Genomic DNA, 91,447 nt, shown 5'->3' with positions numbered 1-91,447 from the left:
GCGAGGGAGGGGACTCGAACCCCTACACCATTGCTGGCGTCAGGACCTAAACCTGGTGCGTCTACCAATTTCGCCACCCTCGCGGTCCTTGGACGGTGGTCAACAAAGCAAAAAAGGCGGCTGGAACTGCCCGCCTTTTCTTGCTTGCGGCGACTAGGCGCCGGGACACCGTCCGTGCCGCCGGCGTAACTTCTGCCTGCGGCGCAATAAGGAAGCGGATTGTAACGCAAGGCGGCAGGGGAATCCAGTCCCCTGCCCGCCCTGCGGGCATCCCGCGCCGTGATCAGTGGCGGGCGCGGATGAAAGCGATCACCAGTACCGTCGCGCAGGCTTCCAGTGCGGCCACGAAGTACAGGCCGCCGGCCAGTTGGCCGGTGCTGGTCTTGAACCAGCCGATCATGTACGGCGCCACGAAGCCGGCCAGGTTGCCGATCGAGTTGATCAGCGCGATGCCGCCTGCGGCTGCGGTGCCGGCAAGGAATGCCGACGGCAGCGACCAGAACACCGGGAAGGCGGCCAGGATGCCGATGGAGGCGATCGTCAGCGCGATCAGGGCCAGCACGGCGCTGTGAAGCAGGAAGCCGGTCAGCGTCAGGCCCACTGCTGCCACCAGCGTTGCCATCGCGCAGTGCATGCGGCGTTCGCCGGTGCGGTCCGAGTGAATGCCGTTGAGGACCATGGCGATGGTGCCGGCCACAAACGGGATCGCGGAGACCAGACCGATCTGCAGGTTGCCCTGTACGCCGAGCTCCTTGATGATCGACGGCGACCAGAATGCGATGGTGGCGTTGCCGCTGACGACGCAGAAGTAAATCGCCGCGCAGATCCACACACGTGCATTGGCGAAGGCGTCCTTGAGGGACGAGTGCTTGTTGGGGTCACGCGCCTCGGCTTCCACGTCGCGCGTGACGATGGTCTGCTCCTGCTGCGTCAGCCACTTCGCGTTGACCGGTTTTTCAGGCAGGTACATCAGCACTGCGATACCGGCCAGCACCGAAGGAATCCCTTCGATCACGAACAGCCATTGCCAGTTGGCCAGGCCATCCACACCGTCCATTGCGCTCATGATGAAGCCGGCCAGCGGGCCGCCCACCACTCCGGCTATTGCGAACGACGTCATGAACAGGCCATTGATACGTGCGCGACGCGCGGCCGGGAACCAGTACGTCAGGTACAGCACCACGCCCGGGAAGAAGCCCGCCTCGAAGACGCCGAGCACGAAGCGCAGCGTATAGAACTGCATCGGCGTCTTCACGAAGATCATCGCCATCGACGCCAGGCCCCAGAGGATCGTGATGCGCGCCAGCGTCTTGCGGGCGCCGATCTTCTCGAGCAGCAGGTTGCTCGGCACCTCGAACAGAAAGTAGCCGATGAAGAAAATCCCCGCGCCCAGCCCGTACACGGCCTCGCTGAACTGCAAGTCCTGCAGCATCTGCAGCTTGGCAAAGCCGACGTTGACGCGGTCGATCCAGGCCAGGATGAACAGGAAGACCAGGAAAGGGATCAGGCGCACGGTAATCTTGCGATACGCCTCGTTGCGTTGCTGAGCCAGTTCCGCGGCAGGCAGGCTCTCCGGGGCGCCAGGGGCGCCGCTCATCACGATGGACATCTGTGACTACTCCTTGGGTGTGGTGGGCGGGGCCGCGCTGCGTTGGCGCGGCCCTCTCGGTCTTGCGTTGTGCTAGCCGTGGGATCCGGCGGAAAGAACGATCAGCGCATCAATCGAAGGCGCGTTCGATGGCCGCGGCCACCTGCAACACGCGCGCGTCACTGCCATGCAGGCCGCACACGCCGAGGCCAATGCCTTCGCCGGCTGGCAGCGTCGCCGCGCAGCCGTCGAGGAAATTGATCACGCTTGCATTGCGAAGTACCAGGCCGTTGACCGCGAAGAAGTCTTCATCGCGTTCGAGGGCATCGAGACGCGGCGGGCGTACGGCCACGGTCGGCATCAGCCACGCATCGGCGTCGCGCAGCAAAACGGCGGCACGCTGCTGCATTGCGCATCGCGCGGCCAGCAGGTCGATGTAATCCGCCGCCGACTGCTTCTCGCCCCGGCGAATGCGCTGTGCCACTCGCTGGTCGTACTGGTCACCCTTGGCCGCCAGCAACGTGCGATGCCAGGCCCACGACTCAGCCGCGGTCAGGCCTCCACCGCCATTGATCTCCGGCAGGCGGCGCAGTTCGGGGAAGTCGAACGGGACGATCGTCGCGCCCTGGGCTGACAGCCTAGCCAGTGCGGCTTCAAACGCCTGCGCCACTTCCGGGTCGAGACCATCGCAGACGAAATCACGCGTCACGTAGAAGCGCAGTCCACGCAGGTCCGCCGCGCCGGTATCCAGCGTCTCGCCGCTCAGCACCGCATCCATCGCCGCACAACAGGCAACCGAGCGCGCCAGCGGGCCGGCGGAGTCGAGCGACGTCGACAGCGGTACTGCGCCGTCCAGCGGAACGCGACGCGCCGTCGGCTTGAAACCAGTCAAGCCGCAGAATGCCGACGGAATGCGGATCGAGCCGCCGGTATCGGTGCCGAGCGCAGCCACAGCCATATCTTCGGCCACGCTCACCGCGCCACCCGATGTCGATCCACCGGCAACACGCTCGGGGTCGAACGGCGTGCGCGGCGTGCCGTAGTGCGGATTCAGCCCCAGGCCCGAGAACGCGAACTCGCTCATATTGGTACGGCCGATCAGCACCGCCCCAGCGGCACGCAGTCGCGCCACGGCGGGCGAGTCAGCCTGCGCCGGCGCACCGCCGTCGAGGGCCTTCGATCCGGCACGCGTGACCTGACCGCGAACGTCGAACAGGTCCTTGATCGAGATCGGCAGCCCGGCCAGCGGCGAGGCCACAAGGCCCGCGCTGCGCGCCTGATCGGCTGCACGTGCCTGGGCCAGCGCGCCTTCTGCATCGACCGTCATGAAGGCCGATCCGCCCGCCTGCCGATGCCGGGCGATATTAGCCAGCGCAGCCTCGGTCAGCGCCACGCTCGTGGTGCGGCCTGCAGCCAGCGCTGCGGCCAGTTGAGCTATGGTCGGCGCGCTCATTCGGCCACCGCCAGTGATTCCACGCGATATGCATGGCGCAGCGTGCGGTTGCGCACGGGGTCGTGCAGTTCCACTTCAAACGCTTCGCCATGGCCCAGATCGCCGATCACTGCCTGCGTGCCGCAGAACATTGCGGTGCCCACGGGCAGTTGCGCCTCGCCGGTCAGGCGCTGGATCAGGTCACGCGGGTCCAGCAGGCGTGTCACCTTGCCCTCCTGATACAGCGAGCGCTGACCATCGCGCACGCGCCAGCAACGCATTTCCAGCACGTCCCAGTGGTCGGCCACCTCGTCAAAACGCCAGACTTCGCGGCCCATCGGCTTGGCGCACATCTGCTTCGACACCGTCACGTCATAGGCCTCGACCTTGCGATCGGTGTGATCGGAACCGATGCCGATATAGAGCCCGTCTGCGCCCTGCAGCAGCACGAACTCGGTTTCGCCCGAGGAATCATCGCGCGGCACTTCGAGCACGTCGTCGGTGGTCAGCAGCGAGGCGGCCAGCGGATAGAACGTCGGCACGGTTGCGGGCGGCTTGACGCCGAGCGCCTTGAGTTCGTCGATATGGTGCTGGACGGCGTCCATGTCGCGGCCAGTCCAGCCAGCGATGATCAATCGTTCGATGTCGAGGGCGAGCGCGCCCCCGCCGGCTACCTGAAGTTGCAGTGTCGGCATTGCGTACTACCTTGTTACGAGGGGAAAAGGGTCGGTCAGAGTGTCCGGATGATGTTCTTCCGGAATTCGTCGATATGTTCGCGGATGGCCTCGCGCACCGCCGGTATGTCGCGCCGCTCCAAGGCGTCGACGATCTCCAGATGCTCCTGGTAGACGTTCTCCAGGTGCTGCGGATCCGAAAGCGAGAGGAACCAGAAACGCGCCTGCTTCTCGTGCAGGCCGCGCAGCAGATCGGCCAGCACGCGGTTGCGCGAGGCGGCTGACATCGCCGTGTGGAACTTCAGGTCCAGCGCGGCCAGCGCGGGGATATCGCGCCTGGCGACCAGTTCGGGCGAGCGGTCGACGATGTCGCGCATCGCCTTGAAATCGCTGTCGTGACCGCGCTCGCATGCCAAGGTGGCGCACAGCACCTCATTGGTCGCGCGCACTTCGATCATGTCGAGCACTTCATTGAGCGACAGCGGCGTCACCAGCACGCCCTTGCGCGGCAGGATCGATACCAGCCCTTCCACTTCCAGGCGATGCAGCGCCTGATGCACGGGAGTACGACCGAGACCGAGCAACGCGGCCACCTGGGCCTCGTTCAGCGGCTCGCCGGGCCGGAACTCGCACGAGATGATGCGACGCTTGATCTCGGTGTATGCGTGTTCGCGCATGGCCGCCCCGCTCTGGGCGAGGGTCGGGATTGTGGGTTCGGCGTCGGCTGCGCCGACCAGTCGGATGGGATTCGCCACGGCAGATCGGAATCTGTTTGATGTTGCAGTGATACTAGTGTGATATTTCACTGAGCACAACCCGAGAAATTGTAGGGGTAAACACCAAGCAGCTTCGCAGATAGAACGGCTCGCGTATCATGAGCAATCGGCCTGAAATCGATAATCGATTCGACCGCATCTTGGTGCAATACATCTACATCGTGGTGCAGCGGGTCACGCCGATGGTGCCAACTCCAGGTCGAAGACCATGACCACCGACGACAAAGAACGCCCCGATCCGCTGTTCAACCAGTCCCTTGAAAAGGGCCTCGACGTGCTGCGTGCATTCAGCGCCGTGCATCGCACGCTGACGTTGGCCGAGCTGGCGGCACTGACAGGCATGACCAAAAGCTCCGCCCAGCGCACGATCCACACGCTGGAGCGGCTCGGGTACGTCGACAAGCATCCCCAGACGAGGCGTTTCCGGCTGACGCCCAGGGTGATGGAGATCGGCTACAACTACGTTGCCGCGGACGCGCTGATTCCGATCGCCAGCCCCTACCTCTCGCAACTGGCCAATGCCAGCGGCGAGACCGCCAACCTGACCGAGCCTGTCGGCCTGGAGATGGTCTACATGGCGCAGCTCGTGACCGCCAAGCACATGCCAGTGCTGACGCCGGTGGGCATGCGGATTCCGATGTACTGCACAAGCTCGGGACGCGCCTACCTGAGCACGCTGCCGGACGAACGCGTACGAGCGATGCTTGAAGCGTCCGCGCGCGCGCCACGCACGCCGGCCACGCTGACCGAGGTGGAGACCATCTTCGAGCGCGTCGTGGCGTGCCGCACGGTCGGTTACGCGTGCAACGAGGAGGAACTGTTCCTGGGCGACATGGGAATTGCCGCACCGGTAGTGAACAGCCGTGGCGAGGCAGTGGGGGCGGTCCATGTTTCGCCACCAGCCAGCCGCTGGACCATGGCCGACGCGCAGAAGAAGCTTGGCCCGCTGGTGGTCGAATGCGCGTGGGCGATCTCGCGATCGATCGCCCACTGAGCCAGCAGGTGCTTATCGCGCGTGCTCCAGCATGGCCCGCAGCAGGACGTTGGCGCCAGCCTCGATATGCTCGGGCAGCGCATCCTCCAGCTCGTTATGGCTGATGCCGTCCTTGCACGGTACGAAGATCATGCCGGTGGGTGCGCGCTGTGTCACGTACACCGCATCGTGTCCGGCGCCGCTGACCACATCCATGTGCGGCAGATCCAACCCAGCCGCCGCGCGGCGAACGCTATCGACGCACGCCGGCGCGAACAGGCAGGGTTCGAACTTGACCACCTGCCGGATTTCCACGTCCACGGCCGTCGCATCGGCAATACCGGCGAACGCCGCGCGCATCGCTGCGTCCATCCGGTCAAGGCCATCTTGCGAGAGATGGCGAACATCCACAGAGAAATCCACGCGCCCTGGTATCACGTTGCGCGAGTTCGGCATGACTTCCAGGAAGCCCACCGTGCCGCGGCCATGCGGGGCTTCGTCGCGCGCGATGCGATTCACCGCCTCGATCATGCGCGCCGAAGCCAGCAGCGCGTCGTGACGCAAGGCCAGCGGCGTCGGGCCTGCATGCGCATCCTGGCCGGTGACGGTCACGTCGTACCATTGCTGCCCAAGTGCCCCGGATACCACGCCAATCGGTAGGCCAGCGGCCTCCAGGACTGGCCCCTGCTCGATATGCGCCTCGAAGTAGGCCGCATACATGCCACCGGGCACTTCACCCGCACGCTGCGTGCCGCGATAGCCGATGGCTGCGAGCGCATCGCCAACGCTCACGCCGTCTCGGTCTTGCTGCCGTCTGGCGAACTCCGCATCGAAAACGCCTGCGAATACGCCCGAGCCCATCATCACGGGCGTAAAGCGCGTGCCTTCCTCGTTGGTCCAGATCGCCACCTCCAGCGGTGCACGTGTGCCAATGCCCAGATCGTTGAGCGTGCGCATCACTTCCAGACCCGCCAGCACGCCGAAATTGCCGTCGAACTTGCCGCCGGACGGTTGGGTATCGATATGGCTTCCCGTGGCCACCGCTGGTGCGGTGGGCTCTGTGCCGGCACGTCGTGCGAACACATTGCCGATCTCGTCCACGCGCACGTCGAGCCCAGCCTCGCGGCACCAGCTCGCCACGAGGTCGCGGCCCTTTCGGTCGTCTTCGGTCAGTGCAATACGGCATACGCCACCCTTAGGCGTGGCGCCGACCGCGCCCAGATCCATCAGCGATTGCCACAGGCGTGCGCCATTGATGCGAGGAGTGAATTGCGAATCCATGTCTGTGTTGTCTGCAGTGAGTGAACATCGACCCGGGTACGAGCAAGAAGCAGACCACTGACAGGTGCGGACAGTCTCGGCCATGACCACCCATCGATGGTGCATGGTCACTGGCACATCAATTGCTTGACGGAGCAATGTCCATCCACAGCCCATTCCGTTTCAGGAGCCCCGCCCGTGACCCACTCCACGTCCTCCCATTCAAAAGGCCTTTCCGCCGCGATTCGCACCGTCTCCGCCGCCGTCACGTTGTCGCTGCTGGCCCTGCCCGGCGCCGCGATGGCCGAGAAGGTGCTCCGCATCGGCATGACGGCCGCCGACATCCCGCGTACGCTCGGCCAGCCTGACCAGGGTTTCGAAGGCAACCGGTTCACTGGCATCCCGATGTATGACGCACTCACCCAGTGGGACCTGTCCAAGAGCAACGGCCCGAGCCTGCTGATTCCCGATCTGGCAACCGAATGGAAGGTCGACGACAAGAACAAGACCGAATGGACGTTCAAGCTGCGCCCAGGCGTGAAGTTTCACGACGGCTCGCCGTTCAATGCCGATGCCGTGGTCTGGAACGTCAACAAGGTGCTCGACAAGACCGCGAAGCAGTTCGACCCCAGCCAGGTCGGCGTCACCGCTTCGCGCATGCCCACGTTGCGTAGCGCGAAGAAGATCGATGACATGACCGTGCAACTCGTCACGTCAGAGCCGGATTCGTTCCTGCCGTACAACGTGTCGAACCTGTTCATGGCATCGCCGTCCCAGTGGGAGAAGAAGTACGCGGCGGTCCCTGCCTCCGTGACCGACCCAGCGGAGCGCAGCAAGCAGGCATGGGTGGCCTTTGCAGCGGACGCATCGGGTACGGGGCCATTCAAGATGACCCGCTTCGTCCCGCGCGAACGCCTGGAGCTTGCCAAGAACCCCGCCTACTGGGACAGCAAGCGGGTGCCGAAGATCGACAAGGTCGTGATGCTGCCGATGCCCGAGGCCAATGCACGCACCGCGGCACTGCTGTCAGGCCAGGTGGACTGGATCGAGGCCCCGGCACCTGATGCCATCGCGCAAATCAAGAGCCGTGGCTTCGATGTGTACGCCAACGCGCAGCCGCACATGTGGCCATGGCAATTGTCATTCGCACCGAATTCCCCGTGGCTCGACAAGCGCGTGCGCCAGGCCGCGAACCTTTGCGTGAATCGCGCCGGCCTGAAGACACTGCTCGGCGGCTACATGGCCGAGGCCAAGGGCATCGTCGAAGCCGGAAACCCGTGGTGGGGCAATCCGGCATTCACCATCAAGTACGACCCCGCCGCCGCGCGCAAGCTGATGACAGAGGCCGGGTACTCCGCCGCCAAGCCGGTGAAGGTAAAGGTCCAGGTATCCGCATCGGGTTCCGGCCAGATGCAGCCGCTGCCCATGAACGAGTACGTACAGCAAAACCTCAAGGAGTGCTTCTTCGACGTGGACTTCGACGTCGTCGAATGGAACACGCTGTTCACGAACTGGCGCATTGGCGCGAAGGACGCGAGCGCGCATGGTGCCAACGCGATCAACGTGAGCTTTGCGGCGATGGACCCTTTCTTTGCCATGGTCCGCTTCGTCAGCACGAAGACGCAGCCGCCGGTCTCGAACAACTGGGGCTACTTCGGCAACGCGGAGTTTGACAAGCTGATCGAGACCGCGCGCACCTCGTTTGGCGAAAAAGAACGAGACGCCGCGCTGGCAAAACTCCACGCACGCATCGTCGAAGAAGCGCCATTCGTGCTGATCGCCCACGATGTGGGCCCGCGCGCGATTTCCCGGAAGGTCAAGGGGGTGGTGCAGCCGCAGAGCTGGTTCATCGATATCGCGACGATGTCGATCGATTGACGGACTCGCCGCAGTGCCCTCCTCCGCGGAAGGGGGCACTTTCCCGCGCCAACGTATTTGCCTGTTCCCAAGCCGGCCATAGACCATGACTTACCTGCTTCGCCGCATCGCATATGCCCTGCCGATCCTGCTTGGGGTCGCCCTGCTCTGCTTCTCGCTGGTCCACATTGCCCCCGGCGATCCCCTTGTATCGGTGCTGCCGCCCGATGCATCCGAGGATCTGCGGCGACAACTGACCGCGCTGTACGGGTTCGACAAGCCGTTTCTCGAGCAATTTCTCCATTGGCTGCTGCGCGCGCTGCATGGGGACCTCGGTACGTCGATCGCCACGAACCGGCCAGTGATGAGCGAGGTGTCGGTTGCCGTTGTCAACTCCGTGCGCCTGGCCGCCGTCGCCACGCTGATCGGCTTCACGTTCGGCTGCCTGTTCGGCTTCGTGGCCGGCTACCTGCGCGATTCGGTTCCCGATCGTGTGGCGTCGTTCCTGTCGGTGCTGGGCGTCAGCATTCCGCATTACTGGCTCGGCATGGTGCTGGTGATTGCGTTCTCCGTGCTGCTGGGATGGCTGCCGGCCACCGGCGCCGGCCCCAATGGATCGGGCGACTGGAGTTGGGATTGGGAACACATCCAGTACATGCTGCTGCCCGCGGTCACAATGTCGGTGATTCCGATGGGCATCGTGGCCCGCACCATCCGCGCACTGGTGGCCGAGATCCTGTCCAACGAGTTCATTGTCGGCCTGCGCGCGCGCGGATTGTCGGACGTTGCCGTATTCCGTCACGTGGTCAAGAACGTGACGCCGACGGCGCTCTCGATCATGGGCCTGCAACTGGGCTATCTGCTCGGTGGCTCGATCCTGATCGAAACGGTGTTCTCCTGGCCGGGCACCGGTTTCCTGCTGAATTCCGCCATTTTCCAGCGCGATTTCCCGTTGTTGCAGGGCACGATTCTCGTCCTGGCAGTGTTCTTCGTAATGCTGAACCTGCTGGTCGATGCATTGCAGACGTTGTTCGACCCCCGTATCCAACGCAACTGAGGACGCCACGATGGAAATGACACTGAACAAGGCCGTGGCACCGCTACCCGTGGAGCGTTCGCCCGGATACTGGACCACGGTCTGCCGCCGGCTGCTGCGCAACAAGCTCGCGATGCTGGCCGCGCTGATCCTGATCGTACTTGTCCTGACGGCGATCTTCGCGCCGGCGCTGATGCCTGCCGACCCCTATGCGTCGTCGATTCTCAAGCGATTGAAGCCGATCGGCTTCGACGGTCACCTGCTTGGTACCGATGAACTGGGCCGCGACATGCTGTCGCGCCTGATGCTTGGCGGGCGGTTGTCGCTGTTCATGGGTATCACGCCGGTACTGCTCGCCTTCCTGATCGGCAGCACGATCGGCATCGTCGCCGGTTATGCGGGTGGCTGGACGAACACCGTCATCATGCGGCTCACCGACATCCTCTATGCGTTTCCGTCGGTACTGCTGGCCATTGCGCTATCCGGCACACTGGGCGCCGGGGTTGGCAACGCATTGTTATCGTTGACCATCGTGTTCGTGCCGCAGATCGTGCGCGTCGCCGAAAGCGTGACCACGCAGGTACGCAACCGGGAATTCGTCGATGCCGCCCGCGCCTCGGGCGCATCGTCGCTGACGATCGTGCGCGTGCACGTCCTCAACAACGTGCTCGGTCCAATCTTCGTTTATGCCACGAGCCTGATCTCGGTCTCGATGATCCTGGCCTCCGGGCTCTCGTTCCTGGGGCTTGGCGTCAAGCCACCAGAGCCCGAATGGGGCCTGATGCTGAACACCCTGCGCACCGCCATCTACACCCAGCCATGGGTGGCCGCGTTGCCCGGCGCGATGATCTTCCTGACCTCGATCTCGTTCAACCTGCTGGCCGATGGCATTCGCTCGGCCATGGAAATCAAGGAGTGAGCATGGTTGAAACGCATGTACCCCTGCCTACCGCCCCCAATGATGTCGGCGGCCGGGCGCAGCCGCTGCTCATCGCACGCCAGCTGGTCAAGCACTTTCCGCTGAAGTCCCCCGTCCCGCTGCGCAAGGGCGGTGTCGTGCGTGCCGTGGACGGCGTGAGCTTCGATGTCCTCAAGGGCGAAACACTTGGCGTGGTCGGGGAATCGGGCTGCGGCAAGTCCACCACGGCACGCCTGCTGATGCAACTCACGCCGCAGGACAGCGGCGAACTGATCTTCGATGCACAGGGCGTTGATTCCCGGCAATTGCCGATGAAGGCGTTCCGCAGTCAGGTGCAGATGGTATTCCAGGACAGCTACTCGTCGCTCAATCCACGACTGACTATCGAGGAATCGATTGCGTTCACGCCACGTGTCCACGGCGTTTCCGCACGGGAAGCCACGGAACGCGCCCGCTACCTGCTGGAGCGCGTGGGACTGGAGCCGAAGCGATTCGCCGGCCGCTATCCGCACGAACTGTCGGGCGGACAGCGCCAGCGCGTGAACATTGCGCGTGCGCTGGCGCCACGGCCCCGCCTTGTCATTCTTGACGAAGCCGTGTCCGCCCTCGACAAGTCCGTGGAAGCCCAGGTACTGAACCTGCTGATGGACCTCAAGGCCGAGTTCAACCTGACCTACGTGTTCATCAGCCACGACCTCAATGTGATTCGCTACCTTTGCGACCGCGTCATGGTCATGTATCTGGGCAAGGTCGTGGAGATCGGCGCAACCGAATCCGTCTATGCCAACCCGGCCCATCCCTATACGCGGGCACTGCTGACATCGATGCCTTCGATGGATCCCGACCAGCGCACGCTGGCCGCGCCGTTGGCTGGCGATCCGCCCAACCCGATCAATCCGCCATCGGGCTGCAGCTTCCATCCGCGCTGCGTGCGTGCCGAGCCCATTTGCGAACGGCGCGAGCCTGTCCTCACCGACGCGCTCAGCGGCCATCCGGTGTCATGCCTGATGGCCATGCCAGACGGCGGCCACTCGCTGCCGCTGCGCCGGCTGACGACGAACCTGCATGCCGCCACGCCCTGAACTCGCGGAGACACCGATGTCCACCGACCCCCTCCATTCCCATCCACCCGCAGTCTCCGTGCGAGATCTGCGTGTGTCCTTTGCAAGCGGCGGCAAGACGATCCAGGCCGTCAACGGTGTATCGCTGGAAGTAGCGCCGGGCGAAGCCGTGGCGCTGATCGGCGAGTCGGGCTCTGGCAAGAGCGTCACGCTACGCGCCTTGATGCGTTTGCACCCGCCACGCCGCACGACGATATCCGGCGAGATTCAGGTCGACGGCCAGTCCGTGCTGGATCTCGACAAACGCGCGCTGGCCCGCCTGCGCGGCGGCACCGTCGCCATGGTGTTTCAGGAGCCACTCCTGGCGCTGGACCCCGTCTACACGGTTGGGCAACAGATTGTCGAATGCATCCGCACACACCGTAGGGTATCGACATCGGAAGCGCGTGCGCTGGCACTCAAGGCGCTGGAATCCGTGCGCATTCCCAGCCCGGAACGACGCCTGGCAGCCTATCCGCATGAGATGTCGGGCGGCATGCGTCAGCGCGCGATGATCGCGCTGGCGCTGTCCGCACAGCCCAGGATCCTGCTGGCCGACGAGCCCACGACGGCACTCGATGCCACGGTGCAGATCCAGGTACTGATACTGCTGCGCGAACTGCAGCGCGAGCTCGGCCTGTCGATCATCTTTGTCACCCACGATATCGGCGCCGCCGTGGAAATCGCCGATCGCGTCGCCGTGATGTATGGCGGACGCATTGTCGAGGAAGGCCCCATCCGCACCCTGATGCGTGATGCGCGCCATCCGTACACGATCGCCTTGCTGCAAAGCCGACAGCATGGCATGGGCCGTGGCGAACGCCTCGCGACGATCGGTGGCGCGCCGCCTGACCTGGCCGCGCTGCCGCCCGGCTGCACGTTCGCACCACGCTGCGCGCAGGCCAGTGCGGCCTGCCTGTCGGCGATACCGAAAGCCGTATCGCTCGGCAACGGACATCGCGTCAGCTGTGTGCGGGTTACCACGCCCGCTGCCAGCGAATGCGTCGCCTGAAACCGTTTGATCAATTCCAAGGAAATCGCACCCATGAGCCTGGCCACCCATCCCTCGCGCGCCTTTCTGCCATACCCCGATGCCCCCGTGCCCAACGCGGCCAGCGGCCCGCTTCACGGCCTGACGTTCGCCGTCAAGGACCTCTTCGACGTCTCCGGCTACCCCACGGGCGGCGGCAATCCGCATGTGCTAGCACGCTCTGGCATCAAGACCACGACAGCGCCCACCGTCCAGAAACTACTCGACGCAGGCGCGGCGTTCGTCGGCAAGGTCCATACGGACGAGCTCGCGTTCTCGATGAACGGACAGAACCATCACTACGGCGGCCCGTACAACGGCACGGCGCCCGATCGCATTACGGGCGGTTCGTCGTCAGGCTCGGCATCCGCTGTGTCGAACAAGCTGTGCGACTTCGCGCTCGGCACCGACACCGGTGGCTCGGTCCGCGCACCGGCCAGTCATTGCGGTCTGTTCGGCATCCGTCCGTCACATGGCCGGATATCGCTGACTCACTGCATGCCACTGTGCGAAACACTGGATACGTGCGGCTTCTTCGCCCGGGATATCGCCACCTTCGCGCGCGTGGCCGACGTCCTGCTAGGTGCGGATGCCAATCCGCTGCCCAGCCAGGCCAGGCTGTTGCTGGCAGCCGACCTGTTCGAACTGCCAACGCCCGAGGCGCGCAAGGCGCTTGCACCCGTCGCCGCTCGCATCGAGGCCGTGCTCGGTAAAGCCTCGCCTGTTGACGTGGCCGATCGTCCGCTGTCGGACCTGTACTGGGCCTTTCGCTACGTGCAAGGCTGGGAGGCGTGGCGGGCGGACGGCGCACTGATCGAGAACTATGGCCTGCAGCTGGGGCCCGATGTCGCCGGCCGATTCGCGTTCAGCAAGGAGGTAACGGCAGCGCAGTTCGAGAAATCGAGCGCCGTGCGCCGGGAGTTCACGGCTCACCTGGGCCGTCTGCTGGGTCAAGACGGCATCCTGTTGCTACCGACGATGCCGGACATCGCGCCACTGCGTACGACACCGATGGAAGCACTCGAAGACTACCGGACCACCGCGGCGCATACGCTATGCCTGACCCCGCTGACCGGATTCCCTCAACTCAGCCTGCCGCTATCCGGGCGCGACGGCGCGCCACTGGGACTATCCCTGATTGGCCCCATGGGGAGCGACCGCAGCCTGATTGCCGTGGCCGAAACATTGATGACGGCGATCGCCTGAACTAAGCTGGTGCCAGACCGCTCCCCGATCCTCGTCGGTGAAGCGGATGGCGCCAACCGCTCCCATCACGGCAATCACATCATGACCCGACTCCGCATCTCCGCCGCCGGCTACACCTTTATCGCCGATACCAACCCCGATGCGCCGCAGACCGTTGCCGCGTTCCTGAAACTGCTGCCCTATCGGCAGAAGCTGATCCACGTACGCTGGAGTGGCGAGGGCTGCTGGATTCCGCTGGGCGAGTTCAGGCTCGGTGTCGACTTCGAGAACCACACGAGCCATCCGTCCGTGGGGGACATCCTGTTCTACCCAGGCGGCTACAGCGAGACGGAGATCATCCTGGCCTACGGGAGCTGCTGCTTCGCCAGCAAGCTGGGGCAATTGGCGGGCAACCACTTCCTGACCATCGTCGAGGGCAAGGAAAACCTGCGCGCCCTGGGCACCAAGGTGCTGTGGGAAGGCGCCCAGGACGTCGTATTCGAACTGGCCTGACGGGCTCAGGCATCGCCGGCGGACAGCGCCAGCGTACGGAGCGCCGCCACCGGCTCGGGCGCATCCCGGCGGGAGAGCAGTACCACACGTGTCGTCGCGCCCGCATCGGACAATGGCACAAACCGGACGCCATCGGGCCCGAACCACTGCATCGATTCCGGCACCACGGCTACGCCAAAGCCTGCCGCTACGAGCGATAGCTGCGAAAGCTTGCGGGAAATCGCACCGGCCGCCGTGGGATAGAAGCCGCTCGCCTGGCAAAGCTGCGCCACGCGGTAGCTGAGCCCGCCCCGCTCTGGGTGCGGCAGCGAGACAAACGGCATCTCTCGCAAGGCACTCAGCGTCAGCGATTCCCGTCGCGACATTGGATGGTCGGCGCAGACAGCCACGACCAGCCGCTCTCCGGCCATCGGATCGATCTGGATGTTCGGGTAACGACGTAGCACCGGATCACGCGCCAGCCCGAGGTCGGCACGGCCCTCCTCGATGTCGACCGATTGCTGCTCCGACGATGCCTGGGCAACTTCAAAGCGGACGGCGGGATGGTCGGACTGCCAGCGATGCAACCAGCCGCAACGCTGCGGCGTCAGCACGACCGAACTCGAATGGAGCAGGCGTATCGCATCGGCCCCACCACGCTGCACTTGGCGGGCCTGCACGGCTGCGCCGGCGAGGTCGGACAGAATGCGGCGCGCCGATTCGTAGAACGCCTGCCCCGCCGCCGTCGGCTCCACATGCCGAGGCTTGCGCACCAGCAATTCCACCTGCAGCGCCGCTTCCATGTCACGGATCTGCCGGCTCAGCGCCGACTGGGCGATAAACAGCCGTTCGGCCGCCAGGCTGAAATTGCCGGCGTCCACAATCTCGACGAAATAGCGCAACTGCTTCAGGGAGGGCGTCATGAGCGAGAGTTTGCCACGCCCTTCATGGACTCTGGCTGCCATGCCGATTTGCGATGGCAGCGTGCGGCATTTGCGATCGATCGGCACGTCGCCCGGCGCTACGCTGAATCCTCTCCCAATCCCCGCCTCGCCGATGGACCTGTCCGCCCTGCTTCCCGACGTTTCCCTGCCCCCCTATGCCACCATGAGCGCCGCGTTGGCCGTGGCGTACGTCATCTTCGGCATTGCCGGATTCGGCACGGCGCTGGTGGCAGCACCTGTGCTGGCCTATGTGATGCCCGTCGCGCAGATCGTGCCACTGCTGGCGTTAATGGACTGCTCGGCGGCACTTCTAAACCTGGCACGCGACGGACACGCCGCCGATCGTACCGAGTTGCGGCGGCTGGTGCCGTGCCTGCTCATCGGCAGCCTGATCGGCGCGGCACTGCTGCTGCGGATACGCGCCGACCTGCTGCCCGCCGTGCTGGGTGTCTTCGTCACGGCGTATGCGATCTGGTCGTTGCTCGGCAAGCGGCCGGCCACGCGACTTCCCTCATCCGCCGCCGTGCCGTTCGGGTTGGTCGGTGGCATCTGCTCCGCAATGTTCGGTAGCGGTGGCTTTCTATACGCGATCTATCTGTCGAGCCGGCTCGACAAGGACGCCATGCGCGTCACCCAATCGACCTTGATTGGATTGTCCACACTGACACGGTTGGTGCTGTTCCTGCTGGCGGGCGTTTATGCGGACGCGGAACTGCTGAAGCTCGCGGTGGCATTGGCGCCAGCGATGATCGTTGGGCTGTGGGCCGGGCGCCAGATTACGCTGCGCATGTCGCGCGAGCAGTTCCTTCGCGTGGTGAACGTGATCGTGCTGCTTTCGGGCAGCGCGCTGGTCATTCGCGCCTGGCTGGCCTGATCAGGCTCCTCGCGCATTGAAGCCTCGCGCCTTATCTCCTCGCGCGCTAACATGCCGGCATCGCGGACCCACTGTCGGGCCCACCGAAGCTGGAGATGCTCCCGGTATGTACATGATCTACTGGACCGAGGCCACCGCCGACGGTCTGGCCCCGCACGCGCAATCGTTCCCCGGTGACGCCCTTAAGGATGCGCTGCAGTTCGCGGAGGCGCTGCGTCGTCGCCAGTTTGCCGGCGAGCCGGTCAGCTTCGTCACGCTCTGCTCGGAAAATCCGAACTCGGTCGGCAAGCCGGGCGCGGCTGACCCGCCGCCCGACTACGAATGGAAGAAGCGCAGGCCGTAGCAGCCTGCTGCCAGCCCCAAACCCTCAGTTCGTCATCACCCCTTGCCCGCCTTCCGGCGGCCGGACGCGGAACCACGCCGCGTACAGCGCGGGCAGGAACAACAGTGTCAGCACCGTGGCGACGATCAGGCCACCCATGATCGCGGCAGCCATCGGCCCCCAGAACGTCGAGCGCGACAGGGGAATCATCGCCAGCACCGCCGCTGCGGCTGTCAGCATGATCGGGCGGGCCCGGCGCACCGCTGACTCGACGATGGCCTGCCATGGCGGAATGCCCGCCTTGATGTCCTGCTCGATCTGATCAACCAGAATCACCGAATTGCGGATGATCATGCCCAGCAGCGCGGTAATGCCCAACTGGGCGACAAACCCCATCGGCGCGTGCAGGAGCAACAGCGTCGCCGCCGCGCCAATCAGACCCAGCGGGCCGGTCAGGAACACCATCACCGACCGCGAGAAGCTGTGCAACTGCAGCATCAGCAGCGTGAAGATCAGGAAGATGCACAGCGGCAGTTGCGCGGCGATCGATGCGCCAGCCTTGCCGCTTTCCTCCTGCGCACCCGCGATCGCGATGCGGTAGCCGGGCGGCAGGGTAGCGCGGATCGCGTCGAGCTTCGGATCGATCTGCGCGGTCACGGTCGGGCCCTGGATGCCATCGACGATGTCGGACTGCACGGTAACGCCGAAGTCGCGATTCTCGCGCCAGAGCACGCCGGGCTCCGACTTCAGCGTCACGCGCGCCACCTGCGTCAGCGGAACGGCGCGGCCCGTGCTGGTCGGCACCAGGATGTTGTTCAGGTCCGACATCGTGTCGCGCTCGCTTTTCGGCGTGCGCATGACGATATCGATCAGCTTGTCCGCGTCGCGATACTGGCCGACCGGCACGCCGGTCAGCACCGCCTGCGTGGCGCGGGCAATCGCATTGGTGGTCACACCGAGCGCGCGTGCCTTGTCCTGGTCAAGCTCGAGACGCAGCATCTTCACGTTCTCGTTCCAGTTGTCATTGACGCCGACCGTGTTCGGATTGGCTGCCATGATGGCCCGCACCTGATCCGCCGCCTTGCGCACCCCGGCGGCATCCGGACCAATCACCCGGAACTGCACCGGGTAAGCAACGGGCGGTCCGTTCGGCAGCAGCTTCACGCGGCCCCGGAGTTGCGGGAACTCCGTGGCCAGCACCTGCTCGATGCGCTTGCGCAGCACGTCGCGCTGCTCCGCGTCCGCCGGCATCACGATCAGCTGCGCCACGTTCGATTGCGGCAGGATCTGGTCCAGCGGCAGGTAGAAGCGCGGCGCGCCGGTACCTATGAACGTGGTCAGGCTGCCCACGGCCTTGTCGCGCCGCATCGCCACTTCGAAGCGCTTGGCTTCGGCTTCGGTCTGCACAAAGCTCGTGCCTTCCGGCATCCAGAGTTCAACCATCAACTCGGGGCGGCTCGAATCGGGAAAGAACTGCTTCTCGACGAACTTGAACGCGAACAGCCCCAGCGCGAACGCCGCCAGCGTGACCACGATCACGGTCTTGCGCCACGTGACGCACCAGTTCACCAGCGCGCGGAAGCGGGCGTAGAACGGCGTATCGAACACCTCGTGATGGCCGCCGTCGCTCGGGCGCGTCTTGAGCAGCAAATAGCCCAGGTACGGTGTGAAGTAGACCGCCGCCAGCCAGGACAGCACCAACGCCAGCGCCGTCACAGCAAAGATCGCGAACGTGTATTCGCCAACGGTCGAGCGCGCCAGCCCCACGGGCAGGAAGCCTGCCGCCGTAATCAGCGTGCCGGTCAGCATCGGCATTGCCGTGGAGGTGTAGGCAAACGTGGCGGCCTCCATCTTGGAGAAGCCTTCCTCCAGCTTGCGCACCATCATTTCGACCGCGATGATCGCGTCGTCCACCAGCAGGCCCAGCGCGATGATCAGGGCGCCAAGCGATATCTTGTGGAGCCCGATGCCGAATATGTTCATGAACAGGAACGTCACGGCCAGCACCAGCGGAATCGTCAGCGCCACCACGAGTCCGGGACGTACGTCGAGCCGTAACGGCCGCGTATGGAGCCCGAGCGAGACGAAGCTCACACCCAGCACGATCACAACGGCCTCGATCAGCACCCGCACGAACTCGCCCACCGAGTGCTTCACGGCCTGCGGCTGATCCTGGACCTGATCCATCTCGATGCCGACCGGCAACTGGTTGCGCAGGCCATCGACCACGCGGCGCAGTTCCTTGCCCAGCGCGATGATGTCCCCGCCCTTCTCCATCGAAATACCCAGGCCGATCACATCCTTGCCGTTGAAACGCATCCGGCTCACCGGGGGATCGACATACCCGCGATAGACGTGCGCGATGTCGCCCAGCCGAATATTGGCGATGCCGTTCGGCCCCCGCAGGACCAGGTTCTTCAGGTCTGCCACCCCGCCAAGCTGCCCGGTGATGCGGACCTGCAGGTTGTCGGTCGGCGTCACGAGGACACCACTACCCGTGGGATTGTTCTGCTCGGCAATCTGGTTGGCGATCGCGTTGATGTCCAGCCCAAGCTGCGCGAAGCGGGCCTGATTGAACTCGACATAGAGCTTCTCGTCCTGCAGCCCCAGCAGGGACACCTTGGCCACGGCGGGGATGCGCAGCATCTCCTGCCGCACGAGATCCGCGTACTCGCGCAGTTCCTTGTAAGTGAAGCCGTCGGCCGAGAGCGCATAGATCGAGCCGTACACATCGCCGAACTCATCATTGAAGAACGGCCCACGCACGCCCTGCGGCAGCGTCGGCTGGATGTCGCCAATCTTCTTGCGCACCGTGTACCAGATCTGCGCGGTGTCCTTAGCCGGCGCGTTGTCAGCCAGCTGGAAGATCACCGTGGTCTCGCCCGGCTTCGAGAAACTGCGGATCTTGTCCGCGTATGGCACTTCCTGAAGCTGGCGTTCGATCTTGTCGGTCACCTGCACGGCGATCTGCTCGGCGGTAGCGCCAGGCCAGAGCGCCTGCACGACCATCACGCGGAACGTGAACGGCGGATCTTCATCCTGCCCTAGCTGGAAGAAGGCCAACAGGCCGCCCAGCAGCAGCACAACGAGCAGGTAGCGGGTCAGCGGCTGGTGCTCAAGCGCCCAGCGCGACAGGTTGAAGCGGGAATGTTCCATGCGCCGCCCTCAGCCCAGGCGGCTATCCAGCGCGGCCAGCGGCGCGCCAGGATTCGAGGCCGGCTGTGCCGGAGCAATGCTCTGCATCGGTCTGACCTTCTGCCCCGGCCTGAGCAGGTGCACACCCGCCGTGACGATGACCTGACCCGGCTTCAAGCCGCTTCGCACTTCGATCAGGTTGCCGTCGGCGTTGCCAAGCATCACGGGCACCGGGTTGACCGTGCCACCGGTGCCCTTGCCGCCGGAATCCGGTTGATAGACCCAGACCTGATTGCTGCCCTGGTTCTGCAGCAGGGCCGTCAGCGGAATGCGAATCGCGGCGCTGTCGCCGGACCGGACAAAGGTCACCACGGCGGTCATGCCGATGCGTAGGTCAGCCGGCGGATTCGGCACGCTGACGCGCGTCGGGTACGTCCGCGTCACCGTATCGGCAGCTGCGGAAATCTCGCGAACCCGTCCCGGCAGCACGCGATCCGGTTCCGACCAGGTGCGAATCGTGACTTCCGTAATGCCACGCAGCATGTCGACCTGATCTTCCGGCAGGCCGATCGCCACTTCCTTTTCGGCCGTCTGCGCCACACGGATCACCGGCTGGCCCGGTGTAACGACCTGCCCCACCTCGGTGTCGATCGCGGTCACCACGCCATCGGCGTCGGCGGTCAGCACCGCATAGCCGGTCTGGTTCGACTGGTTGCGCAGATTGGCCTGGGCCTGCTCCAGCTTCGAAGCGGCCGAATCGTAGGTGGCCTGACGGCGGTGCTGCTCGGCGGCACTGATAAATCCCTTGGCCGCGAGTTCGTTGTAGCGTTTGAGATCGGACGCCGCGAGATCTCGGTCGGTCTTGGCCGCGTCGTACTGCGCACGCGCGCCGGCTTCCGCCAGCCCCAGATCGGTCGGATCAAGCCTGGCCAGCGGCTGCCCCTTGCGCACGGTGGCACCCACGTCCACCAGACGGGCGGCGATCTTTCCGCCCACGCGGAATCCCAGGCGCGACTCCACGCGCGGGCGCACCTCGCCCGAGAATTCAAAGGCCGTCTTGCCGGCTGCCGGGTTCAGTTGCAGCAACCGAACCGGCCGCACGTACTCAATCGACTCCGCCTGCTTGCCGCAGCCAGCCAGCATCAAGGCAGTCGAAAACGCAAGCACGGCCAGCCCCGCGGCGATGGGCCGGGCGGCACGGCGTCCGCGCCGGTGTTCCGGCAGCGGCGCAAGAGAACGAACTTCAGCGTCTACGGCCGCAACTTCCGGCCCGGCGTAATGCACTGGCATGGACAAGCGATATCTGGTCGGTGGAACGGGTGCAGCCGGTGGCCCTCGCCTGACGGCGAGCGACTCTCTGGAATGCGTCTTTGGGATAACTTTCAGGCATCTGCGCGGATGCCTGGGGCCAAGGGAAGAAATTAATAACTGGCCGGTCAGTAATATACTGATCACCCTCGAGTGCGTCAAACGGCGGATGACGAACAGGCGTATCGTGCGACGAAAGGTCCGCAGCAAGCGTCAGCGGGCGCCTGAAGGCGCCGGCGGCTTCTCCCGGTGCTACAATCCGCGCCTTTGGCGCCGCCCCCGCCGCCCCACATTCAAAGAGATTGGCGTGACGCCCGATCAGTATTGCCAGGACAAGGCCGCCCAGAGCGGCTCCAGCTTCTACTACAGTAGCCTCCTCCTCCCCTCCGACCGCCGCAACGCCCTGACCGCGCTGCAAGCCTGGCGCCAGGAACTCGATGCCATCGTCAACGAGAACCATGACGCCGGCGTAGCCCACCAGCGCCTGGACTGGTGGCGCGCGGAATTGCGCCGCCTGTACGACGGGGGAGCAGCCCACCCGGTCAGCCAGGCGCTTCAGCCGCATCTGGATGCGCTGCCGCAGGCCGAAATGGCCGAGATGCTCGCCGCCACCGAGATGGATCTGGCGCAATCGCGCTATCTGGACGAGATCGGACTGGTTCGATACTGCCAGGCCTCGGGCGGCACGTTCGGCAAGCTGACGGCCCGCGTGCTTGGCCACACCGACCCGCGCACGCTCGATGCCGCGGAACAGCTCGGGCTGTCCTTGCAGCGGGTGCGCATCGTGAAGGATGTCGGTGGCGACGCGCGCCATGGCCGTATCTATATTCCTGTCGATACGCTGCAACGCTTCGAAGTGCCCGCCGCGGACATCCTGCAGTCGCGCCATTCGGACCGCTTTGTCGCGCTGATGCGGGAACAGGCCACAAAAGCCCGCACGCTGTATGGCGAGGCACTGGCCGCATTGCCGCGCGCCGATCGTCGATCCCAGCGTGCCCAACTGGCCTTCGCGGCCATTCAGCACGCCCTTCTGGACGAAATCGAAGCCAGCGACTTCCAGGTCCTGAACCAGCGCATTGATCTGACGCCGATGCGCAAGCTCTGGATTGCCTGGAAAACCTGGCTGAAGAATGGCTAACCCCCGGCTTCGTTCCGCTTTTCTGCTTTTCTGCCTTTCTGCCCTACTGTCGTTGACGCCATGACCACCGCCACACCTTCCCTCGGCCAGTCGATCCTCGAACGCGCTGAAGCCCTTGCCCGCTTCTCGGATATGAAGGATGGCCTGACCTGCGCCTATCTGACGCCCGCCCACCGCCAGGCACAAGCGCAGTTGGCACGGTGGATGGAGGATGCCGGCATGACGGTACGGATCGACGCGATCGGCAACGTGATTGGCCGTTACGCCGCCGATCCGGCCGCGGCCAATCCGAAGGTGCTGATGACGGGCTCGCACTTCGACACGGTGCGCAATGGCGGCCGCTATGACGGCAGGCTCGGCATCCTGCTGCCAATTGCCGTCGTTGGCGCGCTGCGCGATGCCGGCATTCGCCTGCCCTATCACTTCGAAGTGGTTGGATTTGCCGAGGAAGAAGGCCTGCGTTTCAAGACCAGCTTTCTGGCCAGTAGCGTGCTGGCGGGACGCTTCGACCCTGCGCTGCTCGACCGCGCTGACGTGGATGGCGCGACGATGCGCGAGGCCCTGGCCGACTCCGGCCTGCCCGGCGCCGGCGACATCGACGCCTTGCGCGCTGCGGCGGTCGATCCGTCGACACTGGCTGGCTTTGTCGAAGTCCATATCGAACAGGGCCCGGTGCTGCTCAATCGCGGATTGCCGCTCGGCATCGTGACCCAGATTGCCGGAAGCAGCCGCTTCCAGGTACGTGTGGAGGGCCTGGCCAGCCACGCTGGCACCACGCCGATGGATATGCGCCGCGATGCCGCGACGGGTGCCGCAGAGATGATCCTGCTTGTGGAGTCGCGCTGCGCCCAGGTGCCGACGCTGGTGGGCACGGTGGGCCAGCTTCAGGTGCCGAACGGGTCAAGCAACGTGATTCCGGCCGCGTGCGTGTTCTCGATGGACATCCGCGCCGGTGAAGACGGCATTCGCGAGGCCGCCATCGCCGATATCGTCGCCGGGATCGAGCGGATTGCCGCAAAGCGCGGCCTGCAGGCCAGCGTGGAGCGCGTGACGCCGGTCAACAATGCGCCCTGCGCGCGCTGGCTGATGGATCAATTCGGTGCAGTGCTGAAAAAGCGTGGCCATGAAGTGTTCGAACTGCCTTCAGGCGCGGGCCACGATGCGATGATGATGCACCGCATCATCGATGTGGCGATGCTGTTCGTCCGATGCGGCAATGGCGGTATCAGCCACAACCCGCTCGAGACGATCACAGAGGAAGATGCGCAACAGGCTGCTGAAGTCTTCGTGGACTTCCTGCGGCATTTCCGGGTGAAAGACTGAGTGGACTGAGCGGACTGGGCTTCGGGGGCGTGGTGCGGCAAGGCCGCGCAACGACGCCAGGATCGCCCAGAAGCGGTTTCTCAGCCGCCTTGGTACATCTCGCGGCTGAGATCGTAGAGATTCTTGCGTAACGTCTTGCGCTCGTCAGGCGACAGGCGGGGATTGCCACCGCGCTGACCCTGCCGCGTGGCGCGGTCGGCCATATCCCGTTCGGACTCGGCCTTGTCGGGCCGCCGAGCGGACGAGCGACCCCGCTCCGAGGCCTGGCCGTTGCCGACCTGGGCGCTGGATGAGGACTGGCCTTTCGATGTGTGAAGCAGATGTGCCATACCCGCCGACTGGGCCAGCGCCACGTCGGATGCAGCCGTAATCAGCAGGGTCAGGCCAGCCAGACATGCTGCTCGCGCGTACGTCGCGCACCGCAGGGTATGCCCAGGCCGGATTCGCTTCACTTTCATTGGATAATGGCGGTTTCGACGGCACCCCGACTGCCTGCCATCCAGCATCAACTGGGGGGAGGCTGCGTGGCCCCTGCCGTCAGCAAGGGGCGTTGGATGCCCGTGGTGGCCGCTCCTGGAATTGGACCGAAAATCGGCATCAGGAATACGGTTTGCGGAGTGTAAATGCACAAAAGGTGCACGCCGCCATACCACAGGGTAAAGTATGTAACGTTTTGTTAAGCCATTTTGAGCGAAAGCGATAGTCGCTAAGATACCGCCATGGAAAATACCAGCCACAAGATTCTCGTCGTGGACGACGACCCGCGCCTGCGCGATCTTCTACGCCGCTATCTCGGCGAGCAGGGCTTCACGGTCCTCGTGGCGGAAAACGCCACGGCCATGAATAAGCTCTGGCTGCGCGAACGTTTCGACCTGCTGGTGCTGGACCTGATGATGCCGGGCGAGGACGGCCTTTCCATCTGCCGCCGCCTGCGAGGCGCCAACGACCAGACCCCGATCATCATGCTCACCGCCAAGGGCGAGGACGTGGACCGTATCGTCGGCCTGGAAATGGGCGCGGACGACTATCTGCCCAAGCCTTTCAACCCGCGTGAACTGATCGCGCGGATTCACGCGGTGCTGCGCCGCAAGGGTCCGGCCGAAGTGCCTGGCGCCCCGTCGGAAACCCCGGAAACGTTCGCCTTTGGCGATTTCGTGCTCAACCTGGCCACGCGCACGCTGACCAAGAACGACGAGGAAATCACGCTCACCACGGGCGAGTTCTCGGTGCTCAAGGTTTTCGCGCGCCACCCGCGCCAGCCGCTGTCGCGCGAGAAGCTCATGGAAATGGCACGCGGCCGCGAATACGAAGTCTTCGACCGCAGCCTGGACGTGCAGATCTCTCGCCTGCGCAAGCTGATCGAGCCAGATCCGGGTAACCCGCGCTTCATCCAGACGGTCTGGGGCTTGGGTTATGTCTTTATCCCCGATGGCGTGAAGTAATTCCGGTCGCACCTCACAGCTTCAACGTGGCGACCGCTCTCGGCCGTACCGCAACGCGGTTCTTTGGTTCGCTCTTCTGGCGAACCTTCATGCTGATCGCCCTGTTGCTGGCGATCTCGCTGGGTATCTGGTTCCAGAGCTACCGGCTCTTCGAACGCGCACCGCGTGCCCAGCAGATCGCCATGCAGGTAGTCAGCGTGGTCAAGCTCACCCGCGCGGCCCTGCTCTACTCGGACCCGGCTCGTCGCCGGTTCCTTTTGCTCGACCTCGTCCAGAACGAGGGCATCAAGGTCTATCCGCGCGAGAAGGACGATGACTTCGCGGCGCCCACGGCCAACCCGTTCCTGACGCAGCTCGTCCAACAGGAGATTCGCGGCCGCCTGGGCGAAGACACTGTCATCGCGACCACGGTCAACGACATCCCCGGCGTGTGGGTCAGCTTCGAAATCGAAGGCGACGACTACTGGGTCGCCATCAGCCCCGAACGATTCGAGCGCGTGCCAGGCATCCAGTGGCTCTGGTGGAGTATCGCGGCACTGATGCTGTCGATCATCGGCGCGGCATTCATCACCGCGCGCGTCAACTATCCGCTCAAACGACTAGCCAACGCCGCGCGCCAGATCGGGTCCGGTGGCGATCCACCGCCGCTGCGCGAACAGGGCGCTAGCGAAGTGGCGCAGGCCAACCGCAGCTTCAACCAGATGGTGCACGACCTGCGTCAGCTCGACGACGACCGCGTGGTGATGCTGGCAGGCATCTCGCACGATCTGCGCACGCCGCTCACCCGCCTGCGGCTGGAAACCGAAATGTCCCCCGTGGACAACATCACCCGCGACGCGATGATCGCCGACATCGAACAGATGGACGCGATCATCGGCCAGTTCCTGAACTATGCCCGGCCGGGGCAGGAAGTCGTGGAACCGGTCGATCTATCGACGCTCGTGCAGGAGTCAGTCGGCGTCTATGCCGCACATGACGACGTGCGCATCCACGTGCGATCGAACGGCCCGGTGATGGCCATGGCCAACCGCATGGAGATCCAGCGCATTCTCGACAACCTCGTGGAGAACGCGCGGCGCTACGCCAAGGACGAAGAGACCGGCATGGCCGAAGTGGAGATCTCCACGCGCGTCGAGGACAAGGATGCGGTGCTGGTCGTGGCGGACAACGGCATGGGTGTGCCGGACGAAGAACTGTCGCTGCTGACGCGCCCGTTCTACCGGCTCGACGCGGCCCGCAGCGAGGCCAAGGGGGCCGGCCTGGGCATGTCCATCGTCAACCGCATCCTGCAGCGCAACGGCGGCAGGCTGGTCCTTGCCAACCGTCCGGCGCCCAAGTCCGGGCTGGTGGTCAGCGCAATCTTCCGGCGCGCCTGAGCGCCATCTCGCGAAAATCGCCGCGAATGTATTCGATGCGGCGCATTGACAGGTTTTCGACAGCAAACGATAGGGTTTTGTAAGCTTGTTGACAGGCGATTGACAGCGATTCGGCGCAAACTTCCGCCCATCGACAGGTCCGATGCATACCGTTGCATCCCTAGCCATGGCACCGCCTGCCGCAACCCCAAACGCCCTGGCTGCCCACACCGAAAACATACCGCCGGCCAACCGGCGGTGATCGAGAGACAGCCATGTCCAGCACCACCCAGTCACAACACGGATTCCGCACCGTGTTCCGCGTTGTCAGCGGCAACTTCCTGGAAATGTACGACTTCATGGTCTATGGCTTTTACGCCGCAGCCATCGCTCATACGTTCTTTCCTTCAGATAATGAATTCGCATCGCTGATGCTCTCGCTGGCCACGTTCGGCGCGGGCTTCCTGATGCGACCGTTGGGCGCCATCATCCTGGGCGCCTATATCGATCACCACGGCCGTCGCAAGGGCCTGATCCTCACACTGATCCTGATGGCGGCCGGCACGCTGCTCATTGCCGTTGTGCCAGGGTACGCGACGATCGGCGTGGCCGCACCGCTGCTGGTCCTGTTCGGACGACTGCTGCAGGGTTTCTCCGCAGGCGTGGAACTGGGCGGAGTTTCGGTGTATCTGTCCGAGATCGCCAAGCCCGGCAAGAAAGGCTTTTACGTGGCATGGCAATCGGCCAGCCAGCAGGTAGCCGTGATCTTCGCGGGCCTGCTCGGCGTGATCCTGCACGCCACGCTGGCGCCGGCGCAGATGGATAGCTGGGGCTGGCGCGTGCCGTTCCTGATCGGCTGCCTGATCGTGCCGTTCCTGTTCATCATCCGCCGCTCGCTCGAGGAAACCGAGGAGTTCCGCACGCGCAAGCATCGCCCGAGCGTGAACGAGATCTATCGTTCGATGCTCGACAACTGGGGCATCATCATCGCCGGCTGCATGATGGTGGTGATGACCACGGTGTCGTTCTACATGATCACCGCCTACACGCCGACCTTCGGCAAGACCGTGCTCAAGCTCGACGACGTGGACAACCTGATCGTCACGATGTGCGTCGGCCTGTCGAACTTCATCTGGCTGCCGCTGATGGGCGCAGTGTCCGACCGCATTGGCCGCAAGCCGCTGCTGGTGTTCTTCACGATCGCCACGCTGGTGACCGCCTACCCCGCCGTATCGTGGCTGGTGGCTGCCCCGTCGTTCGAACGCCTGCTGATGGTGGAACTGTGGCTCTCATTCCTGTACGGCAGCTATAACGGCGCAATGGTCGTCACGCTGACCGAAGTCATGCCGCCCGCCGTGCGCACCGCCGGCTTCTCGCTGGCATACAGCCTGGCCACGGCACTGTTCGGTGGTTTCACGCCGGCGATCTCGACCTACCTGATCCACGCCACGGGCAACAAGGCCGCGCCGGGCCTGTGGCTGATGTTCGCCGCTGCATGCGGTCTGGTCGCCACGATCATCATCTTCCGCACACGTCGCGAGCAGTCCGCGCTGAGCGCCGCATAACATCACACGGCACGCATCGCGCGTCACCTGACGCCACACGCCGCCTTCACATTCCTGCCGTATCGCATAGCAGGCAAGCGTGAAGGCGGCGTGACCCGTTTTAGATCCCCCTGAATTTCTACGGTGTCCCCGCCTTGCGCGTCCGTGCATGGCATACTCCCCCGTGCTTCGTCTCTCCCCCTAGGCGCTGCCTATCGGGCTGTTTGAGAATATCAATTGGCCGCAGCGCCTCCGACGACGCATAATCCCCTTTTGTTGCACTCGCACAAGTGACATTTCCATTGCATCAGGGAACTCGCCATGCGAATGCGCGCCTCATTCTGTTCAACCGTATCAGGAGAAGTGTATGAAGACCGTTGGTGACAAGCTCGAAGCCTTCCACGTCGTTGGCGTCAAGCCCGGTTTCAACAACCACGAAGAGAACGGCCAGTCGGCGTTTGAAGACATCACCGAAAAGTCGTTCGAAGGCAAGTGGAAGGTCATCTACTTCTACCCGAAGGACTTTACGTTCGTGTGCCCGACCGAAATCGTGGCCTTCGCCAAGCTGAACGGCGACTTCGCCGATCGTGACGCGATCGTGCTGGGTGGCTCGACCGACAACGAGTTCGTGAAGCTGGCATGGCGTCGCGAACACAAGGACCTGAACAAGCTGAACCAGTGGCAATTCGCCGACGTGACCGGTTCGCTGGTGGATCAACTGGGCGTGCGCGACCAGGCCGCCGGTGTTGCACTGCGCGCCACGTTCATCGTCGACCCGGACAACACGATCCAGCACGTTTCGGTGAACAACCTGAACGTCGGCCGTAACCCGGAAGAAGTCCTGCGTATCCTGGACGGCCTGCAAACGGACGAACTCTGCCCGTGCAACCGTGCAGTTGGCGGCGCCACGCTGTAATCGGCCTGCCTGCCAGTCGCCTCGAGCAAACTGGCGCATCAAGCGTGGAAGGGCCAGCGCCCTTTCACGTCGAAACCCGCCCCGCGCGGGTTTTTTGAGCCCTCGACGATAGGAGAAATAAATGGAATTCCTCAGCACGATCAAGAATTTGATCCCTGACTATGCAAAGGACATCCGTCTGAACGTGGACGGCACGATTGCACGCTCGTCGCTGGAAGGCAACGACGCGGTTGGCGTGGCGCTTGCGGCCGCTTTTGCCGCCAAGAGCAAGGTCCTGGTCGATGCCATCCGCAATGCGAACGTGCTGTCGCCGGAAGAAGTCAACGGCGCGCTGACGGCCGCCGCGCTGATGGGGATGAACAACCTCTGGTATCCCTACGTCGAGATGGCCGAGGACCCCGATCTGGCCAGCCAGCCTGCCGGCCTGCGCATGAACGCCTACGCCACCCATGGTGGCGTGGACAAGCGGCGCTTCGAGATGTACGCGCTGGCCGCATCGGTCATCGGCAAGTGCCATTTCTGCATCAAATCGCACTACCAGCTGCTGAAGACCGAGCAAGGCATGACTGCTCAGCAACTGCGCGATGTGGGCCGCATCGCTGCGGTGATCGGCGCTGCCGCGAATGTGATCGCTGCCGAGTAATCCGAAAGGTACGCGGGTGAATTACCTGCGTGACGGATACAAGCCGGCGCGCACCCTCACGGGTGCCGCCGGCTTTTCCTTTGCTGCGCGGCGAACGTGAATACGCACGCATCGTGGAAATGTCACACATCAGACATCGTTGTACCGATGCATTTGTGCACCGGACGGCCTACAATCCACCCAAGGCCACGTCATCGTTACCGCCATGAGCACCCTGCCTTCGCAAAATTCGCCTCGCTTCCGGTTTCGCCTGGCCGCGACCTACGACTGGGGCGACATCGCCGCCGTCACGCAACATGCCTACGGGCAATATGAGCTCGAAATCATGGAGGACTGTCGCGCGTCGTTCCAGCGCGGCATGCAGTCCGTGCTGGCCGCCAAGGACAACCCGGACATGGAGTGGTGGGTCGCGGAGACCGACCACGGCATCAGCGGCGCGGTGCTGTTCTGCCACCCCGACGCAACCGTGCCGGCCCTCGACGGCAGCATGGTCACGCTCACGCAGCCCGAGGCGCGGCTGCTATCGGTCAGCCCGCAGGCACGGGGACTTGGACTGGGGCACCGACTGATGCAGATCTGCATCCAGCGTGCGCGCGACATCGGGTCGAAGACGCTGGTCTGCCGCACCATGCCGGAAATGGCTTCCGCCAACCGCCTGTGCCAGCAGATGGGATTCGAGAAACGCACGGAAGCCGGCGCGCGTCACGGTGCCATGGCGCGGCTGATCGACTACGTCTATCCGATCACCGCAGAAGCGGCGGCAACTACAGCGCCGAAGGCCTGACGGCCAACAGCGCGTTTCAGACTTCAGGCGACAAAGCTCAGTCCTGGGCGTCGCCGTTGCGGCGGTAGATCAGTACCGCCGCCTGCGCCACAATCCCCTCCTCCTTTCCTTCGAAGCCCAGTTTTTCGTTGGTCTTCGCCTTCACGTTGCAGCGCGTGACGGGCAGGCCAAGATCTTCCGCGAGATTGGCCACCATGCCGCCGATATGCGGTGCCAGCTTGGGCTTCTGCGCGATGACCGTGGCGTCGACATTGCCGATCTCGTAACCCGCTTCGCGCACGCGGCGGGCCGCCTCACGCAGTAGTACCCGGCTGTCGGCGCCAGCGAAGTTCGGATCGGTATCGGGAAAGTGGCGACCAATATCGCCCAGTGCCGCGGCACCGAACAACGCATCTGTCACGGCGTGCAGCAGCGCGTCGGCATCGGAATGACCAAGCAGTCCGCGGTCGTGCGGAATGTCCACGCCACCGAGGATCAGCTTGCGGCCCGGCACCAGGGCGTGCACGTCATAGCCTTGGCCAATGCGGATATCGAACGGGTTCAATGCGGCTCCTTTGTCTGGATGGATCACGTTTGTCACGTGTTGGAAGTCGGTGTGCCAGTGCGCAACAGTACGTCCGCCAGCGCGAAATCCTCGGGGTACGTCACCTTGAAGTTGCGCAGCGAACCATTGACCAGGCGCGGATGCAGTCCAAGCCGCTCGATCGCGCTCGCCTCGTCGGTCACCACCGCGCCCGCGGCCAGCGCATCCTCCAGCGCATGGCGCAGCACGCCGATTCGGAACATCTGCGGTGTCTGGGCTTGCCACAGCCCTTCGCGCGGCACGGTAGCGCCGATGCGGGCAGCGGCGTCGGCACGCTTGAGCGTGTCCGGCACCGGCACGGCAAGAATGCCGCCGATCGGCTCGCTGGCAGCATCGTCGGACTCGACCGCGCGCACAAGTGTGTCGATCATCGCGGGCGTCAGGCCGGGCCGGGCCGCATCATGCACGAGCACCCAGTCGGTATCCACTGCGCCCATGGTCCCAAGATGATGGAGACCGGCGAGTACCGAGGCATGGCGGGAATCGCCGCCCACGAACGCCGTATCGAAGCGGAGCCCGGCAAAGGCGGCGGCGCCGAAACGGGACTCGAGCGGCATGTCGTCGGGGGCCAGCACCAGGGCAGTGGCGCTGATGGCATCGCAAGCGGAAAAGGCGGCCAGTGCATACCAAAGCATCGGCCGTCCGGCCACGGTCTGGTACTGCTTCTGGATGGGGCCTCCGGCACGACTGCCGGTACCGGCACAGGGAATCAGGGCAAAGCGGCGATCTGACACGGATTTGCGGGAAATGGAATATCGGAAACCGGCCGGCAAACCGGCCGGGGTGCATTCTATAATACGGCCCTCGCCCGCCGCCATCTGGCGCTGCCGATGCAGTGGGCATGAACCATGATCCTCGCCCGTGAACAGCCCGGGCCCCGCCCGTCACAGGGCAACAAGGGGCCCTCGCAAACGCCGGCGGGGTGTTGTCGTTTCAAGCGCCTCTGCTGCCAATGCCTGACAACCACGCCGCTTTTCCGTTCGCCAGCTTCCCCTTGATCAAACCGGGTCTGCGTCATGCCGTCAACGGCCTGACCGGTTCCGCCGACGCGCTCGCGGTTGCCGCCTATGCGCGGCAGCATCGCCGCAGCGCGCCGATGGTGGCCGTCGTCTGCGCCCATGCCGTCGATGCGCAGCGTCTGGCCGAAGAGATCCCCTGGTTCGCCCCGGAACTGCGCGTGCGTCTGCTGCCCGACTGGGAAACCCTGCCGTACGACAGCTTCTCGCCGCACCAGGACCTGGTCTCCGAGCGCCTGGCGACCCTGCACGACATCCAGGGTGGTCAGTGCGACGTGATGCTCGTGCCGGCGTCGACCGCCCTCTATCGGCTGGCGCCACCCGCGTTCCTGGCGGCCTACACGTTCTTCTTCAAGCAGGGGGCCAAGCTCGACGAAGCGGCCTTGAAGGCGCAATTCACGCTGGCCGGCTATGAGCACGTGAGCGCCGTGATGCGCCCCGGCGAATACAGCGTGCGCGGCGGCCTGATTGACCTGTATCCGATGGGGTCGGCCCTGCCGTACCGGATCGACCTGTTCGGCGACGAGATCGAGACCATCCGGGCATTCGATCCCGACTCGCAACGCAGCCTGTATCCGGTCAAGGAAGTCCGCCTGCTGCCCGGCCGCGAGTTCCCGCTCGATGAAACCGCGCGCACCGCCTTCCGGGGCCGCTGGCGCGAACTATTCGAGGGCGACCCGACCAAATCACCGATTTACAAGGACATCGGCAATGGCGTGCCGTCGGCCGGTATCGAGTACTACCTGCCGTTGTTCTTCGAGCAAAGCGCGACGCTGTTCGACTATCTGCCCGAGGGCACCCAGCTTGCCTTCTCGGGCAATGTGGACGAGGCCATTCGCCGCTTCTGGGCCGACACTACCCAGCGCTACAACTTCATGCGTCATGACCGCGAGCGGCCGCTGCTGCCGCCAGCGGACCTGTTCCTGTCGGAAGAACAGTTCTTCGTCGGCGCAAAGCCGCTGGCGCGACTGGTACTGCAGCGCGACGCCGCGCCTGCCGACGCGCCCGCCTTCGCCGGACACCTGCCCGATGTATCGGTCAATCGCCGCGCTGAAGATCCGCTGGTCAACCTGGAATCGCTGCTGCTCAACAAGGCCACGCGTGTGCTGATGTGCGCCGACTCCGCCGGCCGACGCGAGACGCTGTTGCAGTTGTTCGCGGAAAGCGGCTTGCGCCCGATGATCGTTGACGACTTCGCCGCCTTCCTGGCGGGGGATTCGCATTTCTCGATCGCGGTGGCACCGCTGCAGACCGGCTTCGCGCTGCCGTCGGCCCAGATGGCATTCGTAACCGAGGCCGAACTCTACGCCGGCACGGCACGCCGCTCGGGCCGGCGCAAGCAGGAACAGGCGAGTACCGTCGATGCGATGGTGCGCGATCTGGCCGAACTCAAGATCGGCGACCCCGTCGTGCATAGCGAGCATGGCATTGGCCGCTACCAGGGTCTGGTCACGCTGGACATGGGTCAGGGCGACGAGGAATTCCTGCACCTGGACTACGACAAAGGCAGCAAGCTTTATGTGCCCGTGCATCAGTTGCACGTGATTTCGCGCTATTCGGGCGCCGATCCGGAGACGGCCCCGCTGCATTCGCTGGGCACGGGCCAGTGGGACAAGGCCAAACGCCGCGCCGCGCAGCAGATCCGCGATACGGCCGCCGAACTGCTGAACCTGTACGCGCGCCGCGCCCTGCGCGAGGGCTTTGCCTTCCCGTTGCAGCCCAAGGACTACGAGGCGTTTGCCGAGAGCTTCGGCTTCGAGGAAACGCCTGACCAGGCCGCGGCCATCGCCGCCGTGATCGCCGACATGACGTCGGGCAAGCCGATGGACCGGCTGGTCTGCGGCGACGTCGGCTTCGGCAAGACCGAGGTCGCGCTGCGCGCGGCGTTCGTGGCGGTGCTGGGCGGCAAGCAGGTCGCCATGCTCGCGCCAACCACGCTGCTGGCCGAGCAGCATTTCCAGACGCTCTCCGACCGTTTTGCCGAATGGCCGGTGCGTATCGTCGAGTTGTCGCGTTTCAAGACGAAAAAGGAAATCGACGCCGCGATCAAGCAGATCAACGAAGGCACCGTCGATATCGTGATTGGCACGCACAAGCTGCTGTCCGACGAAGTGAAGTTCCAGCGCCTGGGGCTCGTGATCATCGACGAGGAACACCGCTTTGGCGTGCGCCAGAAGGAAGCGCTGAAGACACTGCGCGCCGAAGTCGACGTGCTGACGCTGACCGCCACGCCGATCCCGCGCACGCTGGGCATGGCTCTGGAAGGCCTGCGCGATTTTTCCGTGATCGCCACGGCGCCGCAGAAGCGACTGGCCATCAAGACCTTCGTCCGACGCGAAGAAGACGGCGTGATCCGCGAAGCCATCCTGCGCGAGTTGAAGCGCGGTGGTCAGGTCTACTTCCTGCACAACGAAGTGGAAACGATCGAGAACAAGCGCGCCAAGCTGGCCGAACTGGTGCCGGAAGCCCGTATCGCCGTGGCCCATGGCCAGATGCACGAGCGCGAACTCGAACGCGTGATGCGGGACTTCGTCTCGCGCCGCGACAACATCCTGCTCTGCACGACGATTATCGAAACCGGCATCGACGTGCCGACAGCCAACACCATCCTGATTCATCGCGCCGACAAGTTCGGTCTGGCCCAGCTTCATCAGTTGCGCGGCCGCGTGGGTCGTTCGCACCACCAGGCCTATGCATATCTGCTCGTGCATGATGTCGAGGGGCTGACGCGCCAGGCGCAACGCCGGCTCGAAGCCATCCAGCAGATGGAGGAACTGGGTTCCGGCTTCTATCTGGCCATGCACGATCTGGAAATCCGTGGCGCCGGCGAAGTGCTGGGCGACAAGCAGTCAGGCGAAATCCACGAAATCGGATTCCAGCTTTACACGGACATGCTCAATGCCGCCGTGAAATCGCTGAAGGCCGGCAAGGAGCCGGACCTGATGGCACCGCTGGCCGCCACGACAGAGATCAACCTCGGCACGCCTGCCCTGCTGCCGAATGATTACTGCGCGGATGTCCACGAACGCCTGTCGATCTACAAGCGCCTGGCCAACTGCGAGGCCGGCGAGCGCGTCGACGACATCCAGGAGGAGCTGATTGACCGCTTCGGCCGGCTGCCCTCGCAGGCGCAGGCACTGATCGAGACGCACCGGCTGCGTATCGCCGCGGCGCCGCTGGGCGTGCGCAAGATCGACGCAGGCGAAGCCACGGTCAGCATGCAGTTCGTGCCGAATCCACCGATCGACGCCATCCGCATCATCGACCTCGTACAAAAGAATCGGCATATCAAGCTGGCCGGCCAGGACAAGCTGCGCATCGAGGCAAAGATGCCCGACGTAGCTACCCGCGCGCAAACCATCAAGCACACGCTGCGCCAGTTGGCCTGATGCCGGGCCAGGTGTACGATCAAACCCCCAATGAATCAGACGTTCCAACGCCCCATGCCAGCCCAACCCGACAACCGATCCGCCGCCACCAATGCCCCCGCGCGTGGCAGCGCGCTCGAATGGACCGAGCGCCTGGTATCGATGGATACCACTTCCCGCCATTCGAATCTGGGCCTGATCGAATCCGTGCGCGACCACTTCCTGGCCAAGGGCCTGCGCCCGCATCTGAGCTACAACCCGCAGGGCGACAAGGCCAACCTGTTCGTGACGATTCCCGCAGCCGATGGCGCCACCAATGGCGGCATCGTGCTGTCCGGGCACACGGACGTGGTGCCCGTCGACGGGCAGAACTGGAGCACCGACCCGTTCAAGCCGGTGGTACGCGACGGCAAGCTCTACGGTCGCGGCACCTGTGACATGAAGGGGTTCATCGGCACGAGCCTGGCGCTGCTGCCGACCATCCTTGATGCCAGGCTGCGCGAGCCGGTCCACTACGCGCTGTCGTTCGACGAAGAGATCGGCTGCATGGGCGCCCCGTACCTGCTGGCCGAGCTGCGTGACCGTGGCGTGCGCCCTTCGGGCTGCATCGTCGGCGAGCCGACCAGCATGCGCGTGATCGTGGCGCACAAGGGCATCAATGCCTACCGGTGCTGCGTTAAGGGCCAGGCAGCGCACTCGTCGCTGACCCCGAAGGGCGTCAATGCGATCGAGTACGCCGCGCGCCTGATCTGTTTCATTCGCGATATCGCCGACGAGTTCAAGGCCAATGGCCCTTACGATCAGGCCTTCGATGTGCCGTTTACGACCGCTTCGACCGGCACGATCCAGGGCGGCATCGCGCTGAACACCATTCCCGCCGAGTGCGAATTCGTCTTCGAATTTCGGAATCTTCCTGGCGTGGATCCGGAAGCGATCCTGGCGCGCATCCAGGCCCACGCGAACGATGTGTTGTTGCCGAAGATGCGCAACGAGCATCCGGATGCTGGCATGGCTATCAGCAAGATCGCCGCCGCGCCTTCGCTCGATGCCGCCGAGACCGATGCCATCACCCAGCTCGTGCGCGCGCTGACCGCCGACCGCGATACCAACAAGGTGGCCTACGGCACCGAGGCTGGCCTGTTCCAGCGCGCGGGCATTCCGGCCGTGGTGTGCGGCCCCGGCGATATCCAGCAGGCGCACAAGCCCGACGAGTTCGTCTCGCTGGATCAGCTCACCGCGTGCGAGAGCTTTCTGCACAAGGTGGTGGATAGCCTGCGCGTCGCCTGATTCAGCCCCGGGAAAGCGGGGTCAAGAATAGGGTCACAAGCGTCGGCCCGCAAAAAGAAAAACCCGCGGCACCGGGAGGTGCAGCGGGTTAAGTTTCCATTCCGGAAACGGGTAGACAAGTCATGAAGAGCGCCCCCGCATCTCCATGACGGTTTGAATAGTAGCCACCGAATCGCCCCCTCGGCTTGACGCAAGTCAAGCGCCAGACAATGGCGAAGCTGGTGTCACAGATTCGTACAATCCCCCTCCTACCTGCCCGCTTCAGGGCCTGACGGTGTCGCCCAGCACCACACCCTCGCGCCGTGGATCGGTACCGCCTTCCAGCCGGTCGACATCCCCCGTCCGGGTACGCAGTATCGTGTTCACGCCACTTGGCTGGGCCCGTAGCGAGATGCGGTGGCCAAGTGCCTTGAGTCCCTGGACCAGCGGGTCGCTGGCGCCGTCGTTCGTCGTGTTGATATGCGGATGCTCGCCACCAAGCGTCGTAACTGGGCTGTTACTGGCGCCGAAGTCGACCAGACCGGCCGACTGCTGTGCGTCGAGCCCCCAGTCGAGCACCCCGACCAGCGTCTTTACCACGTACTGCGGTATCGCCCCGCCGCCCGGCGAACCGGTCGCCATCAGGAAATCTCCGATCGAGCCATCCGCGCCCTTGCGGAATACCAGCGTCGGCGCCATCGAACTGCGCGGACGCTTGCCCGGCTCCACGCGATTGGCGACGGACTGGCCTCTGGCGTCCACCGGCGTCGCGCTGAAATCGGTCAACTGGTTGTTGAGCAGGAATCCGTGGGTCATATGGAACGACCCCATGCTGGCTTCGACCGATGTGGTGGCGCTGACCGCATTCCCCTGCGCGTCGACGATCGAAAAATGGTTCGTTCCATGTTCCGTCTGCGGCACAACGCCCAGCAGCGCGCCGCCCAGGTTACCGGCCACGGCGGTGCCCATGGAGCGATGCGGATCAATCAGCGCCGCTCGTCCACGCAGGTATCGTTTGCCCAGCAACGCATCCGCGCTACAACCCGGCAGCGGCACGAAATCGGGGTCGGCCACGTACTTGTCACGATCCGCATAGGCCAGCCGCTCGGCTTCGCTGACGAGGTGCACACCCTGTACGGTTGGCTTGCCGCCTTCCCCGTCGATGGCGGTCGGTCCGAATTCGGCCAGATCGAAGCGCTCCAGAATCCCCATCACGGATGCCACCGTGATACCGCCGGCGGGTGGCGGCGCGCCGCAGATCCAAAACGCGCGGTAGGCCATGCAGACCGGTTCGTGCCGCTTCACCGTGTAAGCCGCCAGATCGACCAATGTCGTCTTGCCCGGCGTGATGGGTCGGCCGTCGGCGCCCGTCGTGGCCGCAATTGACGCCACGATGCCTTCCGCGATCGGCCCCGTATAGAACGCATCGGCACCCTGGCTCGCCAGGGCCTGCAGCGTCCGCGCGTAGGCGGGATTCCTGAGAACCGTACCGATTGCCTTCGGCTTGCCATCGGCATCGAGAAAGTACGCACGCGCCTCGGCATCGCGCTTGAGGCCATTGGCATTCGTGGCAATCGCCTGCGCCAGTCGCCCGCCGATCGGGAAGCCGTTCGTCGCCAATGTCACGGCATCGTCGAACAGCCCCGGCCAGGGCAGCTTGCCATGCTCCCGCTGCACGCGCTCGATCAGTCGGGGCACGCCGGGTGTGCCAATGGAGCGGCCGCTGGATCGAAGATCGGGCTTTGGCGAACGCCGGTCCCTGGCATCGTCGACGTGAAGCAGATAGTGCGCGCCAGCCGATGCCGGCGCCGTCTCCCGGCCATCGTAGGCCTGCACGGTCCGCGTTGTGGCGTCGTAATAGAGCAGGAAGCCGCCTGAACCCAGTCCGGTGGCCTCCGGCACCGTGAGCCCCAGCACCGCCTGCACCGCCACGGCGGCGTCCGCGGCGGTGCCACCCCGACTGAGCACCGCGCAACCCGCCGCACTGGCGTACGCGTTGGAGGTCGACACCATATACGACCGGGCATGGATCGGCTGCATTCCCTTGCGGTAGCCGCTGGCGGGCTCCGGCGCGGCGGGATCGCCCGGCAGGTTCGAGCCGACCACCACGGTGCCGCCATCATCGGCAAGCACCTGGCAGGTGCCTTCGGCGCGTATCGACGTAGGTGGCGTAGGTGGCGCCGATGGCAGCGCAACGCTAGAACAGCCCCCGACGAGCAGCCCGCCTGCGAAAATCAGCCCGAAACGATGACGGGTTCGCACAGGATCGGAAAATTGACGGAATTGGCGATGTAGCACTTCTCGTGCGCCACGTGATGCAGGTGTTCGGCCTTGGCCGCGTCATCACCGGCGCGGATGGTGACCTGCGGGCGCAGCACGATCTCGGTGAATTTGGCCGGCGAAGTTCTGTCGGTCATCGTGCCTTCGGCCTGATCGACATATGCCAGTACGGCGATGCCGGCGTCGGCGCACAGGTGCAGGTACCAGAGCTTGTGGCAGGCCGACACCGATGCCAGCAGCAGTTCCTCAGGGTTCCAGCGGCTGGGGTCGCCCAGGAACGCGGGATCGGAGGAACCCGGAATCTCGGGCTTGTTGCCAGACCGGATCACGTGTTCGCGTCCGTAAGCGCGGTATCCCGACGTTCCGGTGCCGCGGTTGCCGGTCCATTCGACCGTAGTCTGGTACTTGTGCTCGCCGTGAGCCATGGAATTGCTCCTGATGTGGGAGAAAAGCTGCAAGGAGCCACCATTGTGGCGAAAAAAAGGGACCTCCGCAGAGGTCCCTTGATCAACCCGGCCAGACTGTCCGGGTTGGAGATCGGTCGAAGCAGTCGGCGCGTCTCAATGCACCATTCGCCCGAACGTGAACTCGCCGTCCACGTAGTCCACCGGCACGACATCCTTCGCGGCAAACCGGCCTTCCAGGATGGCCTTGGCCACCGGATTCTCGATCTGCTGCTGGATCGCGCGCTTGAGCGGCCGGGCTCCGAACACCGGGTCGTAGCCCGCGCTGGCGATCTTCTCCAGCGCCCGTTCGCTCACGTCCAGCGTCATGTCCATGCGCGCCAGACGGACCTGCAGGCGCTTGAGCTGGATCTTGGCGATCGACTCGATATTCTTCTGGTCGAGCGCATGGAACACCACGACTTCGTCGATCCGGTTCAGGAACTCGGGCCGGAAATGCGTGCGTACCTCCTGCCATACCGCGCCCTTCACCGCCTCCTGCGGTTCGCCCGCCATCGACTGGATGATGTGCGAACCCAGGTTCGACGTCATCACGATCACCGTGTTCTTGAAGTCGACGGTACGGCCCTGGCCGTCGGTCAGACGACCATCGTCCAGCACCTGCAGCAGCACGTTGAACACGTCCGGGTGCGCCTTCTCGACTTCGTCGAGCAGGATCACCGCGTACGGCTTGCGACGCACCGCCTCGGTCAGGTAACCGCCTTCGTCATAGCCCACGTAGCCCGGAGGCGCGCCGATCAGCCGGCTCACGCTGTGCTTCTCCATGAATTCGCTCATGTCGATGCGGATCAGGTGCTCCTCCGAATCGAACAGGAACTCGGACAGCGCCTTGCACAACTCGGTCTTGCCCACGCCCGTCGGCCCGAGGAACAGGAACGAGCCATACGGCTTGTTCTCGTCCGACAGACCGGCACGCGAACGGCGGATCGCATCGGACACCAGCCGCACGGCCTCGTCCTGACCCACCACACGCTGGTGCAGGCGATCTTCCATCTTGAGCAGCTTCTCGCGCTCGCCCTGCATCATCTTGGCCACCGGAATACCCGTGGCGCGGCTGACGACCTCGGCGATTTCCTCGGCGCCGACCTGCGTGCGCAGCAGCTTGTTCTGCTGTTTCTGCTCGCTGGCCTCGGCCTTGGTTGCCGCCTGCAGCTTGCCCTCGAGTTCCGGCAGCTTGCCGTACTGGAGTTCAGCCACCTTGTCGAGCTTGCCTTCGCGCTGCAGTCGGGTGATATCGAGCTTGATCTTCTCGATCTCCTCCTTCAGCGCGGCCGCACCCTGGGCGGCGCCCTTCTCGGCGCGCCAGATCTCATCCAGGTCAGCGTATTCCTTCTCGAGCCGGATGATTTCCTGCTCGATCAGTTCCAGACGCTTGCGCGATGCCTCGTCGGTTTCCTTCTTGACCGCCTCGCGCTCGATCTTGAGCTGGATCGTGCGACGCTCGAGCTTGTCCATCGCCTCGGGCTTCGAGTCGATTTCCATCTTGATCCGCGCGGCAGCCTCGTCGATCAGGTCGATGGCCTTGTCCGGCAGGAACCGGTCGGTGATGTAGCGGTGCGACAGCTCGGCCGCGGCCACGATAGCCGGGTCGGTGATCTCCACCTTGTGGTGCAGTTCGTACTTCTCCTGCAGGCCACGCAGAATGGCGATCGTTGCCTCGACGCTGGGTTCATCCACAAGCACCTTCTGGAAGCGGCGCTCCAGCGCGGCATCCTTCTCGATGTACTTGCGGTATTCGTTCAGCGTGGTCGCGCCGATGCAATGCAGTTCACCGCGCGCCAGCGCCGGCTTGAGCATGTTGCCCGCGTCGATCGCACCTTCGGCCTTGCCCGCGCCCACCATCGTGTGAATCTCGTCGATGAAGACGATGGTCTGGCCTTCATCCTTGGCCACGTCATTGAGCACTGCCTTCAGGCGTTCCTCGAACTCGCCGCGATACTTGGCGCCGGCCAGCAGCCCGGCCATGTCGAGCACGAGCACGCGCTTGTTCTTGAGCGTCTCCGGCACTTCGCCGTTGACGATGCGCTGTGCCAGCCCTTCGACGATGGCGGTCTTGCCCACGCCGGGCTCACCGATCAGCACGGGGTTGTTCTTGGTACGGCGCTGCAGGATCTGGATCGCGCGACGGATTTCGTCGTCGCGGCCAATCACGGGGTCCAGCTTGCCGGCGCGCGCGCGCTCGGTCAGATCGACCGTGTACTTCTTGAGCGCCTCGCGCTGCGACTCGGCGTCGGCGCTATTGACGGTATCACCGCCGCGCACGGCCGTGATCGCGGCCTCGAGCGACTTGCGCAACAAGCCGTTCTCGCGGGCGATCCGCCCCGTCTCGCCTTTGTCGTCGGACACGGCGAGCAGGAACAGTTCACTGGCGATGAACTGGTCGTTGCGCTTGATCGCTTCCTTTTCGGTGGCATTCAGCAGGTTGTTCAGGTCGCGGCCCACCTGGACCTCGTTCGTGCCCTGAACCTGCGGCAGGCGATGGATCGCCGCATCGAGCGCGCTCTGCAGGCCGCCCACGTTCACGCCAGCACGCGACAGCAGCGTACGGGCTGCCCCATCGTCCTGCGCGAGCAACGCACGCAGCAGATGCTGGGGTTCGATGTATTGATTGTCATTACCCAGCGCCAGACTTTGCGCTTCTGCCAGCGCTTCCTGGAACCGGGTAGTCAGTTTGTCAATTCGCATTAGGAGCCCTCTCTCTCTAGGAAAGTGTGTCCTGATGCGAGGCCCGCGGCGGCTTTGGCTGCCGCCACATATGCCCAGCCGGACACGTTACTTCCGAAAGATAGGGCTTGGGAATGACATTTCAAGACATCGGCGATACACCCGTCATACATCGACCAAATTTCGGCCAAGTGCATGACGGGTAACGCGTATCGCCGGGCCTGGCGGCCACGTCTCAGTTGGGCACGTCCACGGTCGAGCCGGTGACCGTGATCGCGTCGCCGGCCGCGGGTGTGGCAGCGATCGGCGGCACGTTCGACGGCTGGATCCGGGGGCCGACCGTGTCGGTATCGGCACCCCCGCGCGGCGTGGTGCGCACCACCTGCGACGGCGGCAGCGGCGTACCGTCGCGCAGGTTGGCGTAGACCGCATCGAGCGCCCGGTTCACGTAGACGTGCATCGGGATATAGCGCTTGGCATACCCGGGAATCACATCAATAAACCCGTCGAAATGCTGGCCGTTGGTCACCTCGATGTACGAGAGCCGACTGCTGGCGCCCTCGACGTGCTTGTTCAGCCCGAGATATGGCCGCGACGTGTGGTTCACCGGCAGGAGGCCATCGCTGCGGCCCTGCACGATGACCGACGGTCGGCCGCCAAGGTTGCCCGTGCGATAGGTCTGGCCGATACCGGTCATCAGCGCCGGGTTTCGGGTGTCCAGCAGGCCACGCAGGCAGAGCGCGCCGTCGACATTGCCGTCCGCCAGCTTGGTCGAGGGCGATATCGACGCGAAGTCACGCATCGCCCCGGACGGGTTGGCATCGTTCATCAGCGTCACCGCCGTAGTGGGCGGAATGCCATTGCCAGTCGAGAACAGCCCTGCCAGCGCGGCCGCCGGGGCCGTGACGGGATTGGCCTGCGGCGGGCTGCCCGGCGAGGAAAAACTGTAGTGGCAGAGCCGGTCCGTCACGCTGGCGCGCGCATAGGCATTGGCATAGGTCACCGAAATGGAACTGCCGACCTCCAGCGCCGAAAGCGACGCGAACAGGTCATCCGACTCGGGCTCCCAGCCGGCGCGGTGCAACGCATCCAGCGCGGAGGTTGCCTGGGCGGACGTGCTGCCTCCGGCAATCTTCTTCTTGGCAGCCAGTGACGCACATCGGTTGAGCGCGGCCTGTCCGGCCGTTTTGGCGAATGGCGCATTGCCCAGGCTGGCATCCTGGCTGGCGCAGAGCTGGTACAGGTTGGCAATCGTCGTGTAATCGTAAAGATGCTTGCCCGACGCCGCCACCGGCACGCCGCCGCGCTTGACGACCACGCCTGCCGTCGGTGGCAAGTTCACATTCGGCTCCCCGACGGCCACGCCGTCGATCAACCCGCCGGTGTCCTGTTCCGCCGCTGCAATGGCCGCCCCGCCACCATTCGAGATGGCCGACGCGATCACCAGCACATTGGCTGGCGTGAACGTCGCCTGCCGCGTGCCATCGGTATTGGTCCTGCCGAACTTGTCGTTGACCGCCCACAGCGTGAACTGGATCGCCTGCAACGTGTTGGCGCCCCAGTTCGCCTCCGGGTTCTGTTGCGAGTGCGCGTGCTTGAACGCAAGCCGGTGCGGGGTACTGGCATTGAAGCCCGCCAGCGTTTGAGAGGCACTGGGCTGTGCCGCGAACTGGGCCTGCGTGCCGGCACCGGCCCGGGCCTGCCGGGTGCCGTCGATCAGCGGCACGGTGTCGCTACCCAGGTCATGCGGTGCCGCGCCGGTCCCCTTGTCCGTATAGGCCACCGCGCAGTTGTGCTTGAGCCCCCACTCGCCCACGGCGATTCCGCCATAGACACCACGCGAGCCGGACGAAGTGGCGGAAATGATGCAGGGATGCTTCACATCGAACCCATCCGGAACCTGGGCCATGACTGTCACGTTTTGCCGGCCCGAGCCGTCATCGGCAAATGCGATGTACTCGGTACCCGGGACCTTGCCCTGGCCGGTGGTCACGTTCCCCTTGGCGTCGACATTGGGGCCGTAGAGCGAGCCATAGCCGCCCGCGGCCTGGACATCCACGATCGCGCGGTAGTTGGCCCAGATCGCGTTACGGCGCAACTCCGCGGCCGTCGGCGCATTCGGATTGGCAAACGCCGGCGCTGCGGCCGCCAGTCCGTCCTTGCCCAGCCCCGCTGTCAGCAGGTCATCCGTGTTGCCATCGTAGGATTTGACCCCGATGGGGCTGGATATGAATGCCGGCTTGACGTTGGGACCGGCGTTCCCGCCGCCCCCATTTGTGCCGAACCCGCCGCACGCAGCAACGCCAAGCGTGGCGACGGCGATAGCGATCGTGTTTCGGCGGTGCGCACGCCGGGTGCCATGGCCGTGCGATTGGGCGGACTGCGAGAGGTGGCGCTGCTGCATGGGTATGTCTCCTTGTTGTTATCGGCGGGATGGCGCGAACGCCGTCCCGTCCAGGACTCGGTGAGACAACTGCAAACTGCCAAACAGGGGGAAATGCGGAGTGGCGCGGACCGCGGTGAGGCGCCAGGAGAGCGGCTTCATGCGAAGCCGCGCGCACCCGGCGATCCGGCCCGGCAATGTTATACGGTCTTGCGCCGCAGGAGGATAGCCGGGCGGTACGTAGTGTTACCTAAGGTCTACCCCGAGGAGCCTGTACAGAGCCCAAGGCGCACGGCATCAGGCCAGCGCCCGGTACGACCAGATGCCGAACGCGGTCAGCAGGAGCGATCCACCCAGATGCATCGCGAGGTGGAGCATGGCCCAGCGATAGTCACCAGCCATCAGATTGGCGATGACTTCGCTTGAGAACGTCGAAAACGTGGTCAGGCCGCCGAGGAACCCCGTGACGGCCAGCAGGCGCCACTCTGGCGGCAAAGATGGGTGGGTTTCGAAGAACGCGACGGCCAGGCCGATCAGGTAGCCTCCGACCAGGTTCGACGCCAGCGTGCCATATGGCAGTGCCGGATTGATGGCGTTCCACGTGACCGAGAAAAACCAGCGCAGCCAGGCGCCAACGGCGGCACCAACGCCGACCGCCACGAAACCCATCGGGCCCATCATTCTTCCTTGTTATTGGCGGGATCCGCGTTGAACGATTCGATACCCCAGCGGCGCAGCGCGGCATCGTCCGAGACCCGCGCGTCGACCCAGCGCGCGCCTTCCGGCGTGTCTTCCTTCTTCCAGAACGGTGCCTCGGACTTCAGGTAGTCCATGATGAACTCGCACGCCGCAAACGCGGCGCCACGGTGGGCCGAGGACACGGCAACCAGCACGATCTGGTCCAGCGGCTGCAGCAGGCCCACGCGATGCACGATGGTCACGCCAAGCAGCGGCCAGCGTTCGCGCGCCGCCGCTTCGATCGTCTCCAGCGCCTTCTCGGTCATGCCGGGATAGTGCTCGAGCTCCATCGTACTGACGCGCGTGCCTTCGCTGACATCGCGCACCGTCCCGATGAAGCTGGCCACCGCCCCCACGCCCGGATTGCCGGCGCGCAGCGCCACCACTTCCGCGCCGAGATCGAAATCCTCGTGCTGAACGCGTACCGCCATCTCAGCCTCCGGTCACGGGAGGAAAGAAGGCCACCTCGCAGCCATCGGCCAACTGGGTGTCGGCACGTGCCACGGCATGGTCCACGGCCATGCGCAGCGCGCGGCCATCGGCCAAAGCCTCGGTCCAGGCGCCGCCGCGTCCGCGCAGCCATGCGCGCAGGTCGCCAACCGTGCGGACCTCGGCGGGCACCTCGGCGCGTTCGGCGCCCTGCCCCACCTGTTCGCGCACGCTGGCGAAGTATCGGAGTTCTAGTTGCATGATCAGGCCAGCAAACTGGCAAATGGAATGAACTGCACAACGTCGCCGCGCTGGATGGTCTGGTTCGGCGGATTGTCGATCAGGCCATCGCCCCACACGGTGGACGTCAGCACGCCTGAGCTCTGGTTCGGAAACAGATCGAGGCCGCCCGCATCGTTGACGCGCGCACGCAGAAATTCGTTGCGGCGGTCGCCGCGCGGCAGATCGAAATCCGCACGCAGCGGCAGACGACGCGGCGTCACATCCGCGACGCCCTGCAAACGCAGGATAAACGGGCGCACGAACAGCAGGAACGTAACGAAGCTCGACACGGGATTTCCCGGCAGGCCCAGGAAAAACGCGGGCAGCTCGGTGCCGTTGGCCACCTGCCCGAAGGCCAGCGGCTTGCCCGGCTTGATCGCGATCTGCCAGAGGTCCAGCCGACCTTCCGCTGTAACGGCCGGACGGATATGGTCTTCTTCGCCTACCGATACGCCGCCCGACGTGATGATCAGGTCGTTGCCCTCCGCGGCGCGGCGCAACGTATCGCGCGTGGCCGCCAGCGTGTCCGGGACGATACCGAAGTCGGTCACTTCGCAGCCGAGGTTCTCCAGCAGACCGCGCAGCGTGAACCGGTTCGAGTTGTAGATCGCGCCGGGCTTGAGCGGCTCGCCGGGCATCGCCAGTTCGTCGCCGGTAAAGAACACGGCCACGCGCACGCGGCGGACCACGTCGAGCTTTGCCTGTCCCACCGACGCGGCCAGGCCCAGCGCCTGCGGCGACAGGCGTGTGCCGGCGGGCAGGATCTCGCTGCCGGCCTCGATATCCTCGCCAGCACGGCGAATCCACTCGCCCGATGCCGGTACATGATTGACGATCACCGCGTCGCCATCGGCCTGGCACTGCTCCTGCATCACCACCGCATCGGCGCCGGGCGGAATCAGGCCGCCGGTAAAGATGCGCGCCGCGGTACCCGGGGCCAGTTCGGTGCCCACGTGGCCCGCCGGTATCCGTTGCGAGACTGGCAGCCGCGTGCCCGGCTCCGGCACATCGGCGGCACGCATCACGTAGCCGTCCATCGACGTGTTATCGGCAGGCGGCACGCGCAACGCGCTGGTGACCCCGGCCGCCAGCACCCGGCCGTTGGCCTGCAGCGTATCGACAGTTTCAGAATCGGTGATCGGGCGAACGCCGGCCATCAGGGCATCGAGCGCCTGGGCCATCGTCAGCATCGGAGGGCGCGCAGCAGTCTGGGTCATGGGATGCGTATGGGATTCAGGTTGGCTCCAAATGAAACAGCCCCCGGGCCGGGAAGCCTGGGGGCCGTGGCAGCGGAGCCCGGCAAACCCGATTGTAGCGAGTTGGCGCCGGACCGGCCGATCCTGCTGTGATAAGGGCTATTCGCCCTTCGATCACAAACCGGTGTGCTGGGCGATATACGCCTTCACGCGGTCCGCGTCGGCCGGCATCACCTCGAAGCGTTGCGGCAGCTTCTCGATACCGTCGAACGCAGCCGGACGCTCCGGTTCATGACCCAAAGCCTCGTGGATGGTTTCGGAGAACTTGGCCGGCAGCGCGGTTTCCAGTACCACCATTGGCACGCCCGGCTGCAGGTGCTCACGCGCCACCTTTACGCCATCGGCGGTATGGGTGTCGATCGTCACGCCATAGCGTTGGTTCACGTCTCGGATCGTCGCCAGACGGTCCTGGTGCGAGCTGCGGCCGGACACAAAGCCAAACTGGCCGATGCGCGCGAAGTCCGGCGTGCCGGCCAGATCGAAGCCACCCTTGGTGTCGACGTCGCGGAACAGCGCCACCAGCTTGTCGGCGTCCTGACCCAGCAGATCGAACACGAAACGCTCGAAGTTCGATGCCTTCGAGATGTCCATGCTCGGGCTCGACGTGTGGTACGTCTGGGCCGAGGTCCGCACGCGATACGTGCCGGTGCGGAAGAACTCGTCCAGCACGTCGTTCTCGTTGGTGGCCACCACGAGCTTGTCGATCGGCAGGCCCATCATGCGCGCGATGTGACCAGCGCAGACGTTGCCGAAGTTGCCCGACGGCACGCAGAACGACACCTTCTGTCCCGGACCGCTGGTCGCCAGCATCCAGCCCTTGAAGTAGTACACGACCTGGGCGACCACACGGGCCCAGTTGATCGAGTTGACCGTGCCAATGCGCTGGCGCGCCTTGAACGCATGATCGTTCGAGACGGCCTTGACGATGTCCTGCGCGTCGTCGAACACGCCTTCGATCGCGATATTGAAGATGTTTGGATCCTGCAGGCTGAACATCTGGGCGGTCTGGAACGCGCTCATCTTGCGGTGCGGGCTCAGCATGAACACGCGAATGCCTTCCTTGCCGCGCATCGCGTATTCGGCCGCGCTGCCGGTATCGCCGGAAGTCGCGCCAAGGATGTTCAGCTTCAGGCCTGCGCGCTTGAGCGCGTACTCGAACAGGTTGCCCAGCAACTGCATCGCCATGTCCTTGAAGGCCAGCGTCGGGCCGTTGGACAGGCCCAGCAGTTGCAGCTTCGTGCCGCCCTCTTCGCCCAGTGTGCGCAACGGCGTAATGTCGGCGGTGTTGTCGCCGGCCCGCGCGTTGCAGTACACGTCCGCCGTGTAGGTCTTGCGCGTCAGCGCGCGCAGGTCCTCGGCGGGGATGTCGTCACAGAAGCGCGACAGCACCTCGAACGCCAGGTCGGCGTACGGGAGCTTGCGCCAGGCTTCGAGTTCCTCGGCCGTGATCTGCGGGTACTGCTTGGGCAGGTACAAGCCGCCATCGGGCGCCAGGCCACCGAGCAGGATCTCGGAGAACGATTGCGGCACGTCATGGCCGCGCGTCGACTGGTAATTCATGAGGCGAGTCAGGTCCGTCTGTCAGCTATCAGTTCAGTTCTTCCATGCGCAGGCGCGTGACCGGCGACAGCACGGTCTGGAGCGCTTCGATGCTGCGAATGGCGGCATTGACGTGCTTCTCGCGCGTCAGGTGCGTCAGGATGATGATGTCGGTCTGCGGTTCGCCTTCGCGCGATTCCTTCTGCAGCATCGCGTCGATGCTGATGCCGGCTTCGGCCAGGATGCGCGTGATCTCGGCAAGCACGCCGGTCTCGTCCGACACACGCATGCGCAAGTAGTACGAACTGGTGACTTCGTCGATCGGCAGCACGGGCACGTTCGACAGCTCGTCCGGCTGGAATGCCAGGTGCGGTACGCGGTGGTTCGGATCGGCGGTGTGCAGGCGGGTCACGTCGACCAGATCGGCAATCACGGCCGAGGCGGTCGGCTCGGCGCCGGCGCCCTTGCCGTAGTACAGCGTGGCGCCCACGGCATCGCCCTGCACCAGCACGGCGTTCATCGCGCCTTCCACGTTGGCGATCAGGCGCGAGGCCGGCACCAGCGTCGGGTGCACGCGCAGCTCCACGCCTTCGTCGCGGCGGCGGGTGATACCAAGCAGCTTGATGCGATAGCCCAGTTCCTCTGCGTACTTGATATCGATGGCCGACAGCTTGGTGATGCCTTCCACGTGGGCGCGGTCGAACTGCACCGGCATCCCGAATGCGATCGCGCTCATCAGCGTGACCTTGTGCGCGGCGTCGACGCCTTCGATGTCGAAGGTCGGATCGGCCTCGGCGTAGCCCAGTTGCTGCGCTTCCTTGAGCACGGTATCGAAATCCAGACCCTTGTCGCGCATCTCGGACAGGATGAAGTTCGTCGTGCCGTTGATGATGCCGGCGATCCACTGGATGCGGTTCGCGGTCAGGCCTTCGCGCAGCGCCTTGATGATGGGAATGCCGCCTGCCACTGCCGCCTCGAAGGCGACGATCACGCCCTTCTTGCGAGCGGCTTCGAAAATCTCGTTGCCATGCACGGCCAGCAGCGCCTTGTTGGCGGTGACCACGTGCTTGCCGTTCTCGATCGCCTTGAGCACCAGCTCGCGGGCGATGCCGTAGCCGCCGATCAGCTCGATGACGATGTCGATGTCCGGACGCGTCACCACGTCGTTCGCATCGCTGACGACGTCCACCGTCCCACCGGTCAGCTCGCGGGCGCGCTCGGTGTTAAGGTCAGCCACCACCGCAATCTCGATGCCGCGGCCTGCGCGGCGACGAATTTCCTCCTGATTGCGCTTGAGCACGTTGAACGTGCCGCTACCGACGGTACCGATGCCGAGAAGGCCGACTTTGATGGGATTCATGAACGTCTGACTCTGGTTTGCTTGATTCTGAAATGGGGACGTCCGGCGGCTCAGGCCGTACCGTGACGTTTGCGATAGCTTTCAAGGAAGCGGCCGACGCGGGTGATGGCCTCGCGCAGGTCTTCCTCGTGTGGCAGGAACACGATCCGGAAATGGTCCGGCGCGCCCCAGTTGAAGCCGGTACCCTGCACCAGCAGCACCTTCGATTCCTGCAGCAGTTCGTAAATGAACTCCTGATCGTCCTGGATCGGGTACATGGACAGGTCGAGCTTCGGGAACAGGTACAGCGCCGCCTTGGGCTTGACGCACGTAACGCCCGGAATCTTGGTAATCAGCTCATAGGCCAGATCGCGCTGGCGGCGCAGGCGGCCGCCTTCGGTCACGAGGTCGTTGATGCTCTGATACCCGCCCAGCGCCGTCTGGATCGCCCACTGGCCCGGCACATTGGCGCACAGGCGCATCGACGAGAGCATGTTCAGCCCTTCGATATAGTCGAGCGCGGGACGCTTGTCGCCCGACACCACCATCCAGCCCGCGCGGTAGCCGCACGAACGGTAGTTCTTAGACAGGCCGTTGAAGGTCACGGTCAGCACGTCCGTGGACAGCGAGCCGATCGACGTATGCGTATTGCCGTCGTACAGGACCTTGTCGTAGATCTCGTCGGCGAAGATGATCAGGCCGTGCTCGCGCGCGATGGCCACGATCTCCTTCAGCAGTTCGTCCGAATACAGTGCCCCGGTGGGGTTGTTCGGGTTGATGATGACGATGCCGCGCGTGTTCGGGGTGATCTTGCGGCGGATATCGTCGAGATCCGGCATCCACTCGTTGGCCTCGTCGCACACATAGTGCACCGGCGTGCCGCCGGACAAGCTCACCGCGGCCGTCCACAGCGGGTAGTCGGGCGCCGGCACCAGCATTTCGTCGCCGCTGTTGAGCAGCGCGTTCATCGCCATCACGATCAGCTCGGACGCGCCGTTGCCCACATAGATGTCGTCCAGCCCCACGCCCTGGATCTTCTTTTCCTGGGTGTAGTGCATGATCGCCTTGCGTGCGGCGAAGATGCCCTTGGAGTCCGAATAACCCGCCGAATTGGGCAGGTTGCGCATCATGTCCTGCTGGATCTCCTCCGGCGCGTCGAAGCCGAACACCGCCAGGTTGCCGATGTTCAGCTTGATGATCTTGTGCCCCTCTTCCTCCATTTGCTTGGCCTTTTCCAGCACCGGGCCGCGGATGTCATAGCAAACGTTCTGGAGCTTGTGCGATTTCTGGATGGGTTTCACGGCGGTGTTGGCGATGTCAGGGCAAGCTGCCGGTCTCTGGCGGCAGCGGAATCTGGGAATCTCTGGATTGTCCTGCGCGTCTGGCGGCGCGTCCGCAATGAGGCTCGCGAGGCGTGGCAGACCTGGAGGCAAAAGCTATAAGATATCGGATTATGACAGACTTCGGCACGGATTCTTGCATTGCGGCGAGCGTTTTGCCCTCCCGCGCGCACGATCCTGCCACCAACCCGTCGCCAGTCTCCCGCTACGGCCCCCCTTCTGCACCGGGTGGCTCGCCGGACACATCCCGACGGCATGAGGCCCCCACTTGAAACTCCACGCCGACCAACCCCAGAGCCTCAATACCGTGACCGGCTACGGTCCCGGCTATATAGAAATCAATGCGATCCGGCACGAAACGGCGGTGCTCGTGATGCCCGAAGGCAGCGTCGAACCATGGCCGGTCAGCCGTTTCGAGGACCTGGAACCCGCCCATTTCGAAGCCTTGCTGCAAAAATCGCCCGAAGTCGTGCTGCTGGGCACCGGCAGCACGCTGCGCTTTCCCCACCCGCGCCTGACCGCCGCCCTCTCCCGCCTGCATATCGGCGTGGATGCAATGGACTTGCAGGCCGCATGCCGCACCTACAATATCCTCATGGCCGAGGGCCGCAAGGTTGCGGCGGTGCTGCTGGTGGAGCCGGCTGCCTGACTGGCCGGCGCACGGCATCAGGCAGCCTGACGTGCCAGCGCGTGCCACCGGGGCCCGGGATTCCCGCCGGGTTCGGTTTACGCCACGCTTGAAGTCCGTAGAACTGCCCCAATCTGCACTCGCCATGGCCGCAAAGCCCGAGACCGACATCGGGCTGCCGCCGTCACCGATGATGCACGCCATCCCAGGAGAGCCAACAGCATGACCGTCAGTCTCAACAAGGCCATTCCCGACTTCCAGGCCCCCGCCACCGGTGGGGACTTCCGCCTTGCCGACCAGCGCGGCAAGACCACGGTGCTGTACTTCTACCCGAAGGACAACACGCCGGGTTGCACAACGGAGGCGATGAACTTCCGCGACCAGTACGAAGATTTCGAGAAGGCTGGCGCCGCGGTTTACGGCATCTCTCGCGACAGCATGAAGTCGCACGAGAACTTCAAGGCCAAGCTGGAGTTGCCGTTCGAACTGATCTCGGACGCCGACGAGGCGATCTGCCAGCTCTTCGATGTCATCAAGATGAAAAAGATGTATGGCAAGGACGTGCGCGGCATCGAGCGCAGTACGTTCATCCTCGATGCCAAGGGTGTCCTGCGCCACGAGATGCGCGGCATCAAGGTGCCGAATCACGTGGACGAAGTGCTGGAGATCGTCAAGGGGATGTGACCGGAGGCATCCTCGCGACAGTGATGCAACAGTGACGCAACGATGCGTTTTCGCCTGATTGCCAAACCGGAATCGTTCGGGTAGATTGGGTCGTAATGCGTTCAGATCCCAGTTGCCACGCTGCCGTATCGGTCCAGCCCAGCAGGCTCAGTCCCCGGGCTGGTAGCGGACCTGCCGCGTCGCGGGTCCGCAAGCAAGCCGCCATCCCTGTCCACCAGGTCTGGCGGCTTTTTTGTTTGTCCACGCCCTCAACCTCACTCTACGGTTTTCCGGTTTTCTGCCGTTCGTTGGCGTTGACGCGCCAGCCATTCCGCCCCCGTCTGTTCCCCTGAAAGGAAAGCCAAGCATGCCGCTGCCTACCATGCCCGCCAAGCCTGCCCAACTGCTGGACCCGAGCGAGTTCGCCCCGGTCACACTGCCCAAGGCCAAAGTCGCGCAGGGTAAGAAACCTGTGCCGGCCCTCGAGCGTGTGGCATTGCTCGAGACCGGCGACACCAATGCGCCTGCCACCGCGCGCGCTGGCAGCACCACCCGGGCCAAGACCACCGATACCCCGGCATCTACCAAGGCTCCGGCCGCGACGCCAGCCGTCAGCCTGGTCCAGCCCGCCGCCAGTCCCACGCGCCGCGCGCGCAAGGCCACCGGCCCGAGCAAGCTGTTCGTCCTCGACACCAACGTGCTGATGCACGATCCGTCGTCGCTGTTCCGCTTCGAAGAGCATGACATCTATCTGCCGATGATGACGCTCGAGGAACTGGACAACCACAAGAAAGGCATGAGCGAAGTCGCGCGTAACGCGCGCACGGTCAGCCGTACGCTGGACCAGCTCGTGGGAGGCACCGACGGTGTGCTCGACGAAGGGCTGCCGCTGGCCAGGCTCGGCAATCGTGACGCCCAGGGCAAGCTGTTCTTCCAGACGCGCCTGAACGACATCAAGCTGCCAGAAGGCCTGCCGCAAGGCAAGGCGGACAACCAGATCCTTGCGGTGGTGAGCGCCCTGCAGCAGCAGTACCCGGACCGCCAGGTCGTGCTGGTGTCGAAAGACATCAACATGCGCATCAAGGCGCGCGCCCTGGGCCTGCCCGCCGAGGACTACTTCAACGACCAGGTCCTAGAAGACAAGGACCTGCTCTACTCGGGCGTGCTTCAGTTGCCCAACGATTTCTGGGCCAAGCACGGCAAGGGCGTGGAAAGCTGGCAGGACCCGAAGTCGGGCACGATGTTCTATCGCCTGACCGGGCCGCTGGTGCCGTCGTTCCTGGTCAACCAGTTCGTCTACCTGGAGCCGATGGACGGCAGCCTGCCGCTCTACGCGCAGGTCAAGGAGATCAACGGCAAGACCGCCCTGCTGCAGACGCTGAAGGACTACACCCACAACAAGAACAATGTGTGGAGCGTGGTGGCCCGCAATCGCGAGCAGAACTTCGCGCTGAACCTGCTGATGAGCGCGGACGTGGACTTCGTCACGCTGCTCGGCCAGGCCGGCACCGGCAAGACGCTGTTGGCGCTTGCAGCCGGCCTCGAACAGGTGCTGGACCAGAAACTCTACAACGAGATCATCGTCACGCGCGCCACCGTGCCCGTGGGCGAGGATATCGGATTCCTGCCCGGCACCGAGGAAGAGAAGATGCAGCCCTGGATGGGCGCGTTCGACGACAACCTCGAGGTACTGCAGAAGAGCGACGACAGCGCGGGCGAGTGGGGCCGCGCCGCCACGCAGGAGTTGATCCGTTCGCGCATCAAGGTCAAGAGCATGAACTTCATGCGCGGCCGCACCTTCGTGAACAAGTTCGTGATCATCGACGAGGCGCAGAACCTGACGCCGAAGCAGATGAAAACACTGGTCACGCGGGCGGGCCCTGGCACGAAGATCGTCTGTCTGGGCAACATCGCGCAGATCGACACGCCTTACCTGACCGAAGGTTCGTCCGGCCTGACGTACGTGGTGGACCGATTCAAGGGCTGGAGCCACAGCGGTCATGTAACGCTGGCGCGCGGGGAACGCTCGCGCCTGGCCGACCACGCCGCTGACGTACTGTAGGATCGGAGCTTGCAACGCCAAGCCCGCGGCTCTGGCCATCCAGACCGCGGGCGGCACGCTGCCGGGCGTGGCAACGCGAACGGCGTCGGTGTCCTGCTGACAGCAAGGACCACATGGCCCGGTTATGATTTCCGGGTGCACATGTCAACACGGAGGCGTCGATGGACAAGCAGGAAGCGTTCAATCGGTATCTCTCGAACAGCAGAACGCTGTTCTCGCGAACTGCCCGCGTAACGCGGCGCAGGCGCGTCATCGCGGCAACACTGGTGGGTATGGCCGTGACGATTGGGGCCGCACTGTGCCCCGCATTTGCTGCCGACGAGATGGTGATTCGCACCATGGGCCCTGTCAGCTACGTCTGTGGCGGCATTGCCGCGGATGAACGCGCGAAACTGGCGGCTCAGGAAAAGAACTTCAACATAGGTGTCCTGTTCACCCAGGGTGATGGCGAATACCTGTCCGACGTTGACGTAAAGATGACACTGGAAGGCCAGCCCGTGGCCAATTTCAAGGCCGGCGGCCCTCGCTGCCTCATACGTGCGCCCGAAGGCAGCTACAATATCGAGGCCAGTTACAAGGGTCAGACAAAGTCCATCAAGATCACCACCGGCACGCGTAACGCGCAATTGCGCTGGTAGGCAACCGTGGGAATGGACGCATGACCCGGCAACCGAATCAGAAGAAGGATGCCGCAGCGCCCGTTTCACTCACCCTCTCGCCGGCTTTCACTCTCCGCACTGTGCGCGGCAGCACTACTGCTCGCCGCCTGCGCCGGCGGGCCGCCTGTACGTCAGGGCGCGTCGCTGCCCCGCACACCGGGCAAGCCAATCGTCGATCCCAGCGCCGGACTCGAGGAAATCTCGATTCAGGCAATGTCCCTCGTTGGCACGCCATACCGCTACGGCGGAAACACGCCTGACTCCGGATTCGATTGCAGCGGCCTGGTCCGTTACGTGGTCCAGCGCGCCGCCAGCGTCAACCTGCCGCGCACCACCGAGCAGATGGGACAACGTGGCACGTCACTCGATCGGCGCGATGTCGCTTCGGGCGATCTTGTCTTCTTCAACACGACGGGGCGCGCCAACTCTCATGTCGGCATCTACGTCGGACAGAATCGCTTTGTCCACGCCCCGGCCACCGGTGGCACCGTCCGGCTGGAAGACATGACCAAGTCGTACTGGGCGTCGCGCTACAACGGCGCACGGCGTGTCGTGGCCGCCGGCAGCCTCGATATGACCCCGGTTCCCAGCCCGGTCCCTTCGGCCCCAGCCACCCCACTCACCCCGCCCACCCCGGACGACGACGATCCGATTGCCGCATTCGCAAACCGGTAAACGAACAAGCCAGGCACGAAGCCTGGCTTGTCACTGGGATTCCGCTCGCGCTTGCCAGCGTTACAGAATCTGCTTACCGATCCACCAGGCAATGGCGGACATAAATGCCGAGGCCGGAATCGTCAGGACCCAGGCCCACACGATGTTGCCCGCCACGCCCCAGCGCACGGCCGACATCTTCTGAGCCGAGCCAACGCCGACGATCGCACCGGTGATCGTATGTGTGGTCGACACCGGCACACCCAGCGCGGAAGCAATGAACAGCGTGATCGCACCGCCCGTCTCCGCACAGAAGCCACCCACCGGCTTCAGCTTGGTGATCTTCTGACCCATCGTGCGCACGATCCGCCAACCGCCGAATAGCGTGCCCATACCGATGGCCAGGTAGCAGCTCACAATCACCCACATCGGCGGTGCAGCGCCACCCACTGCGACATGACCGCTGGCAATCAACAGCATCCAGATAATGCCGATGGTCTTCTGCGCGTCATTACCGCCATGACCCAGGCTGTAGAGCGACGCCGACACCAGTTGCAGGCGACGGAACCAGCGATCCACGCGCGACGGCGGCGTGCGGAAGAACGTCCAGCCGACGATCACCATCATGATCGAACCCAGGATGAAGCCGAGCAGCGGCGAGATCAGGATAAACGCGACGGTCTTGAGCAGGCCGTTGCCGACCAGCGCGCCCGTGCCTGCCTTGGCCACCGCGGCACCCACCAGCCCGCCGATCAGGGCATGCGAGGACGACGAAGGGATGCCATACAGCCAGGTAATCACGTTCCAGGCAATCGCCCCAACTAAGGCACCAAAAATCACGTAATGATCGACGATATTGACGTCGATGGTTCCGGTACCGACTGTGGCTGCCACCTTGAGGTGGAAAATAAAGATGGCGATCACGTTGCACATGGCCGCCATGGCCACGGCATGGTGCGGCTTGAGCACGCCCGTGGAAACCACCGTGGCGATCGAGTTGGCCGCGTCGTGGAAGCCGTTCATGAAGTCGAACAGCAGCGCAAGCGCGACCAACAGGCCGATCACCCACAAGCTCATTTGAACAGTATGCATGCGAGTACGCGCCTCAGGCGTTTTCCAGGACGATGCCTTCGATGATGTTGGCCACGTCCTCGCACTTGTCGGTAATGGACTCGAGCTGTTCGTAGATCGCCTTCAGCTTGATCAGACGCTTGACGTCGGTTTCCTCGCGGAACAGCTTCGACATCGCCGAGCGCATCACACGATCGGCCTCGGATTCGAGCTGGTCGATCTGCTGCGTGGTCTTCAGGATCGCACTGGCGTTGCCCATGTCTTCGAGCAGCGCAACGGCAATCTTCACCTGATCGCAGCACTGCACGCAGATCGCCGCCAGACGACGGGCCTCGTCGGTCAGGCTCGTCACGTCGTACAGCGAAATCGTCTCGGCCACATCCTCCATCAGGTCCAGGATGTCATCCATGGTCGTGATGAGCTTGTGAATCTCGTCGCGGTCCAGCGGGGTGATGAACGTCTTGTGCAGCAGGTCGATCGTGTCATGCGTGACGCGGTCCGCCTTCTTTTCGGTGGCCTGCACGCGCCGGGCATGGGCTTCGGCGTTGGGCAGGTCGTTGACCAGCGCCTCCAGCTCATGGGCTGCAGTCACCGCGCAATCGGCGTGCTGGTTGAAATATTCGAAGAACTTGCCCTCAGTGGGCATGAATCGACCGAACATGAAATGTCCTTGTGGCGCGCCTCAGGGCCGCGCTTGGTTGTTTTGCAAATGGGATGCAGGGCAAATTGCATGACAGCCGCGCGAGGGCGGCTGTCATCAAAGCGCAATATTTTACAGGTATGCGCCGCCCTGCGGGGTAATCACGGCGAATCAGGTGTCGTTGTCAAAGAACGCCGGGCCACCGCTAAAGTTGTCAAACTTCGTAAATTGACCCAGGAACGTGAGCCTAACGGTGCCGATTGGACCGTTACGCTGCTTGCCGATGATGATCTCGGCCGTGCCCTTGTCTTGCGAATCCGGGTTGTAAACTTCGTCGCGATAGATGAACAGAATCACGTCGGCATCCTGTTCGATAGCGCCCGACTCTCGCAAGTCGGACATCACGGGGCGCTTGTTCGGGCGCTGTTCCAGACTGCGGTTCAGCTGCGACAAGGCAATGACCGGGCAGTTGAGCTCCTTGGCCAACCCCTTCAGCGAACGCGAGATCTCCGAGATCTCGGTGGCACGGTTCTCGCCGCTACCCGAACCCGACATCAGCTGGAGGTAATCGATGATGATCAGGCCAAGCTGCCCGCATTGCCGCGCCAGACGGCGGGAACGGGCACGCAACTCCATGGGATTCAGCGCCGGCGTCTCATCGATGAACAACTGCGCGTCGTTCATGCGCTGAATCGAGTGCGTCAAGCGCGGCCAGTCCTCGTCGAGCAGTCGACCGGTACGCAGGCGATGCTGATCGAGGCGCCCCACCGAGCCCAGCATACGCATGGCCAACTGGACGCCCGCCATTTCCATCGAGAAGACCGCTACAGGCAGCCCCTGCTCGACGGCCACGTGCTCGCCAATATTCAGTGAGAATGCCGTCTTACCCATCGAGGGGCGTCCCGCCACGATGATCAGATCCCCCGCCTGCATACCACTGGTCATGCGGTCGAGGTCGATGAAACCGGTGGGTACGCCGGTCACATCGCTGGTGGAGTCACGGTGGTAAAGCTCGTCGATCCGCTCGACCACCTGCGTCAGCAGCGGCTGGATCTCCTGGAAGCCCTTCTGGCCACGCGCGCCCTCTTCGGCAATGGCGAATACTTTCGACTCGGCTTCGTCGAGCAGCTCGCGCACCTCACGCCCCTTGGGCGCGAAGGCCGCCGACGCGATGTCATCGGCGACGGTCACGAGCTTGCGCAGCACCGCACGTTCGCGCACGATTTCCGCGTAACGACGGATATTGGCCGCACTCGGCGTGTTTTGCGCCAGCGAGTTCAGGTAAGCCAGCCCTCCGACCTCCTCGGCCTTGCCGGCTCCCTGGAGCATCTCGAAGACAGTGATCACGTCGGCCGGCTTGGTCGCCGAGATCAGGCGGGCAATGCTCTGAAAGATCAGCCGATGGTCGAAACGATAGAAATCGGCTTCGGAAATGAAGTCGGCAATCCGGTCCCAGGCGGCGTTATCCAGCAGCAACCCGCCAAGTACCGATTGCTCGGCCTCGATGGAATGCGGTGGAACCTTGAGACTGTCTAGTTGGGGATCTGCGGCGGGCGCGTTCATGGGGGGCAATTATAGCGGCGCTGAAGGCCGCGCAAACAAAAAAGGCAGGAGCGCAGCTCCTGCCTTTTTGTGCATCGCGTACGCCAAACCGAGCTGGCGCACTGCTTCGCGGGGTACGGCTTAGACGTGCTCGCCCAGAACGGCCACGGTCACATCCACCACCACGTCGGTGTGCAGAGCAACGCTGACCGGGTGGTCGCCAACAACCTTCAGCGGGCCGGACGGCATGCGAACCTGAGCCTTCTCCAGCTTGAAGCCTTGGCCAGCCAGGGCTTCAGCGATGTCGGCGTTGGTCACCGAACCGAACAGACGGCCGTCCACACCCGACTTCTGGGTGATCTGGACGGTCAGGCCGTTCAGCTTCTCGCCTTCAGCTTGAGCGGCAGCCAGCTTTTCGGCGGCGGCCTTCTCCAGCTCGGCGCGCTTCACTTCGAATTCGGCGATGGCGCTTTGCGTTGCGCGGCGTGCGCGCTTGGTCGGGATCAGGAAGTTACGAGCGTAACCGTCCTTCACGCGAACGATGTCACCCAGGCTACCCAGGTTGATGACTTTTTCCAGCAGAATGACTTGCATCGTGTATTTCTCCTTGCGGTCCTGGGACTATCAGTTCTTGTGCAGGTCGGTGTACGGCATCAGCGCCAGGAAGCGGGCGCGCTTGATGGCCGTATCCAGCTGACGCTGATAGTGAGCCTTGGTACCGGTCAGGCGAGCCGGCGTGATCTTGCCGTTGTCGCCGATGAAGTCCTTCAGCGTGTCCAGATCCTTGTAGTCGATCTGTTCGACGCCAGCCACGGTGAAACGGCAGAAGCGCTTGCGCTTGAACAGCGGGTTCTGTTGCTGAAAGCGCTTCTTGTTCTTGTTGTCACGTTTGACGAATGCCATGATTCAATCCTTTTCGAATGCTTTACATCGAGTGATGTGAAAGACCAGTGTCCTGCTGTTGCGGTGCTTGCGGGCCAGAAAGCCTTCGCAATCGAGCAGCGTATCGAGCGGCAACCGCTCAAGCTGCTGGCCAATGGCGCCAATGCCCATGGCCACGATTGCGAACTCCACCTGCCGGGGCGTTTCCGCCTCCAGCGCCTCGCCGGCATGCTGCAGAATGCAGTTGACGACGGGCACTCCGGCCGGCGTATAGCGCAACGCCTCTCGCTCGACGAGCGTGGCGATCAGCCGAAGCTGGTTCACCGCGACATAGCAGTCCGCTCTCAGGCGGGCTGGCCTTCCGTGGTCGTTTGCGCGGCCTTGCGGGCTTCTTCGCGCTGCACTTCCTTCATCATCGGCGAAGGAGCAGTCTCGGCCTTCTTGGTCTGAACGATCAGGTGACGCAGCACGGCGTCGTTGAACTTGAACGCGTGTTCGAGTTCAGCCAGCGTGTCCTTGCCGCATTCGATGTTCAGGCAAACGTAGTGAGCCTTGGCCAGCTTCTGGATCATGTAGGCCATTTGACGACGGCCCCAGTCTTCCACGCGGTGAATCTGGCCGTTTTGCGACGTGACGAGCTGCTTGTAACGCTCGATCATCGCCGGCACTTGTTCACTCTGGTCCGGATGGACGATAAATACGATTTCGTAATGACGCATTGACGCTCCTTTTGGGATGAGCCACCCGGGCGTCACGTCCGGTGCGGCAAGGTTGAGTAGCCCGCGAGTATAGCCCGGAAAGGGGCCTTCGCGCAAGAATTCGGCGCCCGGCCTGCCTCAGTACCGCTCGAAGAGCGCCTGAAGCCGGGCCGCATCGCGCCCCAGCGAAGGGTCGTCAGCCAACGCCAGCAGCAGCAGCACGCGCGCCTTGTAGGGGTTGAGGTCACCCGACGAGACGAATACGCCACCTGTCGGTCGCGGCGGTGCGGGGATTGCCACATGACCAGCACCGGTACGCGAACTACGCGCCACCGCTATACCACATGCCGCGGCGTCGACCAGCGCGGCCGTCAGCGTTTCGTGCACGGAACCGTTGCCAGCCGCGGCCACGACGAACCCTAGCACGCCTGCGGCCACCATCGCGTCGATAGCTACCCTCCCCGGCTGCGCATAGCTGGCGACGATCTCCACCAACGGCCATACAGCGGGCACCGGCAAGCGCGGCGCCTGACCAGGACCCGGGGTGCGCGAGAAATGGACGTAGGTATCCTGCACAAAGCCAAGCGGACCGGCAACTGGCGAATGGAAAGCATCGACAGCCGACGTATGCGCCTTGACGACATCACGCGCGGCATGAATCTGCTGATTCAGGACCACGAGCACACCCTTGCCAACCGCCGCCGGGCTTGCCGCCACGCGCACCGCATCGAGCAGGTTCAGCGGCCCGTCAGCCGAAAGCGATGTCGATGGGCGCATGGCCGCAGTCATCACGACAGGCAACGGGCAAGCCTGCGTCAGATGCAGGAACATCGCCGTCTCTTCCAGCGTGTCAGTGCCATGTGTGATCACGATTCCGGCGACATCGGCCTGCGCGGACCAATACCCGATTCGCGCGGCAAGCAACCGCCAGAGATCGAACATCATGTCCTTGCTGTCCACCTGCGCCACCTGCTCCGCTTCGACCCGCGCCACATCTGCCAGCGCGGGCACTGCCTGCACAAGTTGCGATACAGGTACTGTCGCAGCCTGATAGTGCGCGCTACTGGCAGGATTAGCGGACGAACCGGCGATGGTGCCGCCAGTCGCGAGCACAACGATACGAGGCAGGAGTACGGACATGGACGGGGTTGACGGAGCTTGAAGGCGGGCCGATTGTAACTGCGCGAACGCCTGGCCGAACCCGTGGCAAACCCGTGGGCCTCACCCCACGGAACTACTCGTGTTGAGCCGGCTGCGCAAAATGTGCTTGCACTTCACCCGATACTGTATAAAATCACAGCATACTGTTTAAACATACAGTGCTTCGGCACAAGACCTGCGACCCATGGCGACCCTGACACCCCGGCAGCAGCAGATTTTCGACCTGATCCGCGACACGATCCGCAACACGGGCTTTCCGCCCACTCGTGCTGAGATCGCCGCCGAATTCGGCTTCTCCTCCCCCAATTCGGCCGAGGAACACCTGCGGGCTCTGGCGCGCAAGGGCGTGATCGAGCTGACGCCGGGCGCATCGCGAGGCATTCGCCTGAAGGTGACGCGTAGCGACTCTGAACGACCCGATCAGTTCTCGTTACCGATGGCGGGTGTGCTGCAACTGACATTGCCATTAGTCGGTCGTGTCGCAGCTGGCAGCCCGATTCTGGCTGCCGAGCATATCGACCGGCAGTATCAAGTCGATGCCTCTGTCTTTGACGAGCGCCCCGACTATCTACTTCGCGTTCGCGGCCTGAGCATGCGCGACGCCGGCATTCTGGATGGCGACCTGCTTGCCGTGAAGAAAGCCAGCGAAGCTGCGAACGGTAAGGTTGTCGTCGCCCGTCTGGGCGATGACGTCACCGTCAAACGCTTGAAGAAACGCGGCGATACGATCGAGTTGATCGCCGAGAACCCCGACTTCCAGAACATCGTCTTGCATGCAGGACGTGATGAGTTCTCCCTGGAGGGTATCGCAGTTGGCCTGATCAGATCTTCAGGCTTCTGACTCTCCGGACCCAGGCAGCTGGCCACCTGCCCCGGTCACCCGCTTTTGCTTTGCCAACGCCGCCCCGTCCTTTACGGACGACGGGTGCGGACTTCTGCTGAACGCAAATTACGAGGTGTTGCCATGCTGCAATCCGAAACCGTCGCATCCCGCCGTCCGGTCAAGCCGGTCCCCTTCCGCCAGATCAAGGGCGTTCGCGTCTACCAGGGCACCCATCGCCGCACCATGGTCGGCAATATGGCCGCCATCTGCCGAATGCTCGAGCTTGCTGAACCCTCCTCGAAAACTCTTGATTGAGGCAGCCCGCTCTCTTCTGTCACCATGCACTGCAGCGCATTGCTGCATGTACGGGCGATGATGGCCCCGGGACCCGACGCTGATCGGGGCCCGACCATCATCAATCTGACTCGACATTAATCGGCCAACGGCGCGCCGAACCAATCGGACGCGAGGTCTGCCTCAAAGGCAGCCAGCCAGGTCGCAGCCCCGCCAGCGCCTCCTTTGTATTTCTGCAACTGACCGCCGACCACGCGTTCGACAGTCACCATATCCGCAGCAGCCCCCTCCCCCGGATTGAGCGCGTTCGCAACCGCGAATTCGAAATCCTCGGGGACGAATCCGTGCCTGGCGCAAATGGACTCCAGAGCCTCCCGCACATCGGGAGAGAGTTCGTGAAATCTGAGCGTCATCCTTCTCCTCCGCAGCATCTGCAATTCCTGATCTTTACAGATTACTTGCCCGATTTCGCGACGTCGCGCATTTTCCTAGCCATTCGTAGTTCTTTGGGCCAATGAAAATTTCTCGCTCTCCGGCTAGGGTAACAACCGAGAACGTCGATCGTGGCGGAAAGCGCCAACCCAGCATGGTTTTGCCCCATTCGATCCGACGATGACGAGAGGTTGAAGCCTTTCGTCCCTCCCACGCCCCTATACCGCACAGCACCTTCAGGAGATGCACGATGGCCAAGCACGATACGTCAGGGCTCGCCAGCCTGTCGCCTTTCGAACTCAAGGACGAACTCATCAAGTTGGCAGGAAGCGTATCGAATCGCCTGATGCTAAACGCCGGGCGAGGTAATCCGAATTTTCTGGCAACCATCCCGCGACATGGTTTCTGGCAGCTCGGCCAGTTCGCCATGATCGAATCGGAAAGGTCATTTTCGTATTTGCCAGAAGGTGTCGGCGGTTTCCCGCGACGCGCAGGTATCGAGGAGCGGTTCGACCTTTATGCCCGCGTGCACAAGGACGTTCCCGGCGTCAAGTTCCTGACCGGGGCCGTATCGTATGTGCGCGACCAGCTCGGTCTGGATGGCGGTGATTTCCTGTACGAAATGTGCGAAGGGATCCTGGCCTGCAACTATCCGGTTCCCGACCGGATGCTCCGACTGAGCGAGAAGATCGTCAAACAGTACATCCGCAAGGAAATGATTGGCGCGCATCCGTTCCTGGGCGATTTCGACCTGTACGCCGTGGAAGGCGGAACCGCCGCGATGACGTACCTCTTCAATTCGTTGAAGGTCAATCATCTGATCAATCCCGGTGACACGATCGCACTGGGAATGCCGATCTTCACGCCGTATATCGAAATTCCGGAACTGGCCGAATACCACCTGACCGAGGTTTCGATCGATGCCGACCCCGCAAGTGGATGGCAGTACCCGAAGAAGGAACTCGACAAGCTGCGAGATCCCAAGGTTAAGGCGTTTTTCCTGGTGAACCCCAGCAATCCGCCTTCCGTAAAAATGAGCGATGAAAGCCTGAAATACATCGCCAGCATCGTTGAAGAACGCCCAGATCTGATTCTCCTGACAGACGATGTGTACGGTACCTTCGCCGACAATTTCGTCTCGCTGTTTGCGATGTGTCCCAAGAACACGCTCCTGGTGTATTCGTACTCCAAGTACTTCGGTGCCACTGGCTGGCGCCTCGGCGTTATTGCCACCCACAAGTCGAATCTCTTCGACGAGCAACTGGCGAACCTACCCAAGAATATTCAGAAGGATCTGAACAAGCGCTATTCCTCCATCACCACCGAACCGGAGAAGCTGCCCTTTATCGACCGAGTGGTTGCCGACAGCCGCACGGTGGCACTGAACCATACCGCCGGTCTTTCCACGCCGCAGCAGGTGCAGATGGTGCTGTTCTCCCTGTTCTCGCTGATGGATTCCGCCGACCACTACAAGCAAACCATGAAGCGGCTGATCAGAAGCCGCAAGGCCGCGCTCTATCGCGGCATGGGCGTTGCGCCGGAACCCGTCGACGAGAACGTGGTCGACTACTACACGCTGCTCGATGTCGAACAAATGAGCCGCGAAGTCGGCGCCGATTTCGTCAAATGGTTGCTCGAATCGATTCAGCCGCATGAGCTCCTGTTTAGACTCGCTGAGGAAGCCGGCGTGGTCCTGTTGCCTGGCGGTGGCTTCGGCACCCGTCACCCCTCTGGTCGCGTTTCGCTCGCCAATCTGAATGAAGAGGACTACGTGAAGATCGGGCGCTCGGTGCGCAAGCTGCGCGACGAATATCTGGCGCGATACCAGGAGTCCGGCGGCAAGACGCAGAAGCCGAAAAAGAAATAACCCGGTCGCGGCAAGGCAGTTCTGACTAATCAGTCTACAAATACAGGAGTAGGCTATGACCTGGTTTGTCTCCACCCTCAAGGCGTACCCCGAGATCGCGATTTTTCTCGCACTGGGAATCGGCTACTGGGTAGGCGGGAAGAGCTACAAGGGGTTCAGCCTGGGCGCCGTGACATCGACGCTGCTGGTGGCGATCGTCATCGGCATCCTCGGCGTGAAGATCTCCGCGAACGTGAAATCCGTCTTTTTCCTGATGTTTCTGTTTGCGGTGGGCTATGGCGTCGGCCCGCAGTTCGTTCGCGGCATTGCGAAGGATGGCATTCCCCAAGCCATTTTTGCTGCGATAGTCGCGGTGCTGTGTCTCGCCGCATCAATCATTGCGGCGATGGTCGCCGGATACGATCTCGGGTCGGCAGCCGGATTGTTTGCGGGTTCGCAGACAATCTCGGCTTCCATGGGTCTCGCCACTGATGCCATCAATCGCCTGGGCCGATCTCCGGAAGAGGCCAAACAGCTTCTGGACGGCATGCCGATCGCCTATGCGGTCACGTATATCTTCGGTACAGTCGGCTCGGCAATTCTCCTGGCGCAGATCGGCCCCAAACTGCTTGGCATCGACCTTGTAGCTGCCTGCAAGGATTATGAGCAGCAACTTGGAGCCGGAGCAGACGGAGAAGGCACCGAATGGCATGAGTTTGAGCTGCGAGCCTACGCGCTGGCCCCCCACAGCCCATACATCGGCAAGTCCGTAGCCGAACTGGAGGCCAGCACGGCCGAAGGCGTACGCGCCTTTATCGAACGCATTCGCCGAGGCGGCAAGATTATCGAGGCACAACTCGATACCGTTCTGGAGCCTGGCGATATCGTCGCAATAGGCGGAAAGCGCGATCAACTGATTGCCAGACTGGGACCAAGCGGCCGGGAAGTGGAAGACTCAGAACTGCTCAATGTGCAGACGGAGGGTGTGGACATCTATATCACCAACAAGGAGGTTGATGGCCACACGCTGCAGGAGATGTCTCGGTGGCCCGGTGCGCGTGGAATTTTCCTGAAGAAGATCAAGCGCGGACCAACGGAAACAGTCATCCCCGTACTGCCGAAAACCAAGCTCTACCGCGGTGACGTCATCACCGTGGTCGGCCGCACGCAGGACATCAATGCAACGGCAAAGCATGTCGGATATATCGACCGCCCGACGACGGTGACCGACGTGGCATTCGTGTCGCTGGCGATTACCGTCGGCGCATTTATCGGCGCCATCGTGATCAACGTCGCCGGTATTCCCCTGACGCTTTCCACGGCAGGTGGCGCGCTGATCGCGGGTATTATCTTCGGTTGGTACCGGGCCATTCACCCGACTTTCGGACGCATACCTGAACCGACTCTTTGGTTCATGAACTCGGTTGGCCTCAATGTGTTCATCGCGGTCGTCGGTATTTCCGCGGGCCCTGGCTTTATTGCCGGCCTGCAGAAACTCGGTGTCAGCCTCTTCCTCTGGGGTATTTTCGCCACATCGGTTCCGCTGATTATCGGCATGTACCTGGCCAAGTACGTCTTCCGCTTTCATCCGGCACTCGTGCTTGGAGTCTGTGCCGGCGCGCGCACAACCACTGCTGCGCTCGGCATGATCTGCGAGACGGCAAAAAGCCAAGTGCCAGGCCTTGGATATACCGTGACCTACGCTGTGGGCAACACCCTGCTGACAATCTGGGGGATGGTCGTCATCATGATACTTTCATGAGCGTTTGCGCCGCTCAAGCTGCATTTGGGCGGTGCAGACCGGCTTCAGGGGATTGAAGCGATCAAATCGACCGACTGGTTATCCAAGCCCGGTCTTTGCTGGGGCATCGAGTTGAGGCTCGATGCCCCAGTCGCCATGTAGATACCAATCTTCGCCGAGCAATTCGGCGGGGTGCTGTGTGCGGCTTGAGCCATTGCCACAGCCCATTGCATCGGTCGAACAGAATTTGTCGCACCCCCAGCACACGCGCTCCGGGTGTGCGGGATGCAGGGGAAACTTCTTAGCCATGACAAGCGAGAGAGGCTGTTGTCCGATGGCTTGATAGTAGCCCTGGCGAATCTGGACGTACGACTGATTGCGGGGATAGTTGATCCAACGCAAGCGCGCCTATCCCTCGTCCACAAGAAGCTTTGCCGAAATGCAAAACAGCGCCCGGAGGCGCTGTTTTGACGACAATTCTTTGGGGTGGCTGATGGGACTCGAACCCACGACGACAGGAATCACAATCCGCAACCAAAATCGTTAAGAATCAACGCGTTGCGTGAGTTCGTTGGAATATGGTACCAGCCGCAAACGGCATGCAGTCGTGGTCATTTTCGGGATCTTCCAACGAATTCCGGCCTGATCCCGCTTGACAGAAAATCTCCCCGCTCCCGCAGATTCTGAGAATCTCCCTAGGTGGCTGACAGCAATCTTGGCGGATGGGGAGATTTAGCGGGTCGTGAGCGCAGTGGATCTCGACGCCACAGCCAGGCACGCAGCCTTGACGCGGTTGATGGCCTTGGCGAGCACGGTCCCTACCCGCATCGAGGGAGTCTCCACGAACCGATACCAGTAGTGTGAGGCGACCAGCACTGCGGCGAAGTCGAACAGCAGCTTTCCGTAGATCGCACCAGTCCCGGACGCTGCCGGCATTCGCTGGTTCAGCCACTGGAGCACGATGGAGTGGACGAGGTATAGCGCGAAGGACATCTCGCCCAGCCAGACCGCTCGCTTGGGTACCGCCAGAATTCCGGCACTCTCTGCCAGCGCGGCGCCAAGCACGAGGATTGCGGCGGGCACGCCCAAGTCAACAGGAGAATGGCCACCGTCATACCAACCCATGCGCCAGACCATCAGGCCGACACCGGCCGCCAGGATGGCGGCAGCGATAGCCTTTGGCGTCCTACCGCGCAGCAGCCAGTAGGCAATTGCGGCGGCGATGCCGAGCACAAACTCCAGCATCATCGGGTTGGTTGCCATCCGGTAGTACGGCTCAGTCAGATCCAGCACGCGACCAGGGTTCGCGCTGAGTTCGGCACCCATCCAGTAAGGAACGCCGAACACCAGGCCACCGATCGTCAGTACGACTGCGATCAAGGCAAACCGGCCGAACAACAGCGAGCCGGCGAACAGTGCATAGAACAGCATTTCGTAGTTCAGCGTCCAGCCAAGACCATGCACCGCATAGCCATAAAACGGCGCCGGCTCAAAGTCCAACGGCATGAAAAGCAGGCTCGTCTGCAGGTCATCGTGCACGGTCTTCTGCCCTAGCACGTAGAGAACGACGACGGTAGCAATCCAGTACGGCGGCGCGATCCGGAAGAACCGCTTCGCGCTGAAGGCGAGCGGGCCGTCCTTGGATTTCCCGGAGAGCACGCACACCCAGGCCATGATGAAGCCGCTGATGACGAAGAACAGGTCCACGCCCATGAAGCCGTGGCGCACGAAGTCCATCCATGCCGCCGCAGATTCCGGCGACCAGAGCGGCAGCGGTGCCTTGGTGTGGAAGAGGAAGACGTAGAGCGCGGCAACCGCGCGCAGCGCCTGGATGGATTCGAGTTTGTTGGGACTGGCGTGCATTGTGCGTTTTTCGTTGCTTCTTTCACGCCAGTATACCGCTCAGTCCGGGATGGTCGCGTTGGCTCCGTCGTCAGGATTGATCGAGCGGATGCAGTGATCGCGCTGAAAAAGATCGAGGAATCGGCAAAGGAGACAGGCCCAGCGTTTGCCCTCCCTCATCCCCTTCCCTGCTCGGCTGCTCATCGTCTCGTTGGCGTCGCCACCGGTCAGGACATTGAGGCCTTCGTCCAGCCAGCGCAGCCAATTCATGAGGTAGCGGCCCAGCGCGTTCATTGCTGCACTCCCGTAGCCTGTTGCGCCAGAAGCTCAGTCTTGCGACCGCTGTCCTGGGTCGTGCCGAAGTAGTAGGCCGCCGCTGCCTTGGCCTCTGCTGCCAGATAGCCGCTGATATTGCCGATGATCACCCAGCCTTGCGGCGGGATCTTGGCGGCGACATCCGGCCATCCCATGAGGGCCACCAGCTGCGCCGTGGCGACGCCGAAGAATCCACCGATGATCATGTAGGCCAGGTGGGCCGGCGTGCGATCCTTGACGGCAATCTCACGCTTGCGGGCACCGTCTCGGTCATCCACTTCCATCTGCGCGAGCTTGTCGAGATGGTCATAGCCGATCTGAGTCATCAACTCCTGATGCTTCAGATCGGCCTGCTTCAGCGCGATGAGCTGATCCGGCGTCGCTCCGGCGAGTGCAGCAGTGACATTCTCGGGCGTCGCGTTGTCGCCCGTCAGCCCGAACAGATCGCAGATGGCCTTGACCGCTACGCCAGCCACAGGTGTGCCGAGCGTTCCGGCGAGCCACGGTGCGATAGTGCCGATGGCACTTTTGACTTTTGACCAGTCCATCATCCTTCTCCCGTTTCCATAATCTTGGCCAGGCGCTCGGCCCGGTCACCTACCTGCGACGCCCACAGACTCGTCCTCATCCCCTGCGCCGCCGCGGCGTAGTTGGCGAAGTGCATGGCCTGCAGGGTATTCACGAAGCCCGCCAGCTTTCCCCACCCCATGTTGAAGCACATGTTGCAGATGACGCGCTGCCTGGGTTCCTCCATGGCCCGCCACCAGTTGGCGTACTGATCCAATGCGCCAACGGCAGCGGCGATATCGCGATCCTCAAGGCCATCGATCTGCGCGTCATTCAGAGGTTCATCCGCGAGCGTGTATGGATAGTGCGGATCGGCGTCGATGTTGTGGCCCCGGCCGATGGTCCAGAATCCGCGCGAATCCCTGTATCGACGGCGCCTAGTCCCTTCATCCACAGCGAGCTGCGCCTTCAGCTTGTCGTAGTTCATTCGTCGCGCCTCCGCAGGTACTTTGCCCAGCCCCAGAACAACTGCGAGAGGATGTAGATGATCGTCAGCAACGAGACGAACCAGGCCAGCTCGTGGTTTGTGATCCACAGCCAAACGTCACCCAGCACTGCTGGAGAAGTCTGGGCTGCGGCGGTGACGACTTCTTTTTTCATTAATGACCCCGTTTTTGTTTTATCGAACACGGCGCGCTCGGATGAATCCGTTCGCTGTCAGGGTGCTGACGCCGAATGTCACCGACCCAACCAAATAGACGGTGGTGGTGCTGGCAACGCTGACCCGTACTACCTGGGTGCCGTGGACCTGCGCAGAGCCGGTCGCGAAGGTGAGAACCAGCAGGTTGTATGCGCCGGTGTTGTTCGCCGGAAGCGTTGCCGCAACGGTGCTGATGCCTGTGGCGATAGACGAAACCGTTGTGCTTGCAGCCGGCGAGTACGTGATTGCCCCGGAAACGTCCCAGTCACCAGCGGTCAGCGACAAACTTGTGACGGTGGCGGGGGTGCCAGATGTCATGCTGATGCTGGTTGCCGAGTTCGTGGCGTACTCGCCCACGCTGCCAGCGTTCGCGTTGTCGTTCGTGGTGGTGCCGACGATGCCGGCGGTGGAGGACGGCGTGATCGCGCCGGTAACAGTCAATGATGTCAAGGTGGTCAGGCCGCTGGCTCGATTCACTGTGACCGGGTTACTGATGAATGAGCCCGCATCGCTGAAGCGAGACAGTATCAGGTTGCTGCCTGCGTTCGACCCACTTTCGGTGGCTCCATCGTTCTGCAAAAACCACCGCGGTGATCCGCTGTTGGTCCAGTTGATCGAGCGCTGTGTTGCCGCTGAGGTGTAGTTCAGCGACACATTGCCGTTCACGGTGCCAGACGTTGCCGTGATACCAGCAAAGGCTGCTGTGCCAGAGAAGGTCGGCGAGGCCGCGAATACTGCGGCGCCGGTGCCAGTCTCATCCGACAAGATGCCGGCCAGCTGTGCCGAGGTGGTAGCTGCGAACTGGGATAGGTTGCCGGATGTCGCAGCAGCACCAAGGTTCGTGCGCGCATTCGCCGCAGTGGTGGCGCCCGTGCCGCCATTGGCGACAGCAAGCGTGCCGGTGACGCTCGACAGCGTGACGCCACCCCACACCGGCGGCGTGCTTGGTCCGGTGGAAAGGATCGCCTGGCCGATCGTCGACCCGGCCGGATTCAGCAATTGGATCGGGGAGAGCGTTGTGGCCGCCGCGGTGAATGACAGCAGAGCGGCGAGCACTCCGCATAGGATTCGCTTCATGGTTTAGCTCCAGTTGGTGGTGACCTTGTTGTTGTTCACGTCGGTGACGTTGGTAACGCCGCCCCCAATCGTCACGAACCCAGCGCCAACAGTGCCGGTCTGGATCAGCACGTTGTTGCTGGAGATCACGCCGGCCAGGATGTTTGCTGCCGTGACCGGATTGATCCAGATGATCGATTCGGAAGTGTTGGTCTTTGCCGTATTGCCGGTGACGTTGAACGTCTGCACGTCCTTGATCTCGATGCGGCGCGTGGTGTGGTTGCCGTTGACTATCGCACTGCGGGCGAACGTGACCGTCGTGATTCCGACCACGTAGGCGTTGTTGGCGATGCAGAACGATCCGATCGTCGGATTGCCGGAACTCAAGTTGATCGAGCCGGCGATTGCCTTATTGCCGGATACCGATACCTGGCCAGTGCAAGTGCTGATCGACACGTTGCCGTTGATCGTCTCGTTGTCATCGACCGTGATCGTGCCGGCCACAGTTGTCGTGCAAGAGAAGTTATTGATGTTGCTGTCGCGCAGGCTGACGATTGCAACGGCACCGGTAATGCCATGGTTGCCGGAGGTCGATATGGTGACATCGCCAGAGGTCTGGATATTCGTCAGCTCAAGCACATTAGGCTGATCGAAATTGCAGACGCCGGAGGCCACGTACACCTGTGACATGCGGATACGCGCGTCGATGACCGAGTTTGGTGACAGTGCGAAGTTGATGGCATTGGCGACGTACAAGCCATCGATGTGCACGTTGGTGATGTTGATGACCTGACCTGCCGACGAGCCAAACAACGAGCCGCGGAAGGCACGGTTGGCGACCGCCGTGCTGACGTTCCCCTTCACGATGATGTTGGTGAGGTCGACCTGCTGGTTGTCGAGAACGAACAGTTGCAGCGCGCACGAGTCCTGCGCATAGTCTCGCGGGTCGCGCGCCCGGATGTCTACAACTGCGTTCGTCAAAGTGAATCGGCCGCAGGCTTCATCCCATATGGCGCCGGACGGGTTGTTGCTGACAGCGTTGGCGGCCGTACACAACACATAGATGTTGCTGCCATTGAAGGTGGTATTGCGATCAGACGTGATCGCCGTGGCCCCGTAGTTCCACACCACGGCATTGGAGATGCTGTAATCCCCGAAGCTCACCAGGAAGTTGAAGGAGCCTTGCGGGAAGGCGGTGGAGGTGGCGAAATTGGTCGATACGCCGCCCACAAGGAACGTCGTCGGCAGCAGGCCCACATTCTCGGCGTAGACGTTATTGACCTGCGTACGCCCGGCGACGGTCGTGCCATTGTCCGGAGAGTGGTAGACCGTGAAGGTGCAGTTCGCGATGTTGCGATAGATGCAGTTCGAGATCTGCACCGTGCCATAGGTGCCGATGTTGATGCACGCCACGGCGAACATGTTCACGAAATGGACCGCATCGATGTTAGCCTGCGCTGCAGCGCCGGCGCCGTAGCTGTTCACATTAATGAACGGCTGATATGCGGGTTCTATGCTGCCGTAACCGTTTGCACTGGCAAAGGTAACCCAAGCCTCATTCCCAGTCTTGTAGGTGCCGCGCCCCCCGTCCACGTAGATGGACCGAAGCTCGACCGTGCCGCAGTTGATCGCGACTTGCGCCTGGGCGGTGTAGTCAGGGCCCAGAGCGAAGCGGCAGTTACGCAGCTTGAAGGCGCTGGCCGTGACCGTGATGTTCGAGAGCACGAGGTAGGCCGCATTGCCGCCATCGACCCAGAGGCCAGCGGCAGCCGCTGCGGTGAAGCACGCCTGTAGCGCCGCCGAGTCATCGGTGCCGGTCGTGCCGTTCCAGTTGCCGCGCGCGCCGAATTGCTTTGGCGCGAGGAAGCCCTGCGTGATGAGTTTCCAGCGCGCGCCGTCTCCCGCGACGATGATCGTGCCGCCATTGTCGGTGCTGGTGGTATCGGTCGGGTCGTACCAGTAGGCGCCGCCACCGCCGTCGCCCGCGCCGTAGTAGCCGGTTGCGAATGCGCGATTGTGGGAGCCGGAACTCAGGGCGCGCAGGGCGGCGATGCTATCAACAACCCGGTTCAGAATCCCACCCCAGTTGATCTGGGCATCCCCGACCGAGCCGGAGGACGGGAGGTTGGCGGAAAGCGTCGTGCCGCCGACCACATAGACCTTGTTGACCCCAACCGGAATCGGCACATTGAAAATGATCTGCGCGCCATTCAGGGTGTATTGGTCCGTCCCCTGGTAGGTGCCATCGAAGTGCACTTGCACATTGGCGGCCGTGCCGTAGGACTGCGATAGCGTCAGCGTCGTCGTGGTGCCTGGCGTGAAGTTCGTGCCGGCAACGAACGGCCCTTCGCTAATCAGGTTGCCGGCCCCCACGCTCGCGGTGACCGGATAGATGATGGCGTTGCCATTGGCATCGAAGCCGACCAGGCCAAGCGCGCGGCCCTTCGTGCCCGGCAGGACGAGGCTCGGCACCGTGGCACTGAATGGCACGCTCAGCGAGAGCTGCGCCATCTGCGCCAGTTGCTGCACCTCCATCGTCAGATAATCGAGCGCATTCTCCACCACGTTCGGATAGAAGCCGGACTGGTTGACGATGTCGGTCAGTTGCTTATACGGGACGATGCGCTGAATCGTCAGGATGGTGCCGGTCGCAATCGGGCTGCCAGAGAGCGGATAGGTCACGCTCCCGCCGTTGGCCGTGCCGACGCCGGTCACCGAGTAGGAGGCGGGGGAGAGCAGTGTCTGCGCGCCGGTCGCGTCTGTGTAGTAGACCAGCAAATGGGACGCGAGCTGGACCGGGAAACTGAAGTTAAAGCTGGTCGTGATCCCATTCCCTTGGGCGACCACTTCATTGGATGTCGTCGAAATCGTCAAGGCAGCCACCTATATGGTTGCCTTGCGGTTGCGCGGTGGGCTGTGTGAAGGTGTAGCCGGCTAGCGCAAGTGCTGGTTTATCAAAAAATCAATCGCTGTTCTGTCCCATCGCATAGCCTCGGAAGGCTTCGACGACGTTGTGAGGCTTGGTTTTCCCTTCATGCACATCCGCTGCGTATTGTAGCGTCGTGCCCACTTGTCCGAGGCCGGGAATTGCAAGGCCCAGCGCGTTACCTAGATCCTTGATCGGGGCCTTGACCTCGTCGCCCTTGGCGACTTTGTAGAGGTCAGCGAACGGCTTGCCGATCGCGCCCAGCACGCTCATGTACGAGGGCACGCCGGCCGAGCTGTGACCCTCGAGCGCAGACCATGCTTCACGCAGCATCGGCACCATGGCCGCATATTCGCCTGTGATCGACCCGGCTACCCAGTGCGCCCAGGATTCTTCCTTGTCCGGCTTGTGCACCATGCCGGTCCAGAGCGCCGGCACGATCATGGCCATCATGTAGCGGGCCAGCACCTCCGGCTTGCTGAATCCGGCCGTGCGGAACTTGTCGACGATGTCCATGTGCTGGCCGAGCGAGTTGTTCATGAAGCCGTAGAGCGTCGTGAACATCTTCACGGCCTCGTTCTTGTCCTGCAGGATCATCGACCGCGCGGACTCGATGTTGCTGCTGTGGGCCTCGCGTACGATCTGGCTGGCATAGCGCACGGCATCTTCCTCACTCATGGGCTTGCCAGTGCCTCCACGGTTCTTGGGGACGCCCTCGGTGATCGCGCGGTCGTAGGCCGCCCAGGCGGTCGGCACGGCTGTCATCATGTCCGAGTAGGCGACCGCGGCGTGGCCGAAGCGCTCGGCCTTGGCGTGCAGGCTCTCGGGCTGGAACAGGGAAGACGATGTCTGACGGAAATCCCGGTCCTGCTGCATCAGGCGCGCGCGGATCTCGGGGAACTTCTCAATGGCGCCCTGTATCTGGCCGGCATTGTCCGTCGCCATCTTGGCCACCCGCGCGGCGAAGTACTTCTCCCCGCCGCCGCTGAAGTAGCCCAGCGACTTCAGGCCAGCCGCGCCGCCGTGCTTGAGCACCGTGGAGACACGCAGCGCGATGCCGTTGGCCACCACCATGCGCCGGGTGGCATTCATAATCTGGCCCAGCCGGCTCATCTGCGCATCGGAGTTCTGGCCGTTGGCCAGATCGCCCACCCATTGCTGCATCGACTTGTACTGCTCCGGGCCGTAGGACAGCAGGAACTGGCGACGGAAGTCCTGATCGCTCAGGATCTTGTGCACGTCGAGCAGCGCCTCGCGGTAGGCCAGGTCGTGGATGGTGTCGTGCAGTCGCTTCTCGATCGAGTGGAAGTCCAGATCCAGCCGGTCGACATAGCCCGTGCGCGCGTTCAGCGATCCGTTCGTCGTGGTGTCGGCGCGGAAGTAGCCGCGGCCAAACAGCCCTTCGCTCGGGTTGATGGCCGATGCGTCCGCCTTCTTCACCGCCAGCTTGGAGCGCAGAGGATCGTAGTCGATCGGCGCATAGCCGCCCTTCATGTCGACACCACCGGCAGTCCTGAAGGCGCGTGGCTCGATGTGGTCGGGCGAGACGTTGCCCAGCCGCTTGTTCATTTCGACCATCTGCGGCCAGTGCTTCTCGAAGGCATCCCAGGTGGCCTGCGTCGCCTGCCAGTCCTTGGCGGTCATGTGCTCGTTGAGGAAGGCCCAGACGTCCCTGGGTTCCCAGCCCATGCCCTTGGTCAGTTTCTCGAAGTTCGATTCGTTGCCGACATGGCGCGCAATCCCCAGCATATCGCCGCGGGTCAGACGCCGGTAGACCGGCTGGCCCTGTTCATGCGTCAGGTCGGCGTCCAGCAGGCGACTGTTCGGCACGACATCCAGCAGCCCCTTCTGCCAGTCGACGCCCAGCTTGTCGGCCGCCGCGCGGAACTCCATCGACAGGCTCTTGAGCATATCGACCTTCCGGTAGTTGGCATCGAACACGCGCTCGAAGATGGCCTTGGTGAATGGCCCCATGACCTCGTGCATGTCGAACTGGTTGGCCTTGAACTGCTGGCCCTTGAACTCGGCGGCCGACGCACGCAGGAAGGACGCCATCCGGTCCAGCGCCACCTTGAAGAATGGATCGACGCCGGCGCGCGGCTTGTCGACCAGTTCCGCCGTGGTGAACTTCTCGCCACGTGCCTTCATCTTGCCGACCAGGCCGGTGACGACCTCGGCCAGATCCATCTTCTTGCCCTCGACCGTCACGGACTTTCGTTCCTTGGCGATCTGCTCTAGGCTGCGGATCGTGTCATTGAAGCCGCGCAACTGCTCGACCGTCATGTCCTTGTAATGCATACGGACCGACGGGTTCAGCATGTCGGGATGCTGGACCGGCGCGTAGCCGAAGGCTTTCTGGGTATCCACCCAGGTCTGCAGTTGCACCTGCTCCTTGGTCGGGCCGGCTGGCGGCGCCTGGCGGAAGTCGAACCGCTCGCGCAGCGCGTCGATCTGATCGAGGATGTCCGGATCCATCTTCGCCCGGATGCTGTCGCGGTCGTAGCGCTTCTGAGCGTCCACGATCTTCTTGATCTGCGTCTGCGCGTCGCGCGCAACCTTGGCCAGCCTGTTGGACAGCAGCGCCTGGCGCTGGGCCTGCAGGGCAGCGGCCGGGTCTTTCGGCGCCTGCGCGATAGCTTCCTTGTTAGCCTTGGCCTCGGCTACCTCGTACTGGCGCGGATTGACGTCGCGCACGCGCTTGGCGGCGATGGTCGTCTCGGCAGCTTCCGTAGCGGCGCGCGCCAGTTCCCGGGCCGGGATGGGGGACTTGGCCAGGATCTTCAGGCCGGTGGCCATGAACCGCGCGCGTGCCTCGTTGTGCACCGCTTCGTTCGCCGCGGCATCGATGGCAGCCGGGTCGACCAGTTCGCCGTGGCGCTGCAGCATGCGCTCGTCGGTCAGGCGCGCGATCTTGTCGGCCGGCTTCTCACCGTCGATCAGGTTGCGCACCAGCTCGTCGCCGCTGCCGATGCCGAACATCTCAGCCACCATGTCGGGATGCATGCCGCTCTTGCTAGTCATACCGCGCAAGCGATCCAGATCCGGGCGATTGAGCATGCTCTCCGGGTACATCACCTTCACGTCTTCGGTATTCAGCTTGGCATCGCCGGAGCCGAGCGGGCGCAAGTCTGGGCCCTCCTTCCCGTTTTCGTCCAGAATCTTCCCGGACTTCAGGAATTCGCGGGCGCGCTCGGTCGGCTCGTTGCTGACCTCCTTGGTCACCTCGTCGCGGATCGTTTTGCGCGCATCGTTGGCCTCGCGCTGGATGGCCTTGAGCGCCTTGGACTTGGCATTGCTCGCCCACTTCATATCTCGCAGGCTGCGGGTCTGCATGTCGCTGACGGCATCGGCTGTGGCCTGCTGCCCGAGCGCGGCATAGTCCGAGAGCTGCTGCTCGGTCGCGCCGCTCTTAGACAGGTCAAGCGGGAAGTAGCCGCGCTGCTGCTCGGTCTGGCGGATCGCGTCGTCGCTGGCCAGCAGCCGGTCGAAGACGCCGCGCACCTCCGGGGTGAGTTCCGCGTTCAGGCCGGAAATGCTGCGGTACACGTTCACCAGCCAGGAGCGGAAGCGGGAGAACAGTGACTGCAGCGCGGCGTTCGGCGCCTTCCCCTCCATCAGGTACGTTTCGAAGCCGCGGGCGAACTTCTCGTGCATATCGCGCTGCTGCTCGAGCGTGCGGCCCTGCCAATCTGCCAGATCCTTACCGCCCATCCACTTGATGGCGGTTTCCATGTCCTGCCGGATCTGCGGTGGCGCGTCTGGACGGGCGGACAGGTCGCCCAGCGTCGACAGGAAGAAGTGCCCGGACTCATGCAGGAAGGTACTCAGGTCGGCATGCTGCAGGAGCGCGACCGTGTTTGTGTCCGGATTGAACGCGCCCCGGTCGCCGGCCTTCTCCAGTCCGCCGCCGACGTCCTCGCCGACGATGCGTAGCGGCGCCTTCTCAAACAGCTCGCCAGGCTTCATCCCGACGCGCTCGGCCATGGTGCGGTAGAACTCGGTTACGGGCGCGATACTTGCGCGAGCGACGTCATCCGGGAAGTGGCCCGTGGCCTGCATCTGCTCGAAGAGCTTGTCGCCGATGGCCTTCACCTCAGCGTCACCGGCCGCTTCCTGCTGGTGCTGATCGGCGATCTCCTGGGCCCGGGTGACCATATCTTCCTTGGCACCCTCGAAGAACTTTTGCCCATCGGCATAGGTCATGCCGCCCTCTTCCACCTTCAGGTTCGGCAGAATGGCCTTGTCGACGTCGGTGCCGGCGATGTGAGTGGCGTAGTCCTCGATCGGAATCTGCACGTCACCGCCTGTGCGCTGCGCCTCGTTCATGCGCTCGGGCAGACCGGGCATATTGTTCGGGTCGATCGCTGACTGGTGCAGGGCCTCTGCCAGCACGTTGCCGTCGACATAGACATCGGTCAACGCGCCGTCCTCGCCGGCCTGCTTGACGTACTCATGGAAGGCGTCCGGGTCGTGCTCACGTAGCTTGGATCCGGCCGCCAGCTCGCTCAACTTGGCGATCGCATTGCCGCCACGCTCGGCCGTTTCCGCCTGCAGGCTATCGGCATAGGCTTGGCGCACGCCGTCGTTCAACGCGCGCGGACCCATCACGCCGGACATCACCGCGCCGCCCAGGCCCGACAGGATCAACTGTTCATGATCGAAGCTCTGCTGCTGCGGCATAACCAGATTCATCGCCTGGCGCGACACCTCACCCGTGACCGCACCGGAGACGGCGCCAGTCACCAGCCGCGTGCCCAATCCCCCCGGCGCCCCCAGCGGCACGATTCCGCCCAAGGTGGTGGTGGCATAGGCCATCTGGCTCGCGCGCACGGCCTGCCCGAGGTCGCCGGTCTGGTCGTACACGTCCTTTCCTGTGTTGACTGCGGCGGTCAGCGAGGGGAATACCATCGCGCGGGAGCCGTGCGCCACCGCTTCGGCGATCCCTTCCACCGCCGTCTTTGTGGCCTGCGCGGCGGCCGGTGCTTCCCCAGCGCCACCGGTTAGCACGATCTGCGCCAGCGTGCCGAGCATGCTGCCAACCGTATCGGCAGCCTTCACCCCGAACGATGCTTCCTGCGGCGGTGTGAGGAATGGCTGCGCCTGCTCACGCGGCTTCACCATGTTCTCGTACCACCAGTCGGCCGCATGCGATCCGGCGACCAGATCGACACCCTTGGCGATGGGGCTTAGCGCCCGGTTGACCGCCAGCGCGGCCGAGTTCATGGAGCTGCCGAGTCCGCGGAACGCGCCGAACGCCATATCACCGGTGCCGCTCACGATCTTGCCGATCGTCGACATGCTGCTGAAGTCGTCCTGCGCCACCCGAGCGCTGTCCGGATTGCCCGCTACCCACTGGGCGAACTTCGGATCGTCGGCCAGGACCTGGGCATTGTCCTGCGCCTTGGCTTGCGCCTCGTAGCGCGGCAGGTCCGTTTCGACGGCAGCCTGGGGAACGCTAATCTGGCGCCCGATCCGGGCAGCCTTACCGGCCGCGTCAGCGCTGGCCGGGCTATTGGAAACGGCCACCGCCTGCGCGCGCTGCGTCGTGTCCCGCATGTATTGCGACTTCTGGCCCTGCAGAAAGCCCTCGAACGAGTCGGTCGCGGGCGCGGACTCTGGTGCCAAAGTTGGCACTTTCGGCGGCTGGCTGGCGTCCGGCGTGGCGTTCTGCTGCAGGAAGGATTCGAAATCGTCGGCCATCACTTGCCCTTGCGTTGGGACAGTTTGTAGGCGGTGTACCACTTGCCTAGTTCGTCATCGGTCGGCGCGCGGCCCATAACGCGCTGGTAGGCAGCCGCCAGTTGTGGCCTCTGCTCATCGGGAATCTTCGCCGTGAATTTCGTCGGATCAGTCGATTCGAAGGCCGAAATCTTGTCGTTGAACGTGTACCAGTGGCCGGAATCCTGCGTGCCTTCGGCCAGCAGCGAGCCCGCGATCTTGCGCGTGGTCGAAGTGTCCGGGTACTTCTGGTTGGCGTCGTGGTAGGCGTCGAGCGCCTCCTGAAACTTCCCATAGAACTGCTCGGTACGCTTCAGGTTCGTCTCGTCGGTCTTCTTGACCACCGATCCCAGGCCCAGCGGGCGCAGCATGTCATCTACGTTGCTCTTGGCGCGCGACCAGTTCAGGTCCTTGTTCTGCTGGCTCACGTCGCGCTTGGCCGCGCTGGTCTGCTGGTTGATCAGCTGCATCAATTGCGGCTCGGGGATCTTGCCGAAGTACTGCGACAGATCCGCCTTCATGAACGTCTCTGGGTCGTTCGCCGCTTGGCCGCGCAGCCGGTAGTAGGTATCAAGCGAGTCCTGCGTCATCTTCAGCGTGCCCGGATTCGTTAGGCGCTCGGTGACAGCCGCCTGTCCGGCCGGCGACAGCTGGCTGTACTGAGCATAGGCCACCGGGTTCGCGACCAGATCGGCAAAGGACGTGATCGGCTTTGCGCCAGACACCGGATCGCCAGAGAGCGACTTGGCCAGTTCGCCGCTGGCGGCCTGCTGCCGTGCCTGCTGCTGGGCGATGACCGCATTGGTATTGCCGGCCACAGTCGCCGCGGCCACGTCCCCGGCACGCTTGGCCGCCAGAGGGTTGCCAGTCAGTTGCAGCACGTGGGCCTGGGCCTGCTGCCGTGCCTGCTCGGCTGTCGCCTCCTGATTGGCCTTCATCGTCGCCGGGTCTTGCGCGAGCCCGACCGGCTGCGGAGCGATAGCGGCGGCGTTTGGCACGCCTGCGGCATTGCCCACCGGGAGCGTTCCGCTGACCGCGCCGGCCGCGGCGCCAACCGGTTGCTGGTTCACAGCCTTGCGCCAGCCTGGCGACTCGACGTCGAACATGGCGTTCAGCACCTTGGTGCGCACGGCCGGGTCCTTCAGATCGATCCTGGCATCCGGCGCCACGCCCACGGCCTTGGCCACGGTGGCGGCGTACTTCTGCGGGTCATTATTGTCGGACGCCGGCGCCCAGCGATTGATGACACCCTGGATCGTGTCGATACCGTGCTTGGTCCCGTACGCCTGCAGGTTGGCATCGGCCGCCTGCATCCCTTCCTGCGGCGTGGAGAACTGGCGGAACTGGCCGGTCTTGGCGTCCTTCAGGTTGCCGAAGTTGTTGTTGCGCACGCCCAGCGACCCGCTCCCCGGCGTCGCGGTCGGGCTGGTGGCTGCGTTGCCATACTGCACGCCGATCTGGTCGGCCGCCTGGCTCGACAGTTCCGACTGGATGGCCGGCAAGTCGCGCGCCAGGATCTGGCCCCGCACGTCCGTATGCCGGCTGTTGCCGGCGCCATCCGTCCAATTCTCGCCATCCTTGAGCAGCGATAGCGCGGTCGATGCCTGTCCCGCCGCGGCGATGCCCTTCAGTCGGTCGATCCACGAGGCGCTTACGTCCTTCTGGATCTGCGCATTGACGTACTCGACCGGCTGGCCGCTGTAGATGCCGTGCGTGGTGCGCTCGGAAATGATCGAGGCGAGCGCGCCATTGAACGCGTTCGGGTCGTTCCAGTGCTGGGCGGCCGTCTGCTGGTAGGTCGAGACCAGCCCGGATGACGTCTGGTCCTCGTAGACCTTCTGCTGCTGGGTGGCGTGCCGCGCCGCGCCGTCGGCGTTGAAGGCGATGGTCTTGCGCGCGATGCTGTCGAACATGCGCTGCTGCATCGGATTGGTGAGCTGCTCGCGCTGCTGCTCGCGGATGTCCTCAAGTTGCTTCTGGTATTCGGGCAGCGCGTCGACAGCGGCCTTGCCCTGCAGGCTCATGTACTTCTGCGTGGCATCGGTGATCGCTGGGAACGTAACCTTGTAGTACTGGTCGTTGACGTCCGTTTCGTTCTTGATGGCCTGCTGAGCCTCGGCAATCTGGGCTGCATCGTTGCCGACCTTCTGCAGGCTCTGGCCGGCTTGTTGTGCGGCCTGTCCGATCTGCGCGCCGAAGGCGTCAGGCGAGGCGCTGATTTGTTGCGGCGCGAGCGCGCCGGTGCTGAAGATGCTCTGCGACGTTTCGAGTTTCGGCAGGACTGGCATGATCAGGTCAAGGCCCCACTGGTCCTGAAGCTGTTGTAATCCCGCCCGAATTGGCCGGCCCCACTCAGTAGCGACGAGAAGCCGCCGATATAGCCAGCAGTCGCTGCGTTGTTCCCCTGCATGGTGTCAAGCTGGGACTGTGCCGAATAATTCGCGCCCTGGTTCCGATAGTTCCACGCAGCGCGCGCGGCATTGCTGACGATCGTCGCGCCATTGAGTTGGTCAACCTGCGCCATACCCTGCTGATTGCGCAATGCGCTGCCGTTGTCCAGCTCGACGCCACCGGCCCCCATGACCGCCCGGATCATCCCATGATGCTGGGCGGCCTGTTCCTGTTGCGCCTGGAGTTGCTGGTTCCCTTTCTCGATCTCGGCGTTCGCGTTCATCCCCGCGATCGTGGCGTTGTTCTGGGCCACCTGCGCCTGATAAGCGGACGCGGCCTTAGCCGCCTGTCCCTGCTGAATGGCGCCATATGCCGATACGCCAGCGCCTACCGCCGTGACAGCCAGTGCTACGGGTACAAGTGCTGCTGCGCCCATGTCAGGCTCCTATCTCGAATTGACGGAACAGCGCTCGCGAGACGCCCCATTCTTCCGGGTCACCCAACTTCGCGCCCAGCCATTCCAACCAGCGCACCGACTCCACGTATCTTGCGTCTACCCGGCCGATCAGGCGCGGGTGATGCTCAAGCAGTTCCGGTAACAGCTTCTTGCAAGCCCGTGCGAACTGGTGGCTGTGGCGTTCAACCAGTGGCGTAGTCAGGAACCATGGATAGCTGAAATCACTCAACGCGGCCTGTGACGCGATGCCGAACATGCATGCCACCTCACCATGGACCACCCATGCCCACGCCACGGAAGATCGCTTGACCTCCATCAGCAGCACGTCAAGCGGCGTCATGCCATAAGCGTCTTTAACCTCGCGCACCTCCGCCTCGCGCATGTTCGGCGCCATCTGGTACGCGTGCGCCGCGGTGGCAGCTACGATCTTGCCGATCATCGCGTGTCTCCAATAACCACTTCCGGAATCAGGGCCAGGATCGTGGACGGTAACGGATCGTCCTGCTGGACGCATATCTGGCCCGGGACGTTGTAATTGGCCGGGAGCGGAACGCGCTTGTCGCCGGTGTAAAGCATGATCGGCTGTCCCATGGGCTCGTTCGTGCATTCCTTGATCTCGACCAGGCTGTCGAACGTCGGCCCAGCCTTCAGGCCACGCGTGTCCTGCATACGCACGGTGACAGCCGGGATGGTCTTGCGTTTTGACTGGATTGTTCCGTCCTGCGACTGGACATCGAGGTAAAGGCTTTGCAACTGGCAGGTGAACGGCAGCCCCACCGTGATCGCGCTATATGCCCGGTCCAGCGTGACTGAACCATTCACCACTGTCTGCTGCGGCGCTACGTTGCCGTCCGCCAGGATCGAGACGACTTGCCCATTCAGATGATCAAGGCCACTGATCGAAGTGACAGGAGTCGTCACTGACCACGTGCCCGCTACAGCCGGCCATGTGCTCGCCAACTCGCTCGTGATGTTCACGATGATCTGCGATGGCGCCGGAATAGAGAGAACCGCGCCCACGCCGCCATTGACCCGGACGATATCTCCCACCTGCGTAGAGCCGAATACGGCAGCGTTCGCGTTCATCGTGACGGGACTTGCGAGGATCGCCTGAAGCGCTGCGCCGGATCCTGCGCCAGTCGGGTCGAATGCCGTCAACGTGGGATTGGTCCAATTCGTCCCCTGCTGCGATGGCGTGACTGCGGTGATGACGCCTCCGACGATGGTTGGGACCAGCACGGCCCCTGACCCGGTATCGTCCACCACATTGATGACTGTGCTGGCACTGTAGTTCTGCCCCCCGTCGATCACGTGCACGCCGTAGATCACAGGAACGGCGCTGGGCGCAACAGGCGTCAGCGTGGCGTTCGGCTTGTTGAGCGGATACTGCAGGCCGGCGTCGACGCACCAGGCGCGGCTAGGGTCGGCAGGCAGACCGATAGTCGGGTCACCCCCCATCTGCCGGCTGGCGAAGCGCTCGATGTACTGCAGGTACTGGCCATTCACGAGCCGCTCGACGATGACATAGACGGCGTTCTCCTGCCCCTCGCTCACAGAGCAGATGCTCTTGTACAGGCCATCCGTGTCGTGGTGCGACCATGCGTAGACATCCTGCTCCTTGAGGTACGCCAGCGATAGCAGGACGCCATCGTCGCGCACGCACCAGACGAGCTTGAACGGTTCTTCTGAATAGCACCATTCGGTAATCTGATGACCGTAGAACAGATGGTTGGCGAGAAGCGAAATGTCGGTGCCAGTGAAGACATTGACATAGAAGTTGTACGACAGGTCGCGCACGATCGAGCCCTTCGACTGCACATACAGGATGTCGTAGTTGATGATGAGCGGCGGCACGTCGCTGCAGCCGTTATAAGCTTGCGGGACCGCCTGGATCTGCTGTGGGGTGATTGCAGTTCCCGTGCTCCCCGCGTCAATCTTCCAGGCGCCGCTGGAGGTGAGCGCGATCAGGCTCTGCATCGGCACCAGATGCTTGATGGCATTCACCTGCTGGCTGGCGATCGTGATCTCGATGTTGTCGTTGTCCTTCGACGGGATCGAGTAATCCATGTTGAAGAAGTCGCCCGACTTCGAGAAGTCGATCTGCTCGGGCGCATTGGCCATGCCTCCGAATGCCTGGCGCTGCTGGTAATAGGTCACGCAGCCCGGATTACCTGCCGAGGTGAACGGGTTGTAAGCCTGCGGCGGGCAGCGCGTGAAGTCAGGCAGGATGTTGTCGTCGATGAACGAGTTCGTCCCGGCCGGCGTCGTCGAGCCAATGTACCCAAGCAGCGCGCCCTGCGGCACGTTCGATCCGAGGTTCTCCTGCGTGCGGTAGATGTTGTACAGCGTCGCACCCGTCACAGAGTTCCACGTGACCTTGTTCTGTGCGCCCACGTTCTGCCCCAGCGCGAGGCTAGTGCTGTAAGCCGTAGTCGACGGCAGGCTCTCGACGCCCTTGACGATGGCAGTCACCACATAGCCATACTGCGTGTTCGGATAGGCCGTCCCAGTACCGTTGTTCTGGAACGCCACGGCCGCACCCGTGGGCGCAGCGGATGACGGCTGGAAGGTGACCGCGGCGAGTTGCCAGTTGGCGTTACCGAGACGCTTCAGTGTGTATGGCGAATAGCTCGGGTGCGTCAGCGTCATGGTGTCGGCCGACTGCGTGAACTTGAGCAATGCCAGGTCCGTTGCTGCATATGGCGTGCTGATCGTGTAGACGCGCGCGGCGCTCCCACCGGAAAGGTAGCCACCGTATGCGACCGTATTGATCGGCGCACCGTACATGTCCGTCAGGGTGTAGGTGTTCGTCGTTGCGTTGGTGATGATGGCGTAACGCTGGTTCAGCTGCGTCATGCCAACGATGCCAGACAGGAACACCAGATCCCCGTTGCTGTAGCCGTGCGCGTTGTCCGTGACGACGCCGGGGCTCGCCTGTGTGATCCCGCTGATGGCCGTGATCGGTTCCAGCACATAGCCGCCATTCGTCACGAAGCGCAACGACTGATTGCCGAACACCAGCGCGTAGGTCTGCTGGGTGTTGAACTGGAACGGGATCAGCCGGTTCGGCGTGGTGCTGTCCTTAACCTGGCCGACGAACTGCGTGCCGGTGCGGGAGGAAGCGCCGCCGCGATAGTCGACGAAGTAGTTGCGCAGACGCGCCGCGCCGACGTGGTACTTCGCCAGGTCGACGCGACCATACATCGACGGCGCCAGCTCGCCAGCGCCAAACGAGGGAAGGATTACTGGCTGGGCCATGTCAGGTGATCAGGGTCAGGTTCTGCGGTCCGTAGGAATACAGGCCGCCATCTGGCCACGCCCAGTCCGACGCGTAGCCGCGCACGCGCATCCAGTCTGGGATGCTGTCGATCACGGTGATGCCCTCGTTGCCGTTGATGGCCCGCGCGTCCATGACGTACTTGATCGCCATGTCGAACGCCATTTTCATCATGGCCTTGTCGCCGGTCAGCGCGATGCACACCCGGGCGCCGAGGTAAGCGGACAGGGCTTGCACAAACAACTCGTCCCACATCGCCGTATTGGTGTTGCGGAACGTGTATATGCCAACCGCCTGCGGCTGGTTGGTCAGGATGACGCTGGTCGGATTGCCGTTGACGTCGTTGTCGGTGCCAAGAATGAAGCGCACCGGTGGACCGACTGCCGCGACGGGAGAAGGCGTACCGGGCGCCGGCACGGGCTGCACTTGGATCTGAGGCTGCAGGTAGCGAAGCAGTAGGCAGTCGCTGGGATACGCGTACTCGTACAGCCACGGCGTCGGGACTGTGCCGCCAGCCGTGCCATCCTGTAATAGCGTCAACGGGATCTGCTTGCGGGAGAAATTCCAGTGCGCCGCGCGCAGTACCGAGGCGACGGCATTGTCCCAGTGCCGATTGATGGCGTTGGCCTCGGCGCTCCCCTCGTTGAGGGCAGCAATCGTCGAGCGCGTGCCGATCACATCCAGCGCCATGTTTGCAATGCCGACCTGCGATGCCATCGCTTACCCCTTCTTCGAATAGAGCTTGTTGGCCGCTTCCTTGAAGCCACCGCGCTCGGCCGCTGCGTCTTCTTCCATCTCCTGTTCGGGCGGTTCCTCCAGTGCCATCTGCTGGATCTGCACGCCCAGGCACTTCGACTCACCGTACTCGCTAGACTCGGAAGTGCTCACGACCTCGCCGCAGACATAGAAGCAGACCTGATCGCCGAGCTTCGGCATCTCGTCGATGCCAAGCTTCTCCATGTCTTCCTTGTTCAGGCTGAGACGCAGGCCGCAGGGATAGGGGCTCGGCTCCGGATAATCGGGGCCGGTGAAGTCCTCGTCCCGTGCCATATCGACGATCTTCATCATGACAGTCGCTCCACGCGGCCAGCCTGTGCGCCTTCAGAGATGCGATAGCTCGCGTTGCCGCTGGTGTAGGCAGTCATTTGCACGCGGTAATAGACGCCAGGCTCGACCTCATCCTCTTGCAGGGCGCCGGGACTAGTGAACGTGATCACGCTGCCGGTGCGCTTGTTGATGACCGGAACCCACGTGGTGCCGCCGTCGAACGAGCACTGCACGGAAACCGTGCCGGTGAAGACGCCCCAGACGGCGACGTTGAAGTTGCCAAGCAGCGCAAGCTGGGCGCTCGCAGCATTCGCCGCGCCCAGTGTGCCGGTGACGACGGATTGGGCCTGCTCTGCGCCGCCCGCTACAAAAACGCCCATGTCTTGCTCCTTAGTTGACCGAGGTCATGGCCAGGATCGGGTCCAGATAGCTGGGTGCCTTCTTCTTGGCGACTTTGGCAGCGGCATTGATCGGCTCCATGTGGTGGCCGGGGATGCCCTTGTATTCGATGACCGAGCCGATTTCCAGCAACTTGTCATCGATGTATGCCTGTTCGGTGAGTCGGTATTGCGGTGCTTCGTTGTTGACCAGGTCCTTGTCTTGAACGGTGTCGGACATTTGCGAATCTCCTGAGGGTTAAGAGAAGGCCCGGCGCTTGGCCGGGCCGGTGGTGGCGCTTAGTTGCTAACCACGATGCCCGGTTTGTAGTACCGGTTATCGTCCGGGGTGCTGAGGTGTGCGATGACGGCGCCAGCAGTGTTGGCACCGGCGTTCACGTAGGCCGTGCGCAGGTAGCGCGGGGGCGGACCAGCATCCGGGTTCACCGAGGGCATCTTCAGCGCCAGGCGTTGGCCTGCCGTCAGCGAGGCAATCGCAATCGCGCCCGTCTCGCTGTAGGTAGTCCACGTGACGTTGTCGGTCGAACCCTGCAGCTGGAAGTTCACCGACGTGCCACCGGCGTATGCCGTGGTGATCAGGAAGCTGACAGTCAGGTTCCCGCTCATCGAATCGCCGCCGTCGCCCAGGTCTCGGGCGTTCAGCAAGTCGATCGTGTTGGTGCTGGTGGTGGTGGCGCCGCTGGCGAACTGATTGACGCCAGCGAGGCCCGACGTGGCGATCGTGCCGTCGAACACGAGGTTTCCATCGATGATCATGGCATCGCTCCTTAAACGAGACGGGATTCGGTCGACAGGATCGCGTCAACCGTGCGGATGGGAATGCCGCGGAAGGTGGTGATGGCTTTGCCTTCCCACTCTTCGAGACGCAACAGGACGTTGGTCTTGTTCACGGCCTGGATGTCCAGGTACGTGCGGATCGTGCGGTTGCAGTAGATCGCCAGGCGACCCATCTGCATCATGCCGCCATCCGGTGCATCGGACTTCTGCTCCGTCGAGACACGCACCGGCGCGGTCGGCAGGCGGTGCACGCCGCGGATCAGGGCGTTGATCAGGTTGGCGGCCGAGCCACCCGACAGCAGCGAGACGTCGATGTTGGCCAGACGCACCACATAACGCCAGTCGCGCACGGTCAGGCCCATGTCCCACTTGAAGTGGGTACGGTAGCCCTGATACAGGTTGCCGTTCGCGTCGGTCAGCGGCCACTCACCCAGGTCACGGTGCTGCAGACCGGAGATCTTGCCCTTCGGGAAGATGCCGTGCAGCGTGTTCGGGCCCCAGCAGGCGACCCACACCGAGGTATTCGTCGACAGCGTGCCGCCGCAATCGATCACGTTGGCAGCCGTCTGCGAGTTCGCAATGGTCACCGTGTTGTAGCGCGGTGCCAGGCCCATGAAGCGTTCGGGGTTGACCGTCACGTTGCCATAGAACAGCGTGCTGGCCATCTGCTGGTTCATGCCTTCGAGGAAGGCCATGTCTTCCGACAGACGGAACTCGGCGGTGTTGCCGTTCAGGTCGGCCAGGTCCTTGTCGATTTCGCTGTAGCACTCGAGCATGCCGCAGTTGTCGGTGACCTGTGCGGTCGTGGACTTGGTCTTCACGACGCCGTAGTTCAGCAGGCGCCACGTTGCGGCCGGAAGGCCGGTGCGTACGGTCGTCTTGTGGCCGGTCGGCAGGTTGCCTTCCACCACGAGCATGTCGTCCAGAATTTCGTTGGTCTGCGACAGCAGATTGATGATGGTGGCGACCTTGCCGTCGTCGTCCATCCGCTTCGCCCAATCGGCGTAAGTCAGGGCGGTGCCCCCGATGATTGCCATGGTGTAACTCCTAAGTTTGCATGGTCAGTTCTCCTTGCTTTGAGTCGTCATCGGTTGGCCGTGTCAAGGTGAGGCCGTTTCGATTCTCGACGTGGAGGGTTAGCCTTCGTGCCCGTTGCCGAGCCCTGCCATCTGCGGGTACAGGGTCGCCCCTGCAGTCTTGGTGCTACTGCCTGGATTGCCTCGTACCGGTGTGGCGGGTGCGTGAGGGGCTACCGCCTTGAACAGGCCGCGAACAATGTCCGGGTTGTTGCCAGCGCCCGTCATGTTGAGCGCTTCAAAGAACTTGCCAGCATCTTCCCCCAGGAGGTTCTTGATGCCAGCCTTCGTTGCGGCGAGGTTCTTGTCGAGGTCGGCACCACCGATGACGGGGTCGTTCCTGATTTGTTCCTGCCACTGGTTTTGCAGATCCGTCCACGCGCGATACGGCGCTTCGGTGATCTGCTTGATCTCGGCCGTGTACATGTCGACCAGCTTCTGCGCAGTCTCCTGCGGAAGCTTCGCATCGGCGGCCAGCTTGCTGAACTCGCCCAGCTTTGCCTCGTCGAGCGTCATGCCCTCGGGCAGCTTGAATGCCTCGTATTCGATGGGCTTGTCGTCGGCCGGCTTGTCTTCCGGCTTATCCGCTGGCTTGTCTTCGGGCTTCGTCTCGTCGGCCGGCTTGTCGTTCAGCAGGCTCTCGGGCGGCGTCAGGCCAGGATCGGCAGCCGGGGCTGCGGCCGGAGCGCCAGTGTCAGCAGCAGGCGTGGCAGCAGGTGCGGCCGCAGGGCCACCACCAGCATCGGCAGCGCCACCAGCTTCGTTCATGAGCACATAACGGTGGAGCAGTCGCTTAAGCAGCATTTGCATTCTCCTTGACCATCTGCACGTATTCGTCCATGCAGAGGCGTTGGATGTCGGTGAGGATCGGCATGGCCGCGTTGCGCTGGCCCAGGTTGAAGTAGTCCTTCGAGTTGCCGTTGAAGACGACCGCGAACAGGCCGCAGTTCGACAGGAACTCCCACATCCAGACCCGGCCGTCAGCGCTGCCCATGATCTGCTTCAGGCCATTGACACGACGAGCCTCGCGGGCCTTGGCGCGCTTTTCTTTCTCCTTGACGGAGGCGCGATCGCCGACGTCGTCGTACTGCTCGATGTCAGTGGACGATGACATTGCTTTCCTCCGGTTGGACCTGCACGGCAGGGATGGCGTTGTGCGCCTGGCCGATGTGGCGCAGGTGGAACGAGACGGACCAGTCCAGCCAGACCTGGTGTCCGGCATTGCGCGCCCAGCGGCAGAAGAAGTAGTCTTCGCCCTCGATCCATGGTTCTGCGCCGCTCTCAAGGTGGGCAGGCGTCTGGAATGGCAGCGTCGGGCCATCATCGAACACGCTCAGCCTGACCAGCAGGCAGCCGCCCGGTAGCGCGCCAACTTCCATCAAGCCGGCGCCATCGACTTGCTGCTGCGACATCGCGTCGTGCAGAAGCTGGCCGCCCACGGTCTTGCCCAGCAGCCGGTGCGGTTCCTCGCGCTGGATGTACGTCCCGCCGACGATGTCCTTGTCGTGGGAGAGCAGCCGGCGCAGCGTGTCCGGGTGCAGGACCATGTCGCTGTCGAGGAACAGGATGTAGTCGACGCCGAGCTCGCGCGCTTCCTTGACCAGCCGGTTGCGGTTGTTCGCCACCAGCGAGCCCTTGGTGTTGATGAGCGCGATGGGCACGGCTTCGAACGACTGTCCGCCCTGCGTGAAGCCGGAGGCGCGGTAGGCCATCGCGGCGAGGGACATGGCGAAGTCCGCATGGACCATGTCGGTGGAGGGGATGCAGATCGCAACGCGCTTCATAGCGTCACCTCCACTTCCTTTGAGGCGAGTGTGTGGCTAATTTCGGAACTTGGCCCAAAGGGCTGCAGTCTCTGCAGGTAGTGATCTACCGTATTCTCTAGGGCCTCTACACTCTTACAGACCAACGGGATCTTGATCACGAGCTCGGCGACGATGATTTTCATTTGGCCACCACCTTGCAGAACGGGGATTGATACGGCAGGTGCTGGGCAATGATCGCCTCCGCCCGCTCCTGGGTGTACTCCGTCGCCTGATCGCGCTCGGTCGTCCACCCGCCGTACTGACCAGCGCCGTAGTCTCGCCCGAGCTTCTCGCTCAGGTAGACCGGCGCGACGTCGCCGACGCGTTCGATGATGTGCCCGCCGTTGGTAGCTTGGGCGTCC

The 91,447-nt window shown here is 63.5% G+C and carries 83 protein-coding genes and 1 tRNA gene (1 of these 84 running past the window's edge); 29 read left to right on the top strand and 55 right to left on the bottom strand.

Annotation, left to right across the window (positions count from 1 at the left end; all coding sequences use genetic code 11):
* The 5 genes from B2246_RS08590 to B2246_RS08570 form a co-directional block, all read right to left on the bottom strand.
* Nucleotides 1–83: transfer RNA gene (locus tag B2246_RS08590), tRNA-Leu, on the bottom strand.
* 200 nt (nucleotides 84–283) lie between these two features.
* Nucleotides 284–1,609, bottom strand: a complete 1,326-nt coding sequence (locus B2246_RS08585) for an MFS transporter (RefSeq protein ID WP_008651583.1) — start codon at nucleotides 1,607–1,609, stop codon at nucleotides 284–286.
* 109 nt (nucleotides 1,610–1,718) lie between these two features.
* Nucleotides 1,719–3,041 carry an amidase gene (locus B2246_RS08580; RefSeq protein WP_186425051.1) on the bottom strand — a complete coding sequence of 441 codons (1,323 nt, stop codon included), beginning with the start codon at nucleotides 3,039–3,041 and terminating at the stop codon, nucleotides 1,719–1,721.
* Nucleotides 3,038–3,715, bottom strand: coding sequence for a DUF2848 domain-containing protein (locus B2246_RS08575; RefSeq protein WP_035882597.1), 678 nt, complete (start codon nucleotides 3,713–3,715; stop codon nucleotides 3,038–3,040). Before B2246_RS08575 ends, B2246_RS08580 begins: the two co-directional genes overlap by 4 nt.
* 35 nt (nucleotides 3,716–3,750) lie before the next feature.
* A complete protein-coding gene (locus B2246_RS08570) occupies nucleotides 3,751–4,449 on the bottom strand; it encodes a GntR family transcriptional regulator (protein WP_152415085.1) in 699 nt (232 codons plus the stop codon).
* A 229-nt stretch (nucleotides 4,450–4,678) separates the two neighbouring features.
* Here B2246_RS08570 and B2246_RS08565 point away from each other — a divergent pair, with 229 nt between their 5' ends.
* Complete coding sequence (locus tag B2246_RS08565; protein WP_008651578.1) at nucleotides 4,679–5,464, top strand: IclR family transcriptional regulator; 786 nt, start codon at nucleotides 4,679–4,681, stop codon at nucleotides 5,462–5,464.
* A gap of 12 nt (nucleotides 5,465–5,476) precedes the next feature.
* On the opposite strand, the gene B2246_RS08560 is transcribed toward B2246_RS08565, so the two are convergent.
* Nucleotides 5,477–6,724, bottom strand: a complete 1,248-nt coding sequence (locus B2246_RS08560; RefSeq protein WP_286882040.1) for a Zn-dependent hydrolase — start codon at nucleotides 6,722–6,724, stop codon at nucleotides 5,477–5,479.
* A gap of 279 nt (nucleotides 6,725–7,003) precedes the next feature.
* Here B2246_RS08560 and B2246_RS08555 point away from each other — a divergent pair, with 279 nt between their 5' ends.
* The 7 genes from B2246_RS08555 to B2246_RS08525 all read left to right on the top strand — a co-directional run bounded on the left by B2246_RS08555 (nucleotide 7,004) and on the right by B2246_RS08525 (nucleotide 14,343).
* Nucleotides 7,004–8,581: an ABC transporter substrate-binding protein gene (locus B2246_RS08555; RefSeq protein WP_286882197.1), complete on the top strand. Its 1,578-nt coding sequence runs from the start codon at nucleotides 7,004–7,006 to the stop codon at nucleotides 8,579–8,581.
* A gap of 85 nt (nucleotides 8,582–8,666) precedes the next feature.
* Nucleotides 8,667–9,617, top strand: a complete 951-nt coding sequence (locus tag B2246_RS08550; protein WP_008651573.1) for an ABC transporter permease — start codon at nucleotides 8,667–8,669, stop codon at nucleotides 9,615–9,617.
* Between the two features lie 10 nt (nucleotides 9,618–9,627).
* Nucleotides 9,628–10,515 (top strand): ABC transporter permease, encoded by an 888-nt coding sequence (locus B2246_RS08545; RefSeq protein WP_008651572.1) that lies wholly within the window; start codon nucleotides 9,628–9,630, stop codon nucleotides 10,513–10,515.
* 2 nt (nucleotides 10,516–10,517) lie between these two features.
* Entirely contained in the window at nucleotides 10,518–11,597 is a 1,080-nt protein-coding gene (locus B2246_RS08540; protein WP_286882042.1) for an ABC transporter ATP-binding protein, read from the top strand.
* A 16-nt stretch (nucleotides 11,598–11,613) separates the two neighbouring features.
* On the top strand, nucleotides 11,614–12,627 hold the full coding sequence (locus B2246_RS08535; protein WP_035882592.1) for an ABC transporter ATP-binding protein: 1,014 nt from the start codon (nucleotides 11,614–11,616) through the stop codon (nucleotides 12,625–12,627).
* Between the two features lie 33 nt (nucleotides 12,628–12,660).
* Nucleotides 12,661–13,851, top strand: a complete 1,191-nt coding sequence (locus B2246_RS08530) for an amidase (protein WP_286882043.1) — start codon at nucleotides 12,661–12,663, stop codon at nucleotides 13,849–13,851.
* Between the two features lie 81 nt (nucleotides 13,852–13,932).
* The gene (locus tag B2246_RS08525; protein WP_008651568.1) at nucleotides 13,933–14,343 is read left to right on the top strand and encodes a DUF3830 family protein; all 411 of its coding nucleotides are present in this window, start codon (nucleotides 13,933–13,935) and stop codon (nucleotides 14,341–14,343) included.
* Nucleotides 14,344–14,348: 5 nt separating this feature from the next.
* Here the strand turns inward: B2246_RS08525 and B2246_RS08520 are convergent, their stop codons facing one another.
* On the bottom strand, nucleotides 14,349–15,245 hold the full coding sequence (locus B2246_RS08520; RefSeq protein ID WP_035882648.1) for a LysR family transcriptional regulator: 897 nt from the start codon (nucleotides 15,243–15,245) through the stop codon (nucleotides 14,349–14,351).
* A gap of 40 nt (nucleotides 15,246–15,285) precedes the next feature.
* On the opposite strand from B2246_RS08520, the gene B2246_RS08515 reads away from it, so the two are divergent.
* Together B2246_RS08515 and B2246_RS08510 are read left to right on the top strand one after the other, a co-directional pair.
* Complete coding sequence (locus B2246_RS08515; protein WP_080709712.1) at nucleotides 15,286–16,140, top strand: sulfite exporter TauE/SafE family protein; 855 nt, start codon at nucleotides 15,286–15,288, stop codon at nucleotides 16,138–16,140.
* A gap of 106 nt (nucleotides 16,141–16,246) precedes the next feature.
* Nucleotides 16,247–16,483: a hypothetical protein gene (locus B2246_RS08510; RefSeq protein ID WP_008651565.1), complete on the top strand. Its 237-nt coding sequence runs from the start codon at nucleotides 16,247–16,249 to the stop codon at nucleotides 16,481–16,483.
* Nucleotides 16,484–16,507: 24 nt separating this feature from the next.
* On the opposite strand, the gene B2246_RS08505 is transcribed toward B2246_RS08510, so the two are convergent.
* Complete coding sequence (locus B2246_RS08505) at nucleotides 16,508–19,618, bottom strand: efflux RND transporter permease subunit (protein WP_008651564.1); 3,111 nt, start codon at nucleotides 19,616–19,618, stop codon at nucleotides 16,508–16,510.
* A gap of 9 nt (nucleotides 19,619–19,627) precedes the next feature.
* Entirely contained in the window at nucleotides 19,628–20,887 is a 1,260-nt protein-coding gene (locus B2246_RS08500; protein WP_286882044.1) for an efflux RND transporter periplasmic adaptor subunit, read from the bottom strand.
* Nucleotides 20,888–21,212: 325 nt separating this feature from the next.
* Here B2246_RS08500 and hpnD point away from each other — a divergent pair, with 325 nt between their 5' ends.
* Both hpnD and B2246_RS08490 read left to right on the top strand, forming a co-directional pair.
* Nucleotides 21,213–22,043 (top strand): presqualene diphosphate synthase HpnD, encoded by an 831-nt coding sequence (gene hpnD / locus B2246_RS08495; protein ID WP_035882646.1) that lies wholly within the window; start codon nucleotides 21,213–21,215, stop codon nucleotides 22,041–22,043.
* 60 nt (nucleotides 22,044–22,103) lie between these two features.
* A complete protein-coding gene (locus B2246_RS08490; RefSeq protein WP_186425042.1) occupies nucleotides 22,104–23,366 on the top strand; it encodes a Zn-dependent hydrolase in 1,263 nt (420 codons plus the stop codon).
* Nucleotides 23,367–23,446: 80 nt separating this feature from the next.
* On the opposite strand, the gene B2246_RS08485 is transcribed toward B2246_RS08490, so the two are convergent.
* Nucleotides 23,447–23,824, bottom strand: coding sequence for a hypothetical protein (locus tag B2246_RS08485; protein ID WP_008651560.1), 378 nt, complete (start codon nucleotides 23,822–23,824; stop codon nucleotides 23,447–23,449).
* Between the two features lie 261 nt (nucleotides 23,825–24,085).
* Between B2246_RS08485 and ompR the strand changes: the two genes are divergently transcribed.
* From ompR to B2246_RS08455, 6 genes are all read left to right on the top strand, one after another.
* A complete protein-coding gene (gene ompR / locus B2246_RS08480; protein WP_006576352.1) occupies nucleotides 24,086–24,808 on the top strand; it encodes a two-component system response regulator OmpR in 723 nt (240 codons plus the stop codon).
* 26 nt (nucleotides 24,809–24,834) lie between these two features.
* Nucleotides 24,835–26,184, top strand: a complete 1,350-nt coding sequence (locus B2246_RS08475) for an ATP-binding protein (RefSeq protein ID WP_035882586.1) — start codon at nucleotides 24,835–24,837, stop codon at nucleotides 26,182–26,184.
* 254 nt (nucleotides 26,185–26,438) lie between these two features.
* The gene (locus tag B2246_RS08470; protein WP_017514531.1) at nucleotides 26,439–27,728 is read left to right on the top strand and encodes an MFS transporter; all 1,290 of its coding nucleotides are present in this window, start codon (nucleotides 26,439–26,441) and stop codon (nucleotides 27,726–27,728) included.
* A 346-nt stretch (nucleotides 27,729–28,074) separates the two neighbouring features.
* A complete protein-coding gene (locus B2246_RS08465; protein ID WP_008651557.1) occupies nucleotides 28,075–28,623 on the top strand; it encodes a peroxiredoxin in 549 nt (182 codons plus the stop codon).
* A 121-nt stretch (nucleotides 28,624–28,744) separates the two neighbouring features.
* Nucleotides 28,745–29,266, top strand: a complete 522-nt coding sequence (locus B2246_RS08460; RefSeq protein ID WP_011516678.1) for a carboxymuconolactone decarboxylase family protein — start codon at nucleotides 28,745–28,747, stop codon at nucleotides 29,264–29,266.
* Between the two features lie 205 nt (nucleotides 29,267–29,471).
* Entirely contained in the window at nucleotides 29,472–30,050 is a 579-nt protein-coding gene (locus B2246_RS08455; protein WP_008651555.1) for a GNAT family N-acetyltransferase, read from the top strand.
* Between the two features lie 37 nt (nucleotides 30,051–30,087).
* Here the strand turns inward: B2246_RS08455 and ispF are convergent, their stop codons facing one another.
* Together ispF and ispD are read right to left on the bottom strand one after the other, a co-directional pair.
* Nucleotides 30,088–30,594 (bottom strand): 2-C-methyl-D-erythritol 2,4-cyclodiphosphate synthase, encoded by a 507-nt coding sequence (ispF, locus tag B2246_RS08450; protein ID WP_008651554.1) that lies wholly within the window; start codon nucleotides 30,592–30,594, stop codon nucleotides 30,088–30,090.
* Nucleotides 30,595–30,626: 32 nt separating this feature from the next.
* On the bottom strand, nucleotides 30,627–31,451 hold the full coding sequence (ispD, locus tag B2246_RS08445) for a 2-C-methyl-D-erythritol 4-phosphate cytidylyltransferase (protein WP_008651553.1): 825 nt from the start codon (nucleotides 31,449–31,451) through the stop codon (nucleotides 30,627–30,629).
* A 134-nt stretch (nucleotides 31,452–31,585) separates the two neighbouring features.
* On the opposite strand from ispD, the gene mfd reads away from it, so the two are divergent.
* Both mfd and argE read left to right on the top strand, forming a co-directional pair.
* Nucleotides 31,586–35,038 carry a transcription-repair coupling factor gene (mfd, locus tag B2246_RS08440; protein WP_008651552.1) on the top strand — a complete coding sequence of 1,151 codons (3,453 nt, stop codon included), beginning with the start codon at nucleotides 31,586–31,588 and terminating at the stop codon, nucleotides 35,036–35,038.
* A 54-nt stretch (nucleotides 35,039–35,092) separates the two neighbouring features.
* Nucleotides 35,093–36,304 (top strand): acetylornithine deacetylase, encoded by a 1,212-nt coding sequence (gene argE, locus B2246_RS08435; RefSeq protein ID WP_193750070.1) that lies wholly within the window; start codon nucleotides 35,093–35,095, stop codon nucleotides 36,302–36,304.
* A gap of 261 nt (nucleotides 36,305–36,565) precedes the next feature.
* Here argE and B2246_RS08430 read toward each other — a convergent pair whose 3' ends face one another.
* The 11 genes from B2246_RS08430 to B2246_RS08380 all read right to left on the bottom strand — a co-directional run bounded on the left by B2246_RS08430 (nucleotide 36,566) and on the right by B2246_RS08380 (nucleotide 50,958).
* Nucleotides 36,566–38,521, bottom strand: a complete 1,956-nt coding sequence (locus tag B2246_RS08430; RefSeq protein ID WP_411860084.1) for a gamma-glutamyltransferase family protein — start codon at nucleotides 38,519–38,521, stop codon at nucleotides 36,566–36,568.
* The gene (locus B2246_RS08425; protein ID WP_008645439.1) at nucleotides 38,518–38,988 is read right to left on the bottom strand and encodes an OsmC family protein; all 471 of its coding nucleotides are present in this window, start codon (nucleotides 38,986–38,988) and stop codon (nucleotides 38,518–38,520) included. The genes B2246_RS08430 and B2246_RS08425 overlap by 4 nt, the downstream gene beginning before the upstream one ends.
* Nucleotides 38,989–39,123: 135 nt before the next feature.
* Complete coding sequence (gene clpB, locus B2246_RS08420) at nucleotides 39,124–41,712, bottom strand: ATP-dependent chaperone ClpB (RefSeq protein WP_008645437.1); 2,589 nt, start codon at nucleotides 41,710–41,712, stop codon at nucleotides 39,124–39,126.
* A 214-nt stretch (nucleotides 41,713–41,926) separates the two neighbouring features.
* A complete protein-coding gene (locus B2246_RS08415) occupies nucleotides 41,927–44,095 on the bottom strand; it encodes a D-(-)-3-hydroxybutyrate oligomer hydrolase (protein WP_008645436.1) in 2,169 nt (722 codons plus the stop codon).
* A gap of 276 nt (nucleotides 44,096–44,371) precedes the next feature.
* Nucleotides 44,372–44,752, bottom strand: coding sequence for a fluoride efflux transporter CrcB (crcB, locus tag B2246_RS08410; protein WP_008645434.1), 381 nt, complete (start codon nucleotides 44,750–44,752; stop codon nucleotides 44,372–44,374).
* Nucleotides 44,752–45,243: a molybdopterin synthase catalytic subunit MoaE gene (gene moaE / locus B2246_RS08405; RefSeq protein ID WP_008645431.1), complete on the bottom strand. Its 492-nt coding sequence runs from the start codon at nucleotides 45,241–45,243 to the stop codon at nucleotides 44,752–44,754. Before moaE ends, crcB begins: the two co-directional genes overlap by 1 nt.
* A gap of 1 nt (nucleotide 45,244) precedes the next feature.
* A complete protein-coding gene (moaD, locus tag B2246_RS08400; RefSeq protein WP_286882046.1) occupies nucleotides 45,245–45,502 on the bottom strand; it encodes a molybdopterin converting factor subunit 1 in 258 nt (85 codons plus the stop codon).
* Between the two features lie 2 nt (nucleotides 45,503–45,504).
* Nucleotides 45,505–46,740 carry a gephyrin-like molybdotransferase Glp gene (gene glp, locus B2246_RS08395; RefSeq protein ID WP_186425039.1) on the bottom strand — a complete coding sequence of 412 codons (1,236 nt, stop codon included), beginning with the start codon at nucleotides 46,738–46,740 and terminating at the stop codon, nucleotides 45,505–45,507.
* A gap of 153 nt (nucleotides 46,741–46,893) precedes the next feature.
* A complete protein-coding gene (thrC, locus tag B2246_RS08390; protein ID WP_008650685.1) occupies nucleotides 46,894–48,339 on the bottom strand; it encodes a threonine synthase in 1,446 nt (481 codons plus the stop codon).
* Nucleotides 48,340–48,367: 28 nt separating this feature from the next.
* Nucleotides 48,368–49,678, bottom strand: a complete 1,311-nt coding sequence (locus tag B2246_RS08385) for a homoserine dehydrogenase (protein ID WP_035882579.1) — start codon at nucleotides 49,676–49,678, stop codon at nucleotides 48,368–48,370.
* A 50-nt stretch (nucleotides 49,679–49,728) separates the two neighbouring features.
* Nucleotides 49,729–50,958 (bottom strand): pyridoxal phosphate-dependent aminotransferase, encoded by a 1,230-nt coding sequence (locus B2246_RS08380; protein ID WP_008650683.1) that lies wholly within the window; start codon nucleotides 50,956–50,958, stop codon nucleotides 49,729–49,731.
* 307 nt (nucleotides 50,959–51,265) lie between these two features.
* Between B2246_RS08380 and B2246_RS08375 the strand changes: the two genes are divergently transcribed.
* The 5 genes from B2246_RS08375 (at nucleotide 51,266) to B2246_RS08355 (ending at nucleotide 55,684) form a co-directional block, all read left to right on the top strand.
* A complete protein-coding gene (locus B2246_RS08375) occupies nucleotides 51,266–51,646 on the top strand; it encodes an Mth938-like domain-containing protein (RefSeq protein WP_008650682.1) in 381 nt (126 codons plus the stop codon).
* A 201-nt stretch (nucleotides 51,647–51,847) separates the two neighbouring features.
* Nucleotides 51,848–52,309 carry a peroxiredoxin gene (locus B2246_RS08370; protein WP_008650681.1) on the top strand — a complete coding sequence of 154 codons (462 nt, stop codon included), beginning with the start codon at nucleotides 51,848–51,850 and terminating at the stop codon, nucleotides 52,307–52,309.
* 346 nt (nucleotides 52,310–52,655) lie between these two features.
* Nucleotides 52,656–54,350 (top strand): PhoH family protein, encoded by a 1,695-nt coding sequence (locus B2246_RS08365; RefSeq protein WP_035882577.1) that lies wholly within the window; start codon nucleotides 52,656–52,658, stop codon nucleotides 54,348–54,350.
* 161 nt (nucleotides 54,351–54,511) lie between these two features.
* Nucleotides 54,512–54,988, top strand: coding sequence for a hypothetical protein (locus B2246_RS08360; RefSeq protein WP_008650679.1), 477 nt, complete (start codon nucleotides 54,512–54,514; stop codon nucleotides 54,986–54,988).
* A 48-nt stretch (nucleotides 54,989–55,036) separates the two neighbouring features.
* Complete coding sequence (locus B2246_RS08355; RefSeq protein ID WP_035882576.1) at nucleotides 55,037–55,684, top strand: C40 family peptidase; 648 nt, start codon at nucleotides 55,037–55,039, stop codon at nucleotides 55,682–55,684.
* A 60-nt stretch (nucleotides 55,685–55,744) separates the two neighbouring features.
* On the opposite strand, the gene B2246_RS08350 is transcribed toward B2246_RS08355, so the two are convergent.
* The 8 genes from B2246_RS08350 to B2246_RS08315 form a co-directional block, all read right to left on the bottom strand.
* Nucleotides 55,745–56,755 carry an inorganic phosphate transporter gene (locus B2246_RS08350; RefSeq protein ID WP_008650677.1) on the bottom strand — a complete coding sequence of 337 codons (1,011 nt, stop codon included), beginning with the start codon at nucleotides 56,753–56,755 and terminating at the stop codon, nucleotides 55,745–55,747.
* A gap of 13 nt (nucleotides 56,756–56,768) precedes the next feature.
* A complete protein-coding gene (locus B2246_RS08345) occupies nucleotides 56,769–57,395 on the bottom strand; it encodes a DUF47 domain-containing protein (protein ID WP_008650676.1) in 627 nt (208 codons plus the stop codon).
* A gap of 150 nt (nucleotides 57,396–57,545) precedes the next feature.
* The gene (locus B2246_RS08340) at nucleotides 57,546–58,937 is read right to left on the bottom strand and encodes a replicative DNA helicase (protein WP_008650675.1); all 1,392 of its coding nucleotides are present in this window, start codon (nucleotides 58,935–58,937) and stop codon (nucleotides 57,546–57,548) included.
* Between the two features lie 120 nt (nucleotides 58,938–59,057).
* Nucleotides 59,058–59,510, bottom strand: coding sequence for a 50S ribosomal protein L9 (gene rplI, locus B2246_RS08335; RefSeq protein WP_008650674.1), 453 nt, complete (start codon nucleotides 59,508–59,510; stop codon nucleotides 59,058–59,060).
* 30 nt (nucleotides 59,511–59,540) lie between these two features.
* On the bottom strand, nucleotides 59,541–59,819 hold the full coding sequence (gene rpsR, locus B2246_RS08330) for a 30S ribosomal protein S18 (RefSeq protein WP_006163606.1): 279 nt from the start codon (nucleotides 59,817–59,819) through the stop codon (nucleotides 59,541–59,543).
* A gap of 3 nt (nucleotides 59,820–59,822) precedes the next feature.
* Nucleotides 59,823–60,122 carry a primosomal replication protein N gene (gene priB / locus B2246_RS08325; protein WP_008650673.1) on the bottom strand — a complete coding sequence of 100 codons (300 nt, stop codon included), beginning with the start codon at nucleotides 60,120–60,122 and terminating at the stop codon, nucleotides 59,823–59,825.
* A 20-nt stretch (nucleotides 60,123–60,142) separates the two neighbouring features.
* Complete coding sequence (gene rpsF, locus B2246_RS08320; RefSeq protein WP_008650672.1) at nucleotides 60,143–60,517, bottom strand: 30S ribosomal protein S6; 375 nt, start codon at nucleotides 60,515–60,517, stop codon at nucleotides 60,143–60,145.
* Nucleotides 60,518–60,634: 117 nt separating this feature from the next.
* Nucleotides 60,635–61,636, bottom strand: coding sequence for an asparaginase (locus B2246_RS08315; protein ID WP_035882575.1), 1,002 nt, complete (start codon nucleotides 61,634–61,636; stop codon nucleotides 60,635–60,637).
* 205 nt (nucleotides 61,637–61,841) lie between these two features.
* On the opposite strand from B2246_RS08315, the gene lexA reads away from it, so the two are divergent.
* A complete protein-coding gene (gene lexA / locus B2246_RS08310) occupies nucleotides 61,842–62,498 on the top strand; it encodes a transcriptional repressor LexA (protein ID WP_008650670.1) in 657 nt (218 codons plus the stop codon).
* 123 nt (nucleotides 62,499–62,621) lie between these two features.
* Nucleotides 62,622–62,795, top strand: coding sequence for a hypothetical protein (locus B2246_RS08305; protein ID WP_008650669.1), 174 nt, complete (start codon nucleotides 62,622–62,624; stop codon nucleotides 62,793–62,795).
* A 116-nt stretch (nucleotides 62,796–62,911) separates the two neighbouring features.
* Here the strand turns inward: B2246_RS08305 and B2246_RS08300 are convergent, their stop codons facing one another.
* Entirely contained in the window at nucleotides 62,912–63,187 is a 276-nt protein-coding gene (locus tag B2246_RS08300; RefSeq protein WP_035882643.1) for a hypothetical protein, read from the bottom strand.
* Nucleotides 63,188–63,456: 269 nt separating this feature from the next.
* Between B2246_RS08300 and B2246_RS08295 the strand changes: the two genes are divergently transcribed.
* Nucleotides 63,457–65,073, top strand: coding sequence for a bifunctional aspartate transaminase/aspartate 4-decarboxylase (locus tag B2246_RS08295; protein ID WP_008650666.1), 1,617 nt, complete (start codon nucleotides 63,457–63,459; stop codon nucleotides 65,071–65,073).
* 55 nt (nucleotides 65,074–65,128) lie between these two features.
* Complete coding sequence (gene aspT / locus B2246_RS08290; protein WP_008650662.1) at nucleotides 65,129–66,814, top strand: aspartate-alanine antiporter; 1,686 nt, start codon at nucleotides 65,129–65,131, stop codon at nucleotides 66,812–66,814.
* Nucleotides 66,815–66,892: 78 nt separating this feature from the next.
* Here aspT and B2246_RS08285 read toward each other — a convergent pair whose 3' ends face one another.
* The 23 genes from B2246_RS08285 to B2246_RS08175 all read right to left on the bottom strand — a co-directional run.
* Nucleotides 66,893–67,102: a DUF3079 domain-containing protein gene (locus B2246_RS08285; protein WP_008650658.1), complete on the bottom strand. Its 210-nt coding sequence runs from the start codon at nucleotides 67,100–67,102 to the stop codon at nucleotides 66,893–66,895.
* A gap of 423 nt (nucleotides 67,103–67,525) precedes the next feature.
* Nucleotides 67,526–68,656 carry an acyltransferase family protein gene (locus tag B2246_RS08280; RefSeq protein ID WP_286882073.1) on the bottom strand — a complete coding sequence of 377 codons (1,131 nt, stop codon included), beginning with the start codon at nucleotides 68,654–68,656 and terminating at the stop codon, nucleotides 67,526–67,528.
* A gap of 39 nt (nucleotides 68,657–68,695) precedes the next feature.
* The gene (locus tag B2246_RS08275) at nucleotides 68,696–68,929 is read right to left on the bottom strand and encodes a hypothetical protein (RefSeq protein WP_286882075.1); all 234 of its coding nucleotides are present in this window, start codon (nucleotides 68,927–68,929) and stop codon (nucleotides 68,696–68,698) included.
* Nucleotides 68,926–69,501 (bottom strand): hypothetical protein, encoded by a 576-nt coding sequence (locus B2246_RS08270; protein WP_286882077.1) that lies wholly within the window; start codon nucleotides 69,499–69,501, stop codon nucleotides 68,926–68,928. The genes B2246_RS08275 and B2246_RS08270 overlap by 4 nt, the downstream gene beginning before the upstream one ends.
* The gene (locus B2246_RS08265; RefSeq protein WP_286882078.1) at nucleotides 69,498–69,944 is read right to left on the bottom strand and encodes a glycoside hydrolase family protein; all 447 of its coding nucleotides are present in this window, start codon (nucleotides 69,942–69,944) and stop codon (nucleotides 69,498–69,500) included. The genes B2246_RS08270 and B2246_RS08265 overlap by 4 nt, the downstream gene beginning before the upstream one ends.
* Nucleotides 69,941–70,147, bottom strand: a complete 207-nt coding sequence (locus tag B2246_RS08260) for a hypothetical protein (protein ID WP_286882080.1) — start codon at nucleotides 70,145–70,147, stop codon at nucleotides 69,941–69,943. The genes B2246_RS08265 and B2246_RS08260 overlap by 4 nt, the downstream gene beginning before the upstream one ends.
* Complete coding sequence (locus B2246_RS08255) at nucleotides 70,137–71,213, bottom strand: hypothetical protein (protein WP_286962736.1); 1,077 nt, start codon at nucleotides 71,211–71,213, stop codon at nucleotides 70,137–70,139. Before B2246_RS08255 ends, B2246_RS08260 begins: the two co-directional genes overlap by 11 nt.
* A 24-nt stretch (nucleotides 71,214–71,237) precedes the next feature.
* Nucleotides 71,238–74,087 carry a hypothetical protein gene (locus tag B2246_RS08250; RefSeq protein ID WP_286882084.1) on the bottom strand — a complete coding sequence of 950 codons (2,850 nt, stop codon included), beginning with the start codon at nucleotides 74,085–74,087 and terminating at the stop codon, nucleotides 71,238–71,240.
* Nucleotides 74,088–74,175: 88 nt separating this feature from the next.
* Nucleotides 74,176–79,839, bottom strand: coding sequence for a hypothetical protein (locus tag B2246_RS08245; protein WP_286882085.1), 5,664 nt, complete (start codon nucleotides 79,837–79,839; stop codon nucleotides 74,176–74,178).
* Nucleotides 79,839–82,145 carry a hypothetical protein gene (locus B2246_RS08240; RefSeq protein ID WP_286882086.1) on the bottom strand — a complete coding sequence of 769 codons (2,307 nt, stop codon included), beginning with the start codon at nucleotides 82,143–82,145 and terminating at the stop codon, nucleotides 79,839–79,841. Before B2246_RS08240 ends, B2246_RS08245 begins: the two co-directional genes overlap by 1 nt.
* Before the next feature lie 2 nt (nucleotides 82,146–82,147).
* The gene (locus B2246_RS08235; protein ID WP_286882089.1) at nucleotides 82,148–82,684 is read right to left on the bottom strand and encodes a virion core protein, T7 gp14 family; all 537 of its coding nucleotides are present in this window, start codon (nucleotides 82,682–82,684) and stop codon (nucleotides 82,148–82,150) included.
* 1 nt (nucleotide 82,685) lies between these two features.
* On the bottom strand, nucleotides 82,686–83,144 hold the full coding sequence (locus tag B2246_RS08230; protein ID WP_286882090.1) for a hypothetical protein: 459 nt from the start codon (nucleotides 83,142–83,144) through the stop codon (nucleotides 82,686–82,688).
* Nucleotides 83,141–85,963 (bottom strand): ubiquitin-activating E1 FCCH domain-containing protein, encoded by a 2,823-nt coding sequence (locus B2246_RS08225; protein WP_286882091.1) that lies wholly within the window; start codon nucleotides 85,961–85,963, stop codon nucleotides 83,141–83,143. The genes B2246_RS08230 and B2246_RS08225 overlap by 4 nt, the downstream gene beginning before the upstream one ends.
* A gap of 1 nt (nucleotide 85,964) precedes the next feature.
* Nucleotides 85,965–86,699, bottom strand: a complete 735-nt coding sequence (locus B2246_RS08220) for a hypothetical protein (protein WP_286882092.1) — start codon at nucleotides 86,697–86,699, stop codon at nucleotides 85,965–85,967.
* Between the two features lie 3 nt (nucleotides 86,700–86,702).
* The gene (gene gp10 / locus B2246_RS08215) at nucleotides 86,703–87,050 is read right to left on the bottom strand and encodes a capsid staple protein (protein ID WP_286882093.1); all 348 of its coding nucleotides are present in this window, start codon (nucleotides 87,048–87,050) and stop codon (nucleotides 86,703–86,705) included.
* The gene (locus tag B2246_RS08210; protein ID WP_286882094.1) at nucleotides 87,047–87,409 is read right to left on the bottom strand and encodes a hypothetical protein; all 363 of its coding nucleotides are present in this window, start codon (nucleotides 87,407–87,409) and stop codon (nucleotides 87,047–87,049) included. Before B2246_RS08210 ends, gp10 begins: the two co-directional genes overlap by 4 nt.
* A 10-nt stretch (nucleotides 87,410–87,419) precedes the next feature.
* Nucleotides 87,420–87,647 carry a hypothetical protein gene (locus tag B2246_RS08205; RefSeq protein WP_286882095.1) on the bottom strand — a complete coding sequence of 76 codons (228 nt, stop codon included), beginning with the start codon at nucleotides 87,645–87,647 and terminating at the stop codon, nucleotides 87,420–87,422.
* A 59-nt stretch (nucleotides 87,648–87,706) separates the two neighbouring features.
* On the bottom strand, nucleotides 87,707–88,183 hold the full coding sequence (locus B2246_RS08200; protein ID WP_286882097.1) for a Bbp16 family capsid cement protein: 477 nt from the start codon (nucleotides 88,181–88,183) through the stop codon (nucleotides 87,707–87,709).
* An 11-nt stretch (nucleotides 88,184–88,194) separates the two neighbouring features.
* Complete coding sequence (locus B2246_RS08195) at nucleotides 88,195–89,241, bottom strand: major capsid protein (protein WP_286882098.1); 1,047 nt, start codon at nucleotides 89,239–89,241, stop codon at nucleotides 88,195–88,197.
* 99 nt (nucleotides 89,242–89,340) lie between these two features.
* Nucleotides 89,341–90,084, bottom strand: coding sequence for a hypothetical protein (locus tag B2246_RS08190; RefSeq protein WP_286882099.1), 744 nt, complete (start codon nucleotides 90,082–90,084; stop codon nucleotides 89,341–89,343).
* Nucleotides 90,074–90,394, bottom strand: coding sequence for a hypothetical protein (locus B2246_RS08185; protein WP_286882101.1), 321 nt, complete (start codon nucleotides 90,392–90,394; stop codon nucleotides 90,074–90,076). Before B2246_RS08185 ends, B2246_RS08190 begins: the two co-directional genes overlap by 11 nt.
* Nucleotides 90,378–91,064: a glycosyltransferase family A protein gene (locus tag B2246_RS08180; RefSeq protein WP_286882102.1), complete on the bottom strand. Its 687-nt coding sequence runs from the start codon at nucleotides 91,062–91,064 to the stop codon at nucleotides 90,378–90,380. Before B2246_RS08180 ends, B2246_RS08185 begins: the two co-directional genes overlap by 17 nt.
* A gap of 160 nt (nucleotides 91,065–91,224) precedes the next feature.
* Nucleotides 91,225–91,447, bottom strand: the 3' portion of a protein-coding gene (locus B2246_RS08175) for a hypothetical protein (RefSeq protein ID WP_286882103.1). 11 nt of this gene lie beyond the right edge of the window; 223 of the gene's 234 nt are visible here — the last part of the coding sequence; the start codon falls outside the window, past its right edge; it ends in the stop codon at nucleotides 91,225–91,227.

Source organism: Cupriavidus sp. UBA2010, assembly GCF_002335265.1.
GTDB lineage: Bacteria > Pseudomonadota > Gammaproteobacteria > Burkholderiales > Burkholderiaceae > Cupriavidus > Cupriavidus metallidurans.
This window is presented reverse-complemented; position numbering and strand designations above follow the sequence as displayed.

What these genes read in the sequence shown, in the direction of transcription:
- B2246_RS08585 (WP_008651583.1), bottom strand. Translation starts at nt 1,609, where the DNA reads ATGTCCATCGTGATGAGCGGCGCCCCTGGCGCCCCGGAGAGCCTGCCT.
- B2246_RS08580 (WP_186425051.1), bottom strand. Translation starts at nt 3,041, where the DNA reads ATGAGCGCGCCGACCATAGCTCAACTGGCCGCAGCGCTGGCTGCAGGC.
- B2246_RS08575 (WP_035882597.1), bottom strand. Translation starts at nt 3,715, where the DNA reads ATGCCGACACTGCAACTTCAGGTAGCCGGCGGGGGCGCGCTCGCCCTC.
- B2246_RS08565 (WP_008651578.1), top strand. Translation starts at nt 4,679, where the DNA reads ATGACCACCGACGACAAAGAACGCCCCGATCCGCTGTTCAACCAGTCC.
- B2246_RS08560 (WP_286882040.1), bottom strand. Translation starts at nt 6,724, where the DNA reads ATGGATTCGCAATTCACTCCTCGCATCAATGGCGCACGCCTGTGGCAA.
- B2246_RS08555 (WP_286882197.1), top strand. Translation starts at nt 7,004, where the DNA reads ATGGCCGAGAAGGTGCTCCGCATCGGCATGACGGCCGCCGACATCCCG.
- B2246_RS08550 (WP_008651573.1), top strand. Translation starts at nt 8,667, where the DNA reads ATGACTTACCTGCTTCGCCGCATCGCATATGCCCTGCCGATCCTGCTT.
- B2246_RS08545 (WP_008651572.1), top strand. Translation starts at nt 9,628, where the DNA reads ATGGAAATGACACTGAACAAGGCCGTGGCACCGCTACCCGTGGAGCGT.
- B2246_RS08540 (WP_286882042.1), top strand. Translation starts at nt 10,518, where the DNA reads ATGGTTGAAACGCATGTACCCCTGCCTACCGCCCCCAATGATGTCGGC.
- B2246_RS08535 (WP_035882592.1), top strand. Translation starts at nt 11,614, where the DNA reads ATGTCCACCGACCCCCTCCATTCCCATCCACCCGCAGTCTCCGTGCGA.
- B2246_RS08530 (WP_286882043.1), top strand. Translation starts at nt 12,661, where the DNA reads ATGAGCCTGGCCACCCATCCCTCGCGCGCCTTTCTGCCATACCCCGAT.
- B2246_RS08525 (WP_008651568.1), top strand. Translation starts at nt 13,933, where the DNA reads ATGACCCGACTCCGCATCTCCGCCGCCGGCTACACCTTTATCGCCGAT.
- B2246_RS08520 (WP_035882648.1), bottom strand. Translation starts at nt 15,245, where the DNA reads ATGACGCCCTCCCTGAAGCAGTTGCGCTATTTCGTCGAGATTGTGGAC.
- B2246_RS08515 (WP_080709712.1), top strand. Translation starts at nt 15,286, where the DNA reads ATGCCGATTTGCGATGGCAGCGTGCGGCATTTGCGATCGATCGGCACG.
- B2246_RS08510 (WP_008651565.1), top strand. Translation starts at nt 16,247, where the DNA reads ATGTACATGATCTACTGGACCGAGGCCACCGCCGACGGTCTGGCCCCG.
- B2246_RS08505 (WP_008651564.1), bottom strand. Translation starts at nt 19,618, where the DNA reads ATGGAACATTCCCGCTTCAACCTGTCGCGCTGGGCGCTTGAGCACCAG.
- B2246_RS08500 (WP_286882044.1), bottom strand. Translation starts at nt 20,887, where the DNA reads ATGCCAGTGCATTACGCCGGGCCGGAAGTTGCGGCCGTAGACGCTGAA.
- B2246_RS08490 (WP_186425042.1), top strand. Translation starts at nt 22,104, where the DNA reads ATGACCACCGCCACACCTTCCCTCGGCCAGTCGATCCTCGAACGCGCT.
- B2246_RS08485 (WP_008651560.1), bottom strand. Translation starts at nt 23,824, where the DNA reads ATGAAAGTGAAGCGAATCCGGCCTGGGCATACCCTGCGGTGCGCGACG.
- ompR (WP_006576352.1), top strand. Translation starts at nt 24,086, where the DNA reads ATGGAAAATACCAGCCACAAGATTCTCGTCGTGGACGACGACCCGCGC.
- B2246_RS08470 (WP_017514531.1), top strand. Translation starts at nt 26,439, where the DNA reads ATGTCCAGCACCACCCAGTCACAACACGGATTCCGCACCGTGTTCCGC.
- B2246_RS08465 (WP_008651557.1), top strand. Translation starts at nt 28,075, where the DNA reads ATGAAGACCGTTGGTGACAAGCTCGAAGCCTTCCACGTCGTTGGCGTC.
- B2246_RS08460 (WP_011516678.1), top strand. Translation starts at nt 28,745, where the DNA reads ATGGAATTCCTCAGCACGATCAAGAATTTGATCCCTGACTATGCAAAG.
- B2246_RS08455 (WP_008651555.1), top strand. Translation starts at nt 29,472, where the DNA reads ATGAGCACCCTGCCTTCGCAAAATTCGCCTCGCTTCCGGTTTCGCCTG.
- ispD (WP_008651553.1), bottom strand. Translation starts at nt 31,451, where the DNA reads ATGGCGGCGGGCGAGGGCCGTATTATAGAATGCACCCCGGCCGGTTTG.
- mfd (WP_008651552.1), top strand. Translation starts at nt 31,586, where the DNA reads ATGCCTGACAACCACGCCGCTTTTCCGTTCGCCAGCTTCCCCTTGATC.
- argE (WP_193750070.1), top strand. Translation starts at nt 35,093, where the DNA reads ATGCCAGCCCAACCCGACAACCGATCCGCCGCCACCAATGCCCCCGCG.
- B2246_RS08425 (WP_008645439.1), bottom strand. Translation starts at nt 38,988, where the DNA reads ATGGCTCACGGCGAGCACAAGTACCAGACTACGGTCGAATGGACCGGC.
- clpB (WP_008645437.1), bottom strand. Translation starts at nt 41,712, where the DNA reads ATGCGAATTGACAAACTGACTACCCGGTTCCAGGAAGCGCTGGCAGAA.
- B2246_RS08415 (WP_008645436.1), bottom strand. Translation starts at nt 44,095, where the DNA reads ATGCAGCAGCGCCACCTCTCGCAGTCCGCCCAATCGCACGGCCATGGC.
- crcB (WP_008645434.1), bottom strand. Translation starts at nt 44,752, where the DNA reads ATGGGCCCGATGGGTTTCGTGGCGGTCGGCGTTGGTGCCGCCGTTGGC.
- moaE (WP_008645431.1), bottom strand. Translation starts at nt 45,243, where the DNA reads ATGGCGGTACGCGTTCAGCACGAGGATTTCGATCTCGGCGCGGAAGTG.
- moaD (WP_286882046.1), bottom strand. Translation starts at nt 45,502, where the DNA reads ATGCAACTAGAACTCCGATACTTCGCCAGCGTGCGCGAACAGGTGGGG.
- glp (WP_186425039.1), bottom strand. Translation starts at nt 46,740, where the DNA reads ATGACCCAGACTGCTGCGCGCCCTCCGATGCTGACGATGGCCCAGGCG.
- thrC (WP_008650685.1), bottom strand. Translation starts at nt 48,339, where the DNA reads ATGAATTACCAGTCGACGCGCGGCCATGACGTGCCGCAATCGTTCTCC.
- B2246_RS08385 (WP_035882579.1), bottom strand. Translation starts at nt 49,678, where the DNA reads ATGAATCCCATCAAAGTCGGCCTTCTCGGCATCGGTACCGTCGGTAGC.
- B2246_RS08370 (WP_008650681.1), top strand. Translation starts at nt 51,848, where the DNA reads ATGACCGTCAGTCTCAACAAGGCCATTCCCGACTTCCAGGCCCCCGCC.
- B2246_RS08365 (WP_035882577.1), top strand. Translation starts at nt 52,656, where the DNA reads ATGCCGCTGCCTACCATGCCCGCCAAGCCTGCCCAACTGCTGGACCCG.
- B2246_RS08360 (WP_008650679.1), top strand. Translation starts at nt 54,512, where the DNA reads ATGGACAAGCAGGAAGCGTTCAATCGGTATCTCTCGAACAGCAGAACG.
- B2246_RS08355 (WP_035882576.1), top strand. Translation starts at nt 55,037, where the DNA reads ATGCCGCAGCGCCCGTTTCACTCACCCTCTCGCCGGCTTTCACTCTCC.
- B2246_RS08350 (WP_008650677.1), bottom strand. Translation starts at nt 56,755, where the DNA reads ATGCATACTGTTCAAATGAGCTTGTGGGTGATCGGCCTGTTGGTCGCG.
- B2246_RS08345 (WP_008650676.1), bottom strand. Translation starts at nt 57,395, where the DNA reads ATGTTCGGTCGATTCATGCCCACTGAGGGCAAGTTCTTCGAATATTTC.
- B2246_RS08340 (WP_008650675.1), bottom strand. Translation starts at nt 58,937, where the DNA reads ATGAACGCGCCCGCCGCAGATCCCCAACTAGACAGTCTCAAGGTTCCA.
- rplI (WP_008650674.1), bottom strand. Translation starts at nt 59,510, where the DNA reads ATGCAAGTCATTCTGCTGGAAAAAGTCATCAACCTGGGTAGCCTGGGT.
- rpsR (WP_006163606.1), bottom strand. Translation starts at nt 59,819, where the DNA reads ATGGCATTCGTCAAACGTGACAACAAGAACAAGAAGCGCTTTCAGCAA.
- rpsF (WP_008650672.1), bottom strand. Translation starts at nt 60,517, where the DNA reads ATGCGTCATTACGAAATCGTATTTATCGTCCATCCGGACCAGAGTGAA.
- B2246_RS08315 (WP_035882575.1), bottom strand. Translation starts at nt 61,636, where the DNA reads ATGTCCGTACTCCTGCCTCGTATCGTTGTGCTCGCGACTGGCGGCACC.
- lexA (WP_008650670.1), top strand. Translation starts at nt 61,842, where the DNA reads ATGGCGACCCTGACACCCCGGCAGCAGCAGATTTTCGACCTGATCCGC.
- B2246_RS08305 (WP_008650669.1), top strand. Translation starts at nt 62,622, where the DNA reads ATGCTGCAATCCGAAACCGTCGCATCCCGCCGTCCGGTCAAGCCGGTC.
- B2246_RS08300 (WP_035882643.1), bottom strand. Translation starts at nt 63,187, where the DNA reads ATGACGCTCAGATTTCACGAACTCTCTCCCGATGTGCGGGAGGCTCTG.
- B2246_RS08295 (WP_008650666.1), top strand. Translation starts at nt 63,457, where the DNA reads ATGGCCAAGCACGATACGTCAGGGCTCGCCAGCCTGTCGCCTTTCGAA.
- aspT (WP_008650662.1), top strand. Translation starts at nt 65,129, where the DNA reads ATGACCTGGTTTGTCTCCACCCTCAAGGCGTACCCCGAGATCGCGATT.
- B2246_RS08285 (WP_008650658.1), bottom strand. Translation starts at nt 67,102, where the DNA reads ATGGCTAAGAAGTTTCCCCTGCATCCCGCACACCCGGAGCGCGTGTGC.
- B2246_RS08280 (WP_286882073.1), bottom strand. Translation starts at nt 68,656, where the DNA reads ATGCACGCCAGTCCCAACAAACTCGAATCCATCCAGGCGCTGCGCGCG.
- B2246_RS08275 (WP_286882075.1), bottom strand. Translation starts at nt 68,929, where the DNA reads ATGAACGCGCTGGGCCGCTACCTCATGAATTGGCTGCGCTGGCTGGAC.
- B2246_RS08270 (WP_286882077.1), bottom strand. Translation starts at nt 69,501, where the DNA reads ATGATGGACTGGTCAAAAGTCAAAAGTGCCATCGGCACTATCGCACCG.
- B2246_RS08265 (WP_286882078.1), bottom strand. Translation starts at nt 69,944, where the DNA reads ATGAACTACGACAAGCTGAAGGCGCAGCTCGCTGTGGATGAAGGGACT.
- B2246_RS08245 (WP_286882085.1), bottom strand. Translation starts at nt 79,839, where the DNA reads ATGGCCGACGATTTCGAATCCTTCCTGCAGCAGAACGCCACGCCGGAC.
- B2246_RS08240 (WP_286882086.1), bottom strand. Translation starts at nt 82,145, where the DNA reads ATGCCAGTCCTGCCGAAACTCGAAACGTCGCAGAGCATCTTCAGCACC.
- B2246_RS08235 (WP_286882089.1), bottom strand. Translation starts at nt 82,684, where the DNA reads ATGGGCGCAGCAGCACTTGTACCCGTAGCACTGGCTGTCACGGCGGTA.
- B2246_RS08230 (WP_286882090.1), bottom strand. Translation starts at nt 83,144, where the DNA reads ATGATCGGCAAGATCGTAGCTGCCACCGCGGCGCACGCGTACCAGATG.
- B2246_RS08225 (WP_286882091.1), bottom strand. Translation starts at nt 85,963, where the DNA reads ATGGCCCAGCCAGTAATCCTTCCCTCGTTTGGCGCTGGCGAGCTGGCG.
- B2246_RS08220 (WP_286882092.1), bottom strand. Translation starts at nt 86,699, where the DNA reads ATGGCATCGCAGGTCGGCATTGCAAACATGGCGCTGGATGTGATCGGC.
- gp10 (WP_286882093.1), bottom strand. Translation starts at nt 87,050, where the DNA reads ATGATGAAGATCGTCGATATGGCACGGGACGAGGACTTCACCGGCCCC.
- B2246_RS08210 (WP_286882094.1), bottom strand. Translation starts at nt 87,409, where the DNA reads ATGGGCGTTTTTGTAGCGGGCGGCGCAGAGCAGGCCCAATCCGTCGTC.
- B2246_RS08205 (WP_286882095.1), bottom strand. Translation starts at nt 87,647, where the DNA reads ATGTCCGACACCGTTCAAGACAAGGACCTGGTCAACAACGAAGCACCG.
- B2246_RS08200 (WP_286882097.1), bottom strand. Translation starts at nt 88,183, where the DNA reads ATGATCATCGATGGAAACCTCGTGTTCGACGGCACGATCGCCACGTCG.
- B2246_RS08195 (WP_286882098.1), bottom strand. Translation starts at nt 89,241, where the DNA reads ATGGCAATCATCGGGGGCACCGCCCTGACTTACGCCGATTGGGCGAAG.
- B2246_RS08190 (WP_286882099.1), bottom strand. Translation starts at nt 90,084, where the DNA reads ATGCTGCTTAAGCGACTGCTCCACCGTTATGTGCTCATGAACGAAGCT.
- B2246_RS08185 (WP_286882101.1), bottom strand. Translation starts at nt 90,394, where the DNA reads ATGTCATCGTCCACTGACATCGAGCAGTACGACGACGTCGGCGATCGC.
- B2246_RS08180 (WP_286882102.1), bottom strand. Translation starts at nt 91,064, where the DNA reads ATGAAGCGCGTTGCGATCTGCATCCCCTCCACCGACATGGTCCATGCG.